At 71.8% G+C, this 112,077-nt stretch carries 116 protein-coding genes (2 of these 116 running past the window's edge); 52 read left to right on the top strand and 64 right to left on the bottom strand.

Translation table 11 applies throughout. The features are described from left to right. Positions 1 to 695, top strand: partial view of an NAD(P)H-dependent amine dehydrogenase family protein gene (locus AMYTH_RS0139360; RefSeq protein WP_027934836.1) — the 3' portion only. It extends 373 nt beyond the left edge of the window; the window shows 695 of its 1,068 coding nt (coding positions 374-1,068); its start codon lies beyond the left edge, outside the window; its stop codon occupies positions 693 to 695. Here the strand turns inward: AMYTH_RS0139360 and AMYTH_RS0139355 are convergent. The 11 genes from AMYTH_RS0139355 to AMYTH_RS0139305 all read right to left on the bottom strand — a co-directional run bounded on the left by AMYTH_RS0139355 (position 688) and on the right by AMYTH_RS0139305 (position 9,133). Next, on the bottom strand, positions 688 to 990 hold the full coding sequence (locus AMYTH_RS0139355; protein WP_027934835.1) for a hypothetical protein: 303 nt from the start codon (positions 988 to 990) through the stop codon (positions 688 to 690). The two genes, AMYTH_RS0139360 and AMYTH_RS0139355, sit on opposite strands and share 8 nt — an antisense overlap. Before the next feature lie 45 nt (positions 991 to 1,035). After that, the gene (lgt, locus tag AMYTH_RS46510; protein ID WP_228685152.1) at positions 1,036 to 1,965 is read right to left on the bottom strand and encodes a prolipoprotein diacylglyceryl transferase; all 930 of its coding nucleotides are present in this window, start codon (positions 1,963 to 1,965) and stop codon (positions 1,036 to 1,038) included. Between the two features lie 37 nt (positions 1,966 to 2,002). Continuing rightward, on the bottom strand, positions 2,003 to 2,170 hold the full coding sequence (locus AMYTH_RS49740; RefSeq protein WP_020419677.1) for a hypothetical protein: 168 nt from the start codon (positions 2,168 to 2,170) through the stop codon (positions 2,003 to 2,005). A 23-nt stretch (positions 2,171 to 2,193) separates the two neighbouring features. Next, complete coding sequence (locus AMYTH_RS0139340) at positions 2,194 to 2,745, bottom strand: Uma2 family endonuclease (protein ID WP_027934834.1); 552 nt, start codon at positions 2,743 to 2,745, stop codon at positions 2,194 to 2,196. A gap of 106 nt (positions 2,746 to 2,851) precedes the next feature. After that, complete coding sequence (locus tag AMYTH_RS0139335; protein WP_027934833.1) at positions 2,852 to 3,529, bottom strand: MOSC domain-containing protein; 678 nt, start codon at positions 3,527 to 3,529, stop codon at positions 2,852 to 2,854. Then, the gene (locus AMYTH_RS0139330) at positions 3,526 to 4,029 is read right to left on the bottom strand and encodes a DUF3291 domain-containing protein (protein WP_027934832.1); all 504 of its coding nucleotides are present in this window, start codon (positions 4,027 to 4,029) and stop codon (positions 3,526 to 3,528) included. Before AMYTH_RS0139330 ends, AMYTH_RS0139335 begins: the two co-directional genes overlap by 4 nt. 55 nt (positions 4,030 to 4,084) lie before the next feature. After that, a complete protein-coding gene (trpA, locus tag AMYTH_RS0139325; RefSeq protein WP_027934831.1) occupies positions 4,085 to 4,876 on the bottom strand; it encodes a tryptophan synthase subunit alpha in 792 nt (263 codons plus the stop codon). After that, positions 4,873 to 6,108, bottom strand: a complete 1,236-nt coding sequence (trpB, locus tag AMYTH_RS0139320; RefSeq protein WP_027934830.1) for a tryptophan synthase subunit beta — start codon at positions 6,106 to 6,108, stop codon at positions 4,873 to 4,875. The genes trpA and trpB overlap by 4 nt, the downstream gene beginning before the upstream one ends. Then, positions 6,087 to 6,896, bottom strand: coding sequence for an indole-3-glycerol phosphate synthase TrpC (gene trpC, locus AMYTH_RS0139315; protein WP_027934829.1), 810 nt, complete (start codon positions 6,894 to 6,896; stop codon positions 6,087 to 6,089). The genes trpB and trpC overlap by 22 nt, the downstream gene beginning before the upstream one ends. A gap of 145 nt (positions 6,897 to 7,041) precedes the next feature. After that, a complete protein-coding gene (locus AMYTH_RS0139310) occupies positions 7,042 to 7,593 on the bottom strand; it encodes a Trp biosynthesis-associated membrane protein (protein ID WP_037323033.1) in 552 nt (183 codons plus the stop codon). Then, positions 7,571 to 9,133 carry an anthranilate synthase component I gene (locus AMYTH_RS0139305; protein ID WP_027934827.1) on the bottom strand — a complete coding sequence of 521 codons (1,563 nt, stop codon included), beginning with the start codon at positions 9,131 to 9,133 and terminating at the stop codon, positions 7,571 to 7,573. The genes AMYTH_RS0139310 and AMYTH_RS0139305 overlap by 23 nt, the downstream gene beginning before the upstream one ends. 94 nt (positions 9,134 to 9,227) lie before the next feature. Here AMYTH_RS0139305 and AMYTH_RS0139300 point away from each other — a divergent pair, with 94 nt between their 5' ends. After that, a complete protein-coding gene (locus AMYTH_RS0139300; RefSeq protein ID WP_027934826.1) occupies positions 9,228 to 9,842 on the top strand; it encodes a TetR/AcrR family transcriptional regulator in 615 nt (204 codons plus the stop codon). Here the strand turns inward: AMYTH_RS0139300 and hisI are convergent. Further along, the gene (gene hisI, locus AMYTH_RS0139295) at positions 9,839 to 10,192 is read right to left on the bottom strand and encodes a phosphoribosyl-AMP cyclohydrolase (protein WP_017984011.1); all 354 of its coding nucleotides are present in this window, start codon (positions 10,190 to 10,192) and stop codon (positions 9,839 to 9,841) included. The genes AMYTH_RS0139300 and hisI overlap by 4 nt on opposite strands. After that, complete coding sequence (gene hisF / locus AMYTH_RS0139290) at positions 10,189 to 10,962, bottom strand: imidazole glycerol phosphate synthase subunit HisF (RefSeq protein WP_027934825.1); 774 nt, start codon at positions 10,960 to 10,962, stop codon at positions 10,189 to 10,191. The genes hisI and hisF overlap by 4 nt, the downstream gene beginning before the upstream one ends. Positions 10,963 to 10,996: 34 nt before the next feature. On the opposite strand from hisF, the gene AMYTH_RS0139285 reads away from it, so the two are divergent. Further along, a complete protein-coding gene (locus tag AMYTH_RS0139285; protein ID WP_037323032.1) occupies positions 10,997 to 11,845 on the top strand; it encodes a DMT family transporter in 849 nt (282 codons plus the stop codon). A gap of 18 nt (positions 11,846 to 11,863) precedes the next feature. After that, the gene (locus AMYTH_RS0139280; protein WP_027934823.1) at positions 11,864 to 12,244 is read left to right on the top strand and encodes a PPOX class F420-dependent oxidoreductase; all 381 of its coding nucleotides are present in this window, start codon (positions 11,864 to 11,866) and stop codon (positions 12,242 to 12,244) included. Here AMYTH_RS0139280 and priA read toward each other — a convergent pair. Both priA and hisH read right to left on the bottom strand, forming a co-directional pair. Next, on the bottom strand, positions 12,228 to 12,968 hold the full coding sequence (gene priA / locus AMYTH_RS0139275) for a bifunctional 1-(5-phosphoribosyl)-5-((5-phosphoribosylamino)methylideneamino)imidazole-4-carboxamide isomerase/phosphoribosylanthranilate isomerase PriA (protein ID WP_017984015.1): 741 nt from the start codon (positions 12,966 to 12,968) through the stop codon (positions 12,228 to 12,230). The two genes, AMYTH_RS0139280 and priA, sit on opposite strands and share 17 nt — an antisense overlap. Positions 12,969 to 13,019: 51 nt before the next feature. Then, positions 13,020 to 13,649: an imidazole glycerol phosphate synthase subunit HisH gene (gene hisH, locus AMYTH_RS0139270; protein WP_037323030.1), complete on the bottom strand. Its 630-nt coding sequence runs from the start codon at positions 13,647 to 13,649 to the stop codon at positions 13,020 to 13,022. 109 nt (positions 13,650 to 13,758) lie between these two features. Here hisH and AMYTH_RS0139265 point away from each other — a divergent pair, with 109 nt between their 5' ends. Beyond that, positions 13,759 to 14,088: a hypothetical protein gene (locus AMYTH_RS0139265; RefSeq protein ID WP_228685150.1), complete on the top strand. Its 330-nt coding sequence runs from the start codon at positions 13,759 to 13,761 to the stop codon at positions 14,086 to 14,088. Between the two features lie 308 nt (positions 14,089 to 14,396). Here AMYTH_RS0139265 and AMYTH_RS0139260 read toward each other — a convergent pair whose 3' ends face one another. Then, positions 14,397 to 15,293, bottom strand: coding sequence for a transketolase family protein (locus AMYTH_RS0139260; protein WP_027934821.1), 897 nt, complete (start codon positions 15,291 to 15,293; stop codon positions 14,397 to 14,399). A 6-nt stretch (positions 15,294 to 15,299) separates the two neighbouring features. Then, a complete protein-coding gene (locus AMYTH_RS0139255) occupies positions 15,300 to 15,998 on the bottom strand; it encodes a thiamine pyrophosphate-dependent enzyme (RefSeq protein WP_027934820.1) in 699 nt (232 codons plus the stop codon). A 52-nt stretch (positions 15,999 to 16,050) separates the two neighbouring features. On the opposite strand from AMYTH_RS0139255, the gene soxR reads away from it, so the two are divergent. Then, complete coding sequence (gene soxR, locus AMYTH_RS0139250; protein ID WP_020421831.1) at positions 16,051 to 16,512, top strand: redox-sensitive transcriptional activator SoxR; 462 nt, start codon at positions 16,051 to 16,053, stop codon at positions 16,510 to 16,512. Between the two features lie 544 nt (positions 16,513 to 17,056). Here soxR and AMYTH_RS48395 read toward each other — a convergent pair. Next, a complete protein-coding gene (locus AMYTH_RS48395) occupies positions 17,057 to 17,434 on the bottom strand; it encodes a DUF2695 domain-containing protein (RefSeq protein ID WP_084022766.1) in 378 nt (125 codons plus the stop codon). Between the two features lie 93 nt (positions 17,435 to 17,527). Here AMYTH_RS48395 and AMYTH_RS0139245 point away from each other — a divergent pair, with 93 nt between their 5' ends. Together AMYTH_RS0139245 and AMYTH_RS0139240 are read left to right on the top strand one after the other, a co-directional pair. Next, positions 17,528 to 18,073, top strand: coding sequence for an RNA 2'-phosphotransferase (locus tag AMYTH_RS0139245; RefSeq protein WP_027934819.1), 546 nt, complete (start codon positions 17,528 to 17,530; stop codon positions 18,071 to 18,073). 17 nt (positions 18,074 to 18,090) lie between these two features. Beyond that, entirely contained in the window at positions 18,091 to 18,516 is a 426-nt protein-coding gene (locus AMYTH_RS0139240) for a GNAT family N-acetyltransferase (RefSeq protein ID WP_027934818.1), read from the top strand. Between the two features lies 1 nt (position 18,517). Here the strand turns inward: AMYTH_RS0139240 and AMYTH_RS0139235 are convergent, their stop codons facing one another. After that, on the bottom strand, positions 18,518 to 19,090 hold the full coding sequence (locus AMYTH_RS0139235) for a TetR/AcrR family transcriptional regulator (protein ID WP_027934817.1): 573 nt from the start codon (positions 19,088 to 19,090) through the stop codon (positions 18,518 to 18,520). 184 nt (positions 19,091 to 19,274) lie between these two features. On the opposite strand from AMYTH_RS0139235, the gene AMYTH_RS0139230 reads away from it, so the two are divergent. Beyond that, complete coding sequence (locus tag AMYTH_RS0139230; protein ID WP_027934816.1) at positions 19,275 to 21,452, top strand: MMPL family transporter; 2,178 nt, start codon at positions 19,275 to 19,277, stop codon at positions 21,450 to 21,452. On the opposite strand, the gene AMYTH_RS49735 is transcribed toward AMYTH_RS0139230, so the two are convergent. Genes AMYTH_RS49735 through hisD form a run of 4 tightly spaced genes read right to left on the bottom strand, consistent with a single transcriptional unit; the run spans position 21,449 to position 24,619 of the window. Further along, positions 21,449 to 21,607, bottom strand: a complete 159-nt coding sequence (locus AMYTH_RS49735) for a hypothetical protein (RefSeq protein WP_017984024.1) — start codon at positions 21,605 to 21,607, stop codon at positions 21,449 to 21,451. The two genes, AMYTH_RS0139230 and AMYTH_RS49735, sit on opposite strands and share 4 nt — an antisense overlap. Next, a complete protein-coding gene (gene hisB, locus AMYTH_RS0139220; RefSeq protein WP_017984025.1) occupies positions 21,604 to 22,203 on the bottom strand; it encodes an imidazoleglycerol-phosphate dehydratase HisB in 600 nt (199 codons plus the stop codon). Before hisB ends, AMYTH_RS49735 begins: the two co-directional genes overlap by 4 nt. Beyond that, a complete protein-coding gene (locus tag AMYTH_RS0139215; protein WP_027934815.1) occupies positions 22,200 to 23,297 on the bottom strand; it encodes a histidinol-phosphate transaminase in 1,098 nt (365 codons plus the stop codon). The genes hisB and AMYTH_RS0139215 overlap by 4 nt, the downstream gene beginning before the upstream one ends. Beyond that, entirely contained in the window at positions 23,294 to 24,619 is a 1,326-nt protein-coding gene (hisD, locus tag AMYTH_RS0139210) for a histidinol dehydrogenase (RefSeq protein WP_020421837.1), read from the bottom strand. The genes AMYTH_RS0139215 and hisD overlap by 4 nt, the downstream gene beginning before the upstream one ends. 49 nt (positions 24,620 to 24,668) lie before the next feature. On the opposite strand from hisD, the gene AMYTH_RS0139205 reads away from it, so the two are divergent. After that, the gene (locus tag AMYTH_RS0139205; RefSeq protein WP_027934814.1) at positions 24,669 to 25,463 is read left to right on the top strand and encodes a carbon-nitrogen hydrolase family protein; all 795 of its coding nucleotides are present in this window, start codon (positions 24,669 to 24,671) and stop codon (positions 25,461 to 25,463) included. Positions 25,464 to 25,469: 6 nt separating this feature from the next. Here the strand turns inward: AMYTH_RS0139205 and AMYTH_RS0139200 are convergent, their stop codons facing one another. Then, positions 25,470 to 26,105: a LuxR C-terminal-related transcriptional regulator gene (locus AMYTH_RS0139200; RefSeq protein WP_027934813.1), complete on the bottom strand. Its 636-nt coding sequence runs from the start codon at positions 26,103 to 26,105 to the stop codon at positions 25,470 to 25,472. Positions 26,106 to 26,189: 84 nt separating this feature from the next. Here AMYTH_RS0139200 and AMYTH_RS0139195 point away from each other — a divergent pair, with 84 nt between their 5' ends. Then, positions 26,190 to 27,260, top strand: a complete 1,071-nt coding sequence (locus AMYTH_RS0139195; RefSeq protein ID WP_027934812.1) for a type VII secretion protein EccE — start codon at positions 26,190 to 26,192, stop codon at positions 27,258 to 27,260. Position 27,261: 1 nt separating this feature from the next. Here the strand turns inward: AMYTH_RS0139195 and AMYTH_RS0139190 are convergent, their stop codons facing one another. Beyond that, entirely contained in the window at positions 27,262 to 28,302 is a 1,041-nt protein-coding gene (locus tag AMYTH_RS0139190; protein ID WP_037323029.1) for an ROK family transcriptional regulator, read from the bottom strand. A gap of 93 nt (positions 28,303 to 28,395) precedes the next feature. Here AMYTH_RS0139190 and AMYTH_RS0139185 point away from each other — a divergent pair, with 93 nt between their 5' ends. Next, positions 28,396 to 29,469: a dihydrofolate reductase family protein gene (locus AMYTH_RS0139185; protein ID WP_027934810.1), complete on the top strand. Its 1,074-nt coding sequence runs from the start codon at positions 28,396 to 28,398 to the stop codon at positions 29,467 to 29,469. A 60-nt stretch (positions 29,470 to 29,529) separates the two neighbouring features. Here AMYTH_RS0139185 and AMYTH_RS0139180 read toward each other — a convergent pair whose 3' ends face one another. The 4 genes from AMYTH_RS0139180 to nadA are packed head-to-tail and all read right to left on the bottom strand — an operon-like array spanning position 29,530 to position 34,366. Continuing rightward, entirely contained in the window at positions 29,530 to 30,810 is a 1,281-nt protein-coding gene (locus tag AMYTH_RS0139180) for a sensor histidine kinase (RefSeq protein WP_027934809.1), read from the bottom strand. A gap of 60 nt (positions 30,811 to 30,870) precedes the next feature. Beyond that, the gene (gene nadC, locus AMYTH_RS0139175) at positions 30,871 to 31,719 is read right to left on the bottom strand and encodes a carboxylating nicotinate-nucleotide diphosphorylase (RefSeq protein ID WP_037323028.1); all 849 of its coding nucleotides are present in this window, start codon (positions 31,717 to 31,719) and stop codon (positions 30,871 to 30,873) included. Next, a complete protein-coding gene (locus AMYTH_RS0139170; protein WP_027934807.1) occupies positions 31,716 to 33,362 on the bottom strand; it encodes an L-aspartate oxidase in 1,647 nt (548 codons plus the stop codon). The genes nadC and AMYTH_RS0139170 overlap by 4 nt, the downstream gene beginning before the upstream one ends. Beyond that, positions 33,359 to 34,366, bottom strand: a complete 1,008-nt coding sequence (gene nadA / locus AMYTH_RS0139165) for a quinolinate synthase NadA (RefSeq protein WP_027934806.1) — start codon at positions 34,364 to 34,366, stop codon at positions 33,359 to 33,361. The genes AMYTH_RS0139170 and nadA overlap by 4 nt, the downstream gene beginning before the upstream one ends. Positions 34,367 to 34,476: 110 nt before the next feature. Here nadA and AMYTH_RS0139160 point away from each other — a divergent pair, with 110 nt between their 5' ends. The 3 genes from AMYTH_RS0139160 to AMYTH_RS0139150 all read left to right on the top strand — a co-directional run bounded on the left by AMYTH_RS0139160 (position 34,477) and on the right by AMYTH_RS0139150 (position 36,369). Next, positions 34,477 to 35,115, top strand: a complete 639-nt coding sequence (locus AMYTH_RS0139160) for an NUDIX hydrolase (protein WP_027934805.1) — start codon at positions 34,477 to 34,479, stop codon at positions 35,113 to 35,115. Positions 35,116 to 35,148: 33 nt separating this feature from the next. Next, positions 35,149 to 35,862: an LON peptidase substrate-binding domain-containing protein gene (locus tag AMYTH_RS0139155; RefSeq protein ID WP_027934804.1), complete on the top strand. Its 714-nt coding sequence runs from the start codon at positions 35,149 to 35,151 to the stop codon at positions 35,860 to 35,862. A 246-nt stretch (positions 35,863 to 36,108) separates the two neighbouring features. After that, positions 36,109 to 36,369, top strand: a complete 261-nt coding sequence (locus AMYTH_RS0139150; protein WP_017984038.1) for a WhiB family transcriptional regulator — start codon at positions 36,109 to 36,111, stop codon at positions 36,367 to 36,369. A 53-nt stretch (positions 36,370 to 36,422) separates the two neighbouring features. On the opposite strand, the gene AMYTH_RS0139145 is transcribed toward AMYTH_RS0139150, so the two are convergent. The 4 genes from AMYTH_RS0139145 to AMYTH_RS0139130 all read right to left on the bottom strand — a co-directional run bounded on the left by AMYTH_RS0139145 (position 36,423) and on the right by AMYTH_RS0139130 (position 41,614). Continuing rightward, entirely contained in the window at positions 36,423 to 37,019 is a 597-nt protein-coding gene (locus AMYTH_RS0139145) for a DUF2567 domain-containing protein (protein ID WP_027934803.1), read from the bottom strand. A 134-nt stretch (positions 37,020 to 37,153) separates the two neighbouring features. Further along, positions 37,154 to 37,876 (bottom strand): dethiobiotin synthase, encoded by a 723-nt coding sequence (gene bioD, locus AMYTH_RS0139140; protein ID WP_037323026.1) that lies wholly within the window; start codon positions 37,874 to 37,876, stop codon positions 37,154 to 37,156. 50 nt (positions 37,877 to 37,926) lie between these two features. After that, entirely contained in the window at positions 37,927 to 40,230 is a 2,304-nt protein-coding gene (locus AMYTH_RS0139135; protein WP_027934801.1) for a SulP family inorganic anion transporter, read from the bottom strand. Positions 40,231 to 40,987: 757 nt separating this feature from the next. Then, positions 40,988 to 41,614 (bottom strand): MerR family transcriptional regulator, encoded by a 627-nt coding sequence (locus AMYTH_RS0139130; protein WP_027934800.1) that lies wholly within the window; start codon positions 41,612 to 41,614, stop codon positions 40,988 to 40,990. Between the two features lie 82 nt (positions 41,615 to 41,696). On the opposite strand from AMYTH_RS0139130, the gene AMYTH_RS0139125 reads away from it, so the two are divergent. Then, positions 41,697 to 42,104: a hypothetical protein gene (locus AMYTH_RS0139125; RefSeq protein WP_228685148.1), complete on the top strand. Its 408-nt coding sequence runs from the start codon at positions 41,697 to 41,699 to the stop codon at positions 42,102 to 42,104. A gap of 4 nt (positions 42,105 to 42,108) precedes the next feature. Here the strand turns inward: AMYTH_RS0139125 and AMYTH_RS0139120 are convergent, their stop codons facing one another. Both AMYTH_RS0139120 and AMYTH_RS0139115 read right to left on the bottom strand, forming a co-directional pair. After that, on the bottom strand, positions 42,109 to 43,329 hold the full coding sequence (locus AMYTH_RS0139120; RefSeq protein WP_027934798.1) for a cytochrome P450 family protein: 1,221 nt from the start codon (positions 43,327 to 43,329) through the stop codon (positions 42,109 to 42,111). A 71-nt stretch (positions 43,330 to 43,400) separates the two neighbouring features. After that, entirely contained in the window at positions 43,401 to 43,814 is a 414-nt protein-coding gene (locus AMYTH_RS0139115; RefSeq protein ID WP_027934797.1) for an SRPBCC family protein, read from the bottom strand. Positions 43,815 to 43,876: 62 nt separating this feature from the next. On the opposite strand from AMYTH_RS0139115, the gene AMYTH_RS0139110 reads away from it, so the two are divergent. After that, positions 43,877 to 44,500, top strand: a complete 624-nt coding sequence (locus tag AMYTH_RS0139110) for a nucleoside/nucleotide kinase family protein (protein WP_027934796.1) — start codon at positions 43,877 to 43,879, stop codon at positions 44,498 to 44,500. Positions 44,501 to 44,503: 3 nt separating this feature from the next. Here the strand turns inward: AMYTH_RS0139110 and AMYTH_RS0139105 are convergent, their stop codons facing one another. The 4 genes from AMYTH_RS0139105 to AMYTH_RS0139090 form a co-directional block, all read right to left on the bottom strand. Next, positions 44,504 to 45,658 (bottom strand): glycosyltransferase family 4 protein, encoded by a 1,155-nt coding sequence (locus AMYTH_RS0139105; RefSeq protein WP_027934795.1) that lies wholly within the window; start codon positions 45,656 to 45,658, stop codon positions 44,504 to 44,506. 102 nt (positions 45,659 to 45,760) lie between these two features. Further along, the gene (locus AMYTH_RS0139100) at positions 45,761 to 46,816 is read right to left on the bottom strand and encodes a C40 family peptidase (RefSeq protein WP_027934794.1); all 1,056 of its coding nucleotides are present in this window, start codon (positions 46,814 to 46,816) and stop codon (positions 45,761 to 45,763) included. A 608-nt stretch (positions 46,817 to 47,424) separates the two neighbouring features. Then, complete coding sequence (locus AMYTH_RS0139095) at positions 47,425 to 47,655, bottom strand: hypothetical protein (RefSeq protein ID WP_020421859.1); 231 nt, start codon at positions 47,653 to 47,655, stop codon at positions 47,425 to 47,427. Positions 47,656 to 47,789: 134 nt separating this feature from the next. Then, complete coding sequence (locus AMYTH_RS0139090) at positions 47,790 to 49,160, bottom strand: NYN domain-containing protein (protein WP_027934793.1); 1,371 nt, start codon at positions 49,158 to 49,160, stop codon at positions 47,790 to 47,792. Positions 49,161 to 49,232: 72 nt separating this feature from the next. Between AMYTH_RS0139090 and AMYTH_RS0139085 the strand changes: the two genes are divergently transcribed. After that, positions 49,233 to 50,954 (top strand): DEDD exonuclease domain-containing protein, encoded by a 1,722-nt coding sequence (locus AMYTH_RS0139085; RefSeq protein ID WP_027934792.1) that lies wholly within the window; start codon positions 49,233 to 49,235, stop codon positions 50,952 to 50,954. Positions 50,955 to 51,007: 53 nt separating this feature from the next. Beyond that, positions 51,008 to 51,295 carry an Lrp/AsnC family transcriptional regulator gene (locus tag AMYTH_RS0139080; protein WP_020421862.1) on the top strand — a complete coding sequence of 96 codons (288 nt, stop codon included), beginning with the start codon at positions 51,008 to 51,010 and terminating at the stop codon, positions 51,293 to 51,295. Between the two features lie 58 nt (positions 51,296 to 51,353). Here AMYTH_RS0139080 and qcrB read toward each other — a convergent pair whose 3' ends face one another. From qcrB to ctaE, 4 genes are read right to left on the bottom strand one after another with little or no spacing between them, the layout of a single operon-like run. Further along, positions 51,354 to 53,024: a cytochrome bc1 complex cytochrome b subunit gene (qcrB, locus tag AMYTH_RS0139075; RefSeq protein ID WP_027934791.1), complete on the bottom strand. Its 1,671-nt coding sequence runs from the start codon at positions 53,022 to 53,024 to the stop codon at positions 51,354 to 51,356. Then, complete coding sequence (gene qcrA, locus AMYTH_RS0139070) at positions 53,021 to 54,184, bottom strand: cytochrome bc1 complex Rieske iron-sulfur subunit (protein ID WP_027934790.1); 1,164 nt, start codon at positions 54,182 to 54,184, stop codon at positions 53,021 to 53,023. The genes qcrB and qcrA overlap by 4 nt, the downstream gene beginning before the upstream one ends. 5 nt (positions 54,185 to 54,189) lie before the next feature. Then, positions 54,190 to 55,008, bottom strand: coding sequence for a cytochrome bc1 complex diheme cytochrome c subunit (qcrC, locus tag AMYTH_RS0139065; protein ID WP_017984055.1), 819 nt, complete (start codon positions 55,006 to 55,008; stop codon positions 54,190 to 54,192). A gap of 54 nt (positions 55,009 to 55,062) precedes the next feature. Beyond that, on the bottom strand, positions 55,063 to 55,692 hold the full coding sequence (gene ctaE, locus AMYTH_RS0139060; protein ID WP_026153364.1) for an aa3-type cytochrome oxidase subunit III: 630 nt from the start codon (positions 55,690 to 55,692) through the stop codon (positions 55,063 to 55,065). A 96-nt stretch (positions 55,693 to 55,788) separates the two neighbouring features. On the opposite strand from ctaE, the gene AMYTH_RS0139055 reads away from it, so the two are divergent. The 3 genes from AMYTH_RS0139055 to trpD are packed head-to-tail and all read left to right on the top strand — an operon-like array spanning position 55,789 to position 57,745. Continuing rightward, positions 55,789 to 56,220 carry a hypothetical protein gene (locus AMYTH_RS0139055; protein ID WP_027934789.1) on the top strand — a complete coding sequence of 144 codons (432 nt, stop codon included), beginning with the start codon at positions 55,789 to 55,791 and terminating at the stop codon, positions 56,218 to 56,220. 41 nt (positions 56,221 to 56,261) lie between these two features. After that, positions 56,262 to 56,672 carry a response regulator gene (locus tag AMYTH_RS0139050; protein WP_017984058.1) on the top strand — a complete coding sequence of 137 codons (411 nt, stop codon included), beginning with the start codon at positions 56,262 to 56,264 and terminating at the stop codon, positions 56,670 to 56,672. A gap of 47 nt (positions 56,673 to 56,719) precedes the next feature. After that, a complete protein-coding gene (gene trpD / locus AMYTH_RS0139045; protein WP_027934788.1) occupies positions 56,720 to 57,745 on the top strand; it encodes an anthranilate phosphoribosyltransferase in 1,026 nt (341 codons plus the stop codon). 89 nt (positions 57,746 to 57,834) lie between these two features. Here trpD and AMYTH_RS0139040 read toward each other — a convergent pair whose 3' ends face one another. Continuing rightward, the gene (locus AMYTH_RS0139040) at positions 57,835 to 58,254 is read right to left on the bottom strand and encodes a cytochrome c oxidase subunit 4 (protein ID WP_017984060.1); all 420 of its coding nucleotides are present in this window, start codon (positions 58,252 to 58,254) and stop codon (positions 57,835 to 57,837) included. 52 nt (positions 58,255 to 58,306) lie between these two features. After that, entirely contained in the window at positions 58,307 to 59,248 is a 942-nt protein-coding gene (gene ctaC / locus AMYTH_RS0139035; protein ID WP_027934787.1) for an aa3-type cytochrome oxidase subunit II, read from the bottom strand. Positions 59,249 to 59,414: 166 nt separating this feature from the next. Here ctaC and asnB point away from each other — a divergent pair, with 166 nt between their 5' ends. Beyond that, on the top strand, positions 59,415 to 61,349 hold the full coding sequence (gene asnB, locus AMYTH_RS0139030; RefSeq protein WP_027934786.1) for an asparagine synthase (glutamine-hydrolyzing): 1,935 nt from the start codon (positions 59,415 to 59,417) through the stop codon (positions 61,347 to 61,349). 718 nt (positions 61,350 to 62,067) lie between these two features. Here asnB and AMYTH_RS0139025 read toward each other — a convergent pair. Further along, positions 62,068 to 63,057, bottom strand: a complete 990-nt coding sequence (locus tag AMYTH_RS0139025) for a carbohydrate kinase family protein (RefSeq protein ID WP_027934785.1) — start codon at positions 63,055 to 63,057, stop codon at positions 62,068 to 62,070. A gap of 140 nt (positions 63,058 to 63,197) precedes the next feature. Here AMYTH_RS0139025 and AMYTH_RS49730 point away from each other — a divergent pair, with 140 nt between their 5' ends. Beyond that, positions 63,198 to 63,368: a hypothetical protein gene (locus AMYTH_RS49730; RefSeq protein WP_017984064.1), complete on the top strand. Its 171-nt coding sequence runs from the start codon at positions 63,198 to 63,200 to the stop codon at positions 63,366 to 63,368. Between the two features lie 65 nt (positions 63,369 to 63,433). On the opposite strand, the gene AMYTH_RS0139015 is transcribed toward AMYTH_RS49730, so the two are convergent. Continuing rightward, a complete protein-coding gene (locus tag AMYTH_RS0139015; protein ID WP_017984065.1) occupies positions 63,434 to 63,805 on the bottom strand; it encodes a HesB/IscA family protein in 372 nt (123 codons plus the stop codon). A 172-nt stretch (positions 63,806 to 63,977) separates the two neighbouring features. Between AMYTH_RS0139015 and AMYTH_RS0139010 the strand changes: the two genes are divergently transcribed. Genes AMYTH_RS0139010 through cobT form a run of 3 tightly spaced genes read left to right on the top strand, consistent with a single transcriptional unit; the run spans position 63,978 to position 66,743 of the window. Further along, the gene (locus AMYTH_RS0139010; protein WP_026153367.1) at positions 63,978 to 64,634 is read left to right on the top strand and encodes a DUF3043 domain-containing protein; all 657 of its coding nucleotides are present in this window, start codon (positions 63,978 to 63,980) and stop codon (positions 64,632 to 64,634) included. A gap of 59 nt (positions 64,635 to 64,693) precedes the next feature. Beyond that, positions 64,694 to 65,683, top strand: a complete 990-nt coding sequence (locus tag AMYTH_RS0139005) for an aldo/keto reductase family protein (RefSeq protein ID WP_027934784.1) — start codon at positions 64,694 to 64,696, stop codon at positions 65,681 to 65,683. Positions 65,684 to 65,699: 16 nt separating this feature from the next. After that, on the top strand, positions 65,700 to 66,743 hold the full coding sequence (cobT, locus tag AMYTH_RS0139000) for a nicotinate-nucleotide--dimethylbenzimidazole phosphoribosyltransferase (protein ID WP_027934783.1): 1,044 nt from the start codon (positions 65,700 to 65,702) through the stop codon (positions 66,741 to 66,743). Positions 66,744 to 66,756: 13 nt separating this feature from the next. Here cobT and AMYTH_RS0138995 read toward each other — a convergent pair whose 3' ends face one another. After that, positions 66,757 to 67,230, bottom strand: a complete 474-nt coding sequence (locus AMYTH_RS0138995) for a hypothetical protein (RefSeq protein WP_027934782.1) — start codon at positions 67,228 to 67,230, stop codon at positions 66,757 to 66,759. A gap of 107 nt (positions 67,231 to 67,337) precedes the next feature. Continuing rightward, entirely contained in the window at positions 67,338 to 68,441 is a 1,104-nt protein-coding gene (locus tag AMYTH_RS0138990; protein WP_027934781.1) for a branched-chain amino acid aminotransferase, read from the bottom strand. 60 nt (positions 68,442 to 68,501) lie between these two features. On the opposite strand from AMYTH_RS0138990, the gene AMYTH_RS0138985 reads away from it, so the two are divergent. Then, complete coding sequence (locus AMYTH_RS0138985) at positions 68,502 to 68,810, top strand: hypothetical protein (protein ID WP_027934780.1); 309 nt, start codon at positions 68,502 to 68,504, stop codon at positions 68,808 to 68,810. Here AMYTH_RS0138985 and AMYTH_RS0138980 read toward each other — a convergent pair. Beyond that, positions 68,779 to 69,756: a hypothetical protein gene (locus AMYTH_RS0138980; protein WP_027934779.1), complete on the bottom strand. Its 978-nt coding sequence runs from the start codon at positions 69,754 to 69,756 to the stop codon at positions 68,779 to 68,781. The two genes, AMYTH_RS0138985 and AMYTH_RS0138980, sit on opposite strands and share 32 nt — an antisense overlap. A gap of 99 nt (positions 69,757 to 69,855) precedes the next feature. On the opposite strand from AMYTH_RS0138980, the gene AMYTH_RS0138975 reads away from it, so the two are divergent. After that, a complete protein-coding gene (locus tag AMYTH_RS0138975) occupies positions 69,856 to 71,361 on the top strand; it encodes a leucyl aminopeptidase (RefSeq protein ID WP_027934778.1) in 1,506 nt (501 codons plus the stop codon). Here the strand turns inward: AMYTH_RS0138975 and AMYTH_RS0138970 are convergent. Further along, a complete protein-coding gene (locus AMYTH_RS0138970) occupies positions 71,358 to 71,945 on the bottom strand; it encodes a TetR family transcriptional regulator (RefSeq protein WP_027934777.1) in 588 nt (195 codons plus the stop codon). The genes AMYTH_RS0138975 and AMYTH_RS0138970 overlap by 4 nt on opposite strands. A 77-nt stretch (positions 71,946 to 72,022) precedes the next feature. Between AMYTH_RS0138970 and AMYTH_RS0138965 the strand changes: the two genes are divergently transcribed. Then, on the top strand, positions 72,023 to 73,048 hold the full coding sequence (locus tag AMYTH_RS0138965; RefSeq protein ID WP_027934776.1) for an NAD(P)-dependent alcohol dehydrogenase: 1,026 nt from the start codon (positions 72,023 to 72,025) through the stop codon (positions 73,046 to 73,048). Between the two features lie 3 nt (positions 73,049 to 73,051). On the opposite strand, the gene AMYTH_RS0138960 is transcribed toward AMYTH_RS0138965, so the two are convergent. Further along, a complete protein-coding gene (locus tag AMYTH_RS0138960) occupies positions 73,052 to 73,393 on the bottom strand; it encodes a hypothetical protein (protein ID WP_027934775.1) in 342 nt (113 codons plus the stop codon). A 138-nt stretch (positions 73,394 to 73,531) separates the two neighbouring features. Here AMYTH_RS0138960 and lpdA point away from each other — a divergent pair, with 138 nt between their 5' ends. From lpdA to lipB, 7 genes are all read left to right on the top strand, one after another. After that, entirely contained in the window at positions 73,532 to 74,905 is a 1,374-nt protein-coding gene (lpdA, locus tag AMYTH_RS0138955) for a dihydrolipoyl dehydrogenase (RefSeq protein WP_027934774.1), read from the top strand. A 41-nt stretch (positions 74,906 to 74,946) separates the two neighbouring features. Next, positions 74,947 to 76,737, top strand: coding sequence for a 2-oxoglutarate dehydrogenase, E2 component, dihydrolipoamide succinyltransferase (gene sucB, locus AMYTH_RS0138950; RefSeq protein ID WP_027934773.1), 1,791 nt, complete (start codon positions 74,947 to 74,949; stop codon positions 76,735 to 76,737). Positions 76,738 to 76,803: 66 nt separating this feature from the next. Continuing rightward, positions 76,804 to 77,874 carry a serine hydrolase gene (locus AMYTH_RS0138945; protein ID WP_027934772.1) on the top strand — a complete coding sequence of 357 codons (1,071 nt, stop codon included), beginning with the start codon at positions 76,804 to 76,806 and terminating at the stop codon, positions 77,872 to 77,874. Positions 77,875 to 77,890: 16 nt separating this feature from the next. Then, entirely contained in the window at positions 77,891 to 78,343 is a 453-nt protein-coding gene (locus AMYTH_RS0138940) for an ArsR/SmtB family transcription factor (protein WP_027934771.1), read from the top strand. Between the two features lie 41 nt (positions 78,344 to 78,384). After that, complete coding sequence (locus AMYTH_RS0138935) at positions 78,385 to 79,263, top strand: TIGR01777 family oxidoreductase (protein WP_027934770.1); 879 nt, start codon at positions 78,385 to 78,387, stop codon at positions 79,261 to 79,263. After that, entirely contained in the window at positions 79,260 to 79,892 is a 633-nt protein-coding gene (locus AMYTH_RS0138930; RefSeq protein ID WP_027934769.1) for a phosphatase PAP2 family protein, read from the top strand. Before AMYTH_RS0138935 ends, AMYTH_RS0138930 begins: the two co-directional genes overlap by 4 nt. A gap of 10 nt (positions 79,893 to 79,902) precedes the next feature. After that, on the top strand, positions 79,903 to 80,646 hold the full coding sequence (lipB, locus tag AMYTH_RS0138925) for a lipoyl(octanoyl) transferase LipB (protein ID WP_017984080.1): 744 nt from the start codon (positions 79,903 to 79,905) through the stop codon (positions 80,644 to 80,646). 28 nt (positions 80,647 to 80,674) lie between these two features. Here the strand turns inward: lipB and AMYTH_RS0138920 are convergent, their stop codons facing one another. Next, positions 80,675 to 81,607: an LLM class F420-dependent oxidoreductase gene (locus AMYTH_RS0138920; RefSeq protein ID WP_027934768.1), complete on the bottom strand. Its 933-nt coding sequence runs from the start codon at positions 81,605 to 81,607 to the stop codon at positions 80,675 to 80,677. A 182-nt stretch (positions 81,608 to 81,789) separates the two neighbouring features. Beyond that, the gene (locus AMYTH_RS0138915; RefSeq protein ID WP_027934767.1) at positions 81,790 to 82,383 is read right to left on the bottom strand and encodes a TetR/AcrR family transcriptional regulator; all 594 of its coding nucleotides are present in this window, start codon (positions 82,381 to 82,383) and stop codon (positions 81,790 to 81,792) included. A gap of 129 nt (positions 82,384 to 82,512) precedes the next feature. On the opposite strand from AMYTH_RS0138915, the gene AMYTH_RS0138910 reads away from it, so the two are divergent. The 4 genes from AMYTH_RS0138910 to AMYTH_RS0138895 all read left to right on the top strand — a co-directional run bounded on the left by AMYTH_RS0138910 (position 82,513) and on the right by AMYTH_RS0138895 (position 85,823). Beyond that, positions 82,513 to 83,010 (top strand): hypothetical protein, encoded by a 498-nt coding sequence (locus tag AMYTH_RS0138910; protein ID WP_027934766.1) that lies wholly within the window; start codon positions 82,513 to 82,515, stop codon positions 83,008 to 83,010. Positions 83,011 to 83,084: 74 nt separating this feature from the next. Further along, positions 83,085 to 84,029, top strand: a complete 945-nt coding sequence (locus AMYTH_RS0138905; RefSeq protein ID WP_027934765.1) for an oxidoreductase — start codon at positions 83,085 to 83,087, stop codon at positions 84,027 to 84,029. 36 nt (positions 84,030 to 84,065) lie between these two features. After that, positions 84,066 to 85,067, top strand: coding sequence for a lipoyl synthase (gene lipA / locus AMYTH_RS0138900; RefSeq protein ID WP_027929446.1), 1,002 nt, complete (start codon positions 84,066 to 84,068; stop codon positions 85,065 to 85,067). Positions 85,068 to 85,166: 99 nt separating this feature from the next. Then, positions 85,167 to 85,823: a DedA family protein gene (locus tag AMYTH_RS0138895; RefSeq protein WP_027934764.1), complete on the top strand. Its 657-nt coding sequence runs from the start codon at positions 85,167 to 85,169 to the stop codon at positions 85,821 to 85,823. 64 nt (positions 85,824 to 85,887) lie between these two features. On the opposite strand, the gene AMYTH_RS0138890 is transcribed toward AMYTH_RS0138895, so the two are convergent. Both AMYTH_RS0138890 and AMYTH_RS0138885 read right to left on the bottom strand, forming a co-directional pair. Further along, the gene (locus AMYTH_RS0138890; protein ID WP_027934763.1) at positions 85,888 to 86,595 is read right to left on the bottom strand and encodes a copper homeostasis protein CutC; all 708 of its coding nucleotides are present in this window, start codon (positions 86,593 to 86,595) and stop codon (positions 85,888 to 85,890) included. 19 nt (positions 86,596 to 86,614) lie between these two features. Next, complete coding sequence (locus AMYTH_RS0138885; protein ID WP_027934762.1) at positions 86,615 to 88,540, bottom strand: acyl-CoA dehydrogenase family protein; 1,926 nt, start codon at positions 88,538 to 88,540, stop codon at positions 86,615 to 86,617. 153 nt (positions 88,541 to 88,693) lie between these two features. Between AMYTH_RS0138885 and AMYTH_RS0138880 the strand changes: the two genes are divergently transcribed. Then, positions 88,694 to 89,563, top strand: coding sequence for a patatin-like phospholipase family protein (locus AMYTH_RS0138880; protein WP_027934761.1), 870 nt, complete (start codon positions 88,694 to 88,696; stop codon positions 89,561 to 89,563). Positions 89,564 to 89,637: 74 nt separating this feature from the next. On the opposite strand, the gene AMYTH_RS50690 is transcribed toward AMYTH_RS0138880, so the two are convergent. Then, the gene (locus tag AMYTH_RS50690) at positions 89,638 to 89,904 is read right to left on the bottom strand and encodes a hypothetical protein (protein ID WP_148085730.1); all 267 of its coding nucleotides are present in this window, start codon (positions 89,902 to 89,904) and stop codon (positions 89,638 to 89,640) included. A 4-nt stretch (positions 89,905 to 89,908) separates the two neighbouring features. Here AMYTH_RS50690 and AMYTH_RS0138875 point away from each other — a divergent pair, with 4 nt between their 5' ends. Both AMYTH_RS0138875 and AMYTH_RS0138870 read left to right on the top strand, forming a co-directional pair. Beyond that, positions 89,909 to 90,883 (top strand): L,D-transpeptidase, encoded by a 975-nt coding sequence (locus AMYTH_RS0138875; protein ID WP_267283916.1) that lies wholly within the window; start codon positions 89,909 to 89,911, stop codon positions 90,881 to 90,883. 37 nt (positions 90,884 to 90,920) lie between these two features. Further along, positions 90,921 to 91,676: an SIR2 family NAD-dependent protein deacylase gene (locus AMYTH_RS0138870; RefSeq protein WP_027934759.1), complete on the top strand. Its 756-nt coding sequence runs from the start codon at positions 90,921 to 90,923 to the stop codon at positions 91,674 to 91,676. Here the strand turns inward: AMYTH_RS0138870 and AMYTH_RS0138865 are convergent. From AMYTH_RS0138865 to dnaE, 3 genes are all read right to left on the bottom strand, one after another. Then, positions 91,666 to 92,844 (bottom strand): low temperature requirement protein A, encoded by a 1,179-nt coding sequence (locus AMYTH_RS0138865; protein ID WP_027934758.1) that lies wholly within the window; start codon positions 92,842 to 92,844, stop codon positions 91,666 to 91,668. The two genes, AMYTH_RS0138870 and AMYTH_RS0138865, sit on opposite strands and share 11 nt — an antisense overlap. Before the next feature lie 303 nt (positions 92,845 to 93,147). Further along, a complete protein-coding gene (locus AMYTH_RS0138860) occupies positions 93,148 to 94,548 on the bottom strand; it encodes an MFS transporter (RefSeq protein WP_228685353.1) in 1,401 nt (466 codons plus the stop codon). Between the two features lie 339 nt (positions 94,549 to 94,887). Further along, positions 94,888 to 98,463, bottom strand: coding sequence for a DNA polymerase III subunit alpha (gene dnaE / locus AMYTH_RS0138855; protein ID WP_027934756.1), 3,576 nt, complete (start codon positions 98,461 to 98,463; stop codon positions 94,888 to 94,890). A 147-nt stretch (positions 98,464 to 98,610) separates the two neighbouring features. On the opposite strand from dnaE, the gene AMYTH_RS0138850 reads away from it, so the two are divergent. From AMYTH_RS0138850 to AMYTH_RS0138835, 4 genes are all read left to right on the top strand, one after another. After that, on the top strand, positions 98,611 to 99,183 hold the full coding sequence (locus AMYTH_RS0138850) for a TetR/AcrR family transcriptional regulator (RefSeq protein ID WP_027934755.1): 573 nt from the start codon (positions 98,611 to 98,613) through the stop codon (positions 99,181 to 99,183). Positions 99,184 to 99,250: 67 nt separating this feature from the next. Then, entirely contained in the window at positions 99,251 to 100,006 is a 756-nt protein-coding gene (locus AMYTH_RS0138845; protein ID WP_027934754.1) for an SDR family oxidoreductase, read from the top strand. Positions 100,007 to 100,061: 55 nt separating this feature from the next. Further along, a complete protein-coding gene (locus tag AMYTH_RS0138840) occupies positions 100,062 to 100,973 on the top strand; it encodes an asparaginase (RefSeq protein ID WP_027934753.1) in 912 nt (303 codons plus the stop codon). 5 nt (positions 100,974 to 100,978) lie between these two features. After that, entirely contained in the window at positions 100,979 to 102,157 is a 1,179-nt protein-coding gene (locus AMYTH_RS0138835; RefSeq protein WP_027934752.1) for an aminotransferase class V-fold PLP-dependent enzyme, read from the top strand. 4 nt (positions 102,158 to 102,161) lie between these two features. On the opposite strand, the gene AMYTH_RS0138830 is transcribed toward AMYTH_RS0138835, so the two are convergent. Together AMYTH_RS0138830 and AMYTH_RS0138825 are read right to left on the bottom strand one after the other, a co-directional pair. Next, on the bottom strand, positions 102,162 to 104,489 hold the full coding sequence (locus AMYTH_RS0138830; protein WP_027934751.1) for an ABC transporter permease: 2,328 nt from the start codon (positions 104,487 to 104,489) through the stop codon (positions 102,162 to 102,164). Next, the gene (locus AMYTH_RS0138825) at positions 104,486 to 105,193 is read right to left on the bottom strand and encodes an ABC transporter ATP-binding protein (RefSeq protein WP_027934750.1); all 708 of its coding nucleotides are present in this window, start codon (positions 105,191 to 105,193) and stop codon (positions 104,486 to 104,488) included. The genes AMYTH_RS0138830 and AMYTH_RS0138825 overlap by 4 nt, the downstream gene beginning before the upstream one ends. A 120-nt stretch (positions 105,194 to 105,313) precedes the next feature. On the opposite strand from AMYTH_RS0138825, the gene AMYTH_RS0138820 reads away from it, so the two are divergent. Together AMYTH_RS0138820 and AMYTH_RS0138815 are read left to right on the top strand one after the other, a co-directional pair. Next, entirely contained in the window at positions 105,314 to 106,111 is a 798-nt protein-coding gene (locus AMYTH_RS0138820; protein WP_051362949.1) for a sensor histidine kinase, read from the top strand. Continuing rightward, complete coding sequence (locus tag AMYTH_RS0138815) at positions 106,108 to 106,764, top strand: response regulator (RefSeq protein ID WP_027934748.1); 657 nt, start codon at positions 106,108 to 106,110, stop codon at positions 106,762 to 106,764. The genes AMYTH_RS0138820 and AMYTH_RS0138815 overlap by 4 nt, the downstream gene beginning before the upstream one ends. Here the strand turns inward: AMYTH_RS0138815 and AMYTH_RS0138810 are convergent. Together AMYTH_RS0138810 and AMYTH_RS0138805 are read right to left on the bottom strand one after the other, a co-directional pair. Further along, on the bottom strand, positions 106,731 to 109,043 hold the full coding sequence (locus AMYTH_RS0138810) for a beta-xylosidase/alpha-l-arabinosidase (protein ID WP_027934747.1): 2,313 nt from the start codon (positions 109,041 to 109,043) through the stop codon (positions 106,731 to 106,733). The genes AMYTH_RS0138815 and AMYTH_RS0138810 overlap by 34 nt on opposite strands. Continuing rightward, on the bottom strand, positions 109,040 to 110,026 hold the full coding sequence (locus AMYTH_RS0138805; RefSeq protein ID WP_208722557.1) for a LacI family DNA-binding transcriptional regulator: 987 nt from the start codon (positions 110,024 to 110,026) through the stop codon (positions 109,040 to 109,042). The genes AMYTH_RS0138810 and AMYTH_RS0138805 overlap by 4 nt, the downstream gene beginning before the upstream one ends. A 193-nt stretch (positions 110,027 to 110,219) precedes the next feature. Between AMYTH_RS0138805 and AMYTH_RS0138800 the strand changes: the two genes are divergently transcribed. Together AMYTH_RS0138800 and AMYTH_RS0138795 are read left to right on the top strand one after the other, a co-directional pair. Then, positions 110,220 to 111,506, top strand: a complete 1,287-nt coding sequence (locus AMYTH_RS0138800; protein ID WP_027934745.1) for an extracellular solute-binding protein — start codon at positions 110,220 to 110,222, stop codon at positions 111,504 to 111,506. Further along, on the top strand, positions 111,503 to 112,077 hold the 5' portion of the coding sequence (locus AMYTH_RS0138795; protein WP_027934744.1) for a carbohydrate ABC transporter permease. Its footprint extends 358 nt past the window's final position; the window shows 575 of its 933 coding nt (coding positions 1-575); it begins with the start codon at positions 111,503 to 111,505; the stop codon falls past the right edge of the window. The genes AMYTH_RS0138800 and AMYTH_RS0138795 overlap by 4 nt, the downstream gene beginning before the upstream one ends.

Raw genomic sequence — 112,077 nt, 5'->3', positions numbered from 1 at the left:
CGGCCGCGACGGAAGGCGGCGCGTCGCTGTGGGTGAACGGCGTCGACCCGGGGTTCGCCAACGACTGGCTGCCGCTGGTGCTGACCGGTGTGTGCGAGCGGATCGACGAGGTGCGCTGCTTCGAGATCCTGGACTACTCGACCTACGACAACCGCAAGGTCGTCTTCGACATCATGGGCTTCGGCGGCTCGCTCGAGGAGACTCCCATGCTGCTGCAGCCCGGCGTGTTGTCGCTGGCGTGGGGCAGCGTGGTGCGTCAGCTGGCGGCCGGGCTGGGCGTGGAGCTGGACGCGGTCGAGGAGAGCTACGAGCGGCTGCCGGCGCCGTCGGCGTTCGACATCTCGTGCGGCACGATCGCCGAGGGCACCGCGGCCGCGCTGCGGTTCGAGGTGCGCGGCATGCGCGGCGGACGGCCGGTGTGCGTGCTCGAGCACGTGACGCGGCTGCGGCCGGACCTGGGGCCGGACTGGCCGCAGCCGTCCGGGCAGGGCTGCTACCGGGTGCAGGTGACCGGCGAGCCGAACTACACACTGGACCTGCGCCTGGTCGGCACGGACGGCGACCACAACACGGCCGGCCTCAAGGCGACGGCGATGCGCCTGGTGAACGCGATCCCCGCGGTCGTCGCGGCGCCGCCCGGGCTGCTGACGGCGCTGGACCTGCCGCTGGTGACGGGGCGCGGCCTGGTCAGCTAGACCACTGCCTCAGGCCGATGTAGAGGACCACGCCCGCGGCGACGAGGGCCGCGAAACCGAGCGCGCCACCGAGGAGCAGCCCGCTGCCCAGGGAACGCCACGGCGGCCGCGCGAGCCGGCACAGGGACCCGCCGATGATCGCGCCGAACGTGACCCCGATGAACGCGTAGGCGTATTCGACGGCGTGCCAGCCGGCGACGACGTCCCCGGCCAGGGCGGTCACGACGGCGATCAGCAGTCCGGTCGCGAGCGCGAACCCCAGGAAGGCCACACCCGGCCGCCGGTCCTCGGTCATGATCGCCAGTCTGCCGCGCCCGGCCGGTGGCGCGCGTGAGTAGAACTACTCGCGTTCCGGCGCGACCTTTTCGGTGTCGTCGTCCTTGCTGCGCAACGTTTCCGGCGCCTCGCGCGGCCCTCGCCGCTTGGCGAGGACGAAGTAGACCATCGCGCCGGCGAAGACGAGGATCGACGTCCACGTGTTGACCCGCAGGCCGAGGATGTGGGTGGCGTCGTCGGTGCGCATCAGCTCGATCCAGAACCGGCCCAGCGTGTACCCGGCGACGTACAGGGCGAACGCGCGGCCGTGGCCGAGGCGCATCTTGCGGTCGGCGTAGACGACCAGCGCCGCGATGAGCAGGTTCCAGATCAGCTCGTACAGGAACGTCGGGTGCACCGGGCTGTCGGCGAGCGGGATGTGCCCGAACGCGATGCCGTTGGGCCCCTGGTCGGGGATCGTCGGGTTGTTCGGGTCGAAGCGCTGGTAGATCTCCAGGCCCCAGGGCAGCGTGGTGTGCGCGCCGTAGAGCTCCTGGTTGAAGTAGTTGCCGAGGCGGCCGATGGCCTGTGCGACGACGATGCCGGGGGCGATCGCGTCGGCCATCGCGGGCAGCGGCACGCCCTTGCGGCGGCAGCCGATCCACGCGCCGACCGCGCCGAGGGCGATCGCGCCCCAGATGCCGAGGCCGCCGTCCCAGATGTAGAGCGCCTTGACCGGGTCCTTGCCCTCGCCGAAGTAGCGCCACCAGTCGGTGATGACGTGGTACAGGCGCCCGCCGACGAGACCGAACGGCACGGCCCACACGGCGATGTCGACGACCGTGCCCTTGGTGCCGCCGCGCTGCACCCAGCGGCGGTCGCCCCACCAGATGGCGAGGATGATGCCGGCGATGATGCAGAGCGCGTAGGCGCGGATCGGGATCGGTCCCAGGTGCCAGACGCCGCGGTCCGGGCTCGGGATCGTCGCGAGGAACACAGCCGAGGCGGAATTCACGCGCTCACCGTAACGTGCGCGGTGTGAAGTGCGTGGGTCAGCCCGCGCGGTTGAGGACGGCCGACCCGATCGCGAGCACACACCCGACGCCGAAGATCGCGGTGAGGTACCACGGGCCACCCTGGGTGACGTTCCAGACCGCCACCAGAGCCGCCACCACGGCGATGACGAGACTGCGCACCTGCAGGGGAGAAGGCCGGGCCATGCGGACAGCCTGCCACGCCCGGATCAGCGGGTGAGGTCGAGGGTGGCCGCGAAGGGCTCGGTGAAGGTGAGCTTGCCGCCCTCGCTGCGCGCGCTCTCGCGGTACTCGCCGTCGGCGAGCTCGAACAGCACCGCCGGGCCGTCAGTCTCGACGAGGAGGTAGAACGGGACGCCCGCCTCCGCGTAGAGCTGCCGCTTGAGCACCCGGTCCTGCACCCGGCTCGACGGCGAGACGATCTCCGCGGCGATGAGGAGATCCTGCGCCTGGTAGTAGACGACCTCGAGGCCAGGTGTGGTCACGACCGCGAAATCCGGGATCAGCAACCGCTGCCCTGGCAGCCGGACGTTCACTCCCGGCAGCAGTTCGGTCCCGGCGGGGAGTACCGGCGACAGCGCGACCTGCAACTTCTGCAGGAGCCGCTGATGACCTGACTTGGGCGCGGGGCTCACGAGCAGGCCCCCATCGACCAGCTCGATGCGGCTGCCGTGGTCCTCAGGCAGCCCGAGAACGTCCTCCACGGTCCATTCACCGTCGTGCTTCGGCACGAGGTAGTCCGGTTCAGCCGGTGCTGCCACGGCTCACCTCCGTTCCCGCCGCAGGCCCCTTTTCCGGCCAGTGTGGCATATCGTCCCCCGGTTCATCCGAAACGCGAGGACACCCTTCCACCCGGCACCGGCCGTCCTAGCCCGCGGAGGCTCCTCGCCGCTCCAGGGCGCGGCGTATCTTGCGCTTGTCGTACTCCGGCAGGGCCTCCACGGTGGCCAGGTCGGGCAGCAGCGCGGGCTCAGTGGTGAACGCCCGGAATGCGAGCCCGATCGTCACGCCGTGGTCGGGCCGCGACAGCACCGTCACCGCGTCGCCGGCCTGGACTGAGCCCGGCTCGAGCACCCGGAAGTAGGCGCCGGGCAGCGCGCGCTGCGTGAACGTCTTCACCCAGCCGCGTTCGCCGAGCCAGCCGGCGAACGTGCGGCACGGGATGCGCGGCGAGGTCACCTCCAGCACCAGCGACGAGCCGACCCGCCACCGCTCCCCGATCAGCGCCCCGGTCACGTCGACGCCCGTCGTGGTCAGGTTTTCGCCGAACACGCCGGGTGGCAGCTCGCGGCCCAGTTCCGCCGCCCAGACGTCCAGGTCCTCCCGCGCGTACACGTACACCGCCTGGTCGTCGCCGCCGTGGTGGCGCAGGTCGCAGATCACGTCACCGGCCACGCCGCTCGCGCCGACGCCGCGCGGGCCGGGCGCGGCCACCGCCACCGGACCGTCGACGGGGCGCTTGTCGATCCCGGTGACCCCGAGATCGGCCTCCCGCAGCTCGCGCTTCGTCCCGATGTTGACCGACAGCACCTTCGCCATGCTCATGCCTTGCAGAACCAGTCGGCCTGCCCGGGCTCGGGCACGGCGCCGCCGGGCGGGAACGTCTCGCGGAAGGTGAACGCGTACGGCGTCGGCCCGTGGGCCCGCAGGTGCCGGATCCGGTCCTCGGCCTCGTCGGTGCCCGGCCGGTGCCCCTCGGGCACCCACCACAGCGCGGTGAACGTCTCGGGCATCCGCTCGAACCACTCGCGGCGGCGCTTGAGCACCGCCCGGTGCTCCCCCGAGTACACGTACGCGGCCAGGTCCTCGACCGAACGCCACGTCGACATGTTGACGATGACCCCCGCGCTGGTGCCCGTGTCCCACTCGAAGGCGCGGATCGCGGTCGCGTTGCCGTCCTCGGTCTGCATGCGCCACACGAAACCGGGTGCGGCGTCGGCGAGCGCGTTGACCGGGTCGAGCGCGTCCACGAAGTCCTTGAGCTGGGGCGACGTCAGCGGGGCGACCAGGCGGCCGACGTTCACCTGCGCGAGTTCATAGGCCATGCCGCCAGTCTGCCGATCGATCGGCGCGGAAGCCACGTGTTTTGCCGTGGAATCCTCAGGCGTTGGCGACGGCCTGACGCACGCCCTCGGCGAGCTCACCGGCCAGCGCGTGCACCGGTTCGGTGCCGCCCGCGGCGGCCGACACCAGCGCCGACCCCACGATCACGGCGTCCGCGAACCCGGCGATCTCGGCCGCCTGCTCACGCGACCGGACACCCAGGCCGACACCGATCGGCAGGTCCGTGTGCGCCCTGGTGCGCGCCACCAGCTCGGCCGCGCCGCTGCTGACCTGGTCCCGCGCGCCGGTGACGCCCATGACCGCGGCCGCGTACACGAACCCGGAGGACGCCTTGACGGTCAGGTCGATCCGCTCCTCCGACGAGGACGGCGCGACCAGGAAGATGCGGTCCAGGCCGTGCTGCTCGGACGCGGCCATCCAGTCGCCTGCCTCGTCCGGGATCAGGTCCGGCGTGATGAGGCCGAGGCCACCGGCGGCGGCGAGGTCGCGCGCGAACTTCTCCACCCCGTACTGGCGCACCGGGTTCCAGTAGGTCATCACGACCGCGCGACCACCGCGGGCCGACACCGACTCGACGACCTCGAACAGGTTCCGCAGCCGGAAGCCGTTCTTCAGGGCGGCGTCCGCGGCGAGCTGGATCGTCGGGCCGTCCATCACCGGGTCGGAGTACGGCACGCCGACCTCGACGAGGTCCGCGCCGCCGTCGATCAGGGCCGCGAGCAGGTCCTTCGAGCCCGGCACCGTCGGGTACCCGGCGGGCAGGTAGCCGACCAGCGCGGCGCGGCCCTCGCTCTTCGTCTGAGCGAACAGATCCTGCAGCCCGGTCACTTCTCCACCAATCCGAAGTACTTCGCGGCGGTGTCCATGTCCTTGTCGCCGCGGCCCGACAGGTTCACCACGATGAGCCCGTCCCGGCCCAGCTCCTTGCCGAGCTGGATGGCTCCGGCCAGCGCGTGGGCCGACTCGATCGCCGGGATGATGCCCTCGGTGCGGGACAGCAGCGCGAACGCGTCCATCGCCTCGGCGTCGGTGACCGGCCGGTACTCGGCACGGCCGCTGTCCTTGAGCCACGCGTGCTCGGGGCCGACGCCCGGGTAGTCCAGGCCGGCCGAGATGGAGTGCGACTCGACCGTCTGGCCGTCCTCGTCCTGCAGGAGGTACGACATCGCGCCGTGCAGGTTGCCCGGCGTGCCCTTGGTCAGGGTGGCGCCGTGGCGGTTGCCGTCGATGCCCTCGCCGCCCGGCTCCAGGCCGACGAGCCGCACGTCCGGGTCGTCGATGAAGCCGTGGAAGATGCCGATCGCGTTGGACCCGCCGCCGACGCAGGCCGCGACCGCGTCCGGCAGCCGCCCGGTCTGCTCGAGGATCTGCGCGCGGGCCTCCTCGCCGATGACCTTGTGGAAGTTGCGCACCATCATCGGGAACGGGTACGGCCCGGCGGCGGTGCCGAACAGGTAGTGCGTGGTGTCGGCGTTGGCGACCCAGTCCCGCAGCGCCTCGTTGATCGCGTCCTTGAGGGTGCGCGAACCGGTCTTGACCGGGATCACCTCGGCGCCGAGCAGCCGCATCCGCGCCACGTTCAGCGCCTGCCGCTCGGTGTCGACCTCGCCCATGTAGACCACGCACTCGAGGCCCATCAGGGCGCACGCGGTGGCGGTGGCGACGCCGTGCTGGCCCGCGCCGGTCTCGGCGATGACCCGCTTCTTGCCCATCCGCTTGGTGAGCAGCGCCTGGCCCAGCACGTTGTTGATCTTGTGGGAGCCGGTGTGGTTGAGGTCCTCGCGCTTGAGGAAGATCCGCGCGCCGCCCGCGTGCTCGGCGAACCGCTCGGCCTCGGTGAGCAGCGACGGCCGTCCGGCGTAGTCGCGCAGCAGGCGCTTGAACTGGGCCTGGAACTCCGGGTCGAGCCGGGCCTTGTCGTACTCGGCGGACACCTCGTCGACGACGCCGATCAGCGCCTCCGGCATGAACCGGCCACCGTAGGGGCCCCAGTAGCCGCGCTCGTCGGGGTCGTGCGCGTCGTGCTGCTCGTGCTCGCTCATCGGCTCGGCCTCGGGCATGCGGGGTGCGATCCGGCGGTGACCAGCTTCATCAGTGCGCCCTTCGGGTCGCCCGAGGCCACCAGGCCCTCGCCGACCAGGACCGCGTCGGCGCCGTGCCCGGCGTAGGCCATCAGGTCGCCGGGGCCGCGGACACCGGACTCGGCGACCTTCACCGTGTCGAACGGCAGGCCCGGCGCGAGACGGCCGAAGACGTCCCGGTCGACCTCGAGGGTGTGCAGGTTGCGGGCGTTGATGCCGATGACCTTGGCGCCGGCCTCCAGCGCCCGGTCGGCCTCCTCGGCGTTGTGCACCTCGACCAGCGCCGTCATGCCCAGCGACTCGACGCGGTCGAGCAGCGCCATGAGGGCGTTCTGCTCCAGCGCCGCGACGATCAGCAGGACCAGGTCGGCGCCGTGTGCGCGGGCCTCGTGGACCTGGTAGGGGGTGACGATGAAGTCCTTGCGGAGGATCGGGATGTCGACCGCGGCGCGGACGGCGTCCAGGTCGGCCAGCGAGCCGCCGAACCGGCGCTCCTCGGTGAGGACGCTGATGACGCGCGCGCCTGCCGCCTCGTAGTCCTTGGCGAGCGCGGCGGGGTCGGGGATGTCGGCCAGCGCACCCTTGGACGGGCTGCGGCGCTTGACCTCGGCGATGACGCCGATCGACGAGTCACGCAGCGCGGACATGGCGTCCCGCGGCGGCGGCGCCTGCGCGGCGAGCCGCTTCAGCTCGTCGAACGGGAGCGCCTTCTCCCGTTCGGCGAGATCTTCCCGGACGCCGGCGACGATGTCTTCGAGAACGGTCACGGCGCAACCTCACCGGTTGTCGCACATTCACTCGAAAGCTGGCTCACAAACACCTTCCCCTTCCCGCAGAAAAGATGCTAACCCGCCCACCTGTGCGGACCGGTTCCGGGTCGGACTTGCCTTGTCCGGCAGCGGAAATCGCCGCCTACCGATCAGTAGTCGGGTCCTCGCCCTCCGACAGCGCCTCCCACAACTCCGCGTCCGGATCCTTCGCGGCCTTCTTCCGGCCGGCCGGGGCCTCGTAGCGCGCGCCCAGCTTCGCCATGCGGCCGGCGCCCTTGATGGCGAACAACCCCGCGACGAGCATCAGAATTCCCGCCAGCAGGGCCAGTCCGCGCCCGGCGAAGATCTGCGCGGTGGGCGCACCCTCCGGGAAGCCGCCGAAGCGCCAGCCGTCGATCGCGATCCAGCCCGCGGCGATGCCGGCCAGCGCGACCAGCACGCCCAGCGCGCGCCGCAGCCAGCCGCCCGCGGCGATCAGCCCGGCGACCCCGGCCAGCGCGAGCACGGCCAGCGGCACCAGCGCGACTGACTCCTGCTCGCCGGTGTGCTTGTCCAGCACCATCCCGCGCACGCCCGCGTCGCGCAGCTCGGCGGCCCAGACCAGCCGCGAGGAACCCCACAGCGCGGCCGCGGCCAGCAGGAGCGCGGCCGCGACGATCCACAGTGGACGCTTACTGGACGCTGGCGACGTCATCGGCCGGGTCCAGCTTCCGCGGCGGCGCCATGGTCTGCGCGGCGGCGACCGCGGAGAGCACCGTGCGGGCCTTGTTCAGGCATTCGTTGTCCTCGTACTCGGGCACCGAGTCGGCCACCACGCCGCCGCCCGCCTGCACGTACGCGATCCCGTCCCGGATCAGGGCGGTGCGGATCGCGATGGCCGTGTCGGCGTCGCCCGCGAAGTCGAGGTAGCCGACGACGCCGCCGTAGAGACCGCGGCGGGTCGGCTCCAGCTCTTCGATCAGCTCCATCGCGCGCACCTTGGGGGCGCCGGAGAGCGTGCCGGCCGGGAAGCACGCGGCCACCGCGTCGAACGCGGTCTTGTCCTCGGCCAGCTCCCCGGTGACGGTGGACACGATGTGCATGACGTGGCTGTAGCGCTCGATGGCGAAGAAGTCGACCACCCGCACGGTGCCGGGCTTGCAGACCTTGCCCAGGTCGTTGCGGCCGAGGTCGACCAGCATCAGGTGCTCGGCGCGCTCCTTCTCGTCGGCAAGGAGGTCCTTGGCCAGCTGCGCGTCCTCCTCCGGGTCGGCGCCGCGCCAGCGGGTGCCCGCGATCGGGTGCGTGGTGGCGCGGCCGTCCCGCACGGTGACCAGCGACTCGGGGCTGGAGCCGACGATGTCGAACCCGTCCAGCCGCAGCAGGTACATGTACGGGCTGGGGTTGGAGGTGCGGAGCACGCGGTAGATGTCCAGCGCGTCGGCCTGGGTGGGGATCTCGAACCGTTGCGAGGGCACGACCTGGAACGCTTCGCCGGCCTTGATCGCCTCGACGGCCTTCTCCACCGCGGCGAAGTAGTCGGCCTGCGTGCGGCGGCGCTCGAACTCCGGGACAGGGCGGTCGAAGACGGCGGCGGTCGCGGGGGCCGCCGCGCCGAGCCGCTCGGTCATCTCCTCCAGGCGGCGGACGGCGTCGTCGTAGGCCGCGTCGACCCGCTCCGGGCTGTCGTCCCAGTTGACCGCGTTCGCGATGAGCGTGACCGTGCCCTCGTGGTGGTCCACGGCGGCCAGGTCGGTCGCCAGCAGCATGGTCAGCTCGGGGATGTCGAGGTCCTTCTCCGCCAGCTCCGGCAGCTTCTCCAGCCAGCGCACCGCGTCGTAGCCGAGGTAGCCGACCATCCCGCCGGTCAGCGGCGGCATGCCCGGCAGCGGCTCGGTGTGCAGCGCGGCGACCGTCTCCCGCAGCACGGTCAGCGGGTCGCCCTCGGCGGGCAGGCCCACCGGCGGGGTGCCCTCCCACACGGCCTTGCCGTCCCGCACGGTCAGCGCGGCGGGGCTGCGGACCCCGATGAAGGACCAGCGCGACCACGACTGCCCGTTCTCGGCCGACTCGAACAAGAACGTGCCCGGGCGGTCGGCCGCGAGCTTGCGGTAGACCCCGACGGGCGTTTCGCCGTCGGCGAGCAGCCGCCGGACCACCGGGATCACGCGACGGCCCTCGGCGAGGGCACGGAACTCGTCGCGCGCGGGGCTCACCGAACCGAGGCCGCCGTCGGTGGGATTCGCACTGACCATGGGGCCATTGTGCCGCCCGGGTCCGACACTCTGCGCACCGGGCGTTAATTCAGACTCTGTTGAATTTTGGTTCCGTCCGAGTCATGATGGAGGGGTGAGCACCGCGGAACAGCCTACGCCCGCCAAGCGGCGCGGCCGCCGGCCCGGCGGCCAGGACACCCGGGCCGCGCTCGTGGCCGCCGCGCGCGAGGTCTTCAGTGAAAGCGGCTACGAGGGCGCGACCGTGCGCGCGATCGCCGCCCGCGCCGGTGTCGACGCGGCCATGGTGAACCACTGGTTCGGCGGCAAGGAGGGCCTGTTCGCGCAGGCCGTGCTGCAGCTGCCGTTCGACCCGGTCGAGCTCCTGTCGCAGCTCCTGGACGGCCCGGTGGACGAGCTCGGGAAGCGGATCGTGCGGCGGTTCCTGACGGTGTGGGACGCGACCGAGGGCGGCGCGTTCCCGGCGCTGGTGCGCAGCATCGCCAGCCACGACCAGGCCGCGTTGAGCCTCAAGGACTTCCTGATCCGGCACGTGCTGGAGAACGTGGTCAGCCGGGTGTCGCCGGACCGGCCGGAGCTGCGCGCGACGCTGTGCGCGTCGCAGATGGTCGGCATGGGGATGGCCCGGTACGTGGCGAAATTCGAGCCGTTCTCGACCACGGACGTCGAAACCCTGGCGGCGGCCGTCGGCCCGACGTTGCAGCGCTACCTGACCGGCGACATCGACTAGGCGTCGTCGGCCAGCAGCAGGCGGTCCGCACCGTCGAAGCAGGTGCGGGTGCCGGTGTGGCAGGCGGGGCCCGTCTGGTCGACGCGCACCAGCAGCGTGTCCGCGTCGCAGTCGAGGCGGACCTCACGCACGTGCTGCACGTGCCCGGACGTCTCGCCCTTGACCCACAGCTCCTGGCGGCTGCGCGAGAAGTACGTGCCGCGGCGCGTGGTCAGCGTGCGCTCCAGCGCCTCGTCGTTCATCCAGGCCACCATCAGCACGTCGGAGGTCGCGTGGTCGACCACGACCGCGCACACCAGGCCGTCGGCGGTGCGCTTGAGCCGCTGGGCCAGCTCGGGTGCCAGGCTCACCGGACCTCGACCCCACCGGCGCGCAGGGCGTCCTTGACCGCGCCGATCTTCAACTGTCCGAAGTGGAACACGCTGGCGGCGAGCACGGCGTCCGCCCCGGCCCGCACCGCGGGCAGGAAGTGCTCGACCGCGCCCGCTCCCCCGCTGGCGATCACCGGCACGGTGACGACCTTGCGGGTCTTCTCGATCAGCTCCAGGTCGAAGCCGGCCTTGGTGCCGTCGGCGTCCATCGAGTTCAGCAGGATCTCGCCGACGCCCAGCTCCTCGCCACGCTGGGCCCACTCGACCGCGTCGATGCCGGTGCCGCGGCGGCCGCCGTGGGTGGTCACCTCGAACCCGGACGGCGTCGGCTCCGACCCCTCCGGCACGCGCCGCGCGTCGACCGACAGCACGATGCACTGCGCACCGAAGCGGCGGGAGGCCTCGCGCAGCAGCTCGGGGCGGGCGATCGCCGCCGTGTTGATGCTCACCTTGTCCGCGCCCGCGCGCAGCAGGCGGTCGACGTCGTCGCAGGCGCGCACACCGCCGCCGACGGTCAGCGGGATGAACACCTGCTCGGCCGTGCGCCGGACCACGTCGAAAGTGGTCTCGCGGTTGCCCGAGGATGCGGTCACGTCGAGGAAGGTCAGCTCGTCGGCGCCCTCCGCGTCGTAGGCCCGCGCCAGCTCGACCGGATCGCCGGCGTCCCTGAGGTCGGCGAAGTTGACGCCCTTCACCACCCGGCCCGCGTCGACGTCCAGACACGGGATCACCCTGACCGCTACACCCATGCCACCAGGGTAGATGTTCCCTAGAGTGGCGTGAGTGTGGTGGGGGTTGCTGTGCGCGGTGGCCGCCGCGGTCGCCTACGGGGTCGCGTCCGTGTTCCAGGCCGTCGCGGCCCGCGCGGTGGACGACGGCGGGTCCGGGGTGGACCCGCGGCTGCTCGTGCGCGTGCTGCGGCAGTGGCGGTACGTGCTCGGGCTCGGTCTGGACGTCGTGGGGTTCGTGGCGCAACTGGCCGCCTTGCGGGTGCTGCCGCTGTTCGTGGTGCAGGCCGCGCTCGCGGCGAGCCTCGCCGTCACGGCCGTGGCGGCGCTCACGCTCGGCGTGCGGCTGTCCGGCCGGGAGTGGGGCGCGATCGCGCTGGTGTGCGCCGGGCTGGCGCTGCTCGGCGTGTCCGCGCGGAGCGAGGGTTCCGCGCCGGTGGGCACGGCGTTCCACGTCGGCCTGCTCGTGGCCGTCGCGTTGCTGGCCACCGCGGGCTGGACCGTCGGGCGCGCTCCCGAGCACGTCCGCACGCCGGCGCTTGGGCTGGTCTCCGGGTTGTGCTTCGGCGTGGTCGCACTGGCCGGGCGCGTCCTGGACGCGACGGGCGTGACCGCGGTGCTGACCGATCCCGCCGCGTACGCCCTCGCCGCGGCCGGGGTGCTCGCGATGCTGTTCTACGCCTCGGCCCTGCAGCGCGGCAGCGTCACGACGGCCACCGCGCTGATGGTGGTCGGCGAGACCGTGGTTCCGTCGCTGATCGGCGTGGTCCTGCTGGGCGATTCGACGCGCGCCGGGTTCGCGCCGGTGGCCGTGGCCGGGTTCGTGGTCGCGGTGGCGGCGGCGCTGGCGCTGGCCCGGTTCGGCGAGGTCGACAGTCCACAGCGGACACCAGTGCCGCGCTGATCACGCTACCGTTGGGGCATGTCGGATTTCGAGCACATCGCCGCCGAGAAGTACCTCCTGCTGACGACGTTCCGCAAGAACGGCACGCCCGTGCCGACGCCGGTGTGGGCCGCCGGCCACGACGGCGAGATCGTCGTGTGGAGCGACCGGACGGCGGGCAAGATCAAGCGGATCCGCAACAACCCCGAGGTCACGCTGCAGGGCTGCGACTTCCGCGGCCGCGAGACCCACGGGCCGGTGGTGACCGGGCAGGCCCGGCTCCTGGACGACGCGGCCACCGAGCGGGCGCGCTCGGCGATCGCGCGCAAGTACGGGGTGGTCGGTCAGGTGACGATGTTCTTCAGCAGGCTGCGGGGCCGCCAGAAGACGATCGGCCTGGCGATCAAACTCGCGGGCTGACCGCTTCCAGGGCCTGCGGCAGCGTGAACGCGCCCGCGTAGAGGGCCTTGCCGATGATGGCGCCCTCGACGCCGTCGGCGGCGAGGCCGGCCAGCGCGCGCAGGTCGTCCAAACTGGACACGCCGCCGGAGGCGATCACCGGGGCGTCGGTGCGGGCGGCGACCTCCGCGAGCAGGTCCAGGTTCGGGCCCTTGAGCGTGCCGTCCTTGCTGACGTCGGTGACCACGTAGCGCGAGGCGCCGTCCCGGTCCAGGCGCTCCAGGACCTCCCACAGGTCGCCGCCGTCGCTGGTCCAGCCGCGGCCCTTGAGCCGGTGGCCGTCCTCGGTGATGCGCACGTCGAGACCGATCGCGACGCGGTCGCCGTAGGTGGCGACGACCTTCGCGGTCCACTCCGGATCTTCGAGCACCGCGGTGCCCAGGTTCACCCGGCGCGCCCCGGTGGCGAGCGCGGCCTCCAGCGACGCGTCGTCGCGGATGCCGCCGGACAGCTCGACCTGCACGTCCAGCTCGCCGACCACGCGGGCGATCAGTTCCTTGTTGTCGCCCTTGCCGAATGCGGCGTCGAGGTCGACGAGGTGGATCCACTCCGCGCCGTCCCGCTGCCAGGCGAGCGCCGCGTCGAGCGGGCTGCCGTAGGAGGTTTCCGTGCCCGCCTCGCCCTGGACGAGACGCACGGCCTGGCCATCGGCCACATCGACGGCGGGAAGGAGGGTGAACGTCACGCGGCCACTATAAGGAGCAACGGCGCCCAGGTGCCCGGAGGGTGGGGCCGGTCAGAGGCTGCGCAGCCAGTTCTCCAGCAGGTGGGCGCCCGCGTCGCCGGACTTCTCCGGGTGGAACTGGGTCGCCCACAGCGGGCCGTTCTCCGCGGCCGCGACGAAGTCCTCGCCGTGGTGCGCCCACGTCACCTTGGGCTGCTGGCCGGGCAGGCCGGAGTCGAGCTGCCAGCTGCGGGCGGCGTAGGAGTGCACGAAGTAGAACCGCGCGTCGGCGTCGAGGCCGGCGAACAGCTGCGAGTCCTCGGGCGCGCGGACGGTGTTCCAACCCATGTGGGGGACGACGTCGGCGTGCAGGCGGTCGACCGTGCCGGGCCACTCGCCGGTGCCCTCGGTCTCCACGCCGTGCTCGACGCCGCGCTCGAACAGGATCTGCATGCCGACGCAGATGCCCAGGACGGGACGCCCGCCGGCGAGACGGCTGCCGATGATCTTCTCCCCGCCCACGGACAGCAGGCCCGCCATACAGGCCGCGTAGGCGCCGACGCCGGGGACGACGAGGCCGTCGGCTTCCAGCGCCGCATGCGGGTCGGCCGTCACCTCGACCTCGGCGCCGACGCGCCGCACGGCGCGCTCGGCGGAGCGCAGGTTCCCCGATCCATAGTCCAGAATCACGACGCGAGCCACCTGACCAGTCTAGAGGCTTCGCACGGGTGGTTCCGCCGGGCGGCTCGGAGGCGTTTGATTGCGGCAGGCGGGGGAAGGCTGCGAGAGGGCGCCGCGGTAGGGAGTGACGATGTCGTCGCAGAGCGAAGCCCACGGGTCCGGTGAGCGGGCCAGGGAGCTGGCCAAGACGCTGGACGAGCTGGAGAGCGGTCTGCTGGGCCCGGACGAGGTGCGCGAGCTGCTCGAAGGGCTGACCACTCTCGCCACGGCGGTGACGCGTGTGCTCGACGACCTGCGGGCGTGCCCGGTGCTGCGGGAGCGGGAGCACGAACTGGGGCTGCTCGCGTTCCAGACGATCCGCAGCAAGCTGGAACAGGCCGCCGCGGCAGCCGAAGACCTGCAGGTGAGCGCCGAGGCGCTGTGCCGGCTGCTGCCGGAACACACCCCGGGAGGCGATTGAACCGGCAGGTTCTCCGGCAGGTCCTCGCGGAGGCACTGCACCGGCGTCCCACGGCGGCGCTTCCCGTGCTGCGGGGAGCGCGGCGCCATCGGGCCGTGGGGCCGGCGCGAGCGCCCTCGCACAGCGGTCTTCAGCTGCCCTCCCCGCCCGGCCGCCAGTGCAAGTCAGGCCACTCGTGCCGCAGGCGGCCTCCGGACGGCCCGCGATGCGGTGTCCCTTCGGCGGCGCTGGGGTGACGTGCCGCACGTCCCAGCCTGCCCCGGGTGGGTGAAATTCGCCGGGTGGCTCCGGGCCTTCACCGCGTCCGTTCAGTCCGGGCGCAGGAAGGCCTTCAGGGCGGCCGCGATGCTCGCCTCGTCGAGGGCGTGCGCCAGGTCGTGGTCGGTGACCTCGCCGTACCTGCGCACCTCCGCGTCGCGGCTGGTGCCGAGTGCCCGGAGGCGGTGCGGGACCTCCACGAGGGCCTCGCTGACCTGGTGGGCCGACGTGCCTGCCAGGTACGGCTCGACCAGCACGACGTCCGCCACCCCGGTCCCGGCCACGGCCGCGCGTAGGGTCTCGGCGTCGAAGGGACGGACGGTCTTCGCGTAGAGCACCGTCACGTCCATGTCCTCGGCCGCGGCCAGCACGCGATCCAGCATCGGGCCGACCGCCAGCACGACCCCGCGCCCACCCTGGCGCACCACCTGCATGCCCGGCCCCGGGCGCGGGCGCGCGTTGGACTGGCCGCTCAGGCGCAGGTACACCGTGCCGTCACCGGGCAGCGCCTCGCGCAGCAGCGACACCGCCTCGTCCGGATGCCCCGGCACGTGCACGGTCCAGCCCGGGATGGCGTCGATGAGCGCGACGTCCGCAGGCGACTGGTGGGTGCGGCCGGCGGTCGGCATGTCGTACGAACCGCCCCACGAGACGAGCACCGCGCCCGCGCCCTGGTGGGTCAGGTCCAGCTTGACCTGCTCGTAGGGCCGCTCCACGAGGAACGACGGGAACGTGTGCACCACGGGCCGCATCCCGGTCAGCGCCAGCCCGCCCGCGACGCCGATCAGCGCCTGCTCCCGGATGCCGACGTTGATGACCCGGTCCGGGTGCCGGCGCCGGGCGGCTTCCAGCGACGCCGCGGAGATGTCGGCCAGCACGACCGCGACCCGCGGGTCCTCGTCGAGCACCTGTTCCATTGTGGACAGAAAGGCGTCCCGCATTCCGATCACGGCTCAGCTCCCCTTCGGTTCGACGACGGCGACCACGCACAGCGGCCGGTCCGGGTGCGGTGTGGTGAACGCGGCGTGCAACGCGTCGTGGTCGCGGCCGTCGACCGTGCGCGTGGCCCAGCCCTCGACGGCGAAGCGCTCCGCGATGCCACCCGGCCAGCCGTGCGTCGCCGACTGGTTGTCGACCACCACCGTGGTCAGCTGGGCCATCGACGCCCGTCCGGCGAGCGCGATCGCCTCGTGGTTGGAGCCCTCGTCGAGCTCCGCGTCCCCGGTCAGCACCACCACCTTCGGTTCGGTAAGTCCCTGCGCGCGCAGCCCGAACACCATGCCGACGCCGAGCGCGAGCCCGTGCCCCAGCGACCCGCTGGAGATCTCCACGCCGGGCACGAGCGTCCGGTCCGGGTGGTAGCCCAGCCGTGACTCGCTGCCCGCCCAGCCGGCCAGTTCCGCGGGGTCGAGGAACCCCTTGGCGGCCAGGACCGCGTAGTAGGCCATCGGCCCGTGGCCCTTCGACAACAGGAACCGGTCGCGGGCCGGATCGTCCGGAGCCTCCGGCGACACGTTCAGCACCCGGTCGTACAGCACCCACAGCACATCTACTGTGGACTCCGCCGCACCGGAATGCTTCTCGTCGCCGCGCATGGCGTCGATCAGCGCCGGCAGGTCGGCGTAGCCCAGCCCCCTGGTCGTGTTCTCCATGCATCGACCGTGCAACCTCGACTTAAGTTGAAGTCAAGGCTAGGCTGGCGTCGTGACCAAGCTTGCCGACCACCTGACCATTGGCCAGGTCGCGGAGCGCAGCGGCGTGCCGCACACGGCGTTGCGCTTCTACGAGGACCGGGGCCTGATCACCTCCGAGCGCTCGGCCGGGAACCAGCGCCGGTACCCGCGATCGGTGCTGCGCCGGATCGCGTTCATCCGGGCGGCGCAGCGGGTGGGGCTCAGCCTCGAGGAAATCCACGACGCGCTGTCCACCCTGCCACGCGACCACGCCCCGACGAAGGCCGATTGGGCCCGGCTGTCCCGCGGGTGGCAGGACGAACTCGACGCCCGGATCGACGCCCTGCAGCGGCTGCGCGACCGGCTGACGGGTTGCGTCGGGTGCGGGTGCCTGTCGCTGCGCGTGTGCGGGCTCTACAACACCGACGACCGGATGGCGCAGTACGGCCCCGGCGCGCGGGGACTCAAGCCCGCCACCGAGGGCGGCGCTTAGTCGGCGAGGGTGGCCGAGAGTGGCGCGCAGCTGGCCGAGTGTGGCGCGCAGCCGGCGAGGGTGGCGCGCAGCCGGCGCGATGGGTGCTTGCTTTCGGGAGTGCCGGGGCATCGCCTCCTTCTGGTGACCGCGACATGGGGAATGACAGGTGGGCGACGGTGGCCTCGGCAGCCGCCAGGCACGCGCGGAGCCAAACCGCCCCCCAGGGTGGTCTCGGCGGCGGCCAGGCACCCGCGCGAAGCCAAGCCGCTCCCCGGGGGGGCGCAGCCGCCACGACCGGTGCTCAATCATCGGAAGTGCCGGCGCCATCGCCTCCTTCTGGTGACCGCGATACGGGGGCTGACGGGTGGGCGACGATGGCCTCGGCGGCCGCCAGGCGCGCGCGGAGCCAAACCCTCCTCCCAGGGTTGTCTCGGCGGCGGCCAGGCACGCGCGCGAAGCCAAGCCGCTCCCCGGGGGGGCGCAGCCGCCACGACGGGTGCTCAATCATCGGAAGTGCCGGGGCGCCCGCTTGAGGCGGCGAGCGCGATCCGGGAGCTGGCGCTCAAATCGGCGAGCCGCGGGCGCCGCCGGGAGTGTCAGGCGGTCGGCCCCACATCGAGCAGGGCCTTGTCGAGCCACGGCGGACTCCCGCGCACGGTGGGGGCGCGCCGGAGCACGCCGCGGCGCCGAGTGCGGCCGGCGCGTCGGAGCGTGCCGCGGCTCCGAGCGCGGCCGGTACGCCGCAGTCGCACTTCACGTCGTGTCTTCGGAACAGCCGGTCGAGCGCCGCAACACCTGGGGCACGCAGGGCACGCCAGCGCCGCGTCCAGCGCAGCGTGCTGTCGCAGCCGAAATCGGCCAGCAGGCGGCTCACGTAGCAGCCGAGGCATTCCCGTTCCTGCGGCTCGGTCCACAGGTCGAGCAGGCCGGCGTTCGTCATCGGACCCTCCTTCGGTTCGTGCTCCCTGACTACCAGCGGCCTCCGACAAAAACCTTGCGCTGCCTCACCCGATCGTGCGCAACTGGGAGCAACATGGACGAAAGAACGATCATCCGGGTGTCCAAGCGGCTGTCCCGGCACCTCCGACACCGGCCCGGCGAAATCGGCCTGGCCCTCGGTCCCGGCGGCTGGGTCCCGGTCACCGAACTGCTCACCGCGCTCGCCGGCCACGGGCTTCCGCTCTCCCGGGCGCAACTCGACGAAGTCGTGGCAGGCAACGACAAACGCCGCTTCGCCTTCGACGACACCGGGACACTCATCCGGGCCAGCCAGGGGCACAGCGTGGACGTCGACCTCGGCCTGCCGGACGCCGACCCGCCGCCGACGCTCTTCCACGGCACGGCGGAACGGTTCCTGCCCGCCATCCTCCGGGAGGGCCTGCGCCCGCGCTCCCGCCACGACGTGCACCTTTCGCGTGACACCGAGGCCGCCGTGCGCGTCGGCTCGCGGCACGGCAACCCCGTCGTGCTGGCCGTCGACGCTGCGGCGATGACCCGCGACGGCCACCGCTTCCAGGTCAGCGCGAACGGCGTCTGGCTCACCCGTGCGGTGCCTCCGCAGTACCTGAGCCGTCACTGACCGATCACAATGAACGGGTGCGGATCAGGCCAGCCGATGTCACCGACGCCGTAGCCGTCTTCACCCTGCTGGGCCAGTCCGCAGGCGGACAACCTCGACGGGCGGCGTTCGACCACAACTACGAGCAGCTCATCGCGGCGATGACCTACGACGACACCGACTTCCTGGTGGCCGACCGCGACGGCGAGGTCGTCGGCTACGTGCTCGCCGCCCGGGTCCTGTCGCTGCACGCCGGCGGGCCGGTCAGCCACCTGCTGGAACTCGTGGTCGCGCAGGCGCACCGCGGGCAGGGGATCGGCGGGATGCTCGTCGACGCGGTCGTCCGGCGGGCACGGCGCGCCGGGGCCGTCGAAGTGCACGTCATCGCCAGGCACATCCCCGGCTACTTCGAGCGGCTGGGCTTCGCCGAGACCGCGACCTGCCTGACGCTGCCGCTCTCCTGAGTCAGGCGCGCCTGCGTGGGCGGCCGAGCAGCTTGCGCCCCACCTCGAGCAGCGACTCGCGCAGGGTGTCGTCGTCGTAGTGCGCCAGGTCGGGCGAACCGCCGGCCAGCGCGATCCCGGCGACGGCGGCGTGCGTGGCGACCACCCGCGCCGGATCGGGATCGGGGCCGCTCAGGATCGTCATCATCCCGACCATGCAGCTCTCCTTGCCGAAGAAGTGCTTCTCCAGCGCCCGCGCCACCCCGGGGTCGCTGGAGAACAACGCGACCAGCGCCCGGTGCCGGACCACGAGGTCGACGAACCCGGCCAGCATGTGGTCGATCCGGGCGCCCGGCCTGCGCTCCCGCGCCGCCTCCCCGACGATCGACTCCAGCTCGCGCAGCCCGGGCTCGACCACGGCCTCGGTGATCTCGTCCTTCGTCTTGAAGTGGTAGTACACCGCGGCCTTCGTGACGCCGAGCTCGTCGGCGATCATCTGCAGCGACGTGCCCTCGACCCCGTGCGCGGTGAACAGCCGCAATGCCGTGGCGAGCAGGCGGGTACGGGTGTCTTCGTGTCCGGCCACGGCTGCCATCGACTGGTGAACCTCCTCGTCAGCAGCCGAAGAGTACGCGACGCGAAATCCTGCGGCAAACGTTTGAGGCGCTAGCCGTGCGGCTAGTCACACACTAGCCGATCGGCTTGGAGCTCCACTTGCCGATCGGCTAGCTTGAGTATCACCGGATCGGATGTCACTCGACTGAATTGGAGCCGAGTACGTGGCCACCCTGCTCTACCGCCTAGCCCGGTTTTCGTTCCGCCGGCGCTGGCTCGTCGCGAGCGTCTGGACGGCGGTTCTGCTCGTCCTGGGCGGCGGCGCGCTGACGCTGTCCGGCCAGATGTCGAACTCGGTGACCATCCCGGGCACCGAGGCGCAGCAGGCCATCGACCACCTCAAGGAGAAGTTCCCGCAGGCAGCGGCGGGCAACGCGACCGCGCGCGTGGCGATCGAGGCGCCGGACGGGCAGGCGCTCACCGACCCCGCCGCCCGCGCGACCGTCGAGGAGCTGGTCGGCAAGATCAAGACCGCGCCCGGTGTCGCGATGGTCGCCGATCCGTACCAGGCCAGGACGATCTCCGCGGACGGCCGCATCGCCATGGCCCAGGTGAGTTACAAAGTCCCGGCCACCGACGTGACCGACAGTGACCGCGAAGCGCTCAAATCAGCCGCCGACGCGGCCAAGAGCGCCGGTTTCACCGTCGAATTCGGTGGCGACGCGATCCAGGGCGTGCCCGCCACGGAGGCCACCGAGGGCATCGGCGTGATCGTCGCGGCCATCGTTCTGGCGATCACCTTCGGCTCGATCGTCGCCGCCGGGCTGCCGCTGCTGACCGCCCTCATCGGCGTCGGCGTCGGCATGGCCGGCGTGATGACCGTGTCCGGGTTCGTCGACCTGAACTCCAACACCCCGATCCTCGCGCTGATGCTCGGCCTCGCCGTCGGCATCGACTACGCGCTGTTCATCGTCTCCCGCTACCGGCACGAGCTGGCCGAGGGGCACGATCCGGAACTGGCCGCCGGGCGCGCGGTCGGCACCGCCGGCTCCGCCGTGGTGTTCGCCGGCCTGACGGTGATCATCGCCCTGGTCGGGCTCACCGTCGTGGGCATCCCGATCCTCGGCCAGATGGGCGTCGCGGCCGCCGGGACCGTCGCCGTCGCGGTCCTCATCGCCCTCTCGCTGCTGCCCGCGCTGCTCGGCTTCGCCGGCCGGAAGGTCGTCGGCAAGCACGCCCGCCCGAAGCAGAACGGCAAGCCCGCGATGGGCGAGCGCTGGGCCCGGTACGTCGGACGGCACCGCGTCCCGGTGCTGGTGACCGCGGTGGTCGGCCTGCTCGTCGTCGCGATCCCGGCGCTGAGCATGCAGCTCGGCCTGCCCACCGACGCCACCGCCGCGCCCGACTCGACGCAGCGCAAGGCCTACGACCTGATCAGCAAGGGCTTCGGCGAGGGCACCAACGGCCCGCTGATCGTCGTCATCGACTCCGCGGACGCGCCCGACCCGCGCCTGGCCGCCACCGAGGCGACCGACTCGATCTCGCGCCTGCCGGACGTCGCCGCGGTGACGCAGGCGCAGTTCAACGCCGACGGCGACACGGCGCTGGTCACCGTGATCCCGAAGAGCGGCCCGAGCAGCGAGGCGACCGAACAGCTCGTCGCGAGCATCCGCGACCAGTCCGACCGCCTCTCCGGCGCCACCGGCGCGAAGCTGTCGGTGACCGGCCAGACGGCGCTGCAGATCGACGTGTCGGAGAAGCTGGCCGGCGCGATGCTGCCCTACCTCGGCCTCATCGTCGGGCTCGCGTTCCTGCTGCTGATGCTGGTGTTCCGGTCGATCATCGTGCCGCTGAAGGCGACGCTGGGCTTCCTCGGCTCGGTCGTGGCGACCTTCGGCGCGGTGGTCGCGGTGTTCCAGTGGGGCTGGCTCACCGACCTGCTCGGCGTCGACTCGACCGGCCCGATCATGAGCATGCTGCCGATCCTGCTGATCGGCGTGCTGTTCGGCCTCGCGATGGACTACCAGGTGTTCCTGGTGACCCGGATGCGCGAGGACTACGTGCACGGCGCCGACGCCCGCGACGCCGTGGTGAGCGGGTTCAAGCACGGCGCCCGGGTCGTGGTGGCGGCGGCGCTGATCATGATCAGTGTGTTCGCCGGGTTCATCGCGGCCGAGCTGTCGCTGATCCAGTCGATCGGGTTCGCGCTGGCGTTCGGCGTACTGGTGGACGCGTTCGTGGTGCGCATGACGATCGTGCCCGCGGTGATGTCGCTGCTCGGCAAGCACGCGTGGTGGCTGCCGAAGTGGCTGCACCGCGCGCTGCCGAACGTCGACGTGGAGGGCGAAAGCCTCGCCAGGCACCTCGAGCGGCGCCGCGAACTGGAAGGCGCGCGGAGCTAGGACACCAGCCAGGCGATCGCGCCGCCGACGGCCAAGAGTGCGGCGACCAGCAACAGCATCGCGAGCACCTTGGCCGTCTTCCACGTGCTGTACACGCCGCCGACCAGGAAGCCGCCGAGCGCCAGCAGCAGCACGGCGACCAGTTCCTTGCTCACAGGACACCCTTCGTCGACGGGATGCCGCCCGCGCGCGGGTCCGGCTCGGTGGCCGCCCGCAGCGCACGCGCGACGGCCTTGTACTGGGCCTCGGCGATGTGGTGCGGGTCGCGGCCGTGGATGACGCGGACGTGCAGCGCGATCTGCGCGTGGAACGACAGCGAGTCGAACACGTGCCGGGTCAGCACGAACGGGTAGTTGCCACCGATGGTGAACGTGTTGAACTGCTCCGGCTCGCCGACGTGCACGCAGTACGGGCGGCCGGACACGTCGATCGCGGCGTGCGCGAGGGTCTCGTCCATCGGGATCCACGCGTCGCCGAAGCGGCGGATGCCCGACTTGTCGCCCAGCGCCTGGCGGATCGCCTGGCCCAGCACGATCGCGGTGTCCTCGACCGTGTGGTGCGCGTCGATCTCGATGTCGCCGGTCGCGTCGACCTTCAGGTCGAGCGAGCCGTGCACGCCGAACGAGTTGAGCATGTGGTCGTAGAACGGGACCCCGGTGGACACCTCCACCTGCCCGGTGCCGTCCAGGTCGACCACCACGGTGATCGAGGACTCCTTCGTGGTCCGGGAAACCTTGCCGACGCGGCTCACCGCGGGACCTCCTTGCTCGCCGCCAGGAAGGCGTCGTTCTCCTCCGGGGTGCCGACGGTCACCCGTAGGTGGCCCTCGATGCCGACGTCGCGGATCAGCACCCCGTTGTCCACGTAGGCCTGCCAGCTCGCACGCGCGTCGGCGAAGCGGCCGAACAGGATGAAGTTGGCGTCGCTGGGCACCGATGTGAAGCCGAGGCCCAGCAGGCCCTCGACGACGCGCTCGCGCTCGGCCGCGAGCTTGGCGACCGAGGCCAGCGTCTCGTCCGCGTGCCGCAGCGCCGCCCGCGCGGCCGCCTGCGTCAGCACCGACAGGTGGTAGGGCAGGCGCACCAGCTGCAGCGCTTCGATGACCGCCGGGGCGGCCGCGAGGTAGCCGAGCCGCCCGCCTGCGAACGCGAACGCCTTGCTCATCGTGCGCGACACGATCAGCTGCGCCGGGTAGGCCTCGATCAGCTCGACGGCGCTGCGCTGCGAGGAGAACTCCGCGTACGCCTCGTCCACCACGACGATGCCCGGCGCGGCGCGCAACACCAGCTCCAGCTCGTCGAACGGGATCGAGCCGCCGGTCGGGTTGTTCGGGCTGGTCACGAACACGACGTCGGGCCTGCGCTCGGCGACGATCCGCGCCGCGGCCTCGGTGTCGAGCGTGAAGTCGTCCCGCCGCGGCGTCGCGACCCAGTCGGTGCGGGTGCCCGCCGCGATGATCGGGTGCATCGAGTACGACGGCTCGAAGCCCAGCGCGCTGCGGCCGGGACCGCCGAAGGCCTGCAGGATCTGCTGCAGCACCTCGTTGGACCCGTTGGCGGCCCACAGGTTCCGCTCGGTCAGTGGCACGCCCGTCGCGCCGGACAGGTACGCGGCGAGGTCCTGGCGCAGCGCGCTCGCATCGCGGTCCGGGTACCGGTGCAGGCCCGCGGCGGCCTCGCGGACGGCCTCGGTGACGTCGTCGACCAGGGCCTGCGGCGGCGGATACGGGTTCTCGTTCGTGTTGAGCCGGACCGGGACGTCCAGCTGCGGTGCGCCGTAGGGGCTGCGGCCCCGCAGGTCCTCACGCAGCGGCAGGTCCTCGAGACGGACGTCGTCGGAACTCACTCGGCTCCTCCCGGGAAGCGGGCGGTGACCGCTTCCCCGTGTGCGGGCAGGTCTTCGGCGTTGGCGAGCGCGACGACCTTGCCGGCCACCTCGCGCAGCGCCTCCTCGCTGTAGTCGATGACGTGGATGCCGCGCAGGAAGCTCTGCACGGACAGCCCCGACGAGTGGCGCGCGTACCCGCCGGTGGGCAGCACGTGGTTCGACCCCGCGCAGTAGTCGCCGAGCGAAACCGGCGCGTACGGGCCGACGAACACCGCGCCTGCGTTGCGCACCCGCGCGGCGACGGCCCGCGCGTCGGCCGTCTGGATCTCCAGGTGCTCGGCCGCGTAGGCGTCCACCACCCGCAGCCCCTCGTCCACAGTGGACACCAGAACCGTGCCGGACTGCTTGCCGCGCAGCGCCTCGCCGATGCGCTCGGTGTGCTTGGTCGCGGCGACGCGGCCGGCCAGCTCCCGGTCCACGGCGTCGGCCAGCTCCTCCGACGTGGTGACCAGGACGCTCGCGGCGAGCGGGTCGTGCTCGGCCTGGCTCACCAGGTCGGCCGCCACGTGCACCGGGTCGGCCGTCTCGTCGGCCAGGATCGCGATCTCCGTCGGGCCCGCCTCGGAGTCGATGCCGATCAGGCCGCGCAGCAGGCGCTTGGCCGCGGTGAGGTAGATGTTGCCGGGGCCGGTGACCAGGTCGACCGGGACCAGCTCGGCGCCGTCGGTGTCGGTGCCGCCGTGGGCCATCAGCGCCACGGCCTGCGCGCCGCCGACCGCCCACACCTCGTCCACGCCGAGCAGCGCCGCCGCGGCCAGGATCGTCGGGTGCGGCCTGCCGCCGAACTCGGCCTGCGGCGGCGAGCACAGCACCAGCGAGCCGACGCCCGCGACCTGCGCCGGGACGACGTTCATCACCACGCTCGACGGGTACACCGCGAGCCCGCCGGGGGCGTAGAGGCCGACGCGCTCGACCGGCACCCAGCGCTCGGTGACCGTGCCGCCGTCGGCGACCGTCGTGGTCACGTCCGCGCGGCGCTGGTCGGCGTGCACCTTGCGGGCGCGCTCGATGGCCTCCTCCAGCGCGGCGCGCACCGCCGGGTCCAGCGTGGTCAGCGCGGCCTCGATCTCCGCGCGCGGCACGCGGACGCTCGCCGGGCGCACGCGGTCGAACCGCTCGGTGTACTCCAGGACCGCCTCGACCCCGCGCTCGCGGACCGCCTCGACCACCGGGCGGACCTGATGCAGCGCCGCGTCCACGTCGATCTCGGCACGCGGGAGCGTGGCTCGGAGTTCGGTGGCGGACAGCACGCGTCCACGCAGGTCGATGCGGTTCAACATGGGTCTAGGGTACGAGTTGGAACGTTGACGACGACCAGGGAGGTAGCCCGTGCTCCGGATCGGCTTGTGCCAGCTCACATCGAGTGCCGAGCCCGCGGAGAACCTCGCCCCGATCCGCGAGGGCGTGGCGCGCGCGGCAGGTGAGGGAGCGCGGGTCGTGGTGTTCCCGGAGGCGGCGATGGCGCGGTTCGGGGTGCCGCTCGGGCCGGTCGCCGAACCGCTCGACGGGCCGTGGGCCAAGTCGGTCGCCGCGATCGCCGACGAGCACGGCGTGCTGGTGGTGGCCGGGATGTTCACCCCGCACGAGGACGGCCGGGTGCGCAACACCCTGCTCATCACCGGGCTCGGGCACCACACCGGCTACGACAAGATCCACCTCTACGACGCGTTCGGCTTCCGCGAGTCCGACACGGTCGCGCCCGGCGCCTCGCCGGTGACCGTCGAGGTCGACGGCGTGACGCTGGGCTTCGCGACCTGCTACGACGTGCGGTTCCCGGAGCTGTTCCGGGCGCTGGCCGATCGGGGCGCGTCCGCGGTAGTGCTGCCGACGTCGTGGGGCGCGGGCGAGGGCAAGCGGGACCAGTGGGAGGTGCTGGTGCGGGCGCGGGCGCTCGACTCCGGCTGCTGGGTGCTGGGGTGCGGCCAGGCCGACCCGGCGGCGTCCGGCGTCGAGGTGAACCCGAAGGCGCCGACCGGCATCGGCTACTCGACGGTGGCGGACGGGTTCGGGCGCGTGCACGCGCAGCTGGGCGCGGGGCCCGAGTCGGTCGTCGTGGACATCGACCCGGAGGTCGCGGAGAAGGCCCGCAACGCGACCGGGGCTCTGGCGAACCGGCGGCTCTGAGCCGGGTCAGGCCATGCCCTCTTCGATGGCCAGCCGGGTCAGTTCGGGGCGCCGGCGGCGGCCGGTCTTGTCGCGGATCCGGTCCAGGTAGGAGCGGACGGTGCGGACGCTGATCGACATCGCCTCGGCGATGTCGGCGTCCCGCTCCCCCGCGGCGACCAGGGACAGCACCTGCCGTTCGCGGTCGGACAGCACGCTTTTCACCCCGGCCCGCGGGCGCGTCGAGTCGAGCAGGAACGACGCCAGGGTCGGCGACACGTAGGAGTTGCCCGCGGCGATCTCGCGGATCGCGTGCAGGATGTCGTCGCCGTCGGCGTCCTTCGACAGGTATCCCCGCGCGCCCGCGGAGATCGCGCCGAGCACCTCGTCCTGGCCTGCGTGCGCGGACACCACCAGCACCTTGTGCCCCATCCGCACGACCTCCTGCACGGCCTGCGAGTCGGTCACGCCACGCAGCTTGAGGTCCAGCACGACGACGCACCCGGCCGGTTCCTGGTTGCTCGCGAACGCGGCGACCGACTCCGCGACGGGACCCAGCTCGATGTCCCTCGCCTCGGAGAGCACGTTCGCGACCGCGTAGCGGTACAGCGGGTGGTCCTCGATCACGCCGACCCGGATGGGCCCGCCCTCGCTCGCGGCCATGGGACCTCACTCCCTGTGGGCATTTTTCCCGGCAGCGAATACCGGTTCCCCGTTTATTCTGTACCAGGATCAAGGAGAAGCGAGTTGACCGCTGCCGACGCGGGGGTCTCCGCCGGTGGCGGGACCGCACCCGAAGCACCCCGGCCCCGCCGGTTCACCATGGCGCCGTTCGTGCTGCCCATCGGTTTCGCCCAGATCGCGGTCTGGGAGTCCGCTCTGGTCGCGACGTTGCTGGCGGTGCACGACGTGCTGCCCGCGAAGCTCGTCGTGACCGTGCTGGCGGTGCTGGTGATCGCGTCCACGTCCGTCCGGTTCGCGGGACGGCACCTGGCAGGCTGGGCGCTCACCTGGGTGTCCTACCGGCTGCTGCAGCACGACGAACGCCGCCAGGCCGCCGACCCGCTGCGCGTGCTCGCCCACGACTTCCGGCTGCGGCAGCACGTCGACCGCGCCGGGAACCGGTTCGGGGTCGCCGGGGTCGGCGACGGCTGGACCACGGTGATCCGGCTGCGCGAGGGCGTGGAGCCGGACGTGGCGAAGGTGCTGGACCTGCTGCGCGCCGCGTGCGACAACCCGGAGATCCCGCTGGCAGGCGCCCAGTTGCTGGTGCGGACGAGCTTCGGCGAGCGGACGTACCTGGTCGCGGTGCGGTACCGGGCGAGCGAGGCGCCGCTGGCGGCGCTGGCCCGCGGCGGTGGTGAGGCGGGCGAGCTGCGGGCGACGACCCGGGCGGCGCTGGCGTTGATGGGCGCGCTCGCGAAGGCCGGGTACGGCAGCACGCTGCTGGAGGCCGGCGAACTGGCGACGGAGCTGCGCGCCACCCTCGGCGCGGACGCCCCGGCGCCGGTGACGGACGGCTGGCAGGCCTGGTCGGCGGGCGGGACCGCGCAGGCCGGCTTCGTCCCGTTGACGCGTGAGGACGTGCCCGTGCTGCTGACGTCGACGGCTCGCGGGGCGGCCCTGACGGTGGCCTCGTTCACGTTGCGCCGCAACCGCTTCGGGCGGCTCGCGGAGGAGGTCACGCTGCGGCTGGCGCGCTACGCCGGGACGCGGCGCCCGCCCCGGACCCGCGACCTGGACGTGCCGGTCGTGCCGCTGTACGGCAGGCACGCCGCCGCGGTACGGCGCACGCTGCCGCTCGCGTTGCCGGGCTGAGTCACGTCATCAGCGGCGTCGGGTCGGCGAAGATGTCCGCCAGGACGCCGGTGCACGCCGCGACGGCCTGGACGTCCGGGCCGAACCTCGTCACGGTCACCAGGTCGGTGCCGGGTAGCGCGGTCGTCGCCGCGAACGCGTGCAGCAGGGTCGCCAGGTGCTCCGGCGCGTCGGTGATGTTCTGACCGCCGAGGACGACCTGGTCCGGGTTGACGACGTCGCGCAGGATGGCGACCGCCCGGCCCATCGTCGCGGCGCGCTCGGCCAGCGCCCCCCGGTCGGTCTGGTCGTTGACCGTCGCTTCGAGGCAGCCGGTCCGGCCGCACGGGCACCGCACGTCGCCGCCGACCGGCAGGTGCGCGACGGACCCGGCCTGGCCGGGGCCGCGGTGCAGCACGCCGTTGACCACGAGCGCCGCGCCGACGACCTGACGGGCGTAGAAGTAGAGCAGGCTCGGGTACTGCTTGCCCTCGCCGAACAGCAGCTCGGCGTGCGCCATCGCGGGCACGTGGCCGTCGACGTGCACCGGCAGCCCCGTCCCGCGCGCCAGCACCGCCTGCGCGGGGGCGCGGTGCCAGCCGAGCCGGTCGTGCGTGATCAGGCCGCGGGCGATGTCGACCTGGCCGCCGGTGGCGAGCCCGAGCCCGACGACCCGCCGCTCCCGCCAGCGCCGCAGGAACGCACGGACCTTCGCGGCGAGGTACGCCAGCCCGTCTTCGGCGCTGCCCCGCGGGGTCGGGATCTTCTCGCTGCCGACCAGCCGGCCGCGCAGGTCGACGATGCCGAACGTGGTGGTGCGGACGCCGATGTGCACCCCGCACGCGGCGAGCACGGTGTCGTCGATGTCGACCGGCACCCTGGGCCGTCCGACGGCGCCGGCGCGGGCCAGGTCCGGCGCGTCCCGCACCAGCCGGGCCTCGGCGAGCGCGGCGACCTGACGGCTGACCGTCGGCATGCTCAGCGACGTGAGCTCGGCGATCGCGGCCCGCGACAGCGGGCCTTCCCGCCTGATCGCGCCGAGCACCGCGGCGGCGTTCGACACTGCGCACCCCCCAGGACTTCGTTCCACCGTGCACGAAAGTAGCCGACCGCGTCAAAACGGCCCGCGATGCGGGACGGTGGCAGACTCCGGGGGGTGAGCACGCGCCCGTACGTCCTCGCCTCGGCGGCGGTTTCCCTGGACGGCTACCTCGACGACACCAGCGACCGGCGGCTCCTGCTGTCCAACGAGGAGGACTTCGCTCGGGTCGACGGCGAGCGCGCCGGGGTGGACGCGATCCTGGTCGGGGCGGGCACGATCCGCACCGACAACCCGCGGCTGCTGGTGCGCTCCGGGCGCGGCAACCCGGCGAAGGTCACGATCACCGGGAGCGGCGACCTCGACCCGTCGGCGAACTTCTTCACCACCGGCGACGTCGAGAAGCTGGTCTACACCCCGGCCGCGGCGGTGCCGAAGGTGCGGGAGCGGCTGGGCGCGGTGGCGACCGTGGTCGACGGCGGGGACCCGCTCGACCTGCGGCGCGTGCTGGCGGACCTGGCCGGCCGCGGGATCGAGCGGTTGATGGTCGAGGGCGGCGGCGCGGTCCACACGATGTTCCTCACCGCGGGCGTGGTGGACGAACTGCAACTCGCGGTCGCGCCGGTGTTCGTCGGCGAGGCGGAGGCGCCGCGGTTCGTCGGGCCAGGCCGGTTCCCGCCGGGACGGCTGCAGCTGACCGAGACGCGCCGCATCGGGGACGTCGTGTTCATGCGGTACCACCTGGGGCAGGCGGCACGGGACCACCGCAGGCTGCGGGAGGCGATCGAGCTGGCGGAGAAGTGCCCGCCGTCGACGACGTTCCGGGTCGGCGCGATCGTGGTGAACGCCGCCGACGAGGTGCTGGCCACCGGGTACTCGGGCGAGACCGACCCGCACGACCACGCGGAAGAGGTGGCGATCGCCAAACTGGGCGACGCGGACCTCACCGGCGCGACGATCTACTCGTCGCTGGAGCCGTGCAGCTCGCGCGCGTCGCGGGCGGTGTCCTGCACGCAGCACATCCTGAACGCCGGCATCCCGCGAGTGGTGTTCGCCTGGCGCGAGCCGAACCTGTTCGTGGACTGCGTGGGAGCGGAAACCCTGCGCGCGGCGGGTCGCGAGGTGCGCGAACTGCCCGACCTGGCAACCCTCGTCAAGGCGACGAACGCGCACCTGCCCCTGGGGGATTAGTAACGGCTGGACGTCGCCGTCCTGAGCCTGCTCCGTCGTCCGTCCCGAGGCACCGAACCGCTAGCGCGGCACCCACAGGGTCACCCGCGTGCCGTGGCCTGGTTTGGAGTCGATTCGGCACCAGCCGCCGGCTTCGGTGAGGCGCGCTTTCATCGACGAGCTCACCCCGAAGCCCGCCGGGCGCGCGTCCTCGTCGTAGCCGACTCCGTGGTCGCGGATCACCACCGCGATCCCGCCCTCGTGCTCGGCGAGGCGCATCACGACCTCCCGGGTGCCCGCGTGCTTCAGCGTGTTCCGCAACGCCTCGCGCGCCGCGTCGCGGACGGCTGCTCGACGGGCCTCCGTCAGGGTGTCGTCGGCCAGGTCGGACAGCGCCAGCTGCGCCCGCAGCCCCTCCCGCGCCATCTCGGTCGCCAGCCCGGTCAGCTCCCCCGCGAGCCCCTGACCGCCACCGCCCGGCGTGCCCAGCCCCCGCCGCAGCTCGGCCGCCTGCGCCCGCGCCTGCGCACGCACCCGGTCCAGCTCGGCGGCCGGATCTCCGCCCCGGTGCATCGCCATCGCTTCGAGCGCCTGCAGCACCGTGTCGTGCAGCGCCCGCTCCGTGCGCGCCCGCTCCCCGGCCACCCCGAGCCGCATCCCGATGGCCAGCGCCAAGCGCGTCGCCACCCCAAGCAGCACCAGCGTCCCGGCCGCCGTCACCACGGCGACGAGCATCGTCCCCGTCCCGCTGACCAGCGGCGGCACCCACATCGACAACTGCCCGCCGAGCGCGAGCAACCCCACCTGGAACGGCACCCCGAGCACCACCAGCGCGAGCCCGGCAGGCACGCCCCGGCACATCGTCCACAACCCGACCGTCCCGGTCAGGTTCAGGAACGGCACCCAAGCGGCGGCCCAGTACAACTCCGCCGAAGCCGTCGCGCTGACCGCCACGCCCGCCGCGATCGCGAACACCAGATCGGCCGCCAGCAGCAACGCCGTGGTGCGCCCGCTGCGGTCCGGCACGCGCAGCACCCACACCAGCCCGGTCAGGTTCGCCAGCACGCCCACCCAGGCGACCACCGTCGCCGAGAGCACGAAACCGTGCGCGGCCACCAGCCACACCCAGGCGATCGGCAGCACGCCGATCCGGTAGACCAGCGGCAGCAGCACCGCGTACCGGGTCGCGCGCACCATCAGCGACGAGCGCGGCCCCTCGGTGCTGCTCGCCGCGACGGCGCCCATCCGCTTGAGCGCGGACACCGGCTCCGGATCGTCGATCTCCGCCGGCAGCTCGCCCGGCGTGGACGCCAGCACCCCCGCCCCCTTGCGCAGCAAGGTGAGCAGGAAGTTGCCAGCCATGCCCGTTCCTTCCTCCCCCGGACCCCAGTCATAGCAAGCCGGGGGAGGCTGGAACAAGGTTCAGTGAAGATCCATCCCGAGGTCGAGCACGGGCGAGGAGTGGGTCAGCGCGCCGACCGCCAGGTAGTCCACGCCGGTCTCGGCGTAGGCCCGCGCGTTCGCCAGCTTCAGCCCGCCGCTGGCCTCCAGCCGCGTCTTCGGCGACACCTCGTCCTTGCGGCGCACGGCTTCCGCGCACTGCCCTGGCGCGAAGTTGTCCAGCAGGACCTCGTCGGCGCCTGCGGCCAGTGCCTCGTCCAGCTGGTCGAGCGTGTCGACCTCGACCTCGCACGGCATCGCCGGCGCGTGCTCCCTGGCTGCCGCCAGCGCGGCGGTGACCGAACCGGCGGCCACCACGTGGTTGTCCTTGATCAGCACCGCGTCGCCGAGGCCCATCCGGTGGTTGACGCCGCCACCGCAGCGCACCGCGTACTTCTCCAGCAGCCGCAGGCCGGGCAGCGTCTTGCGGGAGTCCCGGATCGCGCAGCCGGTGCCGTCCACAGCGGACACCCACGCGGCCGTCGCGGTCGCCACGCCGGACAGGTGGCACAGCAGGTTCAGCGCCGTCCGCTCCGCGGTGAGCAGCCCGCGCACCGGTCCGCGGACGACGAGCGCGGGCTCACCCGCGACGAGCCTGCTGCCGTCCTCGCGCCGGCCGAGCACCTCGTATCCGGGGCCAAGGACCGCGTCGAACACCAGCAGCGCCACCGGCACGCCGGCGAGCGTGCCGTCCACGCGGGGAGTGATCTCCGCGACCGCGGTCGCCGTCTCCGGAACCGTGGCGGCGGTGGTCGCGTCCGGTCCGTACCGCAGGTCCTCCGCCAGCGCCGTCTCCACGACGCGGCGGGCGTCCTCCAGGTCCAGGTTCATGCCACTTCCTCCGTGCACACGGGGTCGGCCAGCACCGGCTGCCCCGACGGGTTGAGCCGGATCAGCTGACTGCGCTGCCACGCCACGTCGTCCCGGCCGGGGTGGTCGGCGCGGACGTGGCAGCCGCGCGATTCGGTGCGGCGCGCGGCCGCGGCCAGCAAAGCCTGCGCCACCAAGGTGAGCGACGCGTTCTCGACGTCGGCGTGGGTCCGGAGTGGACCGTCCGAAGTCGACAAGTCGAGCACCGCGCCGGCCACGGCCAGCCCCTCGGCGTCCCGCCCGATCGCCGCGTACCGGCTCATCGCGCGCTGGAGCGCGTCCCGCTCAGCCATCCGCACCCGCCCCCACGCGGGTGCCGACGCCTGCTTCGGGTCGGCGAGCAGGCCTGCGGCGAGGTCGGCGGCCACCGCCTCGGCGGCGGCGCGCCCGGTGACCAGCCCTTCCAGCAGGCTGTTGGACGCCAGCCGGTTCGCGCCGTGCAACCCGGTCCGTGCCACCTCACCGGCCGCGTAGAGGCCGGCGACACCGGTGCGGCCGTCGGTGCCCGCGACGATCCCGCCGCAGGCGAAGTGTGCCGCCGGGGTGACCGGGATCGGATCACGCGCCGGGTCGACACCGATCGCCCGGCAGGCCGCGAACACCGTCGGGAACCGCTTGGCGAACCCGGGCACGCCGGTCGCGTCGAGGAACACGTGGTCGTCGATCCCACCCGGCGCCGAAGCGAGCCGCCGCGTGATCGCGCCGGACACGACGTCGCGCGGCGCCAGGTCGCCCAGCGGGTGCACGCCCTGCATGACGGACGCCCCCGCGCCGTCGACGAGCACCGCGCCCTCGCCGCGCACGGCCTCGGTCACCAGCGGGCACCGGCCGCGGGCGCCCGGCGTGTACAACACGGTGGGGTGGAACTGCACGAACTCCAGGTCCGCGGCCACCGCCCCGGCCCGCAACCCGAGCGCGACGCCGTCACCGGTGGCGATCTCCGGGTTCGACGTGGCTTGGTAGAGCTGCCCCATCCCGCCGGTGGCGAGCAGCACCGCGGGCGCGCGCAGCACACCCGGCCGCCCCTCCGGGTCGAGCACCGTCACCCCGGCCACGTCGCCGCGCGGCGTACGCAGCGCGTCGACCGCGATGTGCCGCTCCAGTACCGGCAGCCGACGACCGGTGGCCTCGGCGACGAGCGTCCGCTCGACCTCCGCCCCGGTCGCGTCACCACCGGCGTGGATCACGCGGAACGCGCTGTGCCCGCCCTCCCGGGTGCGGGCGAGCAGGCCGGAGGCGCCGGGGTCGAACCGCGCGCCCGCCGACCGCAGCCAGGACACGGCGCGCGGACCGTCGGCGAGGATCGCCCCCACCGCATCCGGGTCGCACAGCCCGGCGCCGGCGATCAACGTGTCGTCGACGTGCCGTGCGACCGAGTCGCCCTCGTCGTGCTGGTCCTCCATGACCACGGCGACGCCGCCCTGCGCCCAGCGGGTGTTGCCGTCCTCGATCGCCGCCTTGGTCACGACCAGCACCCGCAGACCGAGCTCCTGCGCGCGGATCGCCGCGGTCAGCCCGGCGACGCCGGTGCCGAGCACGACCAGATCGGCGCGAGCCTCCCAGCAGGCGGTTTTCGTCTTCTCGTCGATAACCGGGCCGGTCATTCGCCGCTGCCGGGCTGCCCGATCTCGATCATCCGCTGCACCGAGGCGCGGGCCCTGGCCGCGGTTTCCGGGTCGACGTGCACCTCGTCGGCGCCTTCGCGCAGGGCGCGCAGCAGGGCGGCCGGGGTGATCATCTTCATGTATGCGCACGACGCCCGGTCGTTCACCGCGCGGAAGTCGATGCCCGGCGCGGCCTTGCGCAACTGGTGCAGCATGCCCACCTCGGTGGCCACCAGTACCGACTTCGCCTTGGTCGCGCGGGCCTCGTGCACCATGTCCCCAGTGGACAGGATCTTCACCTTGTCCGCGGGCACCGCGCCCTCGCCCGCCAGGTAGAGCGCCGAGGTGGCGCAACCGCACTCGGGGTGGATGAACAGGTCCGCGTCCGGGTGGTCGGCCGCGCGCTGCGCCAGCTCGGGACCGTTGATCCCGGCGTGCACGTGGCACTCGCCGGCCCAGATGTGCATGTTCTCGCGCCCGGTCTTGCGCTTGACGTGCGCGCCGAGGAACTGGTCCGGACCGAACAGGACCTCGCGGTCGGCCGGGATCGACGCCACCACGTCGACGGCGTTGGACGACGTGCAACAGATGTCCGTCTCCGCCTTGACCTCGGCGGTGGTGTTCACATAGGACACCACGACCGCGCCGGGGTGCTGCGCCTTCCACTCGCGCAGCTGGGCGCCGGTGATGGAGTCGGCGAGCGAGCAGCCGGCGCGGGCGTCGGGGATCAGCACCGTCTTGTCCGGCGACAGGATCTTCGCGGTCTCGGCCATGAAGTGCACGCCGCAGAACACAATGGTCGACGCGTCGCTGGCGGCGGCGATCCGCGACAGCGCGAGGGAGTCCCCCGTGTGGTCGGCGATGTCCTGGATCGCCGGAGCCTGGTAGTTGTGCGCCAGCAGCACGGCATCCCGCTCGCGCGCCAGCTTGCGCACCTCTTCCGCCCACGCCTCGTCCGGCTCCACGCCGCCGTACGGGGTCAGGTCCACAGTCGCTGCAGTCATCGGCCCTCCTGGACCAGTCGCTGGTTTTCGCCTTACAATCGAAAACCGTGCGAAGTCATATTAACAGCAGCGCCCCCCTGGCACACGAGGTTTTGGCGGCGGTATTGCAGGTGCGTTGCGCCACACTGCAGGTCCTGCTGTGGCGCCGGGCGCTGGATCCGCACGTCGGGCGCTGGTCGCTGCCCGGCGGACGGTTGCGGCCGGACGAGGACGTGGAGACCTCGATCCGCCGCCAGCTCGCGGAGAAGGTCGACGTCCGGCAGCTGAGCCACGTCGAGCAGCTGGCGGTGTTCAGCGCGCCGGACCGCGTGCCAGGGCCGCGCGTGGTCGCCACGGCGTTCCTCGGTCTGGTCCCCTCCGACGTCGACCCCGAGGTCCCGGAGGACACGCGCTGGCACCCGGTGGACGACCTGCCGCGCACCGCGTTCGACCACCGCGACATCGTGCTGCGCGCCCGCGACCGCCTGCGCTCCAAGCTGTCGTACACCAACGTCGGCTTCGCGCTCGCGCCGCGTGAGTTCACCATCTCGGCCCTGCGCGAGCTGTACTCGGCCGCACTGGGTTACAAGGTCGACGCGACGAACCTGCAGCGCGTGCTGGCCCGGCGCGGCCTGCTCTCGCCCACCGGGCACACGGCCGCGCCGGGCCGCAGCGGGGGACGGCCGGCCGCGTTGTTCTCCTTCACCGGGAAGGGCATCCAGGTGACAGACCCGTTCGCGGTGTTCCGCCCGCCGCCCAAACGACGTTGAGCGAGAACCACCGGATCGACGTACCGTGTAGCCGTGGATGCGGAGCGGCAGGAAAGAACGACAGAGACCATCCCCCTGTTCCCTCTGCAAACCGTCCTGCTGCCCGGCGCGACGCTGCCCCTGCACCTGTTCGAGCCGCGCTACCGGCAGCTCGCGGTCGACCTGCTGACCGGCACGGTGCCGGACCGCCGGTTCGGGATCATCGCGATCCGGACTTCCGCCGTGCGCGAGGTCGAACACCTCGATCACGTCCACGCCATCGGCTGCACCGCGCTGCTCGGCGAGAGCGAGCGGCTGCCCGACGGCCGGTTCGACATCATCACCCGTGGCGAGCGCCGCTTCCGGGTGCTGGACATCGACAACAGCCGCGCGCCCTACCTCGTCGGCACCGTCGAACGGGTCGATGACGACCCGCTCCCGCCTGCCGCCGGAAGAGCGGTCGCCGGCCTGCGCGACGCGGCCCTGTCCGCGCACGGGGCGTACTGCGAGGCGGCCTGGCACCGCGACTCGTGGGCGGCGCCGGAATCGGAGACCGGACCAGGCGCGCTGTCGTACCTGCTCGCCGCCGACTGCCTGCTGCCGCTGGCCGACCGGCAGCAGCTGCTCGAAGAGACCCAGCCGCTGCGCCGGCTGCGGATGGTCAGCCGCATGCTGCGGCGGGAGGCCGGCTTCCTGACGAAGCTGCGCGCGGTGCCCGCTCCCCCACCCGAGCTGATCCAGCTCGGCCTGCCCGCCAGCCTGAACTGAGACGCTGGCCACAACGTTTTCGCAGGTGAGCGGGAACAAGGATCTTCCTGGTACCGTTGGACCTTCGGCGCTGGCAACAGCCCCTGCCACCAGCCCGCCGGATCAAGGTGATTGATCCGAGCCCGGCGTGGCAACCCAGATACCGCAGCAAGAAAAACCAGATGGGCCCTTACGCGTGCCTGTCACCCTTGCTGGTGCCTGGAGCGCCAGCTGAGAAACGAAACGCATGGAAGGAGGCGGCACGCCATGAGCCGCGACGTGATCGACTGGCGTACTCGTGCCGCCTGCCGGGACGAGGACCCTGAGCTGTTCTTCCCCGTGTCCGAAATGGGCCCGGGCGCCCGGCAGGTCGCACGGGCCAAGGCGGTGTGCGCAAGCTGTCCGGTGCGCGCCGAATGCTTGGCCTACGCACTGGACTCCGGTCTCGACAACGGCATCTTCGGCGGCACGACCGAGCAGGAGCGGCGGAGCCTGATCCGCTCCCGGCGGCGCGCCGAGGCGGCCTGAGACAAGCCGAACGGCCGGGACCCCGAGCACGGGGTTCCGGCCGTTTCGCGTTTCTAGCCCAGCCTGCGGCCGAGGTCGTCGCGGCCGTTCCAGCCGGCGAGCAGGCCGTAGACCAGCGCGGTGCCCAGCGGCTGGGCCACCAGGACCCACAACGACTCGATGCGCGGCGCCCGTTCGATGACGTCGCCGATCGCGGGCGTGGTCGTGACCGCGTAGGCGCTGTTGGCGAAGGCCACGCCCATCTGGACGCCGAGCCAGGCCGCGAGCAGGCCGCCGAGCACCGCGGCGATCAGCACCACGGGCCCGCGCCGCTCGCGCAGCATCCACACCGCGACCCCGGTGACCACACCCAGGCCGAGGCCCAGCAACGCGTAGACCGCGAGGTCGTCGAAGCGGTGCCAGCTCTCCAGCTGCAACGGGATCAGCTGGCCGCCGTCGAACACGCGCACGCGTTCGGGCGGGGCGAGCAGCGACCAGAGCCAGCCGAGCGGGATGCCGAGCACCCCGATCAGCGACAGCAGGCTGACCGCGGGCAGCAGGTCGGCCTTCACGACCACCCGCGGCCGGGGTGGCCGCCGGTGGAACAGCACAGCGGACAGCTCCGGACCGGGTGCTCCCGGCCTGGCCTGCACCGGCGACGAGTCGGCCACCGCACCTCTTTCCGTTGCCGCTTGATCCGCCGCACCGAGATTAGCCGGTCCTCCCACCCGTGTACGCACCGTGTCGGCCGCGTCGCCGGTCCAGTCGGCCGGGTTCACCCCGCCGGCCCCCGCCAGAACGTGGGTCAGGACTGGGTGTTCAGGCCCTTCTCGAACCGCTCGGCGTCGAAGTCGCCGCCGAACCACGGCGACAGCCCGGCGCGCGCCGCCTCCAGGAAGGCGTCGCGGTCCAGCGCGCCCGCACCCTCGGCGAGGGCGCCGAGCAGGGGCGATCCGGCGGCCACCGGCAGGTCGGACACATTGCACAGGGCGGCCAGGTCCGGCCGCGCGGGCCAGGACCCGATGACGACACCGAGCACGTTGAGGCCGCGCGCCGTCGTGACCTCGGCCGTCAGGGCCGTGGCGTTGAGGGTGCCGAGCCCGGCCTCGGCGACCACCAGCAGCGGGGCGGACAGCGACCACGCGACGTCGGCCAGGGTGGCGCCGTCGGCGTCGAAGCGGACCAGCAGCCCACCGGCGCCCTCGACCAGCACGAGGTCGTGCGTCTCGGCCAGCTCGCTCGCCGCCCCGGCGGCCTCGGCCGGCCCGACCGGCGCGATGCCGCTGCGCCGCGCCGCGACGTCCGGGGCGAGCGGGTCCGGGTAGCGGCGCAGCTCGCGGGCGGTGATGTCCCCGGCGAGGCGGGTCACCTCGTCGATGTCGCCGGGCTCGTCCGGGGCGACCCCGGTCTGCGCGGGTTTCAGCACGGCCACCCGGCGGCCCTCGGCGCGCGCGAGCGCGGCGAGGGCCGCGGTCACCGCGGTCTTGCCGACGCCGGTTCCGGTCCCGGTCACCACCAGCACGCTCACGGGATCCGACACTAATACCGGCGCCGGCCGGCCGGCTTTCCGGTGTGTGGCTACCCGGTGACCATCGGGTTGCTCTCCGCGGTCCCGGTCACGACGCTGTCGGCCGAGACGAAGGCGTTCGCCTTCGGGTCGTACAGGTGCACGCGGGCGGCGCCGACCTCGAAGTACATCCCCACCAGGTCGACCTCGCCGCGGGCCTCGGCGGCCGCGACCGTCGGGTACTCCCGCAGCCGGTCCAGCTGCTGCAGGACGTTGTGCAGCGCCAGCTGGTCGGCCTCGGAGCCGGGCAGCGAGTCGCCGATCCGGATCGGCGCGTGCGTCTTCGCCCGCTCCACGCTCGGCTCGGCGTGCCGGAGCCAGGACTCCAGCGCGGGCGCGCCCGCCGGCACGCCGCCCAGCAGCGCCTTCATCGCGCCACACGACGAGTGCCCGCACACCACGATCTCGCGCACCTTGAGCACCCCGACCGCGAACTCGACCGCGGCGCCGATGGACGCGTCCGAACCAGCCGCACACGTCGCGTGGTCGGGCACCAGGTTGCCGATGTTGCGCACCGTGAACAGGTCGCCAGGGCCGCTGCTGGTGATCAGGTTCGGCACGATCCGCGCGTCGCCGCAGGTGATGAACAGCGTCTCCGGGTTCTGCGTGTCGGCCAGCTTGCCCAGGATCGGGCGGACCAGCTGCGACGTGCGCCGCTCGAACTCGACCATGCCGCGCCGCATCGAACTCTCCCGCGGCTGCCGCTGCTCCGGAACCTCGACCGGCTCCTCCTGCCGGGCCTGCTGCCAGTCCGACCACGGGGCGAACCAGCGCGGCGCGATCCGCTGGGCCTTGGCCTTGTGCACGGTCGGCTCGCCTGCTTTGCCCCGCTCGAACCAGGGGTGCCCGATCTCGTCCACGATCACCTGGCCGCCCGCCTCCTCGTGGGAGTGCTGCCAGGCCGACAGCGTGTCGAACGCCGCGTGGTCGAGGTAGTCCACGACGAGTTCGAGGGTCACCGTCGCGCCGCGCGGGATGGTGCCCAGTACCGAGGTCAGGCGCGGAATCGAGAGCGCGGACAACGCCCCCTCGACGACGACGCGCCACTTGTCGCCGTCGCGTTCGGCGTGGATGCCGGACCACAGCAGGCGGCGGAGCATGATCAGCGCGGCCGCGGCGACACCGATCAGCACACCGGTGAGCAGGTCGATGGCCACGACGCCGAGCAGCGTGATCAGGTAGACCGGCAGGTCGCCGTGCCGCAGCACCTGCTTGATGTGGTTGAGGTTGACCAGCTTCGCGCCGACATGCACCAGCAGGCCGGCGAGCGCCGCGAGCGGGATGTTGCGCAGCAACCCGGCCAGCACGGCGACGAACAGCAGCACCCAGACGCCGTGCAGGACGGCCGAAACGCGGGTGCGGGCGCCGGTCTGCACGTTGGTCGAGCTCCGCACGATCACGCCGGTGACCGGCAGGCCGCCGAGCGCGCCCGAGGTCATGTTGGCCGCGCCCTGGCCGAGCAGCTCGCGGTTGAGGTTCGCGCGGGGCCCAGTGTGCATCTTGTCGACGGCCACGGCGGAGAGCAGGCTCTCGACGCTCGCGACCAGTGCGATGGTGACGACGGCGACGCCGAAGTCGAACCAGCCGGTGTCCGGGAAGTCCGGCGCGAAACTGATGTCGAGCACATTCGCCGGGATGTCGACGCGCGGCACTTCCAGCCCGGCGACCAGCGAGAACACGGTGACCGCGACGATCGCGGCGAGCGGGCCGGGCACCTTCCGCACCGCGGCGGGGAGCTTGCCCCACGCCAGCAGGATGCCGAGGGTGAGCAGGCCGATCAGGGTGGCGGGCCCGTGCGGGTCGAGGATCTGCGCCGGCAGCTGGAGCAGGTTGTCGATCGGCGAGCTCTGCGCGGTGCCGCCCAGCACGATGTGCAGCTGGGCCAGGACGATCGTGACCCCGATGCCGGCCAGCATGCCGTGCACGATGGCCGGGGACAGGGCCAGCGCGGCGCGCGCTATCCGGCTCAGGCCGAGCAGGATCTGCAGCGCGCCCGCCAGGACGGTGATGGCGCAGGTGGCGGCCCAGCCGAACTCGTTGATGGTCTCCGCCATGATCACCGTCAGGCCCGCGGCGGGGCCGCTGACCTGCAGCGGCGCCCCGCCGAGCGCGCCGGCCACGATGCCGCCGACGATCGCGGCGATCAGGCCGGCGACGATCGGCGCGCCGGAGGCCAGCGCGATGCCCAGCGACAGCGGGATCGCGACGAGGAAGACGACCAGCGAGGCCGGCACGTCGTGGCGGAGGTTGTCCAGCGCGGACCGCCACGAGCGGGGCGGAGCGTGCTCACGCTCCTGGGCAGAGTTGTCAATCATTCACGCCTCCGGTGCGGAAGTGCCCGAACATGGGGATGAACCAAGGGGAGACCGGCCCCAGTGACGGCCTGTAGCACCAGAGATACCGAAAAACGCCCGGGATGTCCGGTATGCAAAGAAATTCTCACGTTTTGTTCACAAAGTGTCATGACTGATGAGTAACGGCGTATTGGCGTGAGGCCATCAGTGTGCGTGACACAGGTCACCGAGCGGCTCGATGATCGACACGAAACGTGACAGACGGTGCACGCGGGCGCGCTGCGTGGCTCCGATCACACTGGATTGGGTGAATTATTCACGGTGGCATGTATTAGCGCTTCAGGCCACCCTCGCGACTGGTCCCCAGCCGCGCCCGACGCCGTGCGCACGCAGGTGCAGCGCCCGGGCGCGGACGGTGCGGGATGACCGCGGGTGAGCGCGCCGCCCGGTGCAGCACGTCCGGGGTCCCCCGTCCCCGTGAGCCGGCCCCTACCCGCCGCCTCGGCGACAGGCGGGCTCGTCCAGCATCCAGACGTCATCCCTGTCCAGCACCCCAGACGCCATCCCGTGGGCAAGCCACGGGCGCCGCCGGCGTGGAATGACCGGGGCGAGCACACCACCGAGCGCAGCGCGTTACCCGGAGAACAGGCGTCGCCGCCCCGCCTCCACGTCACGGTCGAGCCCGTCCACCACCCAGACGCCGTGCGCGGGCCAATCGCGGCGGGCACCCTGCCGGGCGTGGAATGACCGGGGGCGAGCGCACCACCGAGCGCAGCGCCTACCCGGAGAACTGCCGCCGCGAGACCTCCGCATGCGCCATCCGGCGCAGGGCCGCGAACAAGGCGTCGCCGAGGACGGTGCCGACCACCGCGCCCTCGACGACCGCCTCGGTGGCGCCCTGCCGGGCCACCGTCGTCACGTCGCGCTCGGCGACCGAGGCCGCCGCCTCGGCGTAGCAGTCGAACTCGTCCAGCACCCACTCGTGCCCGACCTCCCGGAGCGCGCACAGCACACCGACCAGAGACTCGACCACCGGCGATCCGGGGTGCACCTCCCAGTCCCGCTGCCGGGCCACCTCCTCGATCCGGCTCAGCGCCCAGGCCCGGTCGTCGGCCGTCACCTCCAGCTTCGCCATCGGCAGGCCGTGCTGCGCCAACCCGAGGATGTCGTGCGTCGACGTGGCGGGGTCGTCGATCGCGGTCAGCACCTCGCCCACCGCGGCCACGGACAGCCCGCCGATCTCCAGCAGGGCACGCACCAGCTTCAGCCGCCGCACGTGGGCGGGCCCGTAGCGGGCCTGGTTGGGGCTGGTCAGCTCGCCGGGCGGGAGCAGACCTTCGCGCTGGTAGTACTTGATCGTCGCGACCGGGACGCCCGACTCCCGGCTCAGCTCCGCCATGCGCATCCGGCGTTCCTCCCTCTGGACACAGCCTCATGGGTAGAGTAGCTTCCCATTGCAGATAGTACAGCTATCCATTCTGGAGGCGATGAGGATGACCACCCTGTCCCTGCGCTCGCCCACCACCCGCCGGGCCGTGCTGCACTACGCCGAGATGTGGATCGCCATGGGCCTGGGCATGGCGATCCTCGGACCGCTCGTCCGGCTGGGTTTCGACGCGGCGGGCTGGTCGGCGGTCCTGGACCGCACCGACTGGCGGGCGATGATCATGGCGACCGAGATGGCCCTGCCGATGGCCGCCTGGATGCGGGTCCGCCGGCACAGCCGGCGCTCGGTGTTCGAAATGACCGTGTGGATGTACGTGCCGTTCGTGGTGCTGCTCGTGCCGTACTGGACCGGCGCGATCTCCGGCGGCGCGCTGATGGGCATCGGTCACGGCCTGATGGGCGTGGCCATGGCGGTGGTCGTCTACCGCCACCGCCACGACCACCACTGACGTCTCAGCGGACCACCACCGGCAACGTGTTCAGGCCGTGCACGAGCGTGCTCTCCCGCCAGCGGAGCTCGCCCGGGTCGCCGTCGAGCTCGATCACCGGGAACCGGTCGAGCAGGCGGCCGAGCGCCACCTCCGCTTCCAGCCGGGCGAGCGGCGCCCCGACGCAGTAGTGGATGCCGTGGCCGAAAGCCAGGTGACCGCCCGCAGGGCGGGTGACATCCAGGCGGTCCGGCTCCGGGAACCGCTCGCCGTCGCGGTTGGCGCCCACCAGCGAGACCATCACGAACTCGTTCGCCGGGATCTCGACGTCGCCGATCGGCACCGGTTCCACCGTGAACCGCAGGGTCGCGATGTTGATCGGCCCCTCGAACCGCAGGAACTCCTCGACGGCGCCGGGCAGCAGCGACGGGTCGGCCCGCAGGGCCGCGAGCTGGTCCGGGTGCCGCAGCAGCGCCAGCACGCTGTTGCCGATCAGGTTGACCGTGGTCTCGTGCCCGGCGACGAGCAGCAGGAACGCCATCGCGACCAGCTCTTCCGGCGACAGCTGGTCACCCTCGTCCGACACGTGCACCAGGTCGGACAGCAGGTCCTGGGTCGGCGCCGCGCGCTTGGCGGCGACCAGCGCGGTGAGGTAGCCCGCCATCGATCGGGCCGCGTCGTGGAAGTCATCCGCGGGCCCGGAGTTGAGCAGCGTGTTCGACCACTCCCGGAAGTCGCCGCGCTCAGCCTCGGGGATGCCCAGCAGCTCGCAGATCACCGTGATCGGCAGCGGGTAGGCGAACGCGTCCAGCAGATCCACCCGGCCGCGCGCGGCAACCGAGTCCAGCAGCTCGTCGGTGATCTGCTCGATGCGCGGCCGTAGGCGGGCGACGGTGCGCGCGGTGAAGGCCTTGTTGACCAGCTTGCGCAGCCGCGTGTGGTCGGGTGGGTCGCTGTTGAGCATGTGGTGGCGCAGCAGGCTGCCCGACGGGTCGTCGCCGCCCGTCCCCCCGGTCGCCGTCAGGCGCGTCTCGAACAGCTCCTGCGCCCGGTTGGCGTCCTTGCTCAGCCGCGGGTCCGCCAGCAGCGCCTTGGCCTCCGCGTATCCCGAGACCAGCCAGACCCGCAACCCGCGCGGCATGATCGCGGGCCGGACCGGGCCCTCCTCGCGCAGCGCGCGGTAGAGGGCGTGCGGGTCCTGGATGATGTCGTCGTCGAGCTCGATCGGTTCGTCCACCACGCGCATTCGTGGTCCTCCCAGTGGCGTTCGTGCTCCGGCAAGTCGTCAACGGGCCACGGGCGCGATTGGTGCCCGTCTCACCGTGCGGCGAGCGCGTCGGCGACCCGGTCCACCACCCCCTTCCAGTACTCCCGCTGCACGGAGCGCTCCTCCGCGTCGGCGAGCCACTCCTGGTGGAAGCGGACGACCGTCCTGTTGCCCGACGGCGAGACCGTCACCTGCACCGTGGAATCGTGGTCCCAGTCCTTGGGCCGCCAGGTCAGCCGGATGCGGTCCAGTTCGCGGTAACTGCGGACCTCGCCCGCGGTTCCGCCTGCCGTCTCGTAGCGCTCCCCCTTGCCACCGGGCACGCCTGCGCCGGGGCCGAGCCAGATCTCGGCGCCGGCCCTGCTGGTCAGGAACTCCCAGACGGTGGCGGCCGGGTGCGGCAACGTCCGCGAGACGCCGACCTGCCAGCCCGCGTCGGCTGTCCTGCCCACTTCCTTGGCCATGGGCTCATGATGGCAGGAGGCACCGACAGTTCCGGGCCCGTCATGGGGCACGATGGGAGATCGTGCGGTATCGGCCCATCACCTTCGAACGCCTCGCCGGGGAACTGGCCGAGCGGGTCCTCGTGCTGGACGCGCCGTGGGTGCGGATCGCCGTGGACGGCCCGGCGAGCACCGCGGCACTCGCCGACGCGCTGGTCGACCCGCTGCGGGTGGGCGGCCGCGCGGTGCAGCGGGTGTCCACTGTGGATTTCCTGCGGCCGGCGTCGCTGCGGTTCGAGTACGGCAGGGAGAACCCGGACTCCCGCTACTGGTCCTGGCTGGACGAGGGCGCGTTGCGCCGCGAAGTGCTGGACCCGTTGGGGCGCAACGGAAGCGGCGAGGTGCTGCCCGCGCTGTGGGACGTGGCTCGCGACCGCGCCACGCGGTCCGCGCGGGTGTCGCTGCCCGCGCCGGGCGTGCTGGTCGTGGACGGCGAGATGCTCCTCGGACGTGGCCTGCCGTTCGAGCTGACCGTGCACCTGCAGCTGTCCGCGGGAGCGTTGCGGCGCCGCCTGCCGCAAGACGAGCAGTGGGCGCTGCCCGCGTTCGAGCGGTACGAGGAGGAGGTGCGACCCGCGGAGATCGCCGACGTGGTGGTGCGCGCCGACGACCCGCGGCACCCGGCGGTGCTGGAGGGGGCCGTGTGACGGTCAGGGCGCGACGGCAGGCTCGCCGCTGAGGAACGCGCGCAACCGGGCGCCCAGCAGGTCCCACCGCCACTGCTCGGTCACCCAGGCCCGGCCCGCGGCGCCCATCTTGCGGGCACGCGACGGGTCGTCGAGCAGCGGGGTGAGGGTCTCGACCAGCTGGTGGACGTCGCGGCCGTCGACGACGTGACCGGTCACCTCGTCGAGGACGGTCTCCGGGGCGCCGCCCGAGTTGCCCGCGACGACCGGCAGGCCCGTCGCCGAAGCCTCCAGGTAGACGATGCCGAGGCCTTCCACGTCCAGCCCCTTGCCGCGGGTGCGGGCGGGCATGGCGAAGACGTCGCCTGCCGCGTAGTGCGCGGGCAGTTCGGGCCACGGCACCGAGCCGGTGAAGACGACGTCGCCGGCGACGCCCTGCGCCTCGGCGAGCCGTTCCAGGGACTTCCGGTACGGACCACCGCCGACGAGCAGGAGTGCGACGCCCGGGACGCGGCGGCGCAGCTCGGGAAGGGCGTGGATGAGCATGTCCTGGCCCTTGCGCGGCACGAGCCGGGACACGCAGACGACGGTCGGCCGGTCGCCGAGGCCGTGCCGGGCGCGGATCTCGTCGCGGGCGGCGTCGTCCGGTTTGAACACGTCCGGGTCGACGCCCGGCGGCAGCAGCTCCAGCCCCGCAGACGGGCCGAACGCCGACGCGAACCGGCCGCGGGTGTACTTGCTGACGTAGGTGATCACGTCGGTGGTGTCGCCGATGCGGCGCAGCGCCTGGCGGGCCAGCGGCAGCATCGACCAGCCGACCTCGTGCCCGTGGGTGCTCGCGACGACCCAGTCCGCGCCCGCGGCCCGCAGCGGCTGGGCGAGCAGGGCCAGCGGGGCCGCGGCGCCGAACCAGACGGCCTGGCAGTCGTGCGCGCGCAGGATGTCCTTGGCGCGGCGGAGCACGTCCGGGGTGGGCAGCATCAGCGAGGTGGGGTGCCGGACCACCTCGAATGGTGCGGCGGCGTCGAACTCGGGGTGCGACCCGGAGGGCTTGTCCCAGGACGGTGCGTAGACGACGAGCTGGTCCGGCGGCAGCAGGCGCGCGAAGGAGTTCAGGTAGTTCTGGATCCCCCCGGGCCGCGGCGGGAAGTCGTTGGTCACCAGCAGGGTCCGAAGCACGGGCTGGAGACTACTAGGGAGGCATTGCGGGTGCGGCAGCCCCGGGAACGAGACAGGGGCGGCGCCGGCCGTGACCGGTGCCGCCCCTGTCGGGTGCCGAACTCAGCTCAGCGCGACGCGCCGGGCCGAGACGTAGTTGTTCTGCAGCGGCGAGATCTTGACGACGTCCCCGGTCTCGGGGGCGTGCACCATCTTGCCGTCGCCGAGGTAGATGCCCACGTGGTGGATCGGCGAACCGAAGAACACCAGGTCGCCGGGCTGCAGCTGGGCGCGCGAGACCGCGACGCCGGCCGTGGCCTGCTGCTGGCTCGTGCGCGGCAGCGTGATGCCCGCCGCCTTGTAGGCGTACAGCGTCAGGCCCGAGCAGTCGAACGAGCTGGGGCCGGTGTCGCCCCAGCCGTACGGGCTGCCGAGCTTGCTCAACGCGACGTCGATCGCCTCCTGGGCGGCCGCCGTCGGGGCGGGCACGTTCGGCGCGAGGCCGCCCGTGTCCTTCTGCGCGGCCCGCTCGGACGCGGTGAGCCGCTGGCGCACCTGGTCCAGCTGGTCGAGCTGCGTCTGCAGCGCGGCCTGCCGGGCGTGCAGGTCGTTCAGCAGCGTCGCGGCCGCGTCCTTGGCGACCTGCGAGCGCGTCTGGGCGTCGGCTGCCGCGGCCTGGGCGTTGGCAGCCGCCTGGATCGCCGCGTTGTAGTCGGCGAGCGCCTTGTTCTTCTCGTCGGCGAGCACTTCCAGAGCGGAGGAGCGCTCCAGGAAGTCCTGTGCCGAGGTGCCGTTCAGCAAGGCGGACAACTTGTTGAACTGCACGCCGCCGACGAACGAGGCGTCGGCGAACTGGTCGACCACGCCCTGGTACTGGTTCTTCGCGATGAGCGCCTGCTGACCGGCCGCGTTGGCGGCCGCCAGGTCGGCGTTGGCCCGGTCCAGGTCGGCCTGCTTGGCGTCGAGGTCGGCCTGCGCCTGCATGGCCTCCTCGTTCAGCTGCTCGGCCTGTGCGGCGAGCTGCCGGTACTGCGCCAGGGCGTCCGACGACGTGGTGGGCTGCTGTGGGGCGGGGAGGGGGACCGCGCCGGCCGGAGCCGTGGGGAAACCACCGACCGCGAGTACCGCGGCGGCGGCGAGGGCTCCTGCGACCACGCGCTTGATGGGTTGCGACTGCACGCCGCGCGTGTCTCCTTTGCACTCATGTCGCCGCCGGCCGTCGCAGGAGGTCGGGGGACCCTCCACGCGCACCGGTGCGGGCGGACACAAGCACCCGTAACCGGTCTACGACGGTAACCCGGCATGTCCAGACGCAGGGGGTAGCGCATCTGGGTCCATGCGTGGGTCCGGCACAGCTCCCCGACAAGCTGCTACGGCGACAATCTCGCGTCGCCGCCGCGGGCGCGACGGCTGCCGGGCGCGAGATCTCGGCCAGGTTACGAAACGACCGCCGTCGCGTCCACCAGGCACCAGGTAAAAACTTTGCGTAATCACCTCTCTTCCCGTTCGGACCAGCAGTTCCCCTGTGGGTGTGACCAAGACAACAGTCAGCAGGATCACGACTACTGACCGTTTGCCGCACGAAGTGACCGTTTGCCGCCTTCGGCGTGTCGGGGTCGCGCCAGGCCCGGCGGCCGCTCTCACCGGCGGGCGACACCGCCGCACCGAGCCAACCGGACATGCGCTTCGCGCCTGGAGACAGGCCCGGGACAAGGCCGCAACCGGGGTCGCTTCTGATCGCCTTTCCCGTCCACGCCAGACGCCCCCGTTCGCAAGCGACCGTTGCCTCAGCCGGCGCGGCGCTCGGGCAGCCGCACGTGCGGGCGCCGCCCCCGGGAGATCGTCCGTGGCGGCGGCACCAGGCCGGCGTCGGCGAGCAACTCGACCGCGGCCAGTTCCTCGAAGTCGAGTTCGACGACCGGCGGGGCGTCGACCACGGCGCTCAGCACGCAGTCGCCGCAGGCGCGGCCCCTCAGCGTGCACCGGTTGCACTCGATGATCACGGTGTTGTCGTTCATGGTGTGCCTCCTCGTTGCTACTGGGATGCACGGTACGAGTGACCACCGACAATTTCGGGCTGGCGTATCGAACGAATGGACCAACGGTGCACGAGAAAACCGCTGACCTGCGGAAACACCGGCCAAAAAAATCTCTAGACCCGTCCGAGACGCGCCAGAAGCACCGCCGAAGCCACCGGGTGCGCCCCCGATCGCCGCACCGAGTCGGCCACCCCGCGGTCGGTCGAGGCCACCACCAGCGGGCGTCCCTGCGGCTCGGCCGCGACCAGCGACCGGATCACGTCGTCCGCGATCACGCCGGGGTCGGAGAACAACACGCGCACCCCGCGGGCGCTCACGGTCGGCACCGACATCACCTCGGCGCCGTCGAACACGACCGTGATCTCCGCGCCCGTCCGCGCCGCCAGCGCCCCGAGCTGCTGCACCAGCCGGTTCCGCTGGTCGGCCAGCGTGAGCTCCGGATAGCCGGTCTTGGTGACGTTGTAGCCGTCGACGATCAGGTGGACGCTCGGCAACGCGAGCAGCCGGTCCAGCACCGCCGGGTCCCGCACCTGCCGCCCGGCCCCGGTTCCCGACGAAGCGCCCAGCACGGTGTCCGCCGGGCGCCGCGCGCTGGTGTCCAGCGACAGCTCCCGCCGCAACCCCGACACCGCGCCCTGCAGGGTGTCCACGAGCAGTGACAGGCGCACCTCGTCGGCCTCGCGGGCCTCCTTCGCGGACTGGCGCGCGATCTCCGCGTCCGCCGCCGCCCGTTCGGCCCGCGCCCGCTCGGAAGCCGCGCGCTGCCGCTCACGCTCCAGCTGAGCGGTCACCGCGGCCACCTCCTGCTCCCGCCGCACATCGGCCTGCGCCAGCAGCTCACGCGCCTCCTCGGCGGCGTCCTTGGCCTGCCGCAGCTGCGTGCCCTGCTCGCGCAGGCGGTTGCGCAGCTTCGCCAGCTCCTCCTCGCGCTCCACGCGGGCGCCCTCGATCGCCTCCCGCGCCTCCGCCAGCTCCTCGCGCACCCGTGCCAGCTCCGCCTCCAGCCGCTGGCTGCGCGCCACCGCGGCGTCGCGCTCGGCCCGCAGCGCCGTCTCCGCCGCGTTCTTGACCACCAGCCGCACGCGGGTGGCCGCGCTGGCCTCGCCGAGCAGGACGGCCGCCACCGCGGCGGCCACCGGGTCCGGATCATTCGGGTCGAGCGCGTCGGGCCGGTACTCGCGCACCCACTCCAGGACGGCGGTGCGGAACGCGGTCGAGTCCTCCAGGGTTGTGAGGAGCGCCGCACCGCCCAGCTTCGCGCGCTTCGCCGGGGCGAACTTCGCGACCGGCCGCAGCTGCTGCGGGATGTCGATGCGCGGGATCTTCCCCAGTGCCTCGGCGGCCAGCTCGGCGAGCCGGCCGCGCACCGGCTCCGGCAGATCGCGCCAGTTCACGGACTTGGCGTCCGGCTCCGGGCGCGCGCTCGCCGCGGGCGCCCGGAGACCGGGGTCTTCGGGCTCTTCGGCGTGCACTGAGGGAAACATCCGTTCAGGGTAGTCCGCTTCGGTAACGATCACCGTTCGTGCCGTGATCCGGGATTGTCGGTCCCCCTCCTTATGGTGCCGATCATGCAACTCGCGGACGGCGCGCAACTGACCTTCGACGAACTCGGCACGCCGCTTCGGGACACCACGTTCGTCGTGTTCGACCTGGAGACGACCGGGACCAAGCCGGGCCCGGACGGCATCACCGAGATCGGCGCGGTCAAGGTCCGCGGCGGCGAGGTGCTGGGTGAGTTCGCCACCCTTGTCGACCCCGGGATGCCCGTCCCGCCGCAGATCGTGGCGCTGACCGGCATCACTTCGGCGATGCTGCACGACGCGCCGAAGATCGACCGCGTGCTGCCCGCGTTCCTGGAGTTCGCCAGCGGCGCGGTGCTGGTCGCGCACAACGCGCCGTTCGACACGTCTTTCATGCGCGCGGCGTGCCTGCACCACGGGTACCCGTGGCCGAAGCCCGCGGTGGTGTGCACGGTCCGGCTCGCGCGCCGCGTGCTGACCAGGCAGGACAGCCCCAGCTTCCGGCTCTCCGCGCTGGCCGCCCTGTTCGGTTCGCCGGTCACGCCGAACCACCGGGCGCTGGACGACGCCCGCGCCACGGTGCACGTGCTGCACGCGCTGCTGGAGCGGGTCGGCAACGTCGGGGTGCAGTCCCTGGAGGAACTTCTCGACTACCTGCCCGAGGTGACGCCGGCCCAGCGGCGCAAGCGCGGGATGGCGGCCCACCTGCCGGAGCGCCCGGGCGTCTACCTGTTCCGTGGGCCGGGCGACGAGGTCCTGTATGTCGGGACGGCGAGCAACCTGCGCCGCCGGGTGCGCCAGTACTTCACCGGTTCGGAGAGCCGCGGCCGGATCCGCGAGATGGTGGCCCTCGCCGAGCGGGTCGACGGCATCGAGTGCAGCCATGCGCTCGAGGCCCAGGTCCGGGAGCTGCGGCTGATCGCAGCGCACCGGCCCTCCTACAACCGGCGCTCCAAGAACCCGCGCAAGTCGTGGTGGATCGTGCTCACCGACGAGGCCTTCCCGCGCCTGTCCGTGGTGCGGCTGCCCAAGGACGGTGCGCTCGGGCCGTTCTCCTCGCAGGCGACGGCCAAGATCGCGGCGGACGCGCTGGCCGGCGCCGTCGGTCTGCGCACGTGCACCCAGCGGATCTCCGCGCACGCGCCGTCCGGCCGGCCGTGCGCGCTCGCCGAGCTCGGCCGGTGCGGGGCGCCGTGCGCCGGCCGCCAGAGCGTGGAGGAGTACTCCCCCGGCGTGCACGCGATCGTCGACCTGGTCGCCGGGCGCGGCACCCGGCCGCTGGAGTCCGCGCGCCGGCAGCTCGACGACCTGGCCGGGGCCGAGCACTTCGAGCAGGCCGCGCGGCGGCGGGACGAGCTCGCCGTGCTGGTGCGCGCGGTCGACCGGGCCCATCGGCTGTCCGCGCTGGCCGCGATCCCGGAACTGGTCGCCGCGGCCCCGGACGGCAACCGCGGGTGGGAGTTCGCGGTGATCCGGCACGGCAGGCTGGCCTCCGCCGGAGTGGCCCGCCGCGGCGTGCCGCCGATGCCGGTGGTCGAGCAGCTCGTGGCGTCGGCGGAGACGGTCGAGCCCGGCCCGGGGCCGCTGTACGGGGCGCCTCCGGAGGAGACGTCGATCCTGCTGCGCTGGCTCACCCGGCCCGGCGTCCGCCTCGTGCGCACGGCTGTGCCCTGGTCGGAGCCCGCGCACGGCGCCGGGCCGTGGCGCGGCTGGCTGGAACAGGTCGCCACCGCCGTGTCGCTCGAGCAGGCCGGGTAGGGACGCGGGGAGCTACGATCGCCGCGCTACCCAATTACGCGAGGAGGACGCGAGTGATCACCGCGATCGTGCTGATCCATGCCGTGGCGGACAGCATCCCGGAGACCGCGCAGGCGATCGCCGACATCGACGGCGTGGCGGAGGTGTACTCGTGCGCCGGGGACGTCGACCTGATCGCGATCGTGCGGGTGCACGCCCACGAGGAGCTCGCCGACCTCATCCCGGCCAAGATCGGCAAGGTGCCGGGCGTGATCGACACCGACACGCACATCGCGTTCCGGTCCTACTCCACGGCCGACACCGAGTCCGCGTTCGCGATCGGCGTCGAGGACGCCGACTGAGCCCACCAACGAAGAAGGGCCCCCGGATCGCTCCGGGGGCCCTTCTCGTGACCGTGAACTAGTGGTCCGGTGTCTTCCAGCCGGAGGGGACCTCACCCTTCTCGGGCAGCTCGCCGGGGACGTGGCCGTTGCCGTGCCCGTCGCCGCGGGCGCGGTCGAGCGCCGACGTCTCCTCCACCGGGTCCGGCGCCAGCAGGGTGCCCGGCACCGCACGCCCGGCCGCGCCGAGCTTGTTCATCTTCTTCGGCACCGCCGCACCCTGGTACTCCAGCGGGATGGCGTGGCCGTGGTCGTCCACCCCGCCCAGCGGCTGGTGGATCTCGATGAACTCACCGTGCGGCAGGCGCTTGATGATGCCGGTCTCGATGCCGTGCTCCAGCACCTCCCGGTCGGACCGCTGCAGGCCGAGGCAGATCCGGTAGGTGATGAAGTACGCCAGCGGCGGCAGCACCAGGATGCCGATGCGGCCTGCCCAGGTCGTCGCGTTCAGGGAGATGTTGAACTTGTCCGCGATGATGTCGTTGAACCCGGACAGCTCGATCACCATGAAGAACGCCAGCGCCATCATGCCGATCGAGGTGCGGACCGGTGCGTCACGCGGGCGCTGCAGCAGGTTGTGGTGCGCGGTGTCGCCGGACAGCTTCCGTTCGATGAACGGGTAGCCGATCAGCAGCGCGAACAGGATCGGCATCCAGACCGCACCCGCGAAGAACACCGCCGGCACCGTGTAGTTGCCCAGGTACAGCTCCCACGCGGGGAAGATCCGCAGCATGCCGTCGGCCCAGGCGAGGTACCAGTCCGGCTGCGAGCCCGCCGACACCTGCCCCGGGTTGTACGGGCCCAGGTTCCAGATCGGGTTGATCTGGAAGATGCCCGCCATGATCGACAGGATGCCGGTGACGATGACGAAGAACGCGCCGGCCTTCGCGGCGAACACCGGCATGATCCGCACGCCGACGACGTTGGTCTCCTTGCGCCGCACGCCGGGGAACTGGGTGTGCTTCTGGTACCAGACCAGCGCCAGGTGCACACCGACCAGCGCGAGCATGATGCCCGGCAGCAGCAGGATGTGCAGCGTGTACATGCGCGGCACGATCTCGTCGCCGGGGAACTCCCCGCCGAACAGCGCCCAGTGCAGCCAGGTGCCCATGATCGGCACCGAGAGCACGATGCCCGACAGGGTGGCGCGGATACCGGTGCCCGACAGCAGGTCGTCCGGCAGCGAGTAGCCGAAGAAGCCCTCGAACATGCCCAGGATCAGCAGCAGGGCGCCGATGACCCAGTTGGCCTCGCGCGGCCTGCGGAACGCTCCGGTGAAGAAGACCCGGAACATGTGCACCATCATCGCCGCGACGAACACCAGCGCGGCCCAGTGGTGCAGCTGGCGGACGAACAGACCGCCGCGGACCTCGAACGAGATCTCCAGGGTCGTCTGGAACGCGCGGGACATCTCGACGCCCTGCAGGTTCTTGAACGGCCCGTTGTAGACGACCTCGGCCATCGACGGATCGAAGAACAGGGTCAGGTAGACACCCGTGATGATCACGACGATGAAGCTGTAGAGCGCGATCTCACCGAGCAGGAACGACCAGTGGGTCGGGAAGACCTTGTTCATCTGGTGCCGCAGGCCCTTGGCCAGGCGGTACCGCTGGTCCATGTTGTTCGCGGCCTCGGCGGCGTGCCGCTCCAGCATGCTGGAGCCCCGTGTCGGCGTGGTGAGTGAACTCATGACTTGCGCTCCCAATAGGCGGGGCCGACCGGCTCGATGAAGTCTCCCCGCGCCACGAAGTAACCCTCATCGTTGACCGTGATGGGCAACTGCGCAAGCGCGCGGGTCGCCGGGCCGAAGACGGGCTTGGCGTAGTGCAGGGCGTCGAACTGCGACTGGTGGCACGGGCACAGGATCCGGTTGGTCCGCTGCTCGTACAGCGAAGTCGGGCAGCCGACGTGGCTGCAGATCTTCGTGTAGGCGTAGTAGTCGCCGAAGTTGAAGTCCTCCTGGCCCTCGCGCTTGACGACCCGCTGGGCGTCCTCGGGACGCAGGCGGATCAGCATGACCGGGGCGTCCGAGCGCATGAAGACCGCGGCGAGCTTCTCGTGGTCGCCGCGCTCGCTCTCGCGGAACGGGTAGACCGTCTCCATCGCGCCCGCGTCCAGGTCCTCGGGGCGCAGCAGGACGACCTCGCCTGCCTTGCCGGTGTAGCGGCGCAGGTAGACGACCTCGCCCGGGTACTCCGGCTTCCACGCGGTGTGGGCCAGGTTGTCCTTGGACTCGGGGTCCTTCCACGGGTTCTTGATGAACGACGCGACCGGCAGCGCGACCAGGCCGAGGCCCATCACGCCGGCGCCGAGGCCCGCGGTGCGCTTGACCAGCGAGCGGCGGCCGATCGTGCTGCGGTTACCGGCGTCGGCCAGCTGCGCGACGATCGTCTTGCGGTCGATCTCGGCCGAGCCCTTGCCGTCGCCGTCGTGGCGCTCCTGCACCGCGAGCTCGTTCGGGATGAACCGCTTCGTGTAGAGCAGCACGCCGATGCCCAGCGCGAGGATCGACAGGCCGAGCGTGAAGCCCAGGACGGGCGTGTAGAGCGCGTACCGCTCGTACTGGCCGGTGTCCGGGGCCTTGTACTCCCACCACTCCGGCCAGCAGATGGTCACCAGGAAGCCGAGACCGGCGAGCGCCGCGATGGTGAACCACAGCGCCACGACCCGCTCCGCGCGCTTCTCCGCGCGGGTGCCCTTGACCGGCCACGGGTCCGGGTAGTCGACCAGTTCGACGCCGTCGAGCTTGGTGCCCAGCTTGACCAGCTGGTCGCGGTCCATCTCGGCCAGTTCGGCCTCGGAAGGCTGGGGAACCCCCGGCTCGCGCCCGGCGCCCGGGTGCTCTTCCATGCTAGTCATGCCCTCGATCCAATCCACAAAGTCACGCCGACGATGGCGCCGATGCCGACGATCCACGCGACGAGCGCCTCCGAGGCCGGCCCAAGACCGCCAAGGCCGTTGCCGCCGGGGTTGTTGTTCCCGTCGGACACGGACTTGACGTAGGCGACGATGTCCCGCTTCTCCTCGGGGGTGAGCTGCCGGTCGGAGAACTTCGGCATGTTCTGCGGACCGCTCAGCATCGCCGTGTAGATCTGCTCTTCGCTGGCCGGGCCGAGCTCCGGCGCGAACTTGCCCGCGGACAGGGCGCCGCCCTGGCCGGTGAAGTTGTGGCACGACGCGCAGTTGAGGCGGAACAGCTCGCCACCGCGCGCCGGGTTGTCACCGCGCAGCGCCTCGCCGGACTCGGCGGGCCGCTCCGGGCCGCCGCCGTTGGCCTGGATGTAGGCGCCGACCGCGTCGATCTCCTCGGGGGTCAGCTTGGCCGGCTTGCGCTCGGCCTGCGCCTCCTGGCGGACCGCCGGCATGCGGCCGGACGAGGTCTGGAAGTACACCGCCGCGTCACCGACGCCGATCAGGCTCGGGCCGCGGTCCTCGACGCCCTGCAGGTTCGCGCCGTGGCAGCTGATGCAGCTGTTGTTGTAGACCTGCTGGCCGAGGCGCAGCTGCGCCGGGTCGTCCTGCGCCTGCGCGGTCTGCGGCTGCGGCACCAGGAGGGCGTAGCCCAGGCCGGCGCCGACCAGCGCCACACCGAGCGCGAGCGCACCGGCGATGCGGCGGCGCAGCTTGGTGCGGGCGCCGAAGCGGCGCCTGGAGGTGTTCTTGCTGGTGGTCATTCTTCGGCAACCCTTGCTGTCAGTTCAGGCCGGTCCATGGGGTGGCTGGCGCGGTCACGGGATGATGTAGATGACCGCGAACAGGCCGATCCACACGATGTCGACGAAGTGCCAGTAGTAGGACACGACGATCGCCGAGGTCGCCTGCGCGGGGGTGAACTTGCTCAGCTTGGTGCGGATGAGCAAGAAGACGAAGGCGACGAGACCACCGATCACGTGCAGACCGTGGAAACCGGTCGCCAGGAAGAACACCGTGCCGAAGGCACCGGACGGGATGGTCACGCCCTCTTCGACGAGCGTGACGTACTCACCAGCCTGACCGGCGACGAAGATCGCGCCCATGATCAGGGTGATGACGTACCAGCGGCGCAGCCCGTAGACGTCACCGCGCTCGGCGGCGAACACGCCGAGCTGGCAGGTGAACGACGACGCCACCAGGATGATGGTGAAGGGCAGCGCGTACGGGATGTCGAGGTGGATGGGCTCGTCGGTCGCCGGGTTGATCGGCGGCCAGACCCCCGTGCTGTTCTGCGCCTTGACCGTGAAGAACATCGCGAACAGCCCGGCGAAGAACATGAGCTCGCTGGAGAGCCACACGATCGTGCCGACGCTGACCATGTTCGGCCGGTTCAGCGAGTGCACCCGCTGGCTGATGGTGGGAGCTGCCGTTGTCACGGGTCGCATTATGTCTCCCTGCGAAGCGACCTGCTTGGTCGGGTCCGGCACGCCGCGCCGGGGGTGTTGGTCACAGCGACGAACGCGGAGGGTGAGGATCAGAGCGTGGGATTCATCGATCGGGTTCGTGACCTGCTGCGAAAGCGTGGCGGGCCGGACCTCACCGTGGACACCGAGGGTGTCGTCGTCGTGGCCGAGGCCTTCGACGTCGCCGAGGCCGACTCGGCTGTGCTGGGCAGATCACACCTCTGGCGGCCGGACGAACCGGCGATTCTGCGCCACCACCTCGTTCTGCCACCGGATCGGGTCACCGAGGCCGCGTCGGTGCTCGCCCAGGACGGGTGGGAGCTGCGCCCCGGGACCGGCGGCGAAGGACCCGTCCGGGTCCACGCGCTGCGCGTGCAGAAGCTCGACGCGCTGCACTGCGCCCAGGAACGGGCCCGGATGGCCGGGCTGGCGCAGCGGCTGGACGGCGACTGGCTCGGCTGGGACGCGCTACAGCCGATGGGCCTGGGTGGAACCGGCCGGGACGGCTAGCATCGACACGACCAGTACAGCGACGAAGCCGGAGGGTCGACTTGTCCGAACAGTCCACGCGGATCCTGGTGTTCAGCCACCGTCCCGAAGTCCGGGAGTCGATCATCACGGCGGTCGGCCGCAGGCCCGCCACCGACCTGGGCCGGGTCGACTACGTCGAGGCCGCGGGAGTGGCCGACGTGCTGGCCGAGATGGACGAGGGCGCGGTCGATCTGGCGATCCTGGACGGCGAGGCCCAGCCGACCGGCGGCATCGGGCTGTGCAGGCAGTTGAAGAACGAGATCGACGACTGCCCGCCCATCGTGATCGCCGTGCGGCGCAAGGACGACCGCTGGCTGGCGACCTGGTCGCAGGCCGACGCCGTCCTGGTCCATCCGCTCGACCCGCTGACCGCGGCGGAGACGGTCGCGGACGTGCTGCGGGCCCGCCGGGTCCCGGTCGTCCGGGGCTGAGGCGCCGCGACCGAATGAGGCCGGTTCGCCGGCCGTGAAAGGTGACCATGGGCACGCAGACTTGGCCCACGCTGCTCAACCAGCTGATCGCCGGCGCCGACCTCTCCGCGGAGGACACCGCGTGGGCGATGGACCAGGTGATGTCCGGGGAGGCCACGCCGGCCCAGGTCGGCGGTTTCCTGGTCGCGCTGCGCGCCAAGGGCGAGACGCCGGACGAGATCACCGGCCTCGCGGACGCGATGCTGTCGCACGCGCGCCGGGTGCGGATCGCGCGGGACGCGGTCGACATCGTCGGCACCGGTGGCGACCGGTCCGGGTCGGTGAACATCTCGACGATGGCCTCGCTGGTCACCGCGGCCGCCGGCGTGCCGGTGGTGAAGCACGGCAACCGGGCGGCGTCGTCGAAGGCCGGGACAGCGGACGTGCTGGAGGCCCTCGGCGTGGCGATCGACCTGCCGCCGGAGGGCGTGCAGCGGTGCGTCGACGAGCTGGGCATCGGGTTCTGCTTCGCGCCGGTGTTCCACCCCGGGTTCCGCCACGCCGGCGCCCCGCGCCGTGAGCTGGGGGTGCCGACCGCGTTCAACCTGCTGGGGCCGCTGACGAACCCGGCGCAGCCGACGGCCGGGCTGATCGGGTGCGCGTTCCCGGACAAGACGGAGGTGCTGGCGCGGGTCTTCGCAGGCCGGGGCACCTCGACGCTGGTGGTCCGCGGGGACGACGGCCTCGACGAGCTCACTACGACCACGACCAGCTCCGTGTGGGTCGTGTCCGGCGGTTCGGTGCGGGCCGAGTCGCTGGATCCGGCCGAGCTGGGCATCGCACGCGCCAGGGCGGAAGACCTGCGGGGTGGCGACCCGGCAGCCAACGCCGAGGTGGTGCGTGAACTGGTGGCCGGCAAGCCGGGTCCGGTGCGGGACGCGGTGCTGCTGAACGCGGCCGGAGCGCTGGCCGCGCACGCCGGGTTCAGCTCGTCGCTGACGGACGATCTCGCGGCGGGGCTGACGCGGGCCGCGGAGGCCGTGGATTCCGGCGCTGCGGCGGATCTGCTGGCCCGCTGGGCGGCTTTCCGCTGAGCTGAGGGGCCGGGATGAATCCCCGCGCTCCACAACGAAAGGGCCCGCCCGGTAGGAAATCACCGGGCGGGCCCTTTTCGCGGATCAGATCACTCGTGGTTGGGGCCGGTGTGGTACTCGAACACCAGGCCGCCGACCGTGAGCAGGATCAGGATGCCGCCGACGACCAGCATCCAGATGTGGAAGAACGCGAGGCCGAGACCGACGAACGCGGCCGAGGCGGCCAGCCCGATCGGCCAGTAGCTGCCCGGGCTGAAGAAGCCCATCTCACCGGCGCCGTCGCTGATCTCGGCGTCGTCGCGGTCCTCGGGGCGCGGTTCGATCCGGCGGCCGACGAACCGCATGTAGCTGCCCGCCAGGAGGGACAGTCCGCCGGTCAGGATCAGGGCGACCAGGCCGACCGGCTCGACGCCGTAGCCACTGGCCAGGCCGGTCCACACGCCGTACACGATCGCGATGAAGAACGCGAAAGCGGTGACCAAGTCGAAAATCCGGGCTTCGACCTTCATGACGCTGTCCTCACTGTGCTCATGCTTCCAACACCCACGGGAACCAACCGGCTCAGCCGGACTGCGTCCGCAGCGTGCGGTCGGTGTTGAACGGCTTCGTCGTGGTCGCCTGCGGCGCGCACAGCTCGCCGCAGTTCAGCGCGGCCAGCGCCTCGGCGGTGGTGTTCGGCTGCCCGGTGGCCGGGTTGATCTGGGTGCGCAGCTGGATGTACCGGTCGAACTGGTCGGCGGGCAGCGCCCGGACCTCGAAGTTCATGCCCGAGTGGTAGGTGCCGCACAGCTCGGCGCAGCGGCCGACGAACGCACCGGTCCGGTCGATCGTGTTCTGGAACGACGGGTCCTGGTTGTTCTTCTCCGGGTCCGGGAACACGTCCCGCTTGAAGTGGAACTCCGGCACCCAGAACGAGTGGATGACGTCCGCGGAGCGCAGGTTGTACTGGATGCGCTTGCCGACGGGCAGGACCAGGATCGGGATCTCGCTCGAGCTGCCGACGGTCTTGATGACCTGGCCGTTGGCGTCCTTCGGCGCGCTCGGGTAGTCGAACTCCCAGTTCCACTGGAAGGCGATCACGTCGACCGTGACGTCCGGGTCCGGCTCCTCGGCCAGCACCTTGCTCTCGGTGGTCGCGGTGAAGAAGAACAGCACGCAGACCATCACGAGCGGCAGCACGACGCAGAACAGCTCGAGCGGCACGTTGTACTGGAACTGCCGCGGCAGGTCGCCGGGGCCGTCGGTCTTCTTCTTCCGGTGGAACGCGACCGACCAGAAGATCAGGCCCCACACGATCACACCGACGACGAGCGCGGCGATCACGGACCAGGTCCAGAGGACGCGCATGTCCTCGGACTCCTTGGTCACGCCGACGGGCCACCCGAACCGCAGCACCTCGTCACCGGAGCACCCGGTCGCCAGGAGCGCGACGAGCCCGGCCAGCGCGGCGACCTTACCCACTTTCGCCGAACGTGATGCCGGAGTGCGCTCATCCCTGCCCACTGCGCAGCGCCCTTTCAACCCAGGCCTCCTTGACGATTTCTGGCTTACCAGCGGGAGCCTAGCCGAGCTACCGCGATCCGCAGCCCAAGGGGTGACCGTTCGTGGCGGGGGCTGCGGGCATACTGGGCGCTCGACATCCGGCCACGACCTCGAGGTGTGAATATCCGTGTGCGGCCTGCTTGGACTGGTGTGTGCCACTGAGAACGACGCGGTCAACGCGCGTGACGCGGTCGGCGAAGCCATGCGCTGCCAGCGTCATCGCGGTCCCGACGAGCGCGACACCTGGACCGACGGCGAGGTCGTCTACGGCTTCAACCGGCTCGCGTTCATCGACGTCGAGCACGCTCACCAGCCGCTGACCTGGGGTCCGCCGGAGTCGCCGAACCGGTACACGCTGAACTTCAACGGCGAGATCTACAACTACCGTGAGCTGCGGGAACAGCTCACGGCAGAGCACGGTGCGAAGTTCGCCACAGAGGGCGACGGCGAGGCGATCGTCGCGGCCTACCACCACTGGGGCCGCGCCGCGGTGTCGAAGCTGCGCGGGATGTTCGCGTTCCTGATCTGGGACGCCGAGGAGAAGGTGATCTTCGGCGCACGTGATCCGTTCGGCATCAAGCCGCTGTTCTACACGCACGGGCCGGGCGGCACGGCGTTCTCCAGCGAGAAGAAGTCGCTGCTGGAGCTCTCCGGCGTGCTGGGGATCACCAAGCAACTGGACCGGACCGCGCTGCAGCACTACCTGACGCTGCAGTACGTGCCGGAGCCGGAGACGCTGCACACGCGCATCCGCCGCATCGAGTCCGGCACCTCGTTCACCGTCTCCCCCGGCGGCGCCCCGAAGATCGAGCGCTACTTCTTCCCCGAGTTCGCCGCGAAGCCGGTTCGCGGCGAGGCCGAAGCGAAGATCCTGCACGAGCGGATCCGCGACGTGATGCGCGACTCGGTCGGCAAGCACATGATCGCCGACCCGGACATCACCGTCGGCACGTTCCTGTCCGGCGGCATCGACTCGACCGCGATCGCGGCGCTGGCCAAGGAGCACAACCCGAACCTGATCGCGTTCACCACCGGGTTCGAGCGCGAGGGCTACTCCGAGGTCGACGTGGCGGCCGAGTCCGCGGCGGCGATCGGCGTGAAGCACGTCATCCGGACGGTGTCGGCCGACGAGATGATGGAGGCGCTGCCGCTCATCGTCTGGTACCTCGACGACCCGGTGGCCGACCCGGCGCTGGTGCCGTTGTGGTTCATCGCGCGGGAGGCGCGCAAGCACGTCAAGGCAGTGCTGTCCGGCGAGGGCTCGGACGAGCTGTTCGGCGGCTACACGATCTACAACGAGCCGCTGTCGCTCGCGCCGTTCGAGAAGGTGCCGGGCAGCCTGCGCAAGGTCATCGGCAAGGTGTCGGAGCGGATCCCGGAAGGCACGCGCGGCAAGGACCTGCTGCGCCGCGGCGCGCTGCCGCTGGAGGAGCGCTACTACGGCAACGCCCGCATCTTCCGCGACGACCAGCTGCGCGGGGTGCTGAAGACCTTCCAGGAGGGCGTCGGGCACAAGGACGTCACCGCGGAGCACTACCGCACGTCGGCGAACTGGGACCCGGTCGCGCGGATGCAGCACGTGGACCTGTTCACCTGGCTGCGCGGCGACATCCTGGTCAAGGCCGACAAGATGACCATGGCGAACTCGCTGGAGCTGCGGGTGCCGTTCCTGGACGCGGAGGTGTTCAAGGTCGCGGCCGGCATCCCGCTGGACCAGAAGATCACCAAGGAGACCACGAAGTACGCGCTGCGCCGCGCGCTGGAGGGCATCGTGCCCGCGCACGTGCTCAACCGGCGCAAGCTGGGCTTCCCGGTGCCGATCCGGCTGTGGCTGCGGGACGAGATGTACGACTGGGCGCGCGGCATCATCGCCGATTCGCAGACCGGCGAGCTGCTGGACAAGCAGGCCGTGCAGCGCCTGCTGGACGAGCACAAGGCGGGCACGCTGGACCACAGCAGGCGGATCTGGGCGCTGCTGGTGTTCATGATCTGGCACGGAATCTTCATCGAGCACCGCATCAAGCCGGAGATCCCGGAGCCGGTCTACCCGGTGCGCATCTGAGGCGCGAACGTCGGACGGGCCGCGGCCGGAGGGCCGCGGCCCGTTTTTTGTTGGCTGGCCGGGCAAGCAGCGCGGAGGCTTGATCGTGCTGCGCCACCCGGCCGCCGGGCGGGTGGCGGGCGGCGGCCGGCGAGTTGTGCTGCTTGGCGCCGCTTGCGGCCATTGCGAGTCAGACGGACAGCGCGGCGCCAGACCGTGCCGCGTCGCCCCGCGCCGGGTTGCACCTACGGCAACGCAGGCTGTGCTGCCGGACAGCGCGGCGCCAGACCCTGCCACGTCACCCCACACCGCAGGGCGCCCACGGCAACCCGGCCTGCGCTGCCAGACAGCGCGGCGCCAAACCGTGCCGCGTCACCGCGCGCCGGGGGGACCCACGGCAACCCAGGCCGCGCTGCCAGACAGCCCGGCGCCAGCCCCTGCCACGTCACCCCACACCGGGGGGCACCCACGGCAACCCGGCCTGCGCTGCCAGACAGCCCGGCGCCAAACCCTGCCACGTCACCCCACACCGGGGGGCACCCACGGCAACCCAGGCTGCGCTGCCAGACAGCCCGGCGCCAAACCCTGCCACGTCACCCCACACCGGGGGCGCCCACGGCAGGCGGGTGGGCCTGCCGGGCAGCGATCGAGTTCGTGCTGGGCGGCCTGCGCCATCGAACCGCCGGCTGGTGCGGTCCGCGGTGGGTGGCCGTTCGGCCGACCAGGCCCGCGGGCCCGGTCAGGCAGGCAGTGCGGGGGCGATCTCCGCCGCGGCGTCGGGGCCGAACGCGGCTCCGATGCGGGACAGCGCGGACTCCCGGTCGAGGGTCCACTCCTGCGTGCCGACGGTCTCCAGCACCAGCACGGCGATCATCGACCCCAGCTGGGCCGAGCGCTCCAGGCTCAGGTCCGCGTTCAGGCCGGCCAGGAAGCCCGCCCGGAAGCCGTCGCCGACGCCGGTCGGGTCGGCCTTCGCCAGCTCGGGCACCGCGCCGACCTCGAGGGCCAGCCCGTCCTTGCCCACGATCTCCACACCCTTCTCGCCGAGGGTGGTGATGCGGATGCCGACGTGGTCCAGCACGTCGGCCTCGGACCAGGCCGTCTTCTGGAGCAGCAGCTCCCACTCGTAGTCGTTGGTGAACAGGTACTTCGCCCCGGCTACGAACCGGCGTGCCTGCTCGCCGCTCATGCGGGCCAGCTGCTGCGACGGGTCCACCGCGAAGTCGATCCCGCGCTGGCGGCACTCGTCCGCGTGCCGGAGCATGCCGTCCGGGTCGTCCGGGCCGATCAGCATCAGCCCGATCCCGCCGACGCGGTCCGCGATCGGGCCGAGCTCGATGTTGCGGGCCTCGGCCATCGCGCCGGCGTAGAAGGTGGCGATCTGGTTGAGGTCGTCGTCCGTGGTGCACACGAACCGGGCGGTGTGGGCCAGCTCCGAGATCAGCACGCCCGACGCGTCCACGCCGTGGCGCTCCAGCCAGGACCGGTAGTCGGCGAAGTCCGCGCCCGCCGCGCCGACCAGCACCGGCTTCGCGCCGAGCACCCCGAGGCCGAACGCGATGTTGGCGCCGATCCCGCCGCGGCGGACCACCAGGTCGTCGGCCAGGAAACTCAGCGAGATGCGGTGCAGCTGGTCCGCGACCAGCTGCTCGGCGAACCGGCCGGGAAAGTGCATGAGATGGTCGGTTGCGATGCTGCCGGAAACGGCTATGCGGGCGTTGATGGCCACCGGTGCTCTGCTCCCTCTGGCTGGCTCGAACTGAAGTTACCGGCGGGAAATACCCCGTCGGAGCTAAATCTGACCCGCTGACCGACACTACTAGCTGGTAGACCTGTCCGGCTCGCGCCGGTCGTCCTAGCGTCGCCTGCGTGAGCACCGTGACGGAACCGGAGACCATCGCCGAGCTGATCGACGACTGCGCCGACATCCCCGCCGAACTGCGCGCGGCACACGCCTCGGCGCCCCGCCCGCCTGCGCCGCGGGGCTGGGCGGTCGACGACGCCTGCCACGCACAGGTAGTCGGGCTGGAGGACTATTAGTTACGCGGACATGCGAAAAGGGCGCCGGTCGAACCTCGACCGGCGCCCTTTCGCGTGTAGCTGGCTCAGTGGAACGAGTCGCCGCAGGCGCAGGAGCCCGTGGCGTTCGGGTTCTCGATGGTGAAACCCTGCTTCTCGATCGAGTCGACGAAGTCGATCACCGCACCCTCGACGTACGGCGCGCTCATGCGGTCGACCGCCACGCGCAGGCCGTCGAAGTCGCGGAACAGGTCGCCGTCGAGCGTGCGCTCGTCGAAGAACAGCTGGTAGCGCAGGCCCGCGCAACCACCGGGCTGGACCGCGATGCGCAGGTGCATGTCGTCGCGGCCTTCCTGCTCGAGCAGGGCCTTCGCCTTGCTCGCCGCGGCGTCGCTCAACGTGACGCCGTGGGTGGCCTCGGCCTCGGCCTGCGTGCTGGTCTGCTCAGCGGCAGTCATAGCTCTCCCTCGGGGTCTTGCCGTGCACCGGGTGGGGGGTGCTCCTCCCTACTGGAACACCGGTGCCACCCGTTCTGTTCCCGGGCTGGTTCCCGCCTTGGCGCTGATCCCATGGTTACACATCGGCGAGGGGGTTGAACACGCACGCCGCTGTCTGGAATAAGCTGGTTGGGTGAGGTTTCTCCGTCGTAACAGCACGACCACCGCAGACAGCCCCGAGATCGAGGCGGCCGAGGTGGCCGAAAGCGTCGAATCTCACACCCGTGGCTACACCCCGGGCAAGGGCAGGCCGACGCCGAAGCGCAAGGAGGCCGAGGGCAAGCGCCGCGGCCCCGTCGCGCCCCCGCCGAGGACCATGCGGGAGGCGATGAAGCGCAACCGCGAGCTGCGCAAGTCGAACCCGGTGGACAAGGAAGAGCGCCGCAGGCTGGCCAAGGAGCGCCAGGAGCGGATGGCCGCGGGCGACGACCGCTACCTGCTGCCGCGCGACAAGGGTCCGGTCAAGGCGTACGTGCGCGACCTGGTCGACTCGCGCCGCCACTTCCTCGGCGCGTTCATGCCGCTGGCGATCCTCGTGTTCGTCGTGCTGCTGGTGCCGTACCCGGTGATCCAGCAGTACGTGACGCTGCTGTGCATGGCCGCGCTGCTGGTCATGGCCGTCGAGGGCTACTTCAACGGCCGCCGCATCGCGCGCCTGGCCAGGGCGAAGTTCCCGAAGGAGAACATCAGCGGCCGGTCGCTGGGCTGGTACGCGTTCGTGCGGGCGAGCCAGATCCGCAAGCTCCGGATGCCCAAGCCGCGCGTGAAGGTCGGCGACACGGTCTCCTGACCACTGGAGGGCACTCCAGGTCGTTAGCAAGGCGAACCATTTCCGGTAGGCTGCCGGACATGGAGTTTCGCCGTCTCGGCCGCAGTGGCCTGTCCGTCAGTGAGATCGCCTACGGGAACTGGCTCACCCACGGCTCCCAGATCGAGGAGGAGCAGGCCCAGGCCTGCATCAGGGCCGCGCTGGACGCGGGGATCACGACCTTCGACACCGCCGACGTCTACGCGAACACGGTGGCCGAGTCGGTGCTCGGCCGCGGTCTCGCCGGTCAGCGCCGGGAGAGCCTGGAGATCTGCACGAAGGTGTTCTGGCCGACCGGCCCCGGCGGCCCGAACGACCGCGGGCTGGGCCGCAAGCACATCATCGAGTCCTGCCACGCCTCGCTGAAGCGGCTGCAGACCGACCACATCGACCTCTACCAGGCACACCGGTTCGACCCGACCGTGCCGCTGGAGGAGACCATGTCGGCCTTCGCCGACCTGGTCCGCCAGGGCAAGGTGCTCTACGTCGGGGTGTCCGAGTGGAACGCCGAGGAGATCACCCGCGGCGCCGCGCTGGCCCGCGAGCTGCGGATCCCGTTCGTGTCGAACCAGCCGCAGTACAACATGCTCTGGCGCGTCATCGAGGCGCAGGTCGTGCCCGCGAGCGAGCGCGAGGGCCTGAGCCAGATCGTCTGGTCGCCGATCGCGCAGGGTGTGCTGACCGGCAAGTACAAGCCGGGCCAGCCGCCGCCCGCCGGGTCGCGCGCCACCGACGAGAACGGCTCGCGGTTCGTGCAGCGCTTCCTGCGGGACGAGGTGCTCGAGCGCGTGGCCCGACTGGAGCCGCTTGCCGCGCAGGCCGGGCTGACGCTGGCGCAGCTGGCGGTGGCCTGGGTGCTGCAGAGCCCGAACGTCTCCTCGGCGATCGTCGGCGCTTCGCGGCCGGAGCAGGTGCACGAGAACGTGAAGGCGGCCGGCGTGAAGCTCGACGCCGACCTGCTGACCGAGATCGACTCGGTGCTGCTGGGCGTGGTCGAGGACGATCCGCGCCTGACCGCCCGGGCAGGCTGACGATAGGTTTGGCGCCGTGACTGACGTGTCGTTCGCCGATGTCCCCCAGCCCGACGAAGCCGCCCGCGCCGAGGCGGTGCGGCGGCACGCCGAGCTGCTCAAACCGGTGTCCGCGCTGGGTGAGCTGGAGGCGCTCGGCGCGTGGGTCGCGGCCTGCCAGGGCTCGGCGCCGCCGCGGCGGTTCCAGCGGCCACGGGTGATCGTGTTCGCCGGGGACCACGGGATCGCCGCGAAGGGCGTGTCCGCCTACCGGCCGGAGGTCACCGGGCAGCTGGTGGACAACCTGCTCAAGGGCGCCGGGCCGGTCGCGGTCGCCGCCGCGGTGGCCGACGCCGGGCTGCGTGTGGTGGACATCGCGGTGGACGGGGAGACGCCGGTCGCCGAGTACAAGGTGCGGGCGGGCTCGGGGTCGATCGACGTCGAGGACGCCCTCACCGAGGACGAGGTGCGGGCCGCCCTGCGGGCCGGCATGGCGATCGCGGACGCCGAGGTGGACGAGGGCGCCGATCTGCTCGTCGCGGGCAGCGTCGGGGTCGGGGCGACCACGCCGGCCGCGGTGCTGGTCGCCGCGCTGACCGGCGCCGAGCCGGTGGCCGTGGTCGGCCGCGGGTCGGGTATCGACGACAACGCGTGGATGCGCAAGACCGTGGCGATCCGGGACGCGCTGCGACGGGCGCGGGCGGCGCTGCCCGACCCGGTCGCGCTGCTGCGCACCGCGGGGGGCGCGGACCTGGCCGCGTTGACCGGTTTCCTGGCGCAGGCCGCGGTGCGGCGCACGCCGGTGCTGCTGGACGGGCTCGCGGTGGGCGCGGCGGCGCTGGTGGCGGAGGAACTGGCGCCCGGCGCGCGTTCGTGGTGGCAGGCCGCGCACCGCGACGCCGAGCCGGCGCACCAGATGGCGCTGGACCACCTGGACCTCAAGCCGGTCGTCGACCTGGGCATCCGGCTCGGCGACGGCACCGGCGCCGCGACGGCCCTCCCGCTGCTGATCACGGCCGCCCGGCTGCTCACGGACCTGCCGACGCACGCGGAAGCCGGGGTCACGCCGCCGAACGCTTGATCCTCACGTGACGTCAGGTCCCAGCGTCGTCCACATCGGCGCAAAGGCGCTGGGGGAAGTGGGTGAACGGCAGGTTCTCCAAGGTCGGCGAGCTGGCGCGATGCGCACGCTCCGGGCGCACCTCACCAGGATGCTGGCGGCCGTCGACGGACCGGCAGGCGTCACCGGCTGCCTGGCTCTGATCCGGGAGGTGACCGCGGTGGACGAGTCGGTGAAGCAGTCCTTCAGCGAAACCCAGCCGGCGGAGCTGGCCGAGCGCCGATCGCGGCTCGGCGAGCAGGAGGACGTCCAGCGGAGGTGGCAGGACCTGATCCCCCGCGTGCAGCGGGCCGTCGAGACCGGGGTCGCCCCCGGCTTCCGCGGAGGGGCGGAAGGTCGCGGCCGAGTGGATGCGCCTGCTGGAGGCTTTCCACGGTGGCGACACCGGCTGCGGGACTCGCTCCACCGCATGCAGGCGGACAACAGCGAGCGGATCCAGCGTGAGCACGGCACCCGTCGTCGGAGCGGCTGGAGTTCATCCGGCGCGCCCGCGCCTCCTCAACAACGACGAAGGGCCACCCAGCCGGAACGGGGTGGCCCTTCACGTCGAAGCGATCAGGACAGCTTGTGCATCCAGCCGTGCGGGTCGGGGCGCGTGCCCTCCTGGATGCCGGTCAGCTCGGCGCGCAGCTTCATCGTCACCTCGCCGGGCTCGCCGCCCGCGATGGTGAACTCGCCGCCCGCGTGCTTGACCCGGCCGACCGGCGTGATGACCGCCGCGGTGCCGCACGCGAACACCTCGGTCAGCTCACCGGACGCGGCCGCCTTCTCCCACTCGTCGGTGGAGATCCGGCGCTCCTCGATGCCGAGGCCGTGGTCCGCGGCCAGCTTGAGCAGCGAATCACGCGTGACGCCGGGCAGCAGCGAACCGGACAGCTCCGGCGTGACGATCCGGGCATCCGAACCCGAGCCGAACACGAAGAACAGGTTCATGCCGCCCATCTCCTCGACGAAGCGGCGCTCCACCGCGTCGAGCCACACCACCTGGTCGCAGCCCTTCTCCACGGCCTGCGACTGCGCCACGAAGGACGCCGCGTAGTTGCCGGCGAACTTCGCCGCGCCGGTGCCGCCCGGGGCGGCCCGCACGTACTCGGTGGACAGCCACACGCTCACCGGCTTGATCCCGCCGGTGAAGTACGAGCCGGCGGGCGAGGCGATCACCAGGTACAGGTACTCGCTCGCCGGCGCGTTCACGCCGAGCCCCACCGAGGTGGAGATCATGAACGGGCGCAGGTACAGCGTGTCGCCCGGGTTGCTGGGCACCCACCGCTCGTCGGCCGCGATCAGCTCCTGCAACGAGCCGAGGAACAGCTCCTCGGGCAGCTCCGGCATCGCGATTCGGGCCGCCGACTTGCGGAACCGGGCCGCGTTGGCGTCCGGACGGAAGGCCGCGACCGACCCGTCCGGCTGGCGGTAGGCCTTGAGGCCCTCGAAGATCGCCTGCGCGTAGTGCAGCACGGAGGTGGCGGGGTCGAGCGTGACCGGCTCGTAAGGGCCGACGTTCGCGTCGTACCAGCCGCGGTCCTTGCTGTACTTGATCGTGACCATGTGGTCGGTGAAGAACGTCCCGAAGCCCGGCTTCGCCAGTACCTCGGCTACACGCTCCGCGGAAGCGGGAGACGGGTGCGGGGTACGGGTGAAGGGCAACGTGGTCGTCATTCGACCAGGATAACTGTCAGTTGGACTTCCGAGAATCGCCTACTCCCCTACCATGGCGGCGTGACCGCCAACGTGCCGCAGACCGCCACGCCGAACTCCGTGTCCGCCGGACCCGCCTCCGACGTCAAGACCTTCGTCACCGCCGTCCTGCTCACCTTCGCGGTGGGCGAGCTGACGCTCCTCGGCTACGCCCTGCTCGGCGTGTTCGGCGGGATCATCGGCCTGGTCGGCGGCATCTTCGGAATCGTGTGGTGGCGCAGCGTCCACGACAAGAAGGTGTTCCCGCGCGACCTGCCGGCGAAGTCGCTGATCGTCCTCACCGTCGCCACCGCGCTGATCACGCTGCTGGCGTTTCTGCTCGTGGCGTGACGGCGGCGCCTGCCGCGACGGCGACCACCGTCCCCAGTAGATAGACCGGCGGCAGCCAGGCCAGCAGCGTCACGGCAAGTACCGCCGCGATCACGCCGCGCGCGGTGATCCCGGTGATCATCGACAGCACCGCGGTCACCAGCACCTCGGCCAGCGCGGCCGCCGCGGCCAGCAGCAGCGCCTGGTCCGGGTCCAGCAGCACGGCCGCGACCGCGGCGATCAGTCCACAAGCGACGGACGCGCGCGGCCACGCCAGCTCCTCGCGGGCGCCGCCGATCGCGAGCAGCGCGGCGGGCACAGTGGACAGCACGACGACCCCGGCCAGCAACGGGTTCAGCACCTGCCCGTCCAGCGCGGCCAGCGCGTCCCGCACCGGCACGCTGGACAACGCCAGCCGCACCGGGCCGAGCTGGTACAGCGCGCCCGCGCCGATGGCCAGCACCACCATCACCGAACCCGCGAGCCAGGACGGGTTGTGCCGCGGCAGCAACGGGAACACCACCGCGCCCGCCGCGAACAGCCCGCCGATCGTGAAGTGCGGCGCGGTCACCGGTTGCGCGGGCTCGATCGCGAAGCTCAGCGCCACGAAACCGGCCCCGGCGACCAGCAGGATGCCCAGCAGCCACGCCCGCGCGTACCTCGCCAGCCGCAGCCCGGCCGCGTCGGCCGCGGTGACCACCAGCGCGACGACCGCGCCCGCCCACGGCTGCCCGGGGAACAGGTAGGCGGTGAACACCGACGCGAACAGCGGCACCAGCGCGAGGCGGGACACCAGGCGCGTGGCGGCCACCAGCCGGGCGGGGTTCGGCTCCAGCGCGGGAGGCTCGGGCACGCAGAACGCCAGCAGCGCCGCCACCACGGCGCCGCCGAGCAGCCACCAGCCGCCCGCCTGCGCGCCCACGGCCAGCGCGATCAGCAGTCCCGCCGCCAGCCGCACGCCCACCACCTGCCTCTCCTGCCGGGCTCCGTCCTCATTAGCATGGCTCACTACCTGGCCGGGTACCCCACCCGGCACGACCGTCGATGGATGCGCGAGGAGCCACAAGTGACCGTGCCGAAGTTTGCCCTGATCGAGAACACCGGCGCCGCGCTCGGCAAGAGCCGGGCCGAGGTCGTCGTGGTCGGGACGCTCCAGGGCGACAAGGCCGTGACGCTGGCGCCGGGCGCGGAGGCCGTCGACGAGGCCTTCGACGGCTCGCTGGCCGAGCTGCTGGCCACCGTGGGCGCCTCCGGCAAGGCCGAGGAGGTCGTGAAGCTGCCCACGCTTGGCAAGCTGCCCGCCGCGGTCGTGCTGGCGGTCGGCCTCGGCCGCGCCGACGGGGACGGCACCGTGACGGCCGAGCAGGTGCGCCGCGCCGCGGGGGCCGCCGGGCGCGCGCTGGCCGGCACCGCGCGGGCCGTGTCCACGCTGTCCGCTGTGGACCTGCAGGCCGCGGTGGAGGGCACCGCGCTGGGCGCCTACAAGTTCACCGAGTACAAGTCCGAGCCGGGTGACGCGCCGGTCGCGGCGGTCGACTTCGCCACGCCGGCCGACGGCACCAAGCGCGCGCACACCGCGACGCTGAAGGCCGCGACCGCGATCGCCGAGGCCGTGATCATCGCCCGCGACCTGATCAACACCCCGCCCAACGACCTGTTCCCGGCCTCCTTCGCCGAGCGCGCCCGCAAGCTCGCCGAGGCCAACGACCTCGACTTCGAGGTGCTCGACGAGAAGCAGCTCAAGCGCAAGGGCTTTGGCGGGATCCTCGGCGTCGGCGGCGGCTCGTCCCGCCCGCCGCGCCTGGTCCGCGTGTCCTACAAGGGCCCGAAGGCGGCCAAGAAGGTCGCTCTGGTCGGCAAGGGCATCACGTTCGACTCGGGCGGCATCTCGATCAAGCCCGCCGCGAACATGGACCACATGACCTCGGACATGTCCGGGGCCGCCGCGGTGCTCGCCTCGGTCGTGCTCGCGGCCAAGCTCAAGTACCCGCTCGAGGTCACCGCCAACATCCCGCTCGCGGAGAACCTGCCGTCGGGCACCTCCTACCGGCCGGGCGACGTGCTGAGCATGTACGGCGGCAAGACCGTCGAGGTGCTCAACACCGACGCCGAGGGCCGCCTGGTGCTGGCCGACGCGATCGTGCGCGCCGCCGAGGACGACCCGGACTACCTGATCGAGACCTCGACCCTGACCGGCGCGCAGATGGTGGCGCTGGGCAACCGCACCGCCGGGATCATGGGCTCGGACGAGTTCCGTGACCGGGTGGCGGCGATCGCGCAGGCGACCGGCGAGGGCGGCTGGCCGATGCCGCTGCCCGAGGAGCTGCGCGGCGACCTGGACTCGCGGCTGGCCGACCTGGCGAACGTGACCGGGCACCGCTGGGGCGGGATGCTCGCGGCGGGCATCTTCCTGCGCGAGTTCGTCGCCGAGGGCCTGCCGTGGGCGCACATCGACATCGCTGGCCCGTCGTTCAACACCGGCGCGCCGTGGGGCTACACCGGCAAGGGCGGCACCGGCGTCCCGGTCCGCACCATCGCCGCCGTGCTGGCGGACATCGCCGACCAGGGCTAGTCCGGCGTCACGGCGCGGCGAACCGCTTCGCGGAGGAGCGCCCGGCGGCGGTCGTGGACCTCGCCGGGCTCCTCGGCCGTCGCGGCGTAGACGTTGCTCACCGGGGACCACGCCATCGACAGGGCGATCACCAGCGCCATGATGTCGAACGGGTCCCCGGGCACCACCTTGCCCGCGGCCTGCGCCTCGGCGATCGCGCGCAGCTTGTGGTCGTCGAGGCGGTCTGCGTCCTCGACGAGGTGCCCGGCGGGCCTGCGCTCCAGCCGCGCCCAGGTGGCGAGCCGGATGAGGTCGGGCCGGCGGAGGTACTCGTCGTAGAGCCGCACCGCCCAGTCCGCCAGGTCGCCCGCGTCGATGGGCACGACGTTCACGATCCGTTCCAGTGAGGCGGAGAAGATCGCGTCGAACAGCCCTTCCTTGCTGCCGAAGTAGCCGTAAAGCTGCGCCTTGTTGGTGCGCGCCGCGGCCACGATGCGCTCGACGCGGGCACCGGCGATCCCGTGTTCGGCGAACTCGCGGGTCGCCTCCTCCAGGATGCGCTGACGGGTCGCGGCGCCGCGGGCGGTGGCGGGCAGATCGGACATGAGACGACCCTAGCAAACAGACTGTTCGGTCTGTTACGGTCGAAACAAACCGAACAGTCTGTTTGAAGGAGGCGTCCATGCGGACGACGACGGGATGGCATGCGGTCGCGGGGACGCTACGACAGGCGCCCGTCCAGCGGCGGGAGCTGCGGCCCGACGACCTGGCGGTCCGGGTCGACTACTGCGGCGTCTGCCACACCGACCTGCACGCGGTGCGGGCAGGCGACACTCCACTCGTGCCCGGCCACGAGTTCACCGGCGTGGTCACCGCCACGGGATCCGCGGTGACCGACTTCGCCGCCGGGGACGCGGTCGCCGTCGGCAACATCGTGGACTCCTGCGGGACCTGCGCCATGTGCCTCGCGGGGCAGGAGAACTTCTGCCACGACTTCCCCACCCTCACCTACGGCGGCACCGACCGCCACGACGGCTCCACGACATTGGGCGGCTACTCACGGGAGTACGTCGTCCGCGACCGGTTCGCCTACCCGCTCCCGGCAGGCCTCGGCCCCGCGGGCGCCGCACCACTGATGTGCGCCGGGATCACCGTGTGGGAACCGCTGCACAGCCTGGGCGCCGGGCCGGGCACCCGGGTCGCCGTGGCCGGGCTGGGCGGGCTGGGTCACCTCGCGGTCAAGTTCGCGGTGGCGCTCGGCGCCGAGACCACGGTGATCAGCCGGTCGGCGGACAAGGCGGGTGACGCGCGCCGGCTCGGCGCGGCCGACCTGCTCGACTCGACGGACCCGGCTCGCATGGCGGACGCGCGGGGGCGGTTCGACATCCTGATCGACACCATCTCCGCGCCCCACGACCTGGGCGCCTACCTGCGCCTCGTGGCGCTGGACGGCACGCTCAGCCACCTCGGGCACCTGGGGCCGGTCACGGTGGAGACCCTCGACCTGCTGGTCGGGCGCAAGAAGCTCAGCTCGGCGGGCAGCGGTGGCAGGCCCGCGACCGCCGCCATGCTCGCCTTCTGCGCCGCCCACGGGATCACCGCCGACGTCGAGGTGCTCCCCTCGGCCGGGGTGAACGACGCGCTGGAGCGGCTGGCCCGGGGCGACGTCCGCTACCGCTTCGTCCTCGATCTGTCCGACCTGGACTGAATCTCAGCCCTTGGCGCGCTTCTGCCGCTCTGTGTATTCGCGCATGCGCTTCGGGTAACCGACTTTCGCGACCTCGTACACCGGGATCGAATGCTTGCGCCCGAACTGCTGCGCGGCGTCCAGGCTGCCGATCCGGCGCCGCGTCCATTCGCCGTCGTGCGCGACCAGGACGACGGTGGTCTCGGTGACCGTCGTCCGCGGCTCGACGAACGCCTCGACGCCCCGCCGCGCGGCCGCCCAGCCCTCCAGATGACGCAGGTCAGCGTCACTGGCACGGCGCAGCGTGCCCGGTTTCCCGGCGCCGCGTCTGCGCTTCAGACCGTCGAACAGACCCACCTCGACCACCTCATCTCCGCCTGCCCTCCCCCGCCATTATCCCGGGGATCAGAAGTGCGCCGATTAACACACCCGGCTACCTCGCAGGGCCGGACTACGTAGTGACAAGATGATGAGGGTTTGGACGTAAAACGAGGAGTAAACGACGTGAGCGACGCTGGCGCCGACCTGGTGATCCTCGGTGGCGGATCCGGCGGCTACGCCGCGGCCTTCCGCGCCGCGGAGCTGGGCCAGTCCGTCATCCTGATCGAGAAGGACAAGCTGGGCGGGACGTGCCTGCATCGCGGCTGCATCCCGACCAAGGCCCTGCTCCACGCGGCCGAAGTCGCCGACACCGCCCGCGAGGGCGAGCAGTTCGGCGTGAAGACCACCCTGGAGGGCGTCGACATCGCCGGCGTCCACAAGTACAAGGACGGCGTCATCAGCCGCCTCTACAAGGGGCTGCAGGGCCTGGCCAAGGCCCACAAGGTGACCGTCGTCGAGGGCACCGGCACGTTCGTCGGCGGCACCACGGTCGAGGTCGACGGCACCCGGTACACGGGCAAGAACCTGGTCCTGGCCACCGGCTCGTACTCGAAGACCCTGCCGGGCCTGGAGCTGGGCGGCCGGATCATCGCCAGCGACGAGGCGCTGACCCTGGACTGGATCCCGGAGAAGGTCGTCGTGCTCGGCGGCGGCGTCATCGGCGTCGAGTTCGCCAGCGTGTGGGCCTCCTTCGGCGTGGACGTGACGATCGTCGAGGCGCTGCCGCGGCTGGTCCCGGCCGAGGACGAGTTCGCCAGCAAGCAGCTCGAGCGGGCGTTCCGCCGTCGCAAGATCAACTTCAAGACCGGCGTGAAGTTCACCGGCGCCAAGCAGGACGACAACGGCGTGACCGTGTCCCTGGAGTCCGGTGAGACGCTGGAGGCCGACCTGCTGCTGGTCGCCGTCGGCCGCGGCCCCAACACCGCGGGCCACGGCTACGAGGAGGCCGGCGTCCGGATGGAGCGCGGGTTCGTCATCACCGACGAGCGCCTGCGCACCAACCTGCCGAACGTCTACGCCGTCGGCGACATCGTCCCCGGCCTGCAGCTCGCGCACCGCGGCTTCGCCCAGGGCATCTTCGTCGCCGAGGAGATCGCCGGCCTGGAGCCGAAGGCGATCGACGAGGCCGGCATCCCGCGCGTCACCTACAGCCACCCCGAGGTCGCTTCCGTCGGCCTGAGCGAGGCGGCTGCCAAGGAGCGCTACGGCTCGGACGTGCAGACCTTCACGTACGACCTGGCCGGCAACGGCAAGAGCCAGATCCTCAAGACTTCCGGCGCGATCAAGGTGATCAAGGCGCCGGACGGGCCGGTCGTCGGCCTGCACCTGGTCGGGGACCGGGTCGGCGAACTGATCGGCGAAGCCCAGCTGATCTACAACTGGGAGGCCTTCCCGGAGGACGTCGCTCCGCTGATCCACGCCCACCCGACCCAGACCGAGGCCCTCGGCGAAGCACACCTTGCCCTGGCCGGCAAGCCACTGCACGTGCACAGCTGACCGGACCGCAGCCGACAAAGATTCAAGGGAGTCAATTCACGATGGCCTTCTCCGTCACACTGCCGGAGCTCGGGGAGAGCGTTACCGAGGGCACCGTCACCCGCTGGCTCAAGCAGGAGGGTGACACGGTCGCGGTCGACGAGCCGTTGCTGGAGATCTCGACCGACAAGGTCGACACCGAGGTCCCGTCGCCGGTCGCAGGCACGCTGCAGAAGATCGTCGCCCAGGAGGACGAGACCGTCGAGGTCGGCGGCGAGCTCGCCGTGATCGACGACGGTTCCGGCGGCGGTTCCGCCCCCGCGCAGGAGCAGGCGCCCGCGCAGCAGGCCCAGCCCGAGCCGGAGCCCGAGCCCGAGCCGGAGCAGTCCGCGCCGCAGCAGCAGTCCGCCCCGGAGGCGCAGCCCGCGCCGAGCGGTTCCGCTCAGGGCACGCCGGTCACGCTGCCCGAGCTGGGCGAGAGCGTCACCGAGGGCACCGTCACCCGCTGGCTGAAGTCGGTCGGCGACACGGTCGAGGTGGACGAGCCGCTGCTGGAGATCTCGACCGACAAGGTCGACACCGAGGTCCCGTCGCCAATCGCGGGCACGCTGCTGGAGATCAGCGTCGGTGAGGACGAGACCGTCGAGGTCGGCGGCACGCTCGCCATCATCGGCGACGCGAGCGCCGCGCCCGCCGAGCAGCAGGAGCAGCCGAAGGCGCCGGAGCCCAAGGCCGAGCCGAAGCCGGAACCGAAGCCCGAGCCCACCCCGGCCGCGCAGGCGCCCGCTCCGCAGCAGGCTCCCCAGCAGCCGGCCCCCCAGCAGCCCGCGCCGCAGCAGCCGGCTCCGCAGCCGCAGGCCGCCCCGGCCGCGAGCGACGGCAACGGCAGCGGCCCGTACGTCACTCCGCTGGTGCGCAAGCTCGCCACCGAGCACGGCATCGACCTGGCGTCGGTGACCGGCAGTGGTGTCGGCGGCCGCATCCGCAAGCAGGACGTGCTGGCGGCGGCCGAGGCGAAGCAGAAGCAGAGCGCTCCGGCCGCCCAGGCGCCCGCCGCGCAGGCCCCGGCCGCCGCGCCGAGCGCCCCCGCCGCCAAGGCCCCGGCTGCCCCGTCGCCGGAGCTGGCCGCACTGCGTGGCACCACGCAGAAGGCGAGCCGGATCCGCCAGGTCATCGCGCAGCGCACCCGCGAGTCGCTGCAGACCTCGGCGCAGCTCACCCAGGTGTTCGAGGTGGACGTCACCAAGATCGCCCGGCTGCGTCAGCAGGCGAAGGCCGCCTTCCAGGAGCGGGAGGGCGTGAAGCTCACCTTCCTGCCGTTCTTCGCGAAGGCGACGGTCGAGGCGCTCAAGCAGCACCCGAACATCAACGCCTACCTGGACGAGGAGAAGAAGGAGATCACCTACTTCGGCGAGGAGCACCTCGCCGTCGCGGTGGACACCGAGAAGGGCCTGATCTCCCCGGTCATCCACAAGGCTGGCGAGCTGAACCTGGCGGGCCTGGCCCGGGCGATCGCGGACGTCGCGGCCCGCACCCGCGCGAACAAGATCAAGCCGGACGAGCTGTCGGGCGGCACCTTCACGGTGACCAACCTGGGCAGCAACGGCGCCCTGTTCGACACGCCGATCATCAACCAGCCGCAGTCCGGGATCCTGGGCGTCGGCGCGGTGGTGAAGCGGCCGGTCGTGGTCACCGACGCGGACGGGCAGGACACCATCGCCATCCGGTCGATGGCCTACCTGGCCCTGACCTACGACCACCGCCTGATCGACGGCGCGGACGCGGGCCGGTTCCTGACCACGATCAAGAACCGCCTGGAAGAGGGCCACTTCGAGGACGAGCTGGGTCTGTAGCCGCTTGACCGGAGACCCCCTCCGCCGGTATTCCGTAATTACGGAAAACTGGAGGAGGGGGTCTTCGTGCTTTCCCGGCGCACTCTGCTCGGCTCCGCGGCGCTCGCCGGCGTGGCCACGCTCGCCGTGCCCGCGACCGCGGTCGCCGACACGTCCACCCCGCAGGGCTGGTTCGACTGGATCGCCCGGCACCGCGACCGGGTCGGCGCGCTGGCCGTGGACGCCGACGGACGCCGGGTGGCGCACCGGCCGCACGCCCCGCAGATCCTGGCGTCCACGATCAAGGTCGTGCACCTCGCCGCCTACGCCACCGCGGTCGAGCGCGGTCTGGACCCGGACGAGCCGGTGCGGCTCGGCGACTGGGAGGCGTTCTACCCGTTCGGCGGCGACGGCGGCGCGCACCTGTTCGCGCTCCAGGAACTCGGCATCCCGCACACCGACCGGGGCAACGCGCTCGCCCCGGACGCGACGGTCCCGCTGGATCGGCTGGCGCGCGCGATGATCGTCTTCAGCGACAACTCCGCGGCCGACTACCTGCGCCACCGCCTCGGCGACCAGGCCCTGACCGCGGCGGCCGCCCGCGGCGGCTGGCTCCGGCCCGACCTCCGGTCGTTCTGCGGCGAGGTGCTCCTGCTGCTGTTCCCCGAGTTCCTCCCGCGCTCCCCCGCGCTGCGGCCCGGCGCGGGCGACCGGCTGGCGCGCCGGTTCGCCACCGAGCCGGCGTTCCGGGACGAGGTGCTCGCCCGCTTCCAGACCCCGCCGGGCGCCGAGGCCCAGGTGGCCTGGACGCGCGGGCACGGGCGTGGGAGCGCGGCCGGGCTGTTCGCGATGCACCGGGCGCTCGCGGCCGGCCGCTTCGGCGAGACCGTCGTGCGGCGCCACCTGGAAGAGCCGTTCGCCGCGCTCGTCCCGCCCGGCGCCGCCGCGGTCGCGTTCAAGGGCGGCAGCCTGCCGCGAGTGCTGGCCACCGGGATGACCGTGCGGTGGCCGGACGGACGCGCCGCGAGCCTCGCGCTCCTGCTCGACGACGTGGCCGACGCGGATTTCGCCAACCAGGGGCCGTTCCTGCGCGCCGGGCTCGCCGCACTGTCCACGCGGGAGGGTTTCGACGGGCTCGTGCGGGCGCTGCGCGGCTGACCGTCATGCTGGGTCCGTGAACGACGACGTGCTCAACCGTCTGGCGGACCTGGAACGCCGGGTGGCCGCGCTGGAAAGCGGCGCCAGGGCGGACGGGACGGGGATGGTCGGTTACCGCGGCCGCACCGAGGAGCCCCTCGAACTCGAGTGGGAGATCACCGTGACCCCGGCCCGCGCGCTGGCCCTCGACGACGGTCCCCGCGCGGAAGTGCTGGCGGCGCTGGGCAATCCGGCGCGCCTGGCGATCGTGCGGGCGCTGGCCGCGCGCGGGTCGCAGCCTGCCGCCGCGCTGCAGGAGGCCGCCGGGCTCGGCTCGACCGGGCAGCTGTACCACCACCTCAAAGCGTTGACCGGCGCCGGGATCGTCGAGCCGGACAAGCGCGGCAGCTACCGGTTGCCCGCCCGCGCAACGATCCCCGTGCTCGTGTTGCTGACCGCGGCCGCCGACGTCGCCGGGCAACTGCGGTGAGGGAACGTGCGCGAAACGGCGGCGTGAGCAACGATCGGGGTATGCGAGTACTGATCGCCGGATCCAGCGGGCTACTCGGCTCGGCGCTCGTCGCCACGCTGCGCGACTCGGGGCACGACGTGCGCCGGCTGGTACGGCGTCCGGCCAGGGCCGCCGACGAGCACTCGTGGGACCCGCCCGCGGGCCGGATCGACGACCGCGCGTTCGAAGACGTCACCACCGTCGTCAACCTGTGCGGCTCGCCGATGGGGCTGCGGTGGAGCGCGGCCCGCAAGCAGATGATCCGCGACAGCCGGATCGAGCCCACCGAGGTGCTGGCCGAGGCCGTCGCGGAGTACCGCATCCCGACCCTCGTCAACGCCTCCGGGATCGGCTACTACGGCGACACCGGCGACACCGTGGTGACCGAGACCGCGCCACGGGGTCAGGGGTTCCTGGCCGAGCTGTGCGAGGCGTGGGAGGCGGCGGCCGCGCCTGCGACGGAGGCGGGCTCGCGCGTGGTGAACCTGCGCACCGGTCTGGTGCTGTCCAAGGAGGGCCTGCTCGGGCCGCTCAAGCCGCTGTTCTGGCTCGGCCTCGGCGGCAAGCTGGGTGACGGCAAGCAGTACATGCCGTGGATCAGCCTGCGCGACCACGTGTCCGCGATGCGGTTCCTGATCGAGCACGAGACGCTGTCCGGCCCGGTGAACGTGTGCAACCCGGAGCCGGCGACCAACGCCGAGTTCACCCGCGCGATGGGGCACGTGCTGCGGCGGCCCGCCCCGTGGTGGGCGCCCGGGTTCGCGTTGCGGGCGGCGCTCGGCGAGGTGGCCGACGAGATGGCGCTGATCTCGCAGCGGGCGGTGCCTGCGGTGCTGGAGAAGGCCGGGTTCACGTTCGTGCACACCGACCTCGAGGGCGCATTGGCGGTCGCCCTTTGACCAGGTGGCTTCCGCTCGGCGGCGCGTTCTTCGTCCTGTTCCTCGGGCTGGGCGTGGCGGTGGCGCGGCCGCCGTACGCCGTCGATCTGGCCGTAGCCGGCCTGGTGCAGGGCTGGTGGCGCGGCACGCCGGGACGGGTGGCGCAGGTGGTCAGCGACGCGTTCGGACCGGTCGTGCCCGCGATCTTCGCGATCGCGCTCGCGGTCGGGATCGTCGTGTGCCTGTGGCGCGGCATGCGGTACCAGGCGGGCGTGGCGCTGCGGGTGCTGGCCGTGCTCGCCGCCACCCGGCTGGTGAGCGTGGTCTTCAAACCGCTGTTCGTGCGCGACCGGCCCCGCGAGTACCCGGAGTTCAGCTACCCCAGCGGCCACGTGGTGTCGATCTCCAGCACCGGGCTCGCGGCGGCGCTGCTGTGCCTGTGGCTCGCGCCGAAGCTGACGAAGTGGGTCGTGGTGTTCTTCTCGGTCGCGACGGTGCTGTGCGCGGCGAGCCGGGTGATACTCGGGGTGCACTGGGTCAGCGACACCGTCGGCGCCGTGCTCGGCGTGCTCGGCGTGGGTTTTCTCACGGGGTGGGCGGTGCGGTTGTTACCGCCACAGCCCGTGCCCTCGGCGCCGCGGTCGGCGTAACCTGCCAGTCGTGAGTCCCAAGTCCTGCCGCGCCGCCAGCACCCCCGTCACCGTCAAGAACATCGGCACCATCGACTACCTGCAAGCCTGGGAGTTGCAGCGGGAGCTGGTGAACGCGCGGGCGGACTGCTCGGAGGCCCCGGACACACTCCTGCTGCTGGAGCACCCGTCGGTCTACACCGCGGGCAAGCGCACCGAGGACGCCGACCGGCCGACCGACGGCACGCCGGTGATCGACGTCGACCGGGGCGGGAAGATCACCTGGCACGGGCCGGGACAGCTGGTCGGCTACCCCATCGTCAAGCTGGGTGACCCGATCGACGTCGTGCACTACGTGCGGCGCCTGGAGGAGGCGCTGATCCGGGTGTGCGACCAGTTCGGCGTCTACACCGGGCGGGTCGAGGGCCGCAGCGGCGTGTGGGTGCCCGCCGACGAGCGCGGCCCGGAGCGCAAGATCGCGGCGATCGGCATCCGCGTGCAGCGCGGCGTGACGATGCACGGCTTCGAGCTGAACTGCAACGCGGACCTGACGGCGTTCGACAAGATCGTGCCGTGCGGGATCCGGGACGCCGGCGTGACGTCGCTGTCGTTCGAGCTGGAGCGGGACGTCCCGGTCGCCGAGGCGCTCCCCCTGGCCCGCGACGCCGTGCTGGCCGCGCTGGACGGCGAGCTGGCGGTGTCGGACGACCGGTGGCTGCGCCGCGAGGATTCGGCGCCCTCGGCGCCGGGCGTGACGTTCGCCCTCCGGCCCTGAGCCGAGCCCAGGACCGGAGGACGCGCGGTCACAGCTGCGGGGCGACCTTCGAGGCGATCAGCTCGAGGTGGTCCAGGTCGGACAGGTCCAGCACCTGCAGGTAGAGGCGGGTGACGCCGGTGGCCTCGCGGTAGCGGCCGATCTTGTCGACCACCTCGTCCACGGTGCCTGCCAGGCCGTTCTGCTTCACCTCGTCGGTCTCGCGGCCGATCGCGGCGGCGCGGCGGGCGAACTCGGCGTCGTCCTTGCCGACCGCCACCACCTGGGCCGCGGAGCGGATGACCGCCTTCGGGTCGCGGCCGATCTCGCGGCACGCGGCGTCCACGCGCTCGAACTGGGTGGCGGCGGTGGCGGCGTCGACGAACGCGGCGTTGAACTCGTCGGCGAAGCGGGCCGCGAGCGCCGGGGTGCGCTTCTTGCCGCCACCGCCGATGATCACCGGCGGGCGCGGCGACTGGGCCGGCTTGGGCAGCGCGGGCGCGTCGGCGAGCTGGTAGTGCTTGCCGTCGAAGGAGAACGTCTCGCCCTCGGGGGTCTCCCACAGGCCGGTGATGATCTCCAGCTGCTCGGCGTAGAGGTCGAAGCGCTCCTTGATCTCCGGCATCGGGATGCCGTAGGCCTGGTGCTCGGCGTCGTACCAGCCGGAACCGAGTCCGAAGTCGACGCGGCCGCCGGACATCTGGTCGACCTGCGCCACGGAGATCGCCAGCACCGACGGGTGCCGGAACGTCGCGGCGGTGACCAGCGTGCCCAGCCGGATGCGGGAGGTCTCGCGGGCCAGCGCGCCGAGGGTCACCCAGGCGTCGGTCGGGCCGGGCAGCCCGGAGGCGGAGCCCATCTTCAGGAAGTGGTCGGAACGGAAGAAGGCGTCGAAGCCGTTGTCCTCGGTCGCCTTGGCGACGCGCAGGAGATCGTCGTAGCTCGCGCCCTGCTGCGGTTCGGTGAAGATCCTCAAGTCCACGGTCTCCACCCTAAGGAATCTCCGGTAACGGGCTTACGTGGCGGTGCGGGTAGCGGAACCTCAGACGACCTCTCGCTGTGGGATCGCCTCCTCATGAACGCAGGTTCACCACGTCGGCGCTGTCCTCGCGAGAGGCCGCCTGAGAACCCGCGGCGGTGCCGGCTGCCTGCATCGTTCAAAAGCTAGGCGGTGCGGCGCACGCGGTGCAGCAGCTGCACGATCACCGCTTCGATCTGGGCGCCGACCTTCTTCGGGTCGGGTGAGCTGGCGATCTCGGTCGCCGCGCTGTGCAGGGCCCCGAACAGCAGCCGCGCGGTGATCTCGACCGGGACCTCGTCCACCTCGCCCGCCTCGATCAGGTCCTCCAGGCTCGACCGGATCAGCCCGAAGCTCGCCCTGTCCTCGGCCTCCCGCCAGCGCTCCCAGCCCATCACCACCGGCGCCTCGTGGATCGCGATCCGCTGGTAGGCCGGGTCGAGGCAGCTGGAGATGAACTCCCGCAGCCCAGCCAGCGCCCGCTCCCACGGCGTGCCGCTGCCGCCCATGATCTCTTCCAGGCGCCCGAAAACCCGGCTCTCCACCTTCTCGAACGCCGCTTCGAAGAGCGCCTGCTTTCCACTGAAATGGTGATACAGGGCACCTTTCGTGACCCGGGCGCGCTTGGCGACCTCGTCGAGCGAAGTGCCGGCGTAGCCCCGTTTGGTGAACAGCTCCACAGCACTGTTCACCAGGGCCGACCGCGTGGACTCCGAATAGTCGAGACGCCTGGACCGCATTGTCACCACGCTCACAAGCTTACGCCGGTTTCCGTTTCCATACCCGTGGTATGTTCGCAGTGTCGGCACCATACCGACGGTATGCTTCAAACCCAGAGTATGGCCGGGGTCACAACTTGGGGAGGACCCGTGAGCTGGAACGACTTCTACCGACGGCGCGACATCCTGGACGCCGTCCTGACCGCGGCGGCCCGCGACCCGCAGGACCCGCTGCCCTTCGACGAGATCCCCGGTGCCGAGAAGGCCTTCGGCACGCGCGAAAACCTCATGCTCGCGCTGCACTACCGGTGGACCCAGCTGCTCAGCGGCCACCTGCGCGCCCAGGTCGAGAGCGACAACGACCACGTGGACGCCGTCAAGCGCGCCTGGACCGCCGCGGTCCGGCGCAACCGCGCGTTGTACCAGGTCGTCGCCGCCCATCGCGACGAATACCCGGCGCTGAAGGCCGCGCACCGCGCCGAGCAGGCGATGCTCGCCATCGCGGCCGGGCTGGCCGAGCCGGACGAGCCGGTGGACGAGGTGGCCAAGGTCGGCGCGGCCTTCGAGGCCCTGCTGAGCGAAGGTCCCGGGCTGCGTCCGGCGCGCCCGTTCGACCGCCTGCTGCGCATGCTGGCCCCGAGCGCGTGATCTTCCCCAGGCCCCGCCCGTCTCCCACCGCCACCCTCAACGGTGACGCTCCGCGTCGCTCTACTATCGCGAACATGAAAACCTGGACCGAGGCCGACATCCCCGACCAGACGGGCCGCACGGTGCTCGTCACCGGCGCGAACTCCGGCCTCGGTCTGCAAACCTCCCTCGTGCTGGCCGCCAAGGGCGCGCGCGTGCTGATCGCCTGCCGCAATCCGGAGCGCGGCGAGCAGGCGCTGCGCACCGTCTCGGCGGGCGCGGCGGTCGCTCCCGAACTGATCTCCCTGGACCTCGCCGACCTGTCGTCGGTGCGCGCGGCGGCGGCCCGCGCCGAGGAGATCACCGGCGGGAAACTCGATGTCCTGATCAACAACGCCGGCCTGATGGCCGCCCCGAAGGGGCGCACCAAGGACGGCTTCGAGCTGCAGTTCGGCACCAACCACCTGGGCCACGCGGCACTGACCTGGCTGCTCATGCCCGCACTGCGGCGCGGCACCAACGCCCGCGTGGTGACGTTGTCCAGCCTCGCCGCCACCGGCGGCCGCGTCGACTTCGACGACCCCGGCTTCGAGCACCGGCGCTACAACCCGGCCGCAGCGTACAGCCAGTCCAAGATCGCCAACCAGATCTTCGCGCTGGAACTGGACCGCCGCCTGCGGGCCGCCGGTGACGACGTGATCAGCGTGGCCGCCCACCCCGGCTACACGGCCACCAACCTGAACTCCAACATGGCCAACGCGCAGGGCCACCCGGTCGTGCGCAAGCTCGTCGGCGGCGTGACCTTCCTGGGCGATCTGCTCATCGCGCAGGGTGTCCGCACCGGCGCACTGCCGTCCCTGATCGCGGCCACCGCGCCGGACGTCAACGGCGGCGACTACATCGGCCCGCGCCTGTTGCGCGGCATCCGCGGCAACCCCACCGTGGTGCCGCCGCTGCGGGCCGCGCTGGACCGCGAGAACGGCCGCAAGCTGTGGGACCTGACGGCCAAGCTGACCGGCGTGACCCCCGACCCAGCGTAGGTCATCCGCCCCGTCCGGGGGCGTACGCTGGGGCGCGTGACTGTTGTGCCTGAAGGTCGGAAGCTGCTGCGGCTCGAGGTCCGCAACAGTGAAACGCCGATCGAGAAGAAGCCGTCCTGGATCAAGACCCGCGCGAAGATGGGGCCGGAGTTCACCGAGCTCAAGGGCCTGGTGCGGCGGGAGGGCCTGCACACGGTCTGTGAGGAGGCGGGCTGTCCCAACATCTACGAGTGCTGGGAGGACCGCGAGGCGACCTTCCTCATCGGTGGTGACCAGTGCACCCGCCGCTGCGACTTCTGCCAGATCGACACCGGCAAGCCGGCGGCGCTGGACCGGGAGGAGCCGCGCCGGGTCGCGGAGAGCGTGCAGGCAATGGGCCTGCGCTACTCGACGGTCACCGGGGTCGCCCGCGACGACCTCGACGACGGCGGGGCGTGGCTGTACGCCGAGACCGTCCGCCAGATCCACGCGCTCAACCCGGGCACCGGGGTGGAGCTGCTGATCCCGGACTTCAACGCCGACCCCGAGCAGCTGGCCGAGGTGTTCGGCTCCGCGCCGGAGGTGCTGGCGCACAACGTGGAGACCGTGCCGCGGATCTTCAAGCGCATCCGCCCCGGCTTCCGCTACGCCCGGTCGCTGGAGGTCATCACCCGCGCCCGCGAGGCCGGGCTGGTCACCAAGTCGAACCTGATCCTGGGTATGGGGGAAACCCCCGAGGAGGTCGAGCCCGCGATGCGCGACCTGGTCGACGCCGGCTGCGAAATCCTGACCATCACCCAGTACCTGCGCCCGTCGGTGCGGCACCACCCGGTGGACCGCTGGGTCAAGCCGGAGGAGTTCGTCGAGCACGCCAAGGTCGCCGAGGCCCTCGGGTTCGCCGGGGTGATGGCCGGGCCGCTGGTCCGCTCCTCCTACCGCGCCGGCCGCCTCTACGCCCAGACCAAGCGCCACCGCGGCGAGGAACTGCCCGCCAACCTGGCGCACCTGGCCGAAGCCGGACCCGCCGCCCAGGAAGCCAGCAGCCTCCTGACGCGCTGAAAGTCGGGGGAATTCCCTGACGAAAGTGCGCCGCGAGCCCGATACCGTGCACGGTAGTTTGAAGGGGTCAGCAGGGGCAAAAAGGACAGGGGATCACACGTGGCGCTGGTAACCGACATCCTGGAATGGCTGCAGGCACTGCCGCAGCCGGCGTTGGTCGGCGCGACCGGCGCACTCGTGTTCGCCGAGTGCACCATCGGGCTCGGCTTCATCGCCCCCGGCGAGTCGGGACTGCTGGTCGCCGCGACCACCGCCAACACCGCGCCGCGGTTCCTGATCCTGTGGGCGGTGGTGGCGGTGTGCGCCATCCTCGGCGACTCGCTCGGCTACGCGATCGGGCGGAAGTTCGGGCCACGGCTGCGCGAGACCAAGCTGATCCAGAAGTACGGCACGGACGCCTGGGACAAGGCGACCGACGTGCTGCACCGCAGGGGCGCGTGGGCAGTGTTCTTCGCCCGGTTCCTGCCGGTGATCCGGACGCTGACGCCGGCCGCGGCGGGGACGTCGGGACTGGAGTTCCGGAAGTTCCTGCCCGCGGCGGCCGCGGGCGCGATCAGCTGGTCGCTGCTGCACATCAGCCTGGGCGCCGCGATGGGCGAGGCGGCCAAGCGCATCGAGGGCGTGCTGAACACCGGCGGCCTGATCGTGGTCGGCGTGCTGGTCGCCGTCGGGCTCTTCTTCCTGCTGCGGTGGAAGAAGAAGAAGGCGATGGGCAAGCTCGACGAGCGCACCGCGGAGCCCAGCAAGGCCGAGTGACCCCCCGCGCGGGAACATCCACGAGCGCAGAACTCACCACAGCGAGTTCTGCGCTCGTGTGCGTTCAGCGGGCGGCGGCGATCAGCTCTTCCGCCGCGTGGACGTCGAGGGTCTGGTGCACGCCGAAGTCCACGGCCGTCGCCGGCACTTGTTCGGCCGGGCGCCGGGGCGCGGCGTGCACGTGCCGCACGCCGGTGGTCTCCAGCACCTGACGCACGTTGTGCGGCCGGATCCCGCCGCACGCCATCACCGTCACCCGCTCGCCTGCCAGCTCCGTCATCCGCGCCAGCAGCGGCGCCCCCTCGACGGCGGTCGCCGCCTGGCCGGAGCTGAGCACGCGCCGCACGCCCAGCTCGGCCAGCACCTCCAGCGCCGCCAGCGGATCCGCGCACACGTCGATCGCCCGGTGGAACGTCACCTCGCGGCCACCGGCGGCGGCCACCAGCTCACCCACCACGACCCGGTCGACCTCGCCGGCCGCGGTCAGCGCCCCGACCACGACGCCCGCCGCTCCGGCCGCGACCGCGTGCCGGACGTCGGCGAGCATCGCGTCCACCTCGGCAGGCGCGTAGCGGAACCCGCCGTCCCGCGGCCGGATCAGCACGTGCACCCCGGCGCGCGTGCAGCGCGCCAGGGTGGCCGCGAGCAGTCCCGGCCCGGGGGTCAGCCCGCCCAGCGCGCCCGCGGCGCACAGCTCGACGCGGTCCGCGCCGAGCCGGTCCGCCGCGATCGCACCGTCCACAGTGTCCGTGCTCAGCTCGACGAAGGCCACCGCCGAGTAGTACCACGGCTCAGCCCGCCGTGTACCGCCGCGCGACGTCCTCCGCGGTGGACGCGCCCGCCCGCCAGTCCGCGATCCACGGCCCGGTGCCCTCGCTCGGGTCCAGGACGCCCTCCTCCAGCCAGGTGAAGGCGCCGTCCATGACCCGGTCGGTGAGGCGGCGGTCCACGTCGTCGGTGTTGCGCCACAGGCCCTCGAACAACGTCTCGATCCGCACCCGCGCCTGGCGGCAGAACACGTCGGCCAGCTCGTAGGCGGCCTCGCCCTCCCGGACGTCGTCCTCGCGTTGCATCTCCGCCCGCACGCACGCCGCGGACATCGCGAACAACTCGGCGCCGATGTCGACGATCCGGCCGAGGAACCCCTGCCGCTTCTCCAGCCCGGCCTGCCAGCGCGCCATCCCGTAGAACGTCGAGCGCGCCAGCTTGCGGGCGGTGCGCTCGACGTAACGCAGGTGGGGCGCGAGCTGCCCGAACTCGGCGAACGACGTGGGCACCTGACCGCGGCCGGTGACCAGCTGCGGCAGCCACTTCGCGTAGAAGCCACTGGCCTTGGCCGCCGCTTTCGCCTTCGCGGGCAGGTCGGCCTCCAGGTCGGCGAGCGCCCCGGCCGCCGCCAGGTGCGCGTCCACCGCCTCGCGTGCGATGAGCAGGTGCATGATCTCCGTCGAGCCCTCGAAGATGCGGTTGATCCGCAGGTCGCGCACCAGCTGTTCGACGCCGACCGCCCGTTCCCCGCGTGCGGCGAGCGACTGGGCGGTCTCGTAGCCGCGGCCGCCGCGGATCTGCATCAGCTCGTCGGCGATCTTGCAGGACATCTCGCTGGCGTACAGCTTGGCGAGCGCCGCCTCGATGCGGATGTCGTTGCGGCCCTCGTCGCTCATGTGGCCGGACAGCTCCTGCACGCTCTCCAGCGCGTACGTGGTCGCGGCGATGAAGGAGATCTTGTTCGCCACGGCCGCGTGCCCGGCGATCGGCTTGCCCCACTGCACACGGGCCGCCGCCCACTCGCGGGCGATCTTGAGACACCACTTGCCCGCGCCGGCGCACATCGACGGGATCGACAGCCGCCCGGTGTTCAGCGTCGCCAGCGCGATCTTGAGCCCCTTGCCCTCGCCACCGACGACCGCGTCCGCGGGCACCCGCACCTGGTGGAAGCGGGTGACGCCGTTCTCGATCCCGCGCAGGCCCATGAACGCGTTGCGCCGCTCCACCGTGATGCCTGGCGAGTCCATCTCGACGATGAACGCGGTGATCCCACCGCGGTGCCCCTCGCTGCGCGGCACCCGCGCCATCACGACGACCAGTTCGGCGACCACCCCGTTGGTGGTCCACAACTTGACGCCGTCGAGGAGGTACCCGCCGTCCTCGGTCGGGGTCGCGGTGGTCGCCAGGCGCGCCGGGTCGGATCCCACGTCGGGCTCGGTGAGCAGGAAGGCGGTGACCGCGCCCTTCGCGCAGCGCGGCAGGAACTTCGCCTTCTGCTCGGGCGTGCCTGCCAGCTTGAGCGGTTCCGGCACGCCGATCGACTGGTGCGCGGACAGCAGCACGCCCAGCGTCGGGTGCACCGAGCCGAGCAACGCCAGGGCGCGGTTGTAGGCGACCTGGGACAGCCCGAGGCCGCCGTACTCCTCCGGGATCTTGATGCCGAAGCAGCCCAGCTCGGCCAGGCCCTTGACGTACTCGTCCGGGATGCGCGCCTCCCGCTCGATGACGGTGCCGTCGAGGGTCTCGGCGTACTCGCGCAGGCGGGTGAGGAACTGCTCGGCCTTCTTCGCGGCCGCGGGTTCGGCACGGGGGTGGGGGTGGACGAGGTCGAGCCGGAACCGCCCGAGGTAGAGCTCCTTCGCGAACGACGGCTTGCGCCAGCCGCTCTCCCGGGCCTCCTCGGCGACCGCGCGGGCTTCCTTCTCCGTCACCTTCGGCTGATCAACCACCGAACACCTCCTCGGTGCGCCGTCAAGACATTGTGACCAGTGTTACTCACCGGTAGTGCGAACGGAAGCCCCTAGACCGGGGTGGTGAATGCCACCGCGCGTCCGATGGCGGCGCGCGGGGACGCGGAGCACCATGCGAGTGGAGGTGGTCCGATGCCCGAGGTCGACCTGCCCCGCCCGGTCGGGTTCGTGCTCGGCGGGGGTGGCAGCCTGGGTGCGATGCAGGTCGGCATGCTGCGTGCCCTCACCGAGGCCGGGATCCGGCCCGACCTGGTCGTCGGCACGTCGGTGGGGTCGCTCAACGGCGCCGTGCTCGCCCTGGACCCGGACGACGCCGGCGAACGGCTGCGTAAGACGTGGACCCACATGACCCGCCACGAGGCGTTCCCGGGCGGGGTCCTCAGCCAGGTCCGCACCCTGCGGCACAGCAAGACCCACCTCTTCCCGAACATCGGGCTGGCCACGATCGTCGACGACCACCTCGGGCCGGGCACCACGTTCGAGGACCTCGCGCTGCCACTGGGCGTCGTCGCGACCGACGTGGACACCGCGGAGGCGCGCCTGTTCACCTCCGGCGACCTGCGGCCGCCCCTGCTGGCGAGCGCGGCGATCCCGGGCATCTACCCGCCGGTCGAGCACGACGGGCGGCTGCTCTACGACGGCGGCCTGGTGGCGAACGTGCCGATGCGGCAGGCGCTGGTGCTCGGCGCGCGGTCGCTCGTCGTGCTGGACTGCGCCTTCCCCGGCCAGATCCCGTCGCCGCCGCAGACGTTCGCCGAGGTGCTGATGTACACGGCGATGGTGAGCATGCGGAACCAGGCCGTGCTGGAGGCGCCGATCGCGGCGGCGGAGGTACCGGTGGTCTACCTGCCCGGGCCGCGTCCGGTGCGGCTGAGCCCGCTGGACTTCAGCCGCACCGAGGAGCTGACCGACCTGGCGTTCGAGGCCGCGCGGATATACCTGGACGGCCTCGTGATCGACGGGCCCGGCCTCTACGGCGGCCCCGGGGTCAAGATCGCGTGACGCGGGCCACTCCGGGACAACAAACCGGGTGAGGGCACGTCTATCCGGGCGCGGTAGTTTTGCTTTCTCACCCACTATTTCCCAAAAAGAGACCACATGACAGTCAAGAAGACTTTACTTTTCGCCCGCAGCGCGCCGATCGCGGCTGGACTGCTCGCGGTGGCGCTCTTTTTGTCGGCATGCAGTTCCGGCAATTCGGGCAATACGAACAACGGCGGCACGGCTGCGCCCGGCACGTCGAGCCAGGGGGCCGCGGTCTCCGTTTCCATCGAACCCGCGAACGGGAAGAACATCAGCCCGGTCACGCCGATCGTGGTGAAGGCGGCGAACGGCACGCTCACGGACGTGACCGTCCAGAACACCGCGAAGCACACCACCGTGAAGGGCGAGTTCTCGGCGGACAAGACCACCTGGACCTCGTCGGAACCGCTCGGGTACGGCAGCACCTACACGATCGACGCGCACGGCGCGGACCGCAGCGGCAAGACCGTCGAGCAGCAGGGCCAGGTGACCACGGTGTCGCCGTCGAAGCAGGCGAACCCGAACATGATCCCCGCGCCGGCTTCGGTGGCCCAGACCGGCGTCGGCGTCGGGCAGCCGGTCGTCTTCCAGTTCAGCTACCCGGTGAAGAACAAGGCGGACGTGGAAAAGCAGCTGTCGGTGGTGTCGAATCCGCCGCAGGAGGGCAGCTGGTACTGGATCGACGACAAGAACGTGCATTACCGGCCGAAGGAGTACTGGCAGCCGGGCACGACGCTGACCGTTTCCGCGAAGATCTACGGTGTCGATTTCGGCAACGGCGTCTACGGCGCGGAGGACCGCACGGAGACTTACCACGTGCACGATTCCTGGATCGCGAAAGCCGACGGCAACACCGAGCAGATGCAGATCTTCCACAACGGCCAGGTGGTGAAGACCATGCCGATTTCGATGGGCAAGGACGCCACCCCGACGCACCTCGGCGCGCACGTGATTTCGTTCAAGGCCGAGAGCTACACGATGGACTCCTGCACCTACGGCGTCTGCCAGGGCGATCCGAAGTGGTACCGGTCCGAGGAGAAGTGGACCGAGCGCATCTCCAACGACGGCGAGTTCGTCCACGAGAACCCGAACAGCGTGGGCGCGCAGGGGAGCTCGAACGTGTCGCACGGCTGCATCAACCTCAACGCCGAGAACGCCGAGTGGTTCTTCCACAACCTGGGGCTGGGTGACGTGGTCGAGGTGACCAACTCCGGCGGGCAGCAGCTGCCGGTGTGGGACCTCTACGGCGACTGGGCGCTGTCGTGGGAGCAGTGGCAGCAGGGCAGCGCGCTGAAGTGATGTGGTGATCGCGGTTCCGGGGCGGCACGATGGGGGCATGACTGCCCCGGAACTCGATCGCGCGCGACGGCTCGTGGACGGCGCTTCGCGGATCGTCGCGCTCACCGGCGCCGGTGTCTCCACCGATTCGGGCATCCCGGACTTCCGGGGCCCACAGGGGGTGTGGACGAAGAACCCGGACGCCGAGAAGCTGTCGCACATCGACGACTACGTCGCCAGCCGCGAGGTGCGCGAGCAGTCATGGCAGGCCAGGCTCGACCACCCCGGCTGGTGGGCGCGGCCGAACGCGGCGCACCTGGCCCTGGTCGACCTGGAACGGCAGGGCAGGCTGTCGGCGATCCTCACGCAGAACATCGACGGGCTGCACCAGAAGGCCGGGAACTCGCCGGACCGGGTGGTCGAACTGCACGGCACGATGGCCGACACGATCTGCCTGGCCTGCGACGACCGCCGCGACATGCACGAGACACTGGACCGCGTGCGGGCCGGGGAGTCCGACCCGGAGTGCGAGATCTGCGGCGGGATCCTGAAGTCCGCGACGGTCTCCTTCGGGCAGATGCTCGACCCGGAGGTGGTGGACCGCGCCCGCGAGGCCGCCGAGACGTGCGACCTGATGCTGGCGCTGGGCACCTCGCTGACGGTGCACCCGGCCGCGGGCCTGGTGGACATCGCGGCGGCGGCCGGGGCGCCGGTGATCATCGCGAACGCCTCCGAAACGCCCTACGACGAGGTGGCGACCGTCGTGTTGCGCGAGCCGCTGGGCGAGGTGCTGCCGAAGATGGTCAGTCGCTGACCGGTTCGCCGTGGCTGGCGATCACCATGGTGGCTACCAGCGCCGCGACGACCAGCGCGGTCAGGTACACCGGCACCGGCGTGAACGACACCGCCAGCGCCAGCACCGCGGCCAGCGGGAAGCCGATCGCGATCGGGCGGCACTCGTTGCGCGGTCCGACGTGCAGCAGCCACACGCTGACCAGGAACACCGCCACGGGCACGGTCGTGGCGAACGCGGCGACCAGCTCGGGCGCGTGCCCGGTGTGGGTTTCGTGGTCCAGCGCGACCTCGATGCCGACGCCGACCGCGGCCGCCGACGTGAAGATCAGGTAGTGGCCGTAGCCCCAGGCGTAGCCGTACTTGAACTGGGCGAGCCGCTGGTGGCCGGGCTGATCGAAGTACAGCCACCACATGCCGAACACCAGGACCAGCCCGGCCAGCGCGAGGAACACCAGGTTCAGCACGTCGTGACCGGTGTCGATGGCCTCGCGAACCGCGTTCGTCGCGCCGAAGATCGTTTCGCCGAGCACGATCAGCGTGAACAGGCCGTACCGTTCGGCGATGTGGTGGCGGTGCCACTTGGTCGGCGTGCGGCGCTCGGCCCAGACCGGCACGAGCATCTCGGCCGCGGCGAGCACCAGGAAACTGGGTAGGAACCACGATTCGGGCACCGCGAGCCGCGCGATCCAGCCTGCCTGCACGATCGTGATGCCCAGCGCGTACCGCAGCGCCGTCGGCCGGCATTCGGGCGCGCTGCGGGCGGCCCGCAGCCACTGCGCGACCATCGCCAGCCGCATCAGCACGTACCCGATCACGATGACCGTGAAGTCGTCGGAGAACGCCCTGCTCACGCCGGCAGCGACGACCAGCGCGCCGGCGATCTGCACGAACGTCAGCAACCGGTAGGGGCCGTCGTCGGTGTCGAACGCGGAGGCGAACCAGGTGAAGTTGACCCAGCCCCACCAGATCGCGAAGAACACGAGCAGGAAGCTCAGCACACCGTGGCCGACGTGGTTCTCCGACAACGCGTGGTGCAGTTCCGCCGCGGCCTGGCCGACCGCGACGACGAAACACAGGTCGAACAACAATTCCAGCGGCGTCGCCGCGCGGTGCTCCTCGTCGCGGTTCCGCGCGGTCATCGGCCGGTACCAGACGCGGTACCGCCGGTTGGCGGGTGCCACGGACATGCCTCGCCCCTCCCGGTCGGCTGCTGTCCGCCTCATCCCAGCACACACGACGGGTGGGCCCGGCTCCCCCTCGTCCGGGCCCACCCACGTGGGTGCCTTCCTGCCGCCGTACGATCCCCCGCGGACGCCGACGGTACCGGGGCGGGCGTGACCCTGAGTGTCCGATCTCGAGAGCCCGGAGCGCGGTCCCCATCCCCGGAACCCGCTCCACATAGCCACTGTGCGTAGCTGATGCCCGCAACGTGAAGGCAAGTCAAGGTTTACCCGGTCGCTCTCCGTAGATCTAGCACCTTCGGGGAAGTCTCACTCATATGGAGCAGCAGTTGTGGCGCTGAGTAGTTGATCGTTAGAGGCGCGTGCTCGCCGGGCGCGGAGTTCGGCGATCCCGAGCCCCAGCGCGAAGAGGACAAAACCGGCAGCACACAGCAGCGAGACGGCGAGCGCGGCCGGGAAGTCGTTGCCGGACGCCGGGAGGACCGCCCGGAACACCGACGCGAGCACCGCGGTGCCGATCGCAGTGCCGATCCGCTGCCCGGTCTGCAACGCTCCCCCGGCGACGCCGGCCATCCGGGTCGGCACACACTCCAGCGTCAGCGTCGTGTTGGGCGAAATCACCATGCCACCGCCGATCCCGGCCACCAGCAGGGGCAACGCGACCACCAGACCGAGGTCCTGCCCCGGCGCGAGCCACGCCAGCAACGCGACGACACCCAGCCCCAACGCCACCAGCGAGAGGCCGGTGACCGTGAGGCCCCGCCCCCACCGCGCGACGAGCCGCCCCGCCACCGCCGCGGAAACCGCCGCCCCCACCGCGAACGGCGTCACCGCCAGCCCGGACTCCAGCGGCGTGTAACCGAGACCCTGCTGGAAGAACATCGCGAACACCAGCCAGATCCCGGCGAACCCGCAGAAGTACACCGCGCCGATCAGCGCACCCGGGGTGTAGCCCGGGGTTTCGGTGAACAACCGGACGTCCATCAACGGCGTGCGCTCGTGCCGCACCACGCGCCGCTCCCAGCGGACGAACGCGAACCCGAACACGGCCGCGACCGGGAACAACCACCACAACCGCCGCACACCGTCCTCTTCGGACTCCACCAGTGGCAGCAGCACCCCCAGCACGGCGAGCCCGAGCAGCAGCACACCGACGAAGTCGATCTCGGACCGCAGCCGCGCGGGACGGCCCTCGGCACGCGGCAGCAACCGCAGCGCCAGGACGAACGCGAACGCCCCGATCGGCACGTTCACGTAGAACACCCAGCGCCAGCCCTGCTCCTCACCGAACACGGCGAGGATGAGACCGCCCAGCACCGGCCCGACCGCCGTGGAGATGCCGACCACCGACCCGAACGCGCCGAACGCCTTGCCCCGCTCCGCGCCGCGGAACAGGTCCTGGATCAGCCCCGTGTTCTGCGGCGTGAGCAACCCGGCCGCGCACCCCTGCAGCAACCGCGCGACGACCAGCACCTCACCCGTCGGCGCGGCACCCGCGAACGCGCTCATCGCCACGAACGCCGCCAGCGCGATGAGGAACATCCGGCGCCTGCCCAGCGCGTCGCCCAGACGCCCACCCGAGACGAGGACCAGGCCGAAGGTGAGCGCGTAGCCCGAGACGACCCACTGCGCGGTGCCGGCGTCGCCACCGATCCCCTTCTGGATGGACGGCAGCGCCACGTTCACGATGCTGACGTCCAGCAGGCCCATGAAACCCGCGGTGAGGGTCACGGCCAGGGCTTTCCAGCGGCGTGGGTCCTGTTGCTGGGTGAGGGTCACTCATCCATGGTGACCTTTGGGTCCGGGTTGCGCGCGGTCTGGCGGCGCTACGCGGGTTTCTCAATCGCCGGCTTCGCTTCGCTACGCCCCGATTGAGCCCCTCCCGAACCCGATCTTTCAGTGTTCGGTTGCCGAGACACCGCGTCAAGGCGGGAAAGCGTGCCTTGACCCGGTGGCTCGGCAACCGATTTGGCTGGGGATCGGGTTGCAGGAGGGGGCTGGCTCGGAGGTGGCCGGCTTTCGTCGCCGGGTGTCCGTTGGTTCTGCTGTTTAGGTGCCGGCGGTGATGCCGGGGATGCCTTTCAGTTCACCCATCAGCATGGAGCTCACCTTGACCGGGTAGTCGTACAGCGCGAAGGTCGTCTCGCGTTGTTTGCCTACCAGCTTCAAGCGGACCGGGGTGTCACCGCGGTGGGCGAGCAGCGTGGACTTCAACTCGCCGACCACGCTCTTGTCCAGGCGCTCCGCCGTGCAGCGCAGCACGAGCGGGGGCTCGTCGTCGCCGTTGCCGATTTCCGACAGGTCCAGCGGTACCAGGCCGCCGCCGAAGACGGACATCTTGTCTTCGCGCCAGTTGACGCGGCCTTTGACCAGGACGGCGTTGTCCTCGATGAGGTCGGCCTGGAACAGGGCGTAGGACTTGGGGAAGAACAGCACCTCGAGCGAGGCGTCCATGTCCTCGACCGTGCAGATGGCCCAGGGTTCGCCCTTTTTGTTGACCCGCCGTTCGAGCGAGGTGATCAGGCCGGAGATGACCAGCTCGCCTTCCTTGGGCGGGTTGTCCAGGATCGCGGCGATCGGGCGCGGCGCGTGTTTGCGCAGGATCCGTTCGGCGCCGTCCAGCGGGTGCGCGGACACGTACAGGCCCAGCATTTCCCGCTCGTAGGCCAGCAGCTGTTTGCGCGGCCACTCCTCGTCGCCGAACTTCAGGTGCGCCAGCGGCGACGACGAGGGTGCGGGCTCGGCCGCGTCGCCGTCCCCGCCGAACGCCCCGAACAGGTCGAACTGGCCCATCGCCTCCTGGCGCTTGAGCGGCACCACCGCGTCGACCGCGTCCTCGTGCACCTGGATCATCGACAGGCGCGTGTTGCCGAGGCTGTCGAAGGCGCCGGCCTTGATCAGCGATTCGATGACCCGCTTGTTGCAGGCCACCAGCTCGGACTTGTCGAGGAAGTCGGTGAAGGAGGAGTACTTGCCCTTCTCCTGGCGGGTCTTGATGATCGACTCCACCACGTTGGCGCCGACGTTGCGGACGGCGCCCATGCCGAAGCGGATGTCGTCGCCGACCGCGGCGAAGCGCTGGCCGGATTCGTTGACGTCCGGGGGCAGCACCTTGATGCCGAGGCGGCGGCACTCGGACAGGTAGACCGCGGACTTGTCCTTGTTGTCACCCACCGAGGTGAGCAGCGCGGCCATGTACTCCGCGGTGTAGTTCGCCTTCAGGTACGCCGTCCAGTACGACACCAGGCCGTAGGCGGCCGCGTGGCTCTTGTTGAACGCGTACCCGGCGAACGGGAGGATCGTGTCCCACAGCGCCTGGATGGCCTCGTCGGAGAAGCCGTTCTCCTTCATCCCGGCGTGGAAGCCCTCGAACTCCTTGTCGAGGACCTCCTTCTTCTTCTTGCCCATCGCGCGGCGCAGCACATCCGCTCGGCCCATCGAGTAGCCGGCGACCTTCTGCGCGATGTGCATGATCTGCTCCTGATAGACGATCAGGCCGTACGTGTCGGCCAGGATCTCCTTCAGGGGCTCTTCCAGCTCGGGGTGGATCGGCTTGACCTGCTGCCGGTTGTTCTTCCGGTCGGCGTAGTCGTTGTGGGCGTTCATGCCCATCGGACCGGGCCGGTACAGCGCGCCGACCGCGACGATGTCGTCGAACACCGTCGGCTGCATGCGGCGCAGCAGGTCCCGCATCGGGCCGCCGTCCAGCTGGAACACGCCGAGCGTGTCCCCGCGGGACAGCAGCTTGTAGGTCTCCGGGTCGTCGACGCCCAGGGTGTCGAGGTCGATGTCGATGCCGCGGTTGGCCTTGATGTTGTCGATGGCGTCACCGATGACGGTGAGGTTGCGCAGGCCGAGGAAGTCCATCTTCAACAGGCCGATGGCTTCGCAGGACGGGTAGTCCCACCCGGTGATGATCGACCCGTCGTCGCGCTGCCAGAGCGGGATGGCGTCCATCAGCGGTTCGCTGGACATGATGACCGCGCAGGCGTGCACGCCCGCGTTGCGGATCAGGCCCTCCAGGCCGCGGGCGGTGTTGAAGATCGTGGAGACCTCTTCGTCGGTCTCGATCAGCGTGCGGACCTCGGCCGCCTCGCCGTAGCGCTCGTGCTGCGGGTCCACGATGCCCGACAGCGGAATGTCCTTCGCCATGATCGGCGGCGGCAGCGCCTTGGAGATCTTGTCCGCGATCGCGTAACCCGGCTGGCCGAAGTGCACGCGCGCCGAGTCCTTGATCGCCGCCTTGGTCTTGATGGTGCCGAAGGTGATGACCTGGGCCACCTTGTCCGCGCCGTACTTCTCGGTGGCGTAGCGGATCATCTCGCCGCGGCGGCGGTCGTCGAAGTCGATGTCGATATCGGGCATCGACACGCGCTCGGGGTTGAGGAACCGCTCGAACAGCAGCTTCTGCGGGATCGGGTCCAGGTTCGTGATGCCCAGGACGTAGGCGACCAGCGAACCCGCGGCCGAACCACGGCCGGGGCCGACGCGGATGCCGACCTTGCGGGCGTAGTTGATGAGGTCGGCGACGACGAGGAAGTAGGCCGGGAAGCCCTTCCCGATGATGACCTCGAGCTCCATGTCGAGCCGCTCGCGGTAGCCCTCGGGCGCGCCCTCCGGGAACCGCCACGCCAGGCCGCGGTCGACCTCGGCGCGCAGCCAGGACGCCTCGTCGTGCCCTTCGGGCACCTCGAAGACGGGCATGCGGTCCTTGTGGGTGTAGACGTCTTCGTAGGACTGGACGCGTTCGGCGATGAGCAGGGTGGAGTCGGCGGCGCCGGGGACCTCGGTGTCCCAGTACTCGCGCATCTCGGCGGCCGATTTCAGGTAGTAGCCGTCGCCGTCGAACTTGAACCGGTTCGGGTCGTTGAGCGTCTTGCCCGACTGCACGCACAGCAACGCCGAGTGCGAGTCGGCCTGGTCCTTGGTGACGTAGTGCGAGTCGTTGGTGGCCAGCGGTTTGAGGTCGAGCAGCTTGCCGATCTCCAGCAGGCCCTCGCGCACCGACCGCTCGATGGGCAGGCCGTGGTCCATCAGCTCCAGGAAGAAGTTGTCCGCCCCGAAGATGTCCTTGTAATCCGAGGCGGCCTGGATGGCCTCCTGCTTCTGCCCCAGCCGCAACCGGGTCTGCACCTCACCCGACGGGCAGCCGGTGGTGGCGATGATGCCGGCGGCGTTCTCCGCGATCAGCTCCCGGTCCATCCGCGGCTTGCGGTAGTAGCCCTGAATGCTCGCCAGCGACGACAGCTTGAACAGGTTGCGCAACCCCGTCGCGTTCTCCGCCAGCATCGTCATGTGCGTGTACGCACCACCACCGGAGACGTCACCGCCCTCACCGAACTCGTCCGAGCCCCGCTGCGAGGCCTGCCCCCAGAAGATCGGCTTCTTGGTGAACCGCGACTCCGGCGCGATGTAGGCCTCGATCCCGATGATCGGCTTGAGCCCGGCCTTGCGCGACTGCTGGTAGAACTCGTCCGCCCCGTACATGTTGCCGTGGTCGGTCATCCCGACCGCGGGCATGCCGAGACGACTCGCCTCGGCGAACAGCGGGGCGATCTTCGCCGCACCGTCGAGCATCGAGTACTCGGTGTGCACGTGCAGGTGGACGAAGGAATCGTTCGACACCAGCAGGAACCTCCCCTTGTTTCACGCTGACTCCCGGCCTGGAGGGATCAGCCTAGCTCGCGGCACCGACGAAAAACGCGCCGACGTGCCGACGTGCCGAGTGAAATTTATTTGACCTCCAGTTCCAATATGAGCTAGCGTTCCGGCATGGCGAGAGCGAAGGCCTTCGACGTGGACGCCGCCGTGGACAAGGCGATGGAGGTCTTCTGGGCGAACGGGTTCGGCGGCACCACGCCCCAGCAGCTGGTCGACGCACTGGGCATCGGGCGGGGCAGCCTGTACAACGCGTTCGACAGCAAGCACGCCCTCTACGAGCGGGCGCTGCGGCGCTACTACGAGCGCGAGACGGTCCGGCTGATCGAGGTGCTGGACGGCCCAGGCCCGGCCCGCGAGCGACTGCGCGCGGCGCTGGAACTCGTCGTCGACGCGGCCCGCGAAGACCGGCGTGGCTGCATGATGGCCAACGCCGCGGTCGAGTTCGGCGCGGCCGACGAGGTGGTCAACCACCTGGTGCGACGCACCTTCGAGCGCCAGGAGGCCGCCTTCCGCAGCACCATCGAGGAGGGGCAGCGGGCAGGCGAGATCGACGCCGGGGCCGACGCGCGGGCGCTCGCGTCGTTCCTGCTCACCACCATCAACGGCATCCGCGTGCTGGCCAAGGCCGACCCGGACCCGCGCCGCCTCGCGGACCTGGCAGGCACGGCTCTGCGCGCGCTCTGAACCCGCTGACCTGCGGCGTTTTGCGCTGCCTTCATTTTGTAACTCTAGTTCAAGAAAGAGAGTGCACGTGGACCTGCAGTTGGACGACAAGACGGCGGTCGTGACCGGCGCGAGCAAGGGGATCGGCCTGGCGGTCGTCCGCGCGCTGGCCGCCGAGGGCGTGACGGTGTTCGCGGCGGCACGCACCGTGAGCGAAGGCGTGCCGGTGCAGGCCGACCTCACGACCCGCGAGGGGGTGGCGCTGCTCGCGGAGCGGGCCGGTGACGTAGACATCCTGGTCAACAACCTGGGCGGCGTGACCACGGACAGCATGCGCGCAGACGGTTTCCTGGACATCGACGACGACGCGTGGCAGCGCACGTACGAGCTGAACCTGTTTTCGACCGTGCGGGTGACCAGGGCGCTGCTGCCGGGACTCCTCCGCCGGCGCGGCATCGTGATCAACATCTCGTCGATCGGCGCGCGGGCCGCCTTCCAGCCGGTCGACTACGGCACCGCCAAGGCCGCGCTGACGAACCTGACGAAGGCCCTGGCCGAGGAGTTCGGGCCGCGCGGCCTGCGCGCGCTGACCGTCAGCCCCGGCCCGACGCGGACCGCCAACTGGGCCGACCCCGCGGGGTACGCGGGCGAGCTGGCGGCCGCCGCCGGGATCCCGCTGGAGGAGTTTCTGGCCGGCGTGCCCGCGTCGATGGGCATCACCACCGGCAGGCTGACCGAGCCCGAGGAGACGGCCGCGCTGGTGACGTTCCTCGCCTCGCCCCGCTCCGGCAACCTGACCGGCGCCGACTACCTGGCCGACGGCGGGGTGATCAAGACCGTGTAGTGACGAGCATCCGGTTGACAGGGGGAAGTGGCGCGGCGAGCCTCGGGGCGTGGTGATCCCCCTCGTTCAGGTAGTCCGCGACGGGCTCGTGGAAAGCGTCCACTTCGGATCGCGGGTCGTCCTCGGCCCAGGTGGCGAGGTGCTGGAGGCCGGGGGTGACGTCGACCAGCCGGGCTACCCCCGGTCCACGGCGAAGCTCATGCAGGCCGCCGGCATGGTGCGGCTCGGGCTCGACCTGCCGCCCGACCTGCTCGCGCTGGCGTCCGCGAGCCACTCCGCGGAGGAGTTCCACCTCGACGGGGCGCGCAAGATCCTCGGCGAGCTCACCGAGGACGACCTGCAGTGCCCCGCCCACCTCCCCCACGACCCGGTCCTGCACGACGTGTGGATCGCGGAGGGACGCGCGCCGCGGCGGCTCGCGCACAACTGCTCCGGCAAGCACGCCGCGATGCTCGCCACCGCGAAGCTGAACGGCTGGTCCACCCACGACTACCTGGACCCCGCGCACCCGCTGCAGGTGAAGCTCGCCGAGACGGTGGCCGAACTCGCGGGCGAACCGATCGCGCACACCGCGGTCGACGGGTGCGGCGCGCCGCTGTTCGCGATCTCCCTGCACGGCCTCGCGACCGCCGTCCAGCGGGTCGCCACCGCCCCGCCCGGCACCCCGGAACACCGCGTGGCGGAGGCGATCCGCACGCACCCGGAGATGCTGGCCGGCCCGAACCGGGACGTCACCCAGCTCATGACCGCGGTGCCCGGGCTGATCGCCAAGGACGGCGCCGAGGCCGTGCAGATCGCGGTCCTGCCGGACGGTGTCACGGTCGCTGTCAAGATCGCCGACGGCTCCGCGCGCGCCCGCATGCCGGCCACGCTGGCGGCCCTGCGCCGCTTCGCGCCCCGGTACGACTGGGACGACGTGGTAAACCGCTGTCCCAGCCTGCACGCGCCCAATATGGTCGGTCTGTGACGACACTGCGCGAAGAAGACGTCGACCGCTTCCGCCGCGACACCCCGGGCACGGAAGAGGTCGTGCACCTCAACAACGCCGGCTCGGCGCTGCCGCCGCGGCAGGTCACCGACACGGTTCTCGACTACCTGCGCGAGGAGTCGGTGCGCGGCGGCTACGAGACCGCGGCCGCGCACGACGACCGCATCCAGGCCGTGCCCGACGCGATCGCCCGGTTCCTCGGCGCGGAAGCCGCCGACATCTCGGTGACCGACAGCGCGACCCGCTCGTGGCAGGCCGTCTTCTACGCGTTCCGCTTCGAGCCGGGCGACCGCATCCTCACCTGCCGGTCGGAGTACGCCAGCAACGCGATCGCCTACCTGCAGATCGCGCGCCGCACCGGCGCGGTGGTCGAGGTCGTCGAGGACGACGAGAGCGGCCAGCTCGACGTCGCCGACCTGGAGCGCCGCCTGGACGACGACGTCAAGCTCATCGCGATCACCCACGTGCCGACCCAGGGCGGCCTGGTCAACCCGGCCGAGGAGATCGGCGCGATCGCCGAGTCGGCCGGGATCCCGTTCCTGCTCGACGCCTGCCAGTCGGCCGGGCAGCTGGACCTCGACGTGCGCCGCCTGCGCTGCGACGCGCTGTCCGGCACCGGCCGCAAGTACCTCCGCGGCCCCCGCGGCACCGGCTTCCTCTACACGCACCCGCGGCTGCGGGAGCGGCTCGAGCCCGCGATGCTCGACCTGCACTCGGCCACGTGGACCGCGCCGGACAGCTTCGAGATCGCACCGGACGGCCGCCGCTTCGAGACCTGGGAACGCAACCACGGTCTCGTGCTCGGCCTCGGCGCCGCCGTCGAGTACGCCCACGAGATCGGCCTGTCCGCCATCGAGGAGCGGGTGACCGCGCTGGCCGCGCGACTGCGGGCGGACCTGTCGCAGATCGCCGGCGTCTCGGTGCACGACCAGGGCAAGCGCAAGTGCGGCATCGTCACCTTCAGCGTGGCCGGGACCGACGCGGCGGAGGTCCAGGCGGCGCTGGCCGCGGCGAAGATCAACACCTCGGTGGCGCGCCCCACCTCCTACCAGTACGACCAGGAGGTGCGGCGCCTGCCGGACATGGTGCGGGCGTCCGTGCACTACTACAACACCGAGGACGAGCTGCGCGCGCTGGCCGAGGCCGTGGAGCGGCTCGCGTAGCCGGTCATTCGCTGCGCAGGACGGCCGCGATGGGCGTCCGCGCCGCGCCGCGCGCCGGGATGAACGCACCCGCCACCGCGATGACGATGCCGGCCAGCGCCAGCAGGGCCGCCATCGGCGCGCGGTAGACGTCCAGGACGAAGCCGAAGACGTCGGACTGGGCCGCGCGCATCATCGCGGGGGCGACCACCCGGTGCGCGAGGATCCCGAGCGGCACGCCGATCAGCCCGCCGACCAGTCCCAGCGCGCCCATCGAGGTCACCAGCATCACGGTGACCTGGCGCGGTGTCATGCCGATCGACTTCAGCATGCCGAGGTCGCGCCGCCGTTCGCGGGCGTTGAGGACGACGGTGTTGAACACGCCGAGCGCGGCGACGGCGCCCAGCACCAGCGTCAGGAGCGTGGCGGAGCTGATGAGCACCACGGCCTGGCTCGACGTCCCGTCGCGCGGGGGCAGCACGGTCAGGCCGGGGTCGCCGGCCTCGACCGCGGCGCGGTAGGCCTGCTGGTCGGTGCCCGGCGCGAGTTCGACCGTGTAGGTGTCGGCCCGCGCGGCTGGGTCGAGGAGCGTCAGGGTGGACCAGTCGGCGAAGATCGTGTCGGCGTTGTTGGTCAGCACGACGCCGACGATCCGCACCGGGGTGCGCTGCCCGGCAAGTTCCACGGTGACGGTGTCGCCGAGCGCGAGCCCGCGCTGGTTCAGGAACCTCGACGGCACCGCGACCTGCCCCGGCCCGTCCGGCCAGTGGCCGCTCGTGACCTGGGGGGCGAGGGCCGCCGAGTCGCCGCGGGAGAACTCGACCGTCGCGGTCTGCTGCCCGCCGACCACGTTGACGTTCTTCGTGGCCACCGCGGCGACGAGCTCCGCGCCGGGGGTCGAGCGCAGCAGCGCCTCGTCCTCGGCGTCGGTCAGCGTGGTCGTGACACCGGGGCCGCCCGGCTTCGGCGACGCGCCGTCCGACAGCGCCGGCCCGCCCGCCACCACGTCGATGCGGTCCGGGTGGGACGGCCGCACCGCCGAGTTGTAGGCGTTCACCGACAACGTCACGCCGATCGCGAGCGTCACGGTGGTGACGCCGAGGACGACCGCGGCCAGCGTCAGGCCGCTGCGTGCCGGGCGGGCGAACGGGACCCCGAGGCCGAGGCTCACCGACCGCGGCAGCCGCAGGCCCGACAACCAGCGCTGCACGGCGAGCGCCCGCCCGGGCCGGGGCGCGCTGCCCGCGCTGATCGCCACCGCCGCAGGCAACCGGCGCGCCCGCAGCGCGGACACCAGCGCGGCCAAGGCGACCACGGCGGGCATCCCGAGCAACGCCGCGATGTCCACCCAGACGTCGATGCCGACCGCGCCCGCGCCGAAGACCTGGAACGCGTCGGCCAGCAACGGCCGCGCGACCACGTTGCCGAGCACCGTGCCCAGCACGCAGCCGGCGGCGGAGGGGACGGTGACCATCACCAGGTACACCCCCATCACCTGGTTCGGGCTGAAGCCGAGCGCCTTGAGCATCCCGATGTCGCGGTACCCGGCCACCACCGCGCCGCCGACCACGTTGGCGACGATCAGCACCGCGACCGCGAGCCCGAGGAACCCGAAGACGACGAGGAACGGCACGTACACCCCGACCTCGGTGGCGAGGTGCTGCTTCACCGTGAGGTAGGACTGCGCGCCCAGCAGCGCACCGGGCGGCAGCCCGGCCGTCACCGCCGCCTGCCCGGCGCTGATCTCCGCGGCGGTCGCACTCGCGGTGAACCGGTAGAGCATCTGGCTCGCGGTGGGCTGCAACGCCACCGCCTGGGCGGGGGTGACCCACGCGTCGGCGGACGCGCTCACCGAGTAGGCGAACCCGACGACGGTCAGCGCGGGACGGCCGGGAACCTCGATCCGGGTCCCGAGCGGCACCAGGGTGGTGCCGGGGACCAGGTTCAGGACGATCTCGCCCGGCGCGGCGGCCCACCGGCCCTCCCACACGTCGACCCGGTCCACCGGCCCGCCGGGGTCCGCGCGCCCCACGGTGGTCAGGGACGGGCCGACGCGTTGCGCGCTCTGCGAGGTGTCGAGGGTGAGCTGGGCGAACGGCCCGGCCGCCGCCTCGGCGCCCGCGGCGGCCGCCGTCAACTGTTCGTCGGCCACCAGGGTGCGGTCGAACGCCGCGACCAGGTCCGCTCCGCTCTGCTGCTCGTGCGCACGGTCGAAGGGGGCCGACGACGACACCAGCAGCCCGAGCGCCAGCACGATCGTCGCCGTGGAGATGGTCACCACCAGCCCGATCACCGCGGTCTGGAGCCGGCGGCGCCCCACCGCGGCCCGCGCCACCCGCCACACCGCGCTCACGGCGTCCGCTCCAGGCTGGTCTCGCGCGCGACCCGCCCGTCGGCGACCTCGACCACGCGGCTCGCGCACCGGGTGGCGAGCCGCTCGTCGTGCGTCACCAGCAGCAGCGTCTGCCCGATCTGGTTGAGGTCGAGCAGCAGGTCCATCACCTGCTCGCCGGATCGGCTGTCCAGCGCGCCGGTCGGCTCGTCGGCCAGCAGCAGCGCGGGCCGGTTCATCAGCGCCCGCGCGACCGCGACGCGCTGCCGCTCGCCGCCGCTCAGCCGGGCCGGGTAGATGTTGCGGCGCCCGGCGATGCCGAGCTCGTCGAGCAGTTCGAGCGCGCGCTTGCGGGCCTGGCCGGCCGGGGTGCCGGTGAGCTGGGCGGCGAGCGCCACGTTGTCCAGCGCGGGCAGGTCGTCGAGCAGGTTGAAGAACTGGAAGATCATGCCGATCCGGCGGCGGCGGAACAGCGCCAGCCCGGTCTCGTTGAGCTTCCCCAGGTCCTCGCCGTGCACGACGACCGAGCCGGACGTCGGGCGGTCCAGCCCGGCCACCATGTTCAGCAGCGTGGACTTGCCGCTGCCGGAGGGTCCCATCACCGCGACCGCCTCCCCGGCCCGGATCTCCAGGGAGACCCCGTCCAGGGCGACCGATTCGCTGTACTCCTTGCGCACGTCGGTCAACCGCACGACCGCGCCGTCATCTCTGGTCACGCCGGCCATCCTGCGGGCAGCGGCCCGGTACCGGCATCGGTCCGGGGAGGTAACTCCCGGCGCGGGTCATCCCGGGGATGTAGTCCGGCGGTGGATGCGTATCGCTCCGGGTCCTGACACAGTTGCCGGGTGTGGGAACTGGTTGTCGCCGCGGTGGCGTGCCTGGTGGCCGCGGTGCTGGCGGTCCGGCTCGGGCGCGCGCGGCGGGCGTTCGCGAGGGCGCTGGAGGAGCGCGGCTGGCTGCTGGAGCGGGAACGGGAAAGCGCGGCGCGCAGCGCGGTCGACGACGAGCGGGCCCGGATCGCGCGGGAGCTGCACGACATCGTCAGCCACAACGTGAGCGTCATGGTGGTGCAGACCGGGGCCGCGCGCCGGGTGCTCGCGACCGAACCCGGGCAGGCCGCGACGGCGCTGGAAGCGGTCGAGGCGGCCGGGCGGGACACGATGACCGAGCTGCGGAACCTGCTCGGCGTGCTCGCCCCGCCCGCCGACGGTGACGAGACCGCGGACCTGTCGCCGCAACCCAGCCTGAGCAGGCTCAGCCCGCTGATCGACCGGATCGCGTTCGCCGGGCTGCCGGTGGAGGTCCGCGTGTCCGGCGAGCCGCGGCCGCTGCCGTCCGGTGTGGACCTGACGGCGTACCGGATCATCCAGGAAGCGCTCACCAACGCACTCAAGCACGGCGACGGGCGGCAGGCGGAGGTGACTGTCCGGTACTCCGACCGCTACCTGCGGGTCGAGGTGCTCAACAGCGGGCCCAGCGTGCTGTCCGGGGACGCGCCGGCCCCGTCCGGCGAGACCGAGGAGGGACGCGGCCTACTCGGGTTGCGGCAGCGCGTGGCCGTGTTCGGCGGCGACCTGGACGCCCGGCGGCGCATCGGCGGCGGGTTCCGGGTCCGGGCGAAGATCCCGCTGGAGCGGCCGTGACCGGGCCGCGCGTGGTGATCGCCGACGACCAGGCCCTGGTGCGCACCGGCTTCCGGATGATCCTCGCCTCCGGCGGCGTCGACGTCGTGGGCGAGGCGGCGGACGGCGCGGAGGCCGTTGCCACCGTCCGCGACCTGGAGCCGGACGTCGTGCTCATGGACATCCGGATGCCGGCGATGGACGGCCTGGAGGCCGCGCGCCGCATCCTGGCGCGCGACCCCGGCTGCCGGGTGCTCATGCTGACCACGTTCGACCTCGACCGCTACGTCTACGACGCGCTCGCCGCCGGGGCCAGCGGCTTCCTGCTCAAGGACGTCACCCCCGAGCACCTGGTGGCCGCGGTGCGCCTGGTCGGCACCGGCGACGCGCTGCTGGCCCCGTCGATCACCCGGCGGCTGGTGGAACGTTTCGCCGCGGGGCAAGCACGCCCGGCGCCGCACCGCGACCTCGCCGTCCTGACCCCGCGCGAACTGGAGGTCCTCACCCTCGTCGCGCGGGGCCGGTCGAACGCCGAGATCGCCGCGGAGCTGACGCTCAGCGAGGCGACGGTCAAGACCCACGTGGCCCGCATCTTCGCCAAGCTGTCGTTGCGCGACCGCGCCCAGGCCGTCGTCCTCGCCTACGAAACCGGGCTGGTCTCCCCGGGCGACTGAACCGGTGTGGTCAGCACGCGGTCGTGCCCGGCCTCGCGCACCGGGCCGGTCAGCTCGAACGCGGCGCGGCAGGGCAGGTCGTCGGCCGAGCGGCCGGCGAACACCTCGATCGTGCCGGGTTCGACGATCCGGCGCAGGTCCAGTCCGGTGAACGCGAGCCGGTCGGCGTGCAGCCGGAACGTCACCGTGCGCGCCTCCCCCGCGTCGAGGGTGACCCGCGCGAACCCGGCCAGCTGCCGCACCGGGCGGGTCACCTGCGCCAGCACGTCGCTGAAGTACAGCTGCACAACCTCGTCCCCGGCGCGGTCGCCGGAGTTGCGCACCCGCACCGAGACCTCGACCGCACCGTCGGTCGGCACCTCGCGGGCGCTCAGCGTCAGGTCCTCGTAGTCGAACGTGGTGTAGGAGATGCCGTGCCCGAACGGGAACAGCGGGCTCGGGTCGAGGTTGCTGATGCCCTCGCTGTTGCCGCCGAGCGGGGGCTGCAGGTAGGTGCTCGGCTGCGCGCCGGCCACCCGCGGCACCTGCACCGGAAGCCGCCCGCCGAAGTTCGTCCGTCCAGACAGGACACCCGCCAGCGCGGGCCCGCCCTCCTCGCCGGGCATGAACGCCTGCACCAGGGCCGCCGCCCCGGTGTGGTCCCCCAGCGCGTACGGACGGCCGGACACCACGACCACCACCACCGGCGTGCCGGTGGCCAGCAGTTCCGTCAGCAGCTCGTCCTGCACGCCGGGCAGGCGCAGGTCCGGCGCGTCGCAGCCCTCGCCGGAGGTGCCCTCGCCGAACAGGCCCGCGCGGTCGCCGACCACCGCGATGCACACGTCCGCGTCTCGCGCGGCTTTCACTGCTTCGGCGAAGCCGGACCGGTCCTCGTCGCGGATCGGGCAGCCGGCCGCCGAAGTGATCACCGCGTCCGGCAGTTCCGCGCGCAGCGACTCCAGCAGCGACGGCGCGTCGACACCGATGCCGTACTCGGGATAGCGCGGCAGCACGTGGTTCGGGTAGGAGTAGCAGCCCATGAACGCCAACGGGTCGTCCGCGCACGGGCCGACGACCGCGATCCGCTTCGCGCGCAACGGCAGCGTGCCGTCGTTGGCCAGCAGCACCACCGACTTCTCCGCCAGTTCCCGCGCGATCGCGCGGTTGCGTGGCGAGTCCAGGTCCACCGGCCGCGCCCGCGGCGCCCAGTCCGCGTCGAGCAGGCCAAGCTCCGCCTTCTGACGCAGCAGCCGCCCGACCGCGCGGTCCACAAGGGACTCCGGCACCTCGCCCGATCGCACCAGCTCGACGAGTTCCTTGCCGTAGCACAGGGTGTCCGGCAGCTCGACGTCGATGCCCGCAGCCAGCGCGAGCGCCCCGGCCTGCCCGGTGCTGTCGGCGACCCGGTGCATGCTGCCCAGGAACGCGATGGCCCAGTAGTCGGACACCACCACGCCCTCGAAACCCCACTCGTCCCGCAGGATCCCGGTCAGCAGCGGCGCGTTCGCCGCCGCGGGCACCCCGTCGAGGTCGACGTAGGCGTTCATCACCGAGCGCGCCCCACCCTCGCGGATCGCCATCTCGAACGGCGGCAGGATCACGTCCCGCAGCTCCCGCTGGCCGATCGACACCGGCGCGTGGTTGCGGGCCGCGCGCGACGCCGAGTACCCGGCGAAGTGCTTGAGCGTGGCGACGATCCCGTTGCGCTCCAGGCCGCGCACGTACGCGGCGCCGAGCGTGCCGACCAGGTAGGGGTCCTCACCGAGGGTCTCCTCGACCCGGCCCCACCGGTAGTCCCGCACGACGTCCAGCACCGGCGACAGGCCCTGGTGCACCCCGGAAGCGCGCATGTCGTCCGCGATCGCCGACGCCATCCGCTCGACCAGCTCCGGGTCGAACGTCGCCGCCCACGCCAGCGCCGCCGGGTAGACCGTGGCGCCGTAGGTGGTGAACCCGGTCAGGCATTCCTCGTGCACGATCGCCGGGATGCCGAGCCGGGTCTCCTCGACGATCTCCCGCTGCAGCGCCTCAACACGCGCCGCGCCGTCGGCCGCGCTGACCGGCGCCGTGCCGAACACCCGCGTCAGGTGCCCGATGCCGTTCTCCCGCGCCTGCTCGAACGGCACCCCGCCACGCGCGAAGACGTCCTGCATCGGCGCGACGTTGCCGTTCAGCTGCTCGTTGCCCGGCCATGCGCTGCCCAGCTGCGCCACCTTCTCTTCGAGGGTCATCTCCGCCAGCAGCGCCTCGGCTCGGGCGGCGGCGGGCAGCGCGCTGTCGCGCCAGGTCGGTTCCGTCATGGTGCTCCTCGCAGGTTCGTCGTCGAATCGCGCACCACCAGGTTGGTGGCCAGCTCCACGTGGTGGGAGTCGAGGGTTTCGCCGGCAGCGAGCCGCATCAGCGTGCGCAGCGCGACGCGGCCCATGTCCTGCAACGGCTGCCGCACGGTGGTCAGCGCGGGCGTGGCCAGCTCGGCGAGCATGGTGTCGTCGAACCCGACGACCGACAGGTCCTCGGGCACGCGCAGTCCCCGCCGCCGGGCGGCTTCCATCACGCCCAGCGCGGTCGCGTCGCTGGCCGCGAACACGGCGGTCGGCGGCTCCGGCAGGTCGAGCAGCCGCCCGCCCATCTCCAGTCCGTCCGGGTAGCCGAAGGCGCCGTGCAGGATCAGCCGCGGGTCGACGGTCACGCCGGCGTTCTCCAGCGCCGCGCGATAGCCGTGCTGGCGGGCCTGGCTGCAGGAGGCCTGCACCGGCCCGCCGGCGTAGGCGATGCGCCGGTGGCCCAGCTGCAACAGGTGTTCGGTGGCGGACACCCCGCCGTTCCAGTTGGTGGCGCCGACGCTGGTCACCTCGACGCGCGGCAGGTTCAGCGGGTCGATCACCACGAGCGGCAGCCCGGCCCGCGCGAAGCCCTCGACCTGTGCGCGGGTCAGCTCGGAGGTGACCACGATCAGCCCTTCGCGGCCGGCCAGGCTCAGGCGCCGCGCCCAGTCGTCGTCGTCGGACTCCGGCAGGCGCCCGACCACGACGTCCACCCCGGTTTCCGCGCCCGCCTCGGTGACCCCGCGCAGGACCTCCAGCGAATAGGGGCTCACCAGGTCGTCGAACACCAGGTCCACCACGCGCGCGGGCCCGACCGTGCGCCGCCCGGGCTGGGGCACGTAACCCAGGTCCTTCAGCACGTCCTGGACCCGCTGCCGGGTCGCCGCCGCCACGTCGCCGCGGCCGTTGAGCACCTTGGAGACCGTCGGCAGCGAAACCCCGGCGGCCTCGGCCACCATCGCGAGCGTCGCCCGCTGAGAACGCGCCGGCACCGCACCCTCCAACCATGTTCTTGCCGAAAAGTTTCAGGCGACTATAACGCTATTTTCCTCGTCGAAACAGCTCTTGACGGGTCCGGGCGAGGCGCATATCTTCCGACACACACCAGAGTGTTTCCGAAAACTTTCGGACCTTCGATGGGGAAGGCGCATCATGACACTGGTCAAGCGGCGCACCGCCGTGATCGCGGCCGGCCTGGCCGCGGTTCTCTCCCTCACCACCGCGTGCGGCTCCAGCGGTCCCTCCGGCGGGGGCGGCGCCACCGCGTGGGCGCTCACCGGCGGCGACGAGCAGACGTTCCGGACGTCCTTCGAGTCGTCCGGGGTCGACGCGCAGTACTTCGGCAACGACGCGTACAAGCAGAAGATCCGCACCGCGATCGGCGCCAACGAGGCCCCGACGCTGGTCTTCAGCTGGAGCGGCGGCCTGCTCCAGTCCTGGGTGGACTCCGGCAAGATCATGGACCTGTCCGGCGAGGCCGCGAACGACCCGGCGTTCGTGAACCGCTTCCTGCCGTCGGTGGCGCGCACCGGCGTGCTCGACGGCAAGACCTACGCCGTGCCGAACAACGGCATGCAACCGGTCGTGCTGTTCTACAACAAGGAACTGTTCGACCGGATCGGCGCGCAGCCGCCGAAGACGTGGGACGAGATGATGGCCCTGGTGCCACGGTTCAACGAGGCCGGCATCGCGCCGTTCTCCCTCGGCGGGCAGAGCAAGTGGCCGCAGCTGATGTGGGAGGAGTACCTCGTCGACCGCATCGGCGGGCCCGAGGTGTTCAACAACATCGTCGCGGGCAAGCCCGGCGCGTGGTCGGACCCGGCGATCATCCGCGCCAACACGATGATCCAGCAGCTCGTCGACGCAGGCGGGTTCGTCCGCGGGTTCAACTCGATCGCGACCGACAGCAACGCCGACACCGCGCTGCTGTTCACCGGCAAGGCCGCGATGTACCTGATGGGCTCCTGGGCCTTCCCCACCATCAAGCAGGCCGACCCCGAGTTCATCTCGAGCGGCAAGCTCGGCTGGACCACCTTCCCCACCGTGCCCGGCGGCAAGGGCGACCCGGCGAACATCGTCGGCAACCCGGCCAACTACTGGTCCGTCTCGGCCACCGCGAGCGACGAGCAGAAGCAGGCCGCGCTGCGCTACCTGCGCGAGGACCTGATGAACGACTCCTACGTCGACTCGCTGCTCGCCGGCGGTTCGGTGCCGCCGCTCACCGGCATCGAGGACAAGCTCGCGAAAACCGAGGACCCGCAGTACCTGTCCTACGTGTACCAAATGGCGAGCAAGGCGCCGAACTTCCAGCTGTCCTGGGATCAGGCGCTCTCCCCCGGCCAGGCCGACGCGCTGCTGACCAACCTGGAGCAGCTGTTCCTCAAGCAGATCACGCCGGAACAGTTCTCCGCCAACATGAACGCGACGATCGGGCAATGAGCACGGTTCTCGAACAGCGGGACCGGGCGCCGGCACGCACGCCGGCGCCCGGCCGCGGCCGGCTGCGGACCGGCCCGAGCCCGCTGATGGCGGTGCCCGCGCTCGCGTTCTTCGGGGTGTTCGCGATCGTGCCGCTCGGCGGGGTCGCGGTGCTGAGCTTCATGGAGTGGGACGGCATCGGCGACCCGTCGTGGGCCGGGCTGGCGAACTGGGCCGCGGCGCTCGCCGACCCGGCGACCTACCACGCGATCTGGCTGTCGGTGCAGGTGATGGTGGTCAGCTGGCTGGTGCAGACGCCGATCTCGCTGCTGCTCGGCGTGCTCATCGCCGGGCGCGGCCGGTACCGCGCGCTGCTCGGGGTGCTGTACTTCCTGCCGATGCTGCTGTCCGCGGCGGCCATCGCGATCGCGTTCAAGGCGCTGCTGGACCCGAACTTCGGCATGAGCCGCGCGTTCGGGCTGGACTTCCTGTCGCAGGACTGGCTCGGCGACCCGACGCTCGCGCTGTACGTGGTGATCTTCGTGATCGCCTGGCAGTTCGTGCCCTTCCACACGCTGCTCTACCAGGGCGG

It is taken from the genome of Amycolatopsis thermoflava N1165, from assembly GCF_000473265.1.
Lineage (GTDB): Bacteria > Actinomycetota > Actinomycetes > Mycobacteriales > Pseudonocardiaceae > Amycolatopsis_E > Amycolatopsis_E thermoflava.
This window is presented reverse-complemented; position numbering and strand designations above follow the sequence as displayed.

Bases quoted from the DNA above. Each gene is read 5' to 3' on its own strand.
- AMYTH_RS0139200 (WP_027934813.1), bottom strand. From the start codon at position 26,105: ATGGCCGCGAGCGAGGGCGGGCCCATCCGGGTCGGCGTGATCGAGGAC.
- AMYTH_RS0139310 (WP_037323033.1), bottom strand. From the start codon at position 7,593: ATGACGTCGCCAGCGTCCAGTAAGCGTCCACTGTGGATCGTCGCGGCC.
- AMYTH_RS0138810 (WP_027934747.1), bottom strand. From the start codon at position 109,043: ATGACGGAACCGACCTGGCGCGACAGCGCGCTGCCCGCCGCCGCCCGA.
- AMYTH_RS0138805 (WP_208722557.1), bottom strand. From the start codon at position 110,026: ATGGTGGCCGAGGCCGCCGGGGTTTCGCTGCCGACGGTCTCCAAGGTG.
- AMYTH_RS0139115 (WP_027934797.1), bottom strand. From the start codon at position 43,814: ATGGCCAAGGAAGTGGGCAGGACAGCCGACGCGGGCTGGCAGGTCGGC.
- AMYTH_RS0138870 (WP_027934759.1), top strand. From the start codon at position 90,921: ATGACTGCCCCGGAACTCGATCGCGCGCGACGGCTCGTGGACGGCGCT.
- AMYTH_RS48395 (WP_084022766.1), bottom strand. From the start codon at position 17,434: ATGACGAACGCCGGCCTGCTCGACCTGTGGACCGAGCCGCAGGAACGG.
- AMYTH_RS0139120 (WP_027934798.1), bottom strand. From the start codon at position 43,329: ATGCGCGTGGTGGACGAACCGATCGAGCTCGACGACGACATCATCCAG.
- AMYTH_RS0139280 (WP_027934823.1), top strand. From the start codon at position 11,864: ATGTCGGATTTCGAGCACATCGCCGCCGAGAAGTACCTCCTGCTGACG.
- AMYTH_RS0138860 (WP_228685353.1), bottom strand. From the start codon at position 94,548: ATGGGCCTGCTGGACGTCAGCATCGTGAACGTGGCGCTGCCGTCCATC.
- AMYTH_RS0138965 (WP_027934776.1), top strand. From the start codon at position 72,023: ATGCGGACGACGACGGGATGGCATGCGGTCGCGGGGACGCTACGACAG.
- AMYTH_RS0138850 (WP_027934755.1), top strand. From the start codon at position 98,611: ATGGCGAGAGCGAAGGCCTTCGACGTGGACGCCGCCGTGGACAAGGCG.
- ctaE (WP_026153364.1), bottom strand. From the start codon at position 55,692: ATGCGACCCGTGACAACGGCAGCTCCCACCATCAGCCAGCGGGTGCAC.
- qcrA (WP_027934790.1), bottom strand. From the start codon at position 54,184: ATGGAAGAGCACCCGGGCGCCGGGCGCGAGCCGGGGGTTCCCCAGCCT.
- trpD (WP_027934788.1), top strand. From the start codon at position 56,720: ATGGGCACGCAGACTTGGCCCACGCTGCTCAACCAGCTGATCGCCGGC.
- AMYTH_RS0139255 (WP_027934820.1), bottom strand. From the start codon at position 15,998: ATGGAGAACACGACCAGGGGGCTGGGCTACGCCGACCTGCCGGCGCTG.
- trpB (WP_027934830.1), bottom strand. From the start codon at position 6,108: ATGCCCGAGGCCGAGCCGATGAGCGAGCACGAGCAGCACGACGCGCAC.
- AMYTH_RS0139005 (WP_027934784.1), top strand. From the start codon at position 64,694: ATGGAGTTTCGCCGTCTCGGCCGCAGTGGCCTGTCCGTCAGTGAGATC.
- AMYTH_RS0138915 (WP_027934767.1), bottom strand. From the start codon at position 82,383: ATGCGGTCCAGGCGTCTCGACTATTCGGAGTCCACGCGGTCGGCCCTG.
- AMYTH_RS0139130 (WP_027934800.1), bottom strand. From the start codon at position 41,614: ATGCGCATGGCGGAGCTGAGCCGGGAGTCGGGCGTCCCGGTCGCGACG.
- qcrB (WP_027934791.1), bottom strand. From the start codon at position 53,024: ATGAGTTCACTCACCACGCCGACACGGGGCTCCAGCATGCTGGAGCGG.
- AMYTH_RS0139095 (WP_020421859.1), bottom strand. From the start codon at position 47,655: ATGAACGACAACACCGTGATCATCGAGTGCAACCGGTGCACGCTGAGG.
- AMYTH_RS0139135 (WP_027934801.1), bottom strand. From the start codon at position 40,230: ATGATTGACAACTCTGCCCAGGAGCGTGAGCACGCTCCGCCCCGCTCG.
- nadC (WP_037323028.1), bottom strand. From the start codon at position 31,719: ATGAACCTGGACCTGGAGGACGCCCGCCGCGTCGTGGAGACGGCGCTG.
- AMYTH_RS0139085 (WP_027934792.1), top strand. From the start codon at position 49,233: ATGGTGCCGATCATGCAACTCGCGGACGGCGCGCAACTGACCTTCGAC.
- hisD (WP_020421837.1), bottom strand. From the start codon at position 24,619: ATGTTGAACCGCATCGACCTGCGTGGACGCGTGCTGTCCGCCACCGAA.
- AMYTH_RS0138825 (WP_027934750.1), bottom strand. From the start codon at position 105,193: ATGGCCGGCGTGACCAGAGATGACGGCGCGGTCGTGCGGTTGACCGAC.
- AMYTH_RS0139040 (WP_017984060.1), bottom strand. From the start codon at position 58,254: ATGAAGGTCGAAGCCCGGATTTTCGACTTGGTCACCGCTTTCGCGTTC.
- AMYTH_RS0139125 (WP_228685148.1), top strand. From the start codon at position 41,697: ATGAGGATGACCACCCTGTCCCTGCGCTCGCCCACCACCCGCCGGGCC.
- AMYTH_RS0139330 (WP_027934832.1), bottom strand. From the start codon at position 4,029: ATGGCCTATGAACTCGCGCAGGTGAACGTCGGCCGCCTGGTCGCCCCG.
- AMYTH_RS49740 (WP_020419677.1), bottom strand. From the start codon at position 2,170: ATGGCCCGGCCTTCTCCCCTGCAGGTGCGCAGTCTCGTCATCGCCGTG.
- qcrC (WP_017984055.1), bottom strand. From the start codon at position 55,008: ATGACCACCAGCAAGAACACCTCCAGGCGCCGCTTCGGCGCCCGCACC.
- AMYTH_RS0138880 (WP_027934761.1), top strand. From the start codon at position 88,694: ATGCCCGAGGTCGACCTGCCCCGCCCGGTCGGGTTCGTGCTCGGCGGG.
- AMYTH_RS0138935 (WP_027934770.1), top strand. From the start codon at position 78,385: ATGCGAGTACTGATCGCCGGATCCAGCGGGCTACTCGGCTCGGCGCTC.
- AMYTH_RS0139180 (WP_027934809.1), bottom strand. From the start codon at position 30,810: ATGGCTGGCAACTTCCTGCTCACCTTGCTGCGCAAGGGGGCGGGGGTG.
- AMYTH_RS0138865 (WP_027934758.1), bottom strand. From the start codon at position 92,844: ATGTCCGTGGCACCCGCCAACCGGCGGTACCGCGTCTGGTACCGGCCG.
- AMYTH_RS0139170 (WP_027934807.1), bottom strand. From the start codon at position 33,362: ATGACCGGCCCGGTTATCGACGAGAAGACGAAAACCGCCTGCTGGGAG.
- AMYTH_RS0138800 (WP_027934745.1), top strand. From the start codon at position 110,220: ATGACACTGGTCAAGCGGCGCACCGCCGTGATCGCGGCCGGCCTGGCC.
- AMYTH_RS0139150 (WP_017984038.1), top strand. From the start codon at position 36,109: ATGAGCCGCGACGTGATCGACTGGCGTACTCGTGCCGCCTGCCGGGAC.
- AMYTH_RS0138970 (WP_027934777.1), bottom strand. From the start codon at position 71,945: ATGTCCGATCTGCCCGCCACCGCCCGCGGCGCCGCGACCCGTCAGCGC.
- hisF (WP_027934825.1), bottom strand. From the start codon at position 10,962: ATGGGTGTAGCGGTCAGGGTGATCCCGTGTCTGGACGTCGACGCGGGC.
- AMYTH_RS0138990 (WP_027934781.1), bottom strand. From the start codon at position 68,441: ATGACGACCACGTTGCCCTTCACCCGTACCCCGCACCCGTCTCCCGCT.
- AMYTH_RS0139235 (WP_027934817.1), bottom strand. From the start codon at position 19,090: ATGGCAGCCGTGGCCGGACACGAAGACACCCGTACCCGCCTGCTCGCC.
- AMYTH_RS0139305 (WP_027934827.1), bottom strand. From the start codon at position 9,133: ATGGTCAGTGCGAATCCCACCGACGGCGGCCTCGGTTCGGTGAGCCCC.
- AMYTH_RS0139355 (WP_027934835.1), bottom strand. From the start codon at position 990: ATGACCGAGGACCGGCGGCCGGGTGTGGCCTTCCTGGGGTTCGCGCTC.
- AMYTH_RS0139335 (WP_027934833.1), bottom strand. From the start codon at position 3,529: ATGAGCATGGCGAAGGTGCTGTCGGTCAACATCGGGACGAAGCGCGAG.
- AMYTH_RS0139245 (WP_027934819.1), top strand. From the start codon at position 17,528: ATGGACGAAAGAACGATCATCCGGGTGTCCAAGCGGCTGTCCCGGCAC.
- AMYTH_RS0139090 (WP_027934793.1), bottom strand. From the start codon at position 49,160: ATGTTTCCCTCAGTGCACGCCGAAGAGCCCGAAGACCCCGGTCTCCGG.
- sucB (WP_027934773.1), top strand. From the start codon at position 74,947: ATGGCCTTCTCCGTCACACTGCCGGAGCTCGGGGAGAGCGTTACCGAG.
- AMYTH_RS0139265 (WP_228685150.1), top strand. From the start codon at position 13,759: ATGTCGTCGCAGAGCGAAGCCCACGGGTCCGGTGAGCGGGCCAGGGAG.
- nadA (WP_027934806.1), bottom strand. From the start codon at position 34,366: ATGACTGCAGCGACTGTGGACCTGACCCCGTACGGCGGCGTGGAGCCG.
- AMYTH_RS0139015 (WP_017984065.1), bottom strand. From the start codon at position 63,805: ATGACTGCCGCTGAGCAGACCAGCACGCAGGCCGAGGCCGAGGCCACC.
- AMYTH_RS0138905 (WP_027934765.1), top strand. From the start codon at position 83,085: ATGAAAACCTGGACCGAGGCCGACATCCCCGACCAGACGGGCCGCACG.